A 115,077-nucleotide genomic window follows, 5' to 3' on the forward strand; every position below is an offset into this window, starting at 1 on the left:
AGATGTGTATAAGAGACAGCAGTAGGAGCGGGCTTGTCCGCGATGCAGTCACCTCGGTTTTACTGAATCTCCTCCGGTTTCACGATCACCCAATTCTTGTCCGCCGTGACGGCCAGGCCTTCTTTGGCTTGGGCAGCCGCGTTTGTGGTCATCATGCCGTTGAGCTGAGTCATGTACTTGTCTTTGCGGTTGACCCACAAATGGACACCGCCCTTACTGACGTCGACGCTGTGAAACAGCATGTAGCCGTCACTGGTTGGGGTGTCGCCACCCACCAGCACCGGTTTTTTCCACTGGTCGATGTACGTCAGGATTGCCGCTTGTTTACCTGCCATCCAGGTTGCAGGCGTCCACAGGTACGGCGTCAGCTCCAGACCCAGGTTGCTCTTCTCATCGTATTTGCCCGCTGTGATCTGCTTGCGCGCAGTCGTCAGTTCGCCTGTCGTGCGATTTTTCAGTAGCGTGGTCACGCCAATCACGTTCTGCGGTTTGACGTTGTAGCCGTACTTGGGATCAGCCGCGACCATGCGCACCAACTCCTCTGAAGCAGCGGTCATCACGTAGACCTCGATGCCGTTCTCCATCAGCTTGTTGTACAGCTCGGCCTGCCCGGTGAAAACCTTGGGTGGCTGGACGTCGATATTTTTGACCGTATCGCCATCGTAATACGTGCTCGGCACCGGTTTGCCCGACGCCATCAGCTCATCGACGTAACCTTTGAGTTCCGCGAGCGTGAACCCGGAGAACACCTGAGCCACCCATGGGTAGCACACCATGTCGTCGATTTCACACAGACGGTAGTAGTAGCTGAACAGGCTTTCCTTGTGGTCGGCCGTGTCCTTGAACGGGATCAATTTAAGAGAGGGATCGAGGCTTTCGCGGGTGATCAGGCCCTTGTTTTCCATGAACGGCAGCAGCGACTCTTCCAGATCGTAGCGGTAGCTGGTGTTGTCCATGTCGAACACGGCGAAGTTACCCTTGTTGGCGTTGGCTTCGATCATGGCATTGAGCTGCTTGGCCGCAGGTGCGGGCCAATGGGTCAATTCGGTGGCAAACGTCTGGCTGGCGAGCGCTACGCTCAGTCCCAACGTCAGCACGGCGGCAAACAGTTTTGGCGCGAGATTCATAACGGGGTCCCTCCTCAAGGTTGAGGAGAGACCGTAGCAAAATCTCGTGACATCTCTAGCGCATCAACGACTGCCCGTGTCGTGAAGACGTCATGCTGATAACGATTCGCGACACGCGCGTCAAAAACGACAAGGCCCACAAGGGATCTGTGCCTGGGTTTACATTTTTTCCCACACTTCAAAGCTGTAAGCCGGCTTGTCGTCCTGCGCCGGGTTAGGGGTGTTGGACACCAGCCTCCACTGCGCGGTATCGAACTCGGGGAACCAGGCATCGCCTTCAGGGCTGAGCGCCACGCGGGTCAGATACAGGCGGTCTGCCTGCGCCAGGCCTTGCGCATACAACTGCGCCCCGCCAATCAGCATCACTTCATCGACGCCCTGCTCCCGCGCCCATTGCTCGGCACGAACCACAGCGGCGTCGAGTGAGGTAAACACTTCCGCGCCTTCGAGCTGCAGATCGGCCTGGCGACTGACCACCAGGTTCAACCGCCCCGGCAAGGGCCTGCCCAGCGAATCCCAGGTCTTGCGGCCCATGATGATCGGCTTGCCGAGGGTCGTCGCCTTGAAGTATTTGAAGTCCCCCGGCAAATGCCAGGGCATGGAATTGTCGACACCGATCACACGGTTTTCACCGAGGGCGGCAATCAGGCTGAGGGGGAGATGAGTTTTCATGGGCGCGAGGATAGCAGAAGCGAGTGTTTGCCCCGAGCCCGGCCACAGAGGTTATGCTCACGGCTGACTTTATCGACGAGACGCCGCGTGACTGCTCTGACCCCTCTGGATAGCCTCTGGCTGACTGAAGCCGTGCGCCTGCGCGAAGAACACGCGGGCCCTCTGGAAGACCTGGAGGCCAATCGCCGCGCGCGCACCACCGCAGGCGACTTGCCGACACGCATTCAGAACCGCGCCCTATGGCTGGCCGAGCGCGATGGTTTGCTAAACGCTCTGCATCACTGGAAACAAGGCGCGCGACTGGCATTGATTGTCCTGGCCATTATGGTGGTGATCACCGGGGCCGGCCTGGCATTTGCGGCACTGGGCAACGGGCAAGCGCCGGTCAATGTGTTCTGGGCCTTGGGCAGTCTGCTGGGGCTCAACCTGATCCTGCTGCTCAGTTGGGCGCTAAGCATGCTGTTCGCCGGGGAAAGCACGGCCAGCCTTGGTCGGCTGTGGTTATGGCTGAGTGAAAAGCTCGCCCGCGATGCCCAGGCGGCGCAACTGGCGCCCGCGCTGGTCTTATTGTTGCAACGTCAACGGCTGAACCGTTGGGCGTTGGGCATGGTGGTCAACGGCGCGTGGCTGCTGGCGCTGCTCAGCGCGCTGGTGATTCTGCTGATGCTGATGGCGACCCGGCGCTATGGGTTTGTCTGGGAAACCACTATTTTGCGGGGGGATACGTTCGTCACCGTCACCCAGGCCCTCGGCGCGCTGCCCGCGTTGCTGGGGTTTAGCGTACCGACTGAAACCATGATCCGCGCCAGCGGCGACACGGCATTGAGCATCGAAAGCGCGCGCCAGGCGTGGGCGGGCTGGTTGGTCGGCGTATTGCTGGTCTATGGGATCGTCCCACGCCTGCTGTTGGCCCTGGTCTGCCTGTGGCATTGGCGACGTGGCCGTGCCGCCCTCAGCCTCGATCTGAACATGCCCGGTTACAGCCAGCTTCGCGAACGCCTGATGCCCAGCAGTGAGCGCCTGGGTATCAGCGATGCCGCGCCCGAGCAACTGCACAGCACGCAATCAGGCACGGTAGCGCTCGACAGCGACGGCGCGTTGCTGGTCGCCATCGAGCTCGACGATCAGCGCCCATGGCCGCCGAGTCTGCCGAAGAGCGTCATAGACGCGGGGATTCTCGACAGCCGCGAATCCCGACAAAAGCTGCTCGATCAACTGACCCGCTTTCCACCTGCGCGCCTGACCATCGCGTGCGACCCGCGCCGCTCGCCGGACCGTGGCAGCCTGGCGCTGATTGCAGAACTGGCCCGTTGTGCCGGGGCAACGCGGATCTGGCTGCTGCAAGCACCGCCCGGCCAGGCACTGGACGCAGAGCGTTTGGGCGACTGGCATTCAGCCCTGCAAAAGCTCGACATCACTTACGCCGACAGCGCGCCGCTGAAGTGGCTGGAGACCGGCCATGACTAAAGCGCTCAAGCTGGCGGTGGTTGGCCACACCAATGTCGGCAAAACCTCGTTGCTGCGCACCCTGACCCGCGATGTCGGTTTCGGTGACGTCTCACACCGCCCCAGCACCACGCGGCACGTGGAAGGCGCTCGGTTGTCGGTAGACGGCGAGGCCCTGCTGGAGCTTTACGACACGCCCGGCCTGGAAGATGCCATCGCCCTGCTCGACTATCTAGAGCGCCTGGACCGTCCCGGCGAGCGTCTGGATGGACCGGCACGCTTGGCGCGTTTTCTCGACGGCAGCGAAGCTCGCCAGCGCTTCGAGCAGGAAGCCAAGGTGCTGCGCCAGTTGCTGGCCTCGGATGCCGGCTTGTATGTGATCGACGCACGCGAACCGGTGCTGGCCAAATACCGTGATGAATTGGCGGTGCTGGCCAGTTGCGGCAAACCGCTGCTGCCGGTGCTGAATTTTGTCAGCAGTGCCGAACACCGCGAAGCGGACTGGCGCGAAGCCCTGGCGCGTCTGGGCCTGCATGCGCTGGTGCGATTCGACAGCGTTGCGCCACCGGAAGATGGCGAGCGTCGACTGTACGAAAGCCTCGCCCTGCTGCTGGAAAATTCCCGTGAGCAACTGCAACGGCTGATTATCGACCAGCAAGCGCAACGTCTGGCGCGCCAGCAAAGCGCGGCTCGCCTGATCGCTGAACTGCTGCTGGATTGTGCCGCTTGCCGTCGCAGCGTGGCCACCGGATCAGGTCAGGAACAAATCGCCATCGACGCGCTGCGCAAGGCCACTCGCCTGCGCGAACAACGCTGCGTCGAAGCCCTGCTCAAGCTGTACGCCTTCCGCCCGCAAGATGCTGCCGCCACTGACCTGCCGCTGCTGGACGGGCGTTGGGGCGACGATTTATTCAACCCGGAAACCCTCAAGCTGCTGGGCGTACGCCTGGGCGGAGGGATCGCCGCGGGCGCCGCAGCCGGAGCTGGTGTGGATTTGCTGGTGGGCGGGATTACTTTGGGCGCCGCAGCATTGGTCGGGGCGATTGCCGGTGGCGCGCTGCAAACAGCCCGCAGCTACGGCTCACGCCTGCTTGGCAAGCTCAAGGGCCAGCGCGAGCTGACGGTCGACGACGCAGTGTTGCGCCTCCTCGCCCTGCGCCAACGGCAATTACTCCAGGCCCTTGACGTACGCGGTCATGCCGCCATGGATAGGATCACCCTGAGCGCCCCGCAGGACAAAGCCTGGCGTGAAGGGAAACTCCCCGACAGCCTGCAAAAAGCCCGCGCCCACCCGCAATGGTCATCCCTCAACCCGCATCCGCGCCTGACCCAGGCCGAGCGGCAGGAGCAGATTGAAGCGCTGGCCAAGTTGCTGACAGACGCCTGATACCATCCACTTGAACGGTGCCGACAGTCGTATAGGTAATTTTTACTTACGCGAATTCCGCCAGCCCCGGTATCATCCCGCGCCCGATACACCCGGAACCTGAGCACATGAAGCCCAACCTGATCGCCGCCGCAGAAATCGACCGAATCGATACCTGGGCCAAATACTCCAGCACCATGTGCGGTGGCTGCGTATCCAGCTGTTGCACCTTGCCGGTGGAAGTGAAGATCAAGGATTTGATCCGCATCGGCATCGTCGACGAATTCGAGCGCGGCGAACCGGCGAAGAACATTGCCAAGCGCCTGCAAAAGGAAGGGATCGTCGAGCGCTATAACCAGAAGTCGGAAATATTCACCCTGCAGCGCATGAGCAACAACGATTGCCTGTACCTGGATCGCAAAAGCCGACTGTGCACGATCTACGAAAAACGTCCCGACACCTGCCGCAACCATCCAAAGATCGGTCCGCGACCAGGGTATTGTGCCTACGTGCCAAAAACTCCTGAGCGTAAGGTCGCCGACAACACACTGTACATTTTTTGACCTGATCGTCTTTCCCGGTCAGATGGCCTGCGTCTGATACGTCTACCCGGCCATCGCCCCTTGTGCCCACGCTCGCACCTGCGCGTAAGGGTAATTCTCGAGCGCGGCAAAACCCTTGATGCCGCGTGCTTTGAGTTTGGTGAACAGCGGCACGCTGATCCCACAGAGAAACCGGGTCAGGCATTCGGCACTGGGGGCGCTGCCACTGTAGTCCTGGTGCCTGTGCACGAACTCGTCGCATAGCCCATGAAAACTGTCTCCAACCAAGGCCGGCAATACCGGCGGCTCAGGCAAGCGAGCGATATGGCCGTGGCACACTGAACAGTGTCCGCACTGTTCAGGCGCCTGATAATCACCAAAATAAAGAGCCAGGCGATAACTCAGGCACTGCTCGGTCGCAAACAGGTCGAGCATGGCGTGGATACGGGCGATTTCCGTGACTTCGTGCTGCTTGAAATAGTCGTGCAGCTCAAGGGCTAGCGCTTGAGGGTCGAAGTCGCAGATGAGCAGGCTATACACCTCGGTCATCTGCTTGCTTTCCAGCTCGATCCAGCCTTTCTCCTGGAAATAATCCAGTGCGGTAACCACCCTGCTCCGTTCGGCCTGGTGCTGCTGATACAATGCCTCGAAACTTACCGTCGCCCACGTCCGCGCCCGACTCGAGGTCTCGATAATCGCCTCGACGAACTGCTTCCGCTCGCCTTCGAAGCGCTGCAATAACACCTCGGGTTCGATCAGAAACTTGAAACGGTATTCAGCAAAATAAGAAAAACGCGGCGCGATAATCTCGCGCAATTCCAGTTGCACCAACAAGGTTTTCAGCGGCAGTTGACGGATATTGCTTTGATCGGCCAAGGGCCCCAGGAGCAATTCCCATTGCCCGTCCACGCTTGCCGTCAGCAGCTCATCGAGGACGTTACGAATGCCCGCGTACTCCGGCGTATCGCCGTAAACAAAGTTCTCCAGCACGTTAAGGCTGTCGCGGTTGGCCAACACCAGACAGTCAGACGGCTGACCGTCACGCCCCGCCCGGCCAATCTCCTGGCTGTAATTCTCGATCGATTTCGGCAGATCGAAATGCACGACATTGCGGATATCGCTCTTGTCGATGCCCATCCCGAAAGCGATGGTTGCCACGATGCAGTTCAACCGCCCCGCCATGAATTGCTGCTGGATCGACTCACGTTGATCATGGGGCAAACCGGCGTGATACGCGCTGGCCGCAATGCCGTTCTGGCTCAGGTGCGCGGCGATCTGTTCGGCAGTCTTCTGCAGGGTCACGTAAACGATGGTCGGCTGACCGCCCCGCTCGCCTAACCACTCCACCAGCCGCCGACGTTTGTCGCGGCCACTCACCGGCTCCACCAGCAGATTGAGATTGGGACGGTAGAAACCGGTGGTCACCACATCGTCCGGCGCGATGGCGAACTTGGCCTGCATGTCGGCGATCACCTGGGGCGTGGCTGTCGCGGTCAGCAACAATGCCTGCGGAATCTTGAACTGACGCTGGTAGTCCGGCAGCTTGAGGTAGTCCGGGCGAAAGTTATGGCCCCACTCGGAAATGCAGTGCGCTTCGTCCACCACCAACAACGAAATCGGCACCTGCGCGATGAAATGACGAAAACGCTCGTTTTTCAGGCGCTCCACGGAAATCATCAGAATTTTCAATTCACCTGAGCGGGCACGCGCCATCACCTGCGCCACCTCATCGCGACTTTGCGCCGAATCGATACTCGCCGCCGCAATGCCATGGCGCTGTAAAAACGCCAGCTGATCCTGGATCAACGCCAGCAAGGGCGACACCACCAGTGTCAGGTGCGGTAACAACAACGCCGGCAACTGATAGCACAACGACTTGCCCGAGCCCGTCGGAAAAATAGCCGCCGCCGAACGCCCCGCCAGCACCGCCACAATCGCCGCTTCCTGCCCAGGACGAAACTGTGGATAGCCGAAAACCTGTTCAAGACTTTTATACATAAGCTGCCACTCCATTGACCGCCGGGAAGGTGTTAGACCTTAACGCGAAGCGGTTGATTGCACACGCATGAGGGCGCACCTGGATCGTCTCGGGAAATTTCATCCTATTCTCTTGGCAAGCAGTGCTGGCAAACTGATATCAGTCGGTTTAACCTTCCCGCAAGAACATTGCAGGGGTCAGGCTGTCGTCGAAAAGCAGAGCACACCGTGCTAGACGGCTCGCCCAACAAGCGAAAATGGATATTATGAAACAACCGGATGATGACGGCCTCACGCGTATTCAACGCTTAAGCCCTGAGCACTTCGATGTCGTACTCGGTGCCCACCCCGGCAAGCGTAAAGCCGCAGACCCACCAGCACCCAAATCCTTTACCCGACTGGCGATGTATCTCATCATTCTGGTGATCGGCACCTACCTGCTCGCCACCCAACTTCACACCAGCAAAACGAGCGTTAACGCAGCACCGGCCAAGGTCGTTCACGAGTAGCCGTCGCCGCGAACATCTGCGCCACACCCACGGAACGACGAACGGATGCCATGAAACTCCATAATCAGGACGATTTCACCCCTCACGACGACTTCAGTGCCAACTATAACGACGCCCCGCCCGGGCTTCGTCGTAAAAAGAACATCACCGCCTCGACCCTGTACCGAAACGTCTTCGCCCTGCTCGCCTTATTCACAGTCGTTATCTACCTTCTGACCCACCGCTCTGACTTCGGCCTACCACTCACCGCCAGGTCAGTCGACGTTCAGGTCCCCATTGCGCAGCCGCCAACGGCACCTGACGACATCGCGTCAGTCACCCCCACCTTTCAAACCATCAACGTCCCAGCCCGCGCCCCGCAAGCCCTCACCGACTGCATCAAGCCCGGGAACGTCATCGACGCAAGCGTTGTCACCTGTCGCTACGGCGAATTCCCACAACCTAGCCAGAAACAGCATGCGCAAGGCATGGTCTCTGCCGAGTACCTGGCGCAATACGAGACCGACAAAATCAACCGTCGAAACCGTCCCGGCCGCAACATCGATCAAGGCATCAACCAGGCATGGGTCCACCAATGGGACGGACGCGGCAGCTATCTCGCTCAATGGACAACCTACGGCAACCGCATCGACGGCAGCAGCGTCTGCGGCAACCATCGACGCGGCTCAATCGAATATCGGGAATGTCGCAAGGGCGCAAAGGTGTACTTCAAAGAGGAATGCAGAGCGTGGAGCAAGCGCTGGGAGAGTGGTCGAGCGGACTTGAGCAAGGCGATGGAGGAACGGTATTGCAGTGCGGCTAACGGGTTTAGCCCTATGGGGTGAACCCTGCTATAGGCGAAATCCTGAAAACTCAGTCAAAAAAAACCGCCCCTAAAGGCGGTTTTTTATTCATCCAGCAACCATCACATCAAAGCTGAGGACCGGCATTTTTGATCGCGTCTGAAACATCAAACTTCTTGAAGTTCTCAACGAACAAACCTGCAAGTGCTTTAGCCGATTCGTCGTAGGCCGCTTTGTCTGCCCAGGTGTTGCGTGGGTTGAGCAATGCGGTGTCTACGCCTGGGACCAACTTCGGTACGTCGAGGTTGATGATGCCCAGGTGTTCGGTTTCTACGCCGATCAGTGCGCCACTCTGGATGGCTGCGATGACGCCACGGGTGGTCGGGATGTTGAAGCGTTTGCCAACGCCGTAGCCGCCGCCGGTCCAGCCGGTGTTGACCAGATAGACCTTCGAGCCGAAGCCGCGGATGCGCTTGATCAACAGTTCAGCGTATTCGCCAGCTGGGCGCGGGAAGAACGGTGCGCCGAAGCAGGTAGAGAAGGTCGACTTGATGCCGCTGCCCGAACCCATTTCAGTGGAACCAACCAGTGCGGTGTAACCCGACAGGAAGTGGTAGGCCGCTTGTTCTTCGCTGAGGATCGACACTGGCGGCAGAACGCCGGTCAGGTCGCAGGTCAGGAAGATCACTGCGTTTGGCTCGCCACCGAGGTTCAGCGGTGCGCGTTTTTCGATCAGTTCACGCGGGTAAGCGGCGCGGCTGTTCTGGGTCAGGCTGTCGTCGGCGTAGTCGGCTTTCTTGGTGACTGGGTCGAGTACGACGTTTTCCAGCACGGCGCCGTGCTGGATGGCTTTCCAGATAACCGGCTCGTTCTTCTCGGAGAGGTCGATGCACTTGGCATAGCAACCGCCTTCAATGTTGAACACAACGCCAACGCCCCAGCCGTGCTCGTCGTCGCCGATCAGGTAACGGCTTTCGTCAGCGGACAGGGTGGTTTTACCGGTGCCGGACAGGCCGAAGAACAACGTTACGTCACCCTCTTCGCCCATGTTGGCAGCACAATGCATCGGCAGAACGTCGACTGCTGGCAGCAGGAAGTTTTGTACCGAGAACAGGGCTTTTTTCATTTCGCCGGCATAACGCATGCCCGCGAGCAGGACTTTCTTGGCCGCGAAGTTGATCATCACGGTGCCGTCGGAGTTGGTGCCATCACGCTCAGGCTCACAGACGAAGGCCGGGGCATTGATGACCTGCCATTCGGTGTGGCCGGACGGGTTGTACTGTTCAGGGTTGATGAACAGGCTCCGGCCGAACAGGTTGTGCCATGCTGTCTCGGTGGTCATTTTGACCGCGAGGTAGTGCGCGGGGTCAGAACCTACATGAACGTGGGACACAAAACGCTCGCGCTCGCCCAGATAGGCTTCAACGCGGTTCCACAGGGCATCGAACTTGTCGGCCGGGAACTTGCGATTGATCGGGCCCCAGGCGATGGCAGCCTGAGTGGTTGGCTCTTCAACGATGTAACGATCAATCGGCGAACGGCCGGTACGGTGACCGGTTTGCACGACCAGCGCGCCAGTATCGGCAAGTACGCCTTCACCGCGATTCAGGGCTTCTTTAACCAGATCATCGATGCACAGATCGGTGTAAACGGCGTTATTAGCTTGCGTCATGAGGTTCCCCGTCGGCCACTGGCCGAGTGCTCCAAACGTTTTGTAGTAGAAATTCCCACACTACTACAGCGGAAAAAGTGGGCCGGATTATGCCAGAAACACCGAAAATAAGGTAGGACCCTCCTGTCAGAACAGCTGCGAAGCGTCCCGTACGGCGTTTCAAGGCGTATTAGCCTATGTTTAATGGCGCGTATCAGATGGCGAATCCACGCCCCCGCCAGAGAACAACTGCGCAACATCAGTGGCATCGAACAAATAGCGTTGATTGCAGAACTGACAGTCGATTTCGATGCTGCCGTTATGCTCGATCACCAGTTGTTGCGCGTCTTCCAGGCCCAGACTGACCAGGGCATTGCCCGAGCGCTCTCGCGAGCAGCTGCAGCGGAACTGTATCGGCTGAATATCGAACATGCGTACCGCGTCTTCGTTGAAGAGGCGATGCAGCACGGTTTCATTGTCCAGGCTGAGTAACTCTTCGCCGGTCAGGGTGCTGGCCAGCGTCGTGACATGCTGCCAACTGGCGGCGCGGTCTTCCGGGTCGGTCAGGCGGTCGGCGGGCAGTTGCTGCAACAGCAAGCCACGGGCGCGCGTGCCGTCGGCGTTGAGCCAGAAACGCGTTTGCAATTGTTCCGACAGGGCAAAGTACGACGTCAGGCTTTCCGACAGGTCAGCGCCGTCCAAAGCAACGACACCTTGATAGCGCTTACCCTGACGAGGATCGACGGTCAGGGTCAGGGTGCCGTCGGGCATCAAGTCTCGCAGTCCCGCGTCAGGGGCTATCTGCTCAGCGTCGTAACGCGCAATGCCGCGTATTTCACGGTCGCTGGAGCATTCCACCATTAGCAACGACACCGGCCCGCTAGAGTTCGCCTGAAGTACCAGCAACCCGTCGAATTTAAGGGTGCCTACCAGCAAAGCCGCAGCCGCGAGCAGCTCACCGAGCAACTGGGCGACCGGCTCGGGGTAGTCATGTTTGGCCAGCACCCCAGCGTAACTACGCTCCAGCGCGACCAGCTCGCCGCGCACATCGCTTTCTTCAAAAATGAAACGCTGGGTGTAATCGTTGTCCGGAAAATCAGGCATAAGAAAAGGTATCTAAAGTGATGACAAAATAAGGAAAAGCGCTGACTAAACGCTATTTAGCACCTGATAACCGGGTGCTGTAAGCCATGCCGACGGAAGGCATTTTATGAACAATCCCGAATTCTTCCAAGACAGATCGAATGCCGTCGGGATGACGGCGTTTTAAAGGTGACGCCGGGTTCAATCGTCACTGCCCGTGTCGCGAAACTGATGAAGCTGCCGACGCTGCTTCTTGGTCGGTCGCCCTTCAGTGCTGATGCCTAAACCGCCCGCTTTGCGCATGGCCGCAGCGTTTTCACGCTTGGCGATGCTTTCGGCTGTCTCGGCATAAAGCGCCTGCGCTTCTGGCGCACCACGGCGTGTGGTCGATAATGCCTGAACCACCACCGTGCGCTCATCAAAACCTGCACGAATCTGAAACTCGTCGCCGATGCGCGGCTCCTTGCCGGGCTTGCAGCGCTCTCCCCGCCAATGGACCTTGCCGCTTTCTATAGCCGCCTTGGCCAAGGCGCGAGTTTTGAAGAATCTCGCCGCCCAAAGCCATTTGTCCAGGCGAACTTTGTCGTCCTCTTCTGGTTTTTGTGCCATCAGAATTCCTCAATCGTGCAATAGTCGGAACTGTACTACGTCACGTCGAGCAGGCGGCAAACCAATCCCTGGATTAATATGCCGCCTATGTTGAAGGTCCCTTTCGCACCGGAGTGCTACGTGACTGATTTCCCAAGCTCGTTGACCTCTCCTAAAGTGGGTTGCCAAGGATGCCAAAGCAGCCCCGCCCTGGATTTTACCTTTGCGTTTGCCTATCAACCGATTGTCGATCTACGCGACCGCTCGGTGTTCGCCCATGAAGCACTGGTGCGTGGCACCAACGGCGAAGGGGCGTTGTCGATCCTCAGCCAGGTCAACGAGCAGAATCGCTACCGTTTCGACCAACGTTGCCGCACACAGGCGATTCAGGGGGCCGCACAGCTCGGCATGAAAGAAAATCTGTCGATCAACTTTATGCCCAGTGCTGTCTATCGTCCCGAGCTGTGTATCCGCAGCACACTGGAAGCAGCCAAGGAACATGATTTCCCGCTAAACCGGCTGATTTTCGAGACCCTGGAAAGCGATCATTTAGATAACAATCGCCATTTGACCAATATTCTGCGTGAATACCGCGAATTCGGCTTCAAGACAGCCATCGACGATTTTGGCGCGGGGTATTCCGGGCTTAATTTGCTGGCCGACTTTCAGCCAGATCTGATCAAACTCGACATGGCGCTGATCCGCGATATCGATCACGATCGCGTTCGGCAGATTATCGTTCGTGGGGTTGTCACAATCTGTGAAGAGTTAGGCGTTACAGTCATCGCCGAAGGCATCGAAACGCCTGGGGAGCGAGACTTTCTGGCTGACTGCGGGATTTTCCTGATGCAAGGCTTCTGGTTCGCCAAACCTGCATTTAAAGCCTTGGCCCAGATAGATCCTGGTGCTTGGCGGACTGTTTGAGGCGTACGGAATCGTTTTGAAAACATTTGATCATTTAACGGTCGTTGGCCTTCGCGAGTGGGTGGCGCTGCCTGATTTAGGGGTGGCTGGCCTGCGCGCGAAAATCGATACCGGGGCGAGCACGTCAAGCCTGCACGCGACCGAGATCGAGCCGTTCGAACGCGATGGGGAAAAGTGGGTGCGCTTCAACGCGCACCTCGGCACGGTGGTGCAACTGCGCCATCGCCGTTGCGAAGCGCAACTGGTCGCGATGAAAACCATAAAAAGCTCCAATGGCCAGGCACAGGTCCGCTACGTCATCCGCACCACCCTGGCGTTGGGTGATCGGGTCTGGCCGGTGGAGTTCACACTGGCCTGCCGTAAAGCCATGCGCTATCGGCTGCTGCTCGGCTCAAACGCTTTGATCGACGGCCAGTTGGTAGTCAATCCAGGCATTACATACGTTCAGGACAAGCCGGCATTCCCGGCCTCTACTACCTCTACCAAAGGTGCTGCATGAAGATCGCTGTGCTGTCGCGTAACCCGCGTCTGTATTCCACCCGTCGCCTGGTCGAAGCGGGCATCGAGCGTGGCCATGAGATGGTGGTGATCGACACCTTGCGCGCTTATATGAACATCGCCAGTCATAAGCCGCAGATCCACTACCGCGGCAAGCCGCTGGAAGGTTTTGATGCGGTGATCCCGCGGATTGGTGCTTCGGTGACGTTCTATGGCTGCGCCGTGCTGCGTCAGTTTGAAATGATGGACGTCTTCCCGCTCAACGAGTCGGTCGCTATCGCGCGCTCCAGGGACAAGCTTCGCTCGCTGCAATTGCTTTCCCGCCGTGGCGTCGGCCTGCCGGTCACCGGTTTCGCGCACTCCCCGGACGACATCCCCGACCTGATCCAGATGGTCAACGGCGCCCCCTTGGTGATCAAGGTGCTGGAAGGGACTCAAGGCATTGGTGTGGTGCTGTGCGAAACGGCCACTGCCGCCGAATCGGTGATCGAGGCTTTCATGGGCCTGAAGCAGGACATCATGGTTCAGGAGTACATCAAGGAAGCCGGCGGTGCGGATATTCGCTGCTTCGTGGTCGGCGACAAGGTCATCGCCTCAATGAAGCGTCAGGCAAAACCGGGGGAGTTTCGCTCGAACCTGCACCGTGGCGGCAGCGCCAGCCTGATCAAAATCACACCCGAAGAGCGCATGACGGCCATCCGCGCCGCCAAGGTCATGGGGCTGAGCGTGGCGGGCGTGGATATCCTGCGCTCCAATCACGGACCGTTGGTGATGGAAGTGAACTCGTCACCGGGCCTTGAGGGTATCGAAACCACCACCAACAAGGACGTTGCCGGGATGATCATTGAATACCTGGAGAAAAACAGCGGCCCGAACATGACACGGACCAAAGGCAAGGGCTGACAGAACGGATAAAACACAAGACCTGTCCGGAGTGTCAGGTCTTGTTGAGCAGGAAGAGTAACAAAGAGTCTTCGCGAATGAATTCGCTCCCGCAATGGATGGATCGGGAGCGAAGTCAGCGCATAACGTTTAAACCGCATCCCTCGGCAACATCAGCCCCAACGGCAAGCGCACTCGCGCTTCCAGGCCGCCTCCAGAACGATTTCGCAGCTCGACATTGCCACCATGCATGGCCGCAATACGCTTGACGATGGCCAGACCCAGGCCGGTGCCTTTGCCGCTACGCGCACGGTCGCCACGGATGAAGGGGTTGAAGATACCCTCCAGCTCCGACGGATCGATCCCGGCTCCCCGGTCGAGCACACTCAGCACCACATAGGGTGCATTGGCGTCACCTGACACATAAGCAGCGACTTCAATGCCGTTACCGGCATGGTGCATGGCGTTGCCGATCAGGTTGTTCAGCAAGCGCTTCATCGAAACCCGACGCAACGGGAAAGGTGGAATCGGCTCCAGACACAACCGAATCTGCTCGGTCGGATGGTTGAACGGCGCCACCACTTCACGCACCAGATCGCTCAGGTCGACGTCTTCGACTTCCTCATCACGCCCGTCGCGAATAAACGCCAGAAATTGATCAAGGATTGCATCCATGTCTTCGATATCGCGGACCATGCCGTCGGTCAGTTCATTCTCTTGCGTCATCAACTCAAGGGACAAGCGCAAGCGGGTCAAGGGGGTTCGCAAGTCGTGAGAGACCCCCGCCAACATCAATTCCCGCTCCTGCCCGGCCTGCTCGACGTCCTCGGCCATCTGGTTGAAGGCGCGATATACCTCGGCCATTTCGCTGGGTGTATCGCTGATCGGCAATCGCACACTGCGCCCTTGCCCCAACTGACGGGCAGCAAAGACCAGACGTTTGAGCGGTTGATTCAGCTGTCGAACGAAGATCCACGCAGAGGCTGTGGACAACAAGCCAATGGCGAGGAACCAGCCCAGCACACTCCAGATTTTCTGGCCGCGCAGTGGGTGCGGGTACAACGGTACTTTCAGCCAACCGTCACCTAGGCTTGGGGCCCGCACCCACAAGGCTGGCGGCGCATGCACCCGCAGACGCACTTCGGTGTCCGCACCCAACTCGGCTTGCATCTGACGCTGATAAATCTCGCTGTACGGCCAATGTTGCTCGCCTTCGGGCACGCCGCCGCCGACCACCCGAATCAACCCGGCGGCCTCGGCAATCGCCGAGCGATCATGCTCATCCGCCGCCCAATAGGCGCGTAAGGTCAACGCAACACCGTGACTGTATTGCCTGTCGACCAGCACGTCCTCGTTCATCAATAGATAAACCAGGGTCAGTGCCTTGGAGAACAGCACGACAATCAACACCAGCCACAGAGTGCGAGAGAAGAAGCTTTGCGGGAACCAGAGCGGGGTTTTCATTGCAGTCGCTACACACTTTGCAGGCGCGAGCCAGGCTCGCAAAAATGGCGAAGCGCGATTGGTATCCGTCGCGTAAACGCCTCGACCCAAAACGTCGATAGCCCTGAACAGGGCTATCGAGTGTGTCAGTCAGGACTCAGCGGTCCTGGTTGGCGCCTACACAGCGCCAATCACTTGGTTCCGGCACCATCGGGAACAAACACATAACCCACGCCCCAGACAGTCTGGATGTAGCGCGGTTTGGAAGGGTCCGGCTCGATCAAGCGACGCAGTCGCGAAATCTGTACATCGATGGAACGCTCCAACGCATCCCACTCGCGTCCACGGGCCAGGTTCATCAACTTGTCGCGGGTCAACGGCTCGCGGGCATGCATCACCAACGCTTTGAGCACCGCGAATTCGCCAGTGGTCAGCATGTGCACTTCATCGCCACGCTTGAGCTCACGGGTTGCCAGCGACAGTTCATAGTCACCGAATGTCACGGACTCATCTTCACTGCCTGGCGCACCGGGAACAGGCACCGCCTGACGACGCAATACGGCTTTGACCCGTGCCACCAGTTCATCGGGGTTGAACGGCTTGGACAGGTAATCGTCAGCACCCAACTCCAGACCACGAATTCGGCTCAGCTCATCGCCTTTGGCGGTCAGCATGATGATAGGCACCTGATTGTTCGCAGCACGCAAGCGGCGGCAAGCGGACAGCCCGTCTTCACCCGGCAGCATCAAATCGAGGACAACGAGGTGGAAAACCTCGCGTGCGAGCAGGCGATCCATTTGCTCGACGTTGGCCACGGCGCGCGCGCGATAGCCTTTGCTGGTGAAAAAACGCTCTAACAGGCTGCTTAATCCTGGGTCGTCGTCAACGATGAGGATTTTTTCGCCTTCAGCAGGTTGTGCAGTACTGCTCATTAGATGCTCCTTTGATCTCGGTGCGCATTATGGCGTAGCTGCCGGTTTACGTACTGTGTGCATTGTTAGCAGATTTTTCCTGAGTCGCCAGCAACGGTTGTTGGTAGCCCTCGTGAAAGGGCGCAATCCCCCTATTCAGAGATCGCTGGGTATAATGCGCCGCCTTGAAGTCAGGTAGCGCCTGACAATGGCCAATCGCGTTTTATTTGCTCACAATTTGCCAGGTGGTTTTATGGACAGCATCAACAGCCGCATCGCCGAGGAACTCGGTGTCCGCCCACAGCAGGTCGCAGCGGCCGTCGCTCTGCTGGATGAAGGCTCAACCGTGCCGTTCATCTCCCGTTACCGTAAAGAAGTGACCGGCAGCCTTGATGACACCCAGTTACGCCACCTGGAAGAGCGCCTGCGCTACCTGCGCGAACTCGACGAGCGGCGTATCAGCATCCTTGCGAGCATCGAAGAGCAAGGCAAGCTGACCCCGGAGCTGGCGCGCGACATCAAACTCGCCGACACCAAAACACGCCTCGAAGATTTGTACCTACCCTACAAACAAAAGCGCCGCACCAAGGGCCAGATTGCCCTGGAAGCTGGCCTGGGCGAGTTGGCCGACGGTCTGTTCAACGACCCGACCCTGAACCCGGAAAGCGAGGCAGCACGGTTTGTCGACGCGGAAAAAGGCGTGGCCGATGTGAAAGCCGCCCTCGAAGGCGCCAAATACATCCTGATGGAGCGCTTCGCCGAAGACGCCAACCTCCTGGAGAAACTGCGCAGCTTCCTCAAACACGAGGCTGTTCTCAGCGCCCGCGTGGTAGCTGGCAAGGAAGAAGCCGGCGCCAAGTTCCGCGATTACTTCGAACACGACGAACCCCTGAAAAGCATGCCATCGCACCGCGCCCTGGCCATTTTTCGCGGTCGTAACGAAGGTTTTCTCAGCTCATCCCTGAAAGTTGGCGAAGAGCTGCCTGGCGCCATGCACCCGTGTGAAATGATGATCAGCGAGCGTTTCGGCCTGCAAAACCAGAATCGCCCCGCCGATAAATGGCTGGCCGAAGTGGTCCGCTGGACCTGGAAGGTCAAGCTCTACACCCATTTGGAAACCGACTTGTTTGGCGAACTGCGCGACGGCGCGGAAACCGAAGCGATCAATGTGTTCGCGCACAATCTGCATGATCTGCTGCTGGCGGCACCGGCTGGCCCTCGCGCCACCTTGGGCCTGGACCCTGGTCTGCGCACCGGGTGCAAAGTGGCGGTGGTCGACGCGACCGGCAAGCTGCTCGATTACGCGACGGTTTATCCGCACGTACCCAAGAATCAGTGGGACCAGACCATCGCCGTGTTGGCCGCACTGTGCGCCAAGCATTCGGTGGACCTGATCGCTATCGGCAACGGCACTGCCAGCCGCGAGACCGATAAACTGGCCGCCGAACTGATCAAAAAATACCCAGGTCTGAAAATGACCAAAGTGATGGTGTCCGAAGCCGGTGCCTCTGTGTACTCGGCTTCCGAGCTGGCTGCCAAGGAATTCCCGGAGCTGGACGTGACGATCCGTGGCGCGGTGTCGATTGCCCGCCGCCTGCAAGACCCGTTGGCCGAACTGGTGAAAATCGATCCGAAATCTATCGGTGTCGGTCAGTACCAGCACGACGTTTCGCAGCTGAAACTGGCGCGAGGCCTGGATGCGGTGGTCGAGGACTGCGTGAACGCTGTTGGCGTCGATGTGAATACCGCATCGGTTGCCTTGCTCGCCCGCATCTCTGGCCTGAACACCACGCTGGCGCAAAATATCGTCGCTCACCGCGATGAAAACGGCGCCTTCAAGACCCGTGCTTCGTTGAAGAAAGTCAGTCGCCTCGGCGAAAAGACTTACGAACAGGCTGCCGGCTTCCTGCGTGTAATGAACGGCGACAACCCACTGGATTCCTCGGCAGTTCACCCGGAAGCCTATCCGCTCGTAAAACGCATCGCCGCTGAAACAGACCGTGATATCCGTTCGTTGATTGGCGACGCTAGCTTCCTCAAGCGCCTTGATCCGAAAAAATACACCGATGAAACTTTCGGCCTGCCGACCGTCACCGACATTCTGCAAGAGCTGGAAAAACCGGGCCGCGACCCTCGCCCCGAGTTCAAGACAGCCGAGTTCCAAGACGGCGTCGAAGAGCTCAAGGACCTGGAGTTGGGGATGATCCTCGAAGGCGTGGTCACCAACGTGACCAACTTCGGCGCTTTCGTCGATATCGGCGTGCATCAGGACGGTCTGGTCCATATCTCCGCGCTGTCCGAGAAGTTCATCAAGGACCCGCGTGAAGCGGTCAAGGCCGGTGACGTGGTCAAGGTCAAGGTCATGGAAGTCGATATCCCGCGCAAACGAGTCGGCCTGTCGATGCGCATGAGCGACACCCCAGGCGAGAAAATCGACGGTGCCCGTGGCGCGCGTCCTGGGTCTGCTCCTCGCTCGCAACAACAAACCACGCCCCGCAAGGAAGCCCCGGTAGCCGCAGCACCGACCAATAACGCAATGGCTTCGTTGTTCGCCAACGCCAAACAGTTGAAGAAACGTTGATGGTCATCCCCGAAGGGCTGACCCAGAGCGCTTATTTCAAGATGCTCGGCTGCCAGCTGCAGCGCCTGGACGACGGCGTTGCCGAAGTCAGCCTGGCGCTGGAACCTCACCTGCGCAATCGCGGCAACGTGATGCATGGCGGTGCGATCTTCAGCCTGGTCGATATCGCCATGGGGCTGGCCTGTTCCAGCTCCCACGGTTTCGATCAGCAGAGCGTGACGGTCGAGTGCAAGATCAACTACGTCCGGGCTGTGTCCGAAGGCGAGGTGCTGTGCATCGCTAAGGTGTTGCATGCCGGGCGGCGCACGCTGGTTGTCGAGGCAGAAGTGCTGCAGGGCGACAAACTGGTCGCAAAAGCACAAGGGACGTTCGCAGTCATCTAGCTGTCGCACGTCGATTTGGGTTAATTTCGACACTGCGAAAACAGTGTCGGAATTTTCTGTTCGGGTTGCGGCCAGACCAAGCAACGGGCATCGGCGTTTCAAACCAAAACCAGGCGACAACGCCAGTTCCTCTCTTCACCCTTGTAGACCGTCATTTCCACCCCCATATTGGGGCGACCGACGCGTGAAGGAATCCAACTTGAGCGAACTTCTCAACCGCCGCCTGGCTCTGCTTAGCGAGCGCACTAACCTCTCCCTGATGGAGCAGTGCCTGCACGGGATTGAGCGTGAATGCCTGCGCGTGACGGGCGAAGCACGCCTGGCGCAGACGCCGCACCCGGAGCAACTGGGCGCAGCGCTGACCCACGAGCAAATCACGACCGATTACTCCGAGTCGCTGCTTGAGTTCATCACGCCCGCGCTGCCGGACCCGGCCGAAACCCTGTCCAGCCTGGACAAGATCCATCGATTCGCCTATAGCAAGCTCGGCAACGAGTACCTGTGGAGCCCTTCGATGCCGTGTCCGCTGCCAGCCGAAGAAGATATCCCGATTGCCTACTACGGCACCTCGAATATCGGTCAGCTCAAGTACGTCTATCGCAAAGGCCTGGCCTTGCGGTACGGCAAGACCATGCAGTGCATCGCAGGCATTCACTACAACTTCTCCTTGCCGGAAAAAGTCTGGCCGCTGCTCAAGCAGGCCGAAGGCTTTGTCGGCACGGACCGCGACTATCAGTCGGCGTCCTATATCGCCCTGATTCGCAACTTCCGCCGTTACAGCTGGCTACTGATGTACCTGTTCGGCGCCTCGCCGGCACTGGATGCAAGCTTCTTGCGCGGTCGCTCGCATCAGTTGGAGCAATGGGACGCCGACACGCTGTACCTGCCCTACGCCACCAGCCTGCGCATGAGCGATCTGGGCTACCAGAGCAACGCCCAGGCCGGCTTGACCCCGTGCTACAACGACTTGACCAGCTACACCGACAGCCTGCGTAAAGCGGTGGCGACGCCGTATCCGCCGTATGTCGAGATCGGCACCCACAAGGATGGCGAGTGGATTCAGCTCAACACCAACATCCTGCAGATCGAAAACGAGTACTACTCCAACATTCGCCCTAAACGCGTGACCTACTCCGGCGAACGTCCGATTCAGGCGCTGGTGGCCCGTGGCGTGCAATACGTTGAGGTCCGCTGCCTGGACATCAACCCTTTCCTGCCTATGGGTATCGATTTGCAGCAAGCGCGCTTCATCGACGCGTTCGTGCTGTATTGCGCCCTGCAGGACAGCCCGCAACTGGCGAACAACGAATGTACCAACGCAGCCTCGAACTTCCTGACGGTGGTCAAGGAAGGTCGTCGTCCGGGTCTGGAATTGCGGCGTAACGACACCACGATCGACTTGAAAGCCTGGGCCACCGAGTTGCTGGAAAAAATCGCACCGTTGTCGCAGCTACTTGATCAGAGCCACGGCGGCGAAGAACACGTTAAAGCCCTGGCCGCGCAATTGGCCAAGGTCAACGATTCTTCACGGACACCTTCGGCACAAGTGCTGGCAAGCATGACTGAACACAAGGAAGGCTTCACCGCGTTCTCCTTCCGTCAGAGCCAGGTACACGCTGAGTACTTCCGCAGCGAACCGTTGAGCGCTGAAGAACAGTTGCACTTCGAAACCCTGGCCCGCAACTCAATTACCCAACAGGTCGAGCTGGAGCAAACCGAAGAGATTGTCGATTTCGATACGTTTGTCGGTTCGTATCAAGCAAGCATTTTGGCGATCAGTAACTGACGCCATCGCGGCAGGACGTGCAGTTACAAGCACGTTCCGCCGCGATGGACACAGCCCCTACAACGCCTTCTCGAAGATTTTCGAATTGCGCTGATAGTTGTAAAGCGATGCTCGTGCGCTGGGCAGGCGGTCGACGCTGCTCGGCTCAAACCCGCGCTCACGGAACCAATGCGCGGTGCGGGTGGTGAGGACGAACAGGGTCTTCAAGCCCTTCGCCCGGGCCCGGGCTTCAATCCTCTCCAACAGTTCATCGCCACGCCGGCCATGGCGGTATTCCGGACTGACGGCCAGGCAGGCCAACTCGCCAGCATCTGAATCGGCGATCTGGTACAGCGCGGCACAGGCAATGATCAGCCCTTCGCGCTCGACCACGCTGAATTGCTCGATCTCGCGCTCCAATACTTCGCGCGAACGGCGCACCAGAATCCCCTGCTCTTCCAGCGGAGTGATCAAATCCAGCAAACCGCCGACGTCTTCAATCGCCGCCTCACGCACCAGTTCAAACTGCTCTTGCGCGACCAGCGTGCCGCAACCGTCGCGGGTGAACAGCTCGGTCAACAAAGCACCGTCTTCGGCGTAACTGATGATATGGCTGCGACCGACACCGCCACGGCACGCTTGCGCCGCTGCATCGAGCAGTTCGGCCTGATAGTTGCTCCCCAGCCTTAGCATGTGCGCCGGAACTTGTTGTGGACGCAGCTCGCGCACCAACTTGCCCTGGTCATCCAGCAGGCCGCTCTCGGCACCGAACAGCAGCAATTTATCCGCGCCCAGGTCAATGGCGGCGCGGGTGGCGACGTCTTCGCAGGCGATGTTGAACGTCTCCCCCGTCGGCGAATACCCCAGCGGCGACAGCAACACGATGGAGCGCTCGTCGAGCAGGCGGTTGATGCCTTTGCGGTCGACCCGGCGCACTTCGCCTGTGTGGTGATAATCCACGCCTTCGACCACACCAATCGGCCGCGCAGTCACCAGATTGCCACCCGCCACGCGCAAGCGCGAACCCTGCATCGGTGAAGCGGCCATGTCCATGGACAGGCGTGCTTCGATAGCGACACGCAGGGAGCCTACCGCGTCGATGACGCATTCGAGGGTCGCCGCATCGGTGACCCGCAAATTACGATGGAATTGCGGTGTCAGGCCGCGCGCCGCCAGACGGCTTTCAATCTGCGGGCGAGAGCCGTACACCAGCACCAGTCGCACGCCGAGGCTGTGCAACAGCACCAGGTCATGGACGATATTGCCGAAATTCGGATGATCTATACCGTCGCCGGGCAGCATGACAACAAAGGTGCAATCGCGGTGGGCATTGATGTAAGGCGAAGCATGGCGAAGCCAGTTAACGTAGTCGGGCATGACTTGAAGAGCCTGTAAAAGATTGGACGAACGCGTAAGAACACACACAGCACTGTGGTGGTTATCGTCGGAACAGGCTTGGCAACACGCGCATTCTCCTTCTATTTAGAGCCCAACGGCTTCGAAATCACTTGAGCTGACCCGACTCATGCGGGGGTCAGGCAATAATGTTCAACCAACTGACGTAATAGACGCACCGTAGGCTGCAAGCGTGACATTTCAAGGTATTCGCCTGGCTGATGAGCACAGGCAATGTCACCAGGGCCCAAAACCAGGGTTTCGCAGCCCAGGCGCTGAAGATAAGGCGCTTCGGTGCCAAACGCTACTGCCTCGGCGCGATGCCCGGTCAGACGTTCGGCGACGCGCACCAATTCGGCATCGGCGGCCTGTTCGAACGGCGGCACTTCGGGAAACAGCGGCGCATAGTCTATTTGCACCTTATGCAGTTCTGCCAGCGGTTGCAGCTTCTGCCGAATCGCGGCACGCAACACCTGCGGGTCCATGCCCGGCAGGGGCCGCATGTCGAACTCCAGCGAGCATTGACCGCAAATCCGGTTCGGGTTGTCACCGCCATGAATGCACCCGAAGTTCAGGGTCGGCTGTGGCACGCTGAACTGCGGGTTGTTGTATTCGCCTTGCCATTGCTGACGCAGGCCCTTCAATTCGCTGATCGCCGCGTGCATCGCCTCCAGCGCGCTGTGACCCAGACTCGGGTCGGACGAATGGCCGCTGCGGCCGAGAATATTGATGCGCTCCATCATTACGCCCTTGTGCAGGCGAATCGGCTTGAGCCCGGTCGGCTCACCGATCACCGCTGCACGACCCAAAGGACGACCCGCTGCGGCCAACGCTCGAGCGCCGGCCATGGAGCTTTCTTCATCGCAGGTGGCGAGAATCAACAACGGTTGCTTGAACGGTTGATCGAGCAACGGCTGCACTGCTTCGATGACCAAGGCAAAGAAGCCTTTCATGTCGCAACTGCCCAGCCCTACCCAACGCCCATCGACCTCGGTCAGTTTGAGCGGATCGGTTTGCCACAGCGCGCCATCGAACGGCACGGTGTCGCTGTGCCCAGCCAATACCAGACCGCCCGGGCCGCTGCCGAAACTCGCCAACAGGTTGAACTTGCCGGGCGACACCTGCTGAATGTCACAGGCAAACCCCAGATCACCCAGCCAGGTCGCCAGCAGATCGATCACGGCACGGTTGGATTGATCCAGCGCGGGCTGGGTGCAACTCACCGACGGCGCTGCAATCAACGCGGAAAACTGGTCTTTCATGGACGGCAAGGGCATGAGTAATCTCCTCGTTTGAGCACCATCATAGGGCTATCGGCCCCCATGAATAAACATGTCCTGTACACTGTTCGGCCTCAGCAGCCACGTATTTGCAGGCTGCGCTCCCGTTATTAGCGATTAGCGCTTGGATTCCCCGGCCATGCAGAAAGAAACCGAAATCAAACTCCGCGTCAGCCGCGAAACCCTCGCCGCCCTGCGCGACCACCCACTGCTGAAAAAGCGCAACAAAAGTGGCTGGGAACGCCTTGAGCTGTTCAATCAGTATTTCGACACGCCTGAACGCGACCTGGCAAATGCCAAAGTGGCCCTGCGCCTGCGCCGTGATGGCGACGCGATCATTCAGACGTTGAAGACTCGCGGGCAAAGCGTTGCTGGCCTGTCCGAGCGCAATGAATACAATTGGGATCTGCCCAAAGCCAAGCTCGACCTTAAAAAGCTCGATGGCGAATGCTGGCCGGAAGAGCTGGCCGAGCTGGATAAAAAGACCATCAAACCGGCGTTCACCACCGACTTCGTCCGCGAACGTGCGGAAATCGCCTGGGGTCGTGGCAAGGCTAAAGTCGTGATTGAAGCTGCTCTGGACCTAGGCCGGGTAGTTGCTGGCAAGCAGGAAGAAGAAATCTGCGAACTGGAGCTGGAACTGCGCGAAGGTGATCCTTCCGCGCTGCTGGAGCTGGCCGCTGAACTGGCTGCCACGCTGCCGTTGATGCCCTGCGACATCAGCAAAGCCGAGCGTGGCTATCGCCTGTTCGACGCCAATAGCTACTCACTGAGCCTACCGGCACCTGAACTGACCGCAGAAATGCCGCTGGACGACGCCTTCGCCGCGCTGGCCTGGCATTTGTTGGCCAGCAGCCAGCGTCTGGCTGAGCAGTACCGTTTCAACGGCCACTGGCGTTTGTTGCAGGATTGGGTGGCGTTGCTGTCCGAACTGCGCGCGTTGGTTGGCAGCCTGGGTCAGGCCGCGCCACGCACCTCGACCCACGAGTTGCGCGCATCGCTGGACGCCTTGCTCGAAGACTGGCGCCCGCTGGTCCAGGCTGGTCAAGACGACCCCGACGTCCGCACCGAAGCGCCCGCCCAGTTCATCGAAGAGCTTACCGACACCCGTTGGGGCCTGTTCTCCTTGAACACCTCGCGCTGGCTGCTGGCTCGCAGTTGGACCGCTGACCGCAACACCCGCGGCAACCGCCAGGGCGCGGCGCAACTGGCTAACTGGGTACCGCGCCTGCTGGCTGAAGAAGCGACTTCGCTGCAATTGGGTCGCTATCAGCAACAACCGGAAGACCTGGCGGAACAACTGCCGCGCATAGAACGCATTCAGGCCTGGCTGCATTTGGCCCGTGGCGTACTGGATTTGCCAGAGCTGGACCGCTTGTACGGCGAGCTGAACAAACTTGAGCAATTGGCGCTTGAGCCGATCAGCGACGAAATCCTCGACGCGCGCGTGCAACAGACCGTTGTGGTGTTCCAAAGCCGCGCATGGAAGACCTTGCTGCGGTTGTAATACCGACTTCACAAATGAATTTGCCCCACAAGGATTGCATGTTTTCCGGGGGAGCGAATTCAAATGCGAATGGCCTGACGCGGTCCACCTGGCACCCCGTCAGCCCAATATCGGCAAACTCGTGGTGGATTTGATCTCTGACAACGCCACCGTCGAGTTGACCTCCTGAATCCCCGGCACCAGCGATAACTTCTCAAAGAAGAACCGCTCATAAGCCTCGATATCCGCAGTCACAATGCGCAGCAAAAAGTCCACCGACCCCATCAGCACATAACACTCCAGCACCTCCGGAAAACCGCGAATGGCTTCGGTAAACTCCGTGAAGTTGGAGCGGCCATGGGCATTGAGTTTTACCTCGGCGAAAATTTGCGTATTGAGGCCGATTTTCTTGCGGTCCAGCAATGTGACCTGACGTCGGATTACCCCCTCATCCTTGAGACGCTGAATGCGCCGCCAACACGGCGATTGCGACAAGCCGACCTGTTCGGCAATTTGCGCGCTGGAGAGCGAAGCGTCTTCCTGCAGCAACGCCAGAATTTTCCGATCATAGAGGTCCAGCTCGCCTTGCATAAAAATCTCCTATTCACAGATAAACCTGCATTAACAAGTCGCAATAAGGCTAATACAATCGATCATCGATAAGAAATTTCTTTTTCCGTATGCAAAAATCTCCCTCAGTAGAAACAGGAGAGGCCCGCATGCCAACGTTTGAATTTTCAAGTTCCGCGCCACTGCGCCCTGACGTCTGGTCCTCCAGCAATGCCCATACCCGTGCGTACTATCAAATCCTTGCCGAGGCAGAGCCCGACCTTTTATGCCGGGTGCTGAATCTGTTTGCGATGCAGTATTTGATTCCGCAACAGGTCAGCGTTTTGCAGCAAGATCAGATGCTGATGATTGACGTCCAGCTGGACGGATTAAGCTGGCACCGGGCGCAAGTCATTGGCGAAAAAATGCGTAACTTGATCAATATTTGTTCAGTCACCCTGGAACCCAATCCAATTCAGAACGTCTTACCGCAACAGGTAGTTCTGGCCGTCGGATAATGATTCGGTAAATTTTCGCAACCCTTCACCTCGCTCCGGGTAACACATGCGACGCGCCGGGGACTATTCTTGTCTTGCCATTAGCCGGTCAGAGCAGAACTGTCCCAAGGAGCCCGCATGTCCGTCCTCGCCTCAGTTACCCAAGACCGTTGGCTGGATCTCAACGATCTGCTACACGACTTGGTTGCTCAAGGGTTTACCGATCAAGAAAGTGCTGAATACGCGCTCACTCTGCGCCGTTCAGCTCTGAACATTCAATTGCACCCGCTGGAGTTCATCGCCGCCCAACATCTCGATGATTTAAAGCGGCCTGGCAAGAAGCTCGACCTGGAAAGCCTCACCCTCTGGCTCGCGCAGCAGGTCGGTCAGCCTTACCTGCGCATCGATCCGCTGAAGATCGACGTTGCGGCCATCACGCCGCTGATGTCGTACGCTTTTGCCCAACGACACAAGATCCTCGCGGTGGCCGTGGACCGCGAATCGGTGACCATCGCCAGTGCCCAGCCCTTCGTCAGCGCCTGGGAAGCAGACCTGACGCATGTACTGAAATTGCCGATCAAACGCGTAGTCGCCAATCCGGCAGACATCCAGCGTTTGGCCGTGGAGTTTTTCCGGCTGGCGAAGTCGGTCAGCGGTGCCAATGCCTCTGATCTGAAAATGAGCAATCTGGGCAATTTTGAACAGTTGCTCAAGCTCGGCGCCAGTGACCAGGAACCCGACGCCAACGACGCGCACATCGTCAACATCGTCGATTGGCTGTTCCAATATGCGTTCCAGCAGCGTGCCAGCGATATCCATATCGAGCCCCGCCGTGAACAGGGCACCGTGCGTTTTCGCATCGACGGCGTGCTGCACAACGTCTATCAATTTCCAGCCCAAGTCACCATGGCCATCGTCAGCCGCCTGAAAAGCCTGGGGCGAATGAACGTTGCCGAGAAACGCAAACCGCAGGATGGCCGGGTCAAGACCACCACGCCTGAGGGCGGCGAAGTCGAGCTGCGCCTGTCGACCTTGCCCACCGCATTCGGCGAAAAGATGGTGATGCGGATTTTCGACCCGGAAGTGCTGCTGAAAAACTTCGACCAACTGGGCTTTTCCGGCGATGACCTGCGCCGCTGGCAGGACATGACTCAGCAACCCAACGGCATCATTCTGGTCACGGGCCCAACCGGTTCGGGCAAGACCACGACGCTTTATACAACCCTGAAAAAGCTGGCGACCTCGGAGGTCAATCTCTGCACCATTGAAGACCCCATCGAGATGGTCGAGCCGGCGTTCAACCAGATGCAGGTCCAGCACAACATCGACCTGACGTTTGCCAGCGGCGTGCGCGCACTGATGCGTCAGGACCCGGACATCATCATGATCGGCGAAATTCGTGATCTGGAGACCGCAGAAATGGCGATCCAGGCCGCGCTGACCGGCCACCTCGTGCTGTCCACCCTGCACACCAACGACGCGCCGAGCGCCATTAGCCGCCTACTGGAACTGGGCGTGCCCCATTACCTGCTCAAGGCCACCCTCCTCGGCGTCATGGCCCAACGACTGGTGCGCACTCTCTGCCCGCACTGCAAAGCCCCCATCGAGCTGGAAGAAAGCGACTGGCAAACCCTGACCCGCCCGTGGCAAGCACCTGTCCCGAGCGGTGCTCAACGCGCTGTCGGCTGCGTAGAATGCCGTGACACCGGGTATCGCGGCCGCGCCGGAGTGTACGAAATCATGTTGATGTCCGACAGCGTCAAAGCCCTGATCAGCGCCGACCTCGACCTCACCGCCATACGCCGCCAAGCCTTCAAGGAAGGCATGCGCAGCTTGCGCTTGTCCGGCGCGCAGAAAATATCCGCCGGGCTGACCACGCTCGAAGAGGTGTTGCGGGTAACGCCGCAGAGTGAGCAGCGGTGATGGTTATCCTTGTCTGACACACTGTCATCGCGAATGAATTGGCTCCACACTGGACAGCACATGTCCTGTGGAAGCCAATGTATTCGGCACATTTTGTACAAATCTATTCTGAATTATATCGCCATCACCCTCGTATTTCTGCCTAAATGAGCCGTTCATCACCAGACAATCCATAACCAAAACAGGGAACCGTTATGCAAATCGGTAGTGTGCTTTTACTTTTCGTCGGGCTGGCGATTGCCATTGTGTTCATGGGTTTCAAGGTGGTGCCGCAAGGTTATCAATGGACGGTGGAACGCTTTGGCCGTTATACCAATACCCTGAAACCGGGCCTCAACATCATCGTGCCGGTGATGGACCGTATCGGGCGCAAGATCAATGTGATGGAAAGCGTGCTGGATATCCCGCCGCAGGAAGTCATCACCGCTGACAACGCCACGGTGCAGATTGATGCGGTGTGCTTCTTTCAGGTGGTCAACACCGCGCAGGCCGCGTACGAGGTGAATAACCTCGAGCACGCGATCCGTAACCTGCTGCAAACCAATATCCGTACGGTGCTCGGCTCCATGGAACTGGATGCCATGCTTAGTCAGCGCGACGGCATCAATGAAAAGCTGCTGCGCACTGTCGATGAAGCGACCGCGCCATGGGGAATAAAGATCACCCGGATCGAGATCAAGGACATCAGCCCGCCCGCCGATCTGATGGCTGCAATGTCCGGGCAGATGAAAGCGGAGCGGATCAAGCGCGCGCAGATTCTGGAAGCAGAAGGCCTTCGGGCATCGGCGATTCTCACCGCTGAAGGCAAGAAGCAGGCACAGATCCTCGAAGCCGAAGGCGGTCGTCAGGCGGCGTTCCTTGAATCCGAGGCGCGGGAGCGTCAAGCCGAAGCAGAGGCACGGGCCACCCAAGTGGTGTCCGAAGCGATTGCCAACGGCAACGTGCAGGCGATCAACTATTTTGTCGCACAGAAATACATCGATGCGCTGGGTAAACTCGCGTCAGCCAACAACAGCAAAGTGATCTTGATGCCACTCGAAGCCAGTCAAGTGATTGGTGCCGTGGGCGGTATCGGCGAGATCGTCAAAGCTACCTTCGACACTAAAAAGGGCTGAGGCGCGACCCATGATCTGGGACTACCTGCAACACCTGTCGTTCTGGGACTGGCTGGGGCTGGGCACGGTGTTGCTGATTCTTGAAGTGTTCGGCGCTGGCGGCTATTTGCTGTGGATCGGTGTCGCGGCGGCAGGCGTTGGGGTTCTCAGCTTTTTGATCCCCGCGCTGCCATGGACCCTGCAATTTCTGTTGTTCGGTCTGCTTTCGGTCCTGACGGCGTTGTATTGGTGGCGGCGTCAACGCAACGTGGTTCGTCCTTCGGATCAACCGGGTCTGAACATGCGCGGGCAAGAACTGATCGGGCACACGTTTGTGGTCCAGAGTGCGATTGTCGGCGGACGCGGAAAGATCAAAGTGAATGATGGCGTGTGGATGGTAATCGGCCCCGACCTGCCGGTGGGCAGTCAGGTGCGGGTAGTCAGCCAGGAAGGCGCTATTTTGAGAGTTGAAGCTATATCCTGAGTCAGGTACGGAACTCCGACGAGGCTTCGACAATCCAATCTTTTAGAACAACCACGTCGGAGTCACCTATCATGCGCCTTAAGCTTGCAGTATTTACATTGGCTTTGCTTTCACTCCCCGTCGGGTCAGCAATGGCAGACGGATTCTTGCGAGACGTGCTTTCATCAGGCGCCACAACAGCTTCCACGTACCTGACCTTCAGACATGACCGTAAGCTGATCGTTGCCGCTCAGGATGATGCGGGTAGCTTCGTCGCCAGCGAAGGTGGTATCCGCGGTCCGTTCCTGGAAGCTGCCATGGAACAGGTACGTACCGATAACCCAGGGCTCAAAGCCACGGACATGGAATTGGCGAACGCGATTCTGACAAAGAATCTGGTTGCCGCCGAATGATTCATGACTGACCGCTAGCGCACATTGAAATGCCGCTCATCGAGCGGCATTTTTTATGGCCACTACTTAGCGATATTCATCCACCGGCACGCAGGCGCAGAACAGATTCCGGTCACCGTAAACATTGTCTACCCGGTTCACCGCGGGCCAATACTTGTGCAGCCGTGTATGCCGAGTGGGCGTGACTGCCTGGGCGATGCTGTACGGGCGTTCCCAGATGCCGGTGATGTCAGCCAGGGTATGCGGTGCGCCCTTCAACGGATTGTTTTCGCCAGGCCAACTGCCGTTTTGCACCTCGGTGATTTCCGCGCGAATACTGAGCATCGCCTCGATAAAGCGATCCAGCTCTGCCTTGGACTCACTTTCAGTGGGCTCGATCATCAAGGTGCCGGGGACAGGGAATGACATGGTCGGCGCGTGAAAACCATAATCCATCAGGCGCTTGGCGACGTCCTCTTCGCTGATCCCCGTTTGCGCCTTGATCGGACGCAAATCAATGATGCACTCGTGCGCGACGCGGTCATTGCGGCCGCTGTAGAGCAGCGGGAACGCGCCACCCAATTGCTGCGCCAGATAATTCGCGCTGAGGATCGCCACTTCACTGGCATCCGCCAATTGCGGGCCCATCATCGCGATGTACATCCAACTGATCGGCAAAATGCTTGCACTGCCCCAAGGCGCAGCGCTGACAGCCGTATTCTGCGGGTTCGGCCCTTCCAGTGGGACCACCGGGTGGTTGGCCACAAACGGCGCCAAATGGGCGCGCACGCCAATCGGCCCCATGCCTGGACCGCCACCGCCATGCGGGATACAGAACGTTTTGTGCAGGTTCATGTGCGACACATCGGCACCGATGTCTGCTGGCCGGGCCAGCCCGACCTGGGCGTTGAGGTTGGCGCCATCCATGTACACCTGGCCGCCATGGCTGTGAATAATCTCGCAGATATCGCGAATGCCTTCTTCATACACGTCATGGGTAGAGGGATAGGTGACCATCAGGCACGACAACGTGTCCCCCGCTTCTTGCGCCTTGGCTTTCAAGTCAGCAAGGTCAACGTTACCCGCCTTGTCGCACTCAACGATCACCACGTGCATGCCGGCCATCTGAGCCGATGCCGGGTTGGTGCCATGCGCCGACGAAGGGATAAGGCAAATCTCACGCTTATCCTCATGACGGCTCAGGTGGTATTTGTGGATCGCCAGCAGCCCGGCATATTCGCCTTGCGCGCCGGAGTTGGGTTGCATGCAAACAGCGTCGAAACCGGTGATCGCGCACAGCCAGGCTTCGAGTTCGTCAATCATGGCGGTGTAACCGAGCGCCTGTTCACGTGGAACGAAAGGATGCAGATTGGCGAACTCGGGCCAGGTAATAGGGATCATTTCGCTGGTGGCGTTGAGTTTCATGGTGCACGAACCGAGGGGAATCATTGACTGGTCCAGCGCCAGGTCCTTGTTCTCCAGCTGCTTGAGGTAACGCAGCATCTCGGTTTCGCTGTGATGCATGCTGAACACCGGATGGGTCAGGTACGCCGAGGTGCGCAGCAACGCGCCGGGAATACCTGATTCCAGAGTTTCCGCGTCCAGTTCGGCGATGTTAAGCCCATGATCGGCCCCCAGAAATATATCGAACAGGCGCTCTACGGTCGCCTCGCTGCAACGTTCATCCAGGCTCAGCCCCAGCTTGCCGTCCCCAAGAATGCGCAGGTTAATCTGTACATCCCTGGCGCTGTCGAGGATTGCGCTCTGGCTACCGCCGACATCCAGGGTCAAGGTGTCGAAGAACCGTCTGTTGACCCGCTGCAGCCCTTTGCGCGCTAAACCCGCTGCCAGAATGGTGGTCAGCCGGTGAACCCGCTGGGCGATGCGCTTGAGCCCTTCAGGCCCGTGATACACCGCATAGAAGCTGGCGATATTGGCCAGCAAGACTTGCGCGGTGCAGATGTTGGAGTTGGCCTTCTCGCGGCGGATATGCTGTTCACGGGTTTGCAGGGCCATGCGCAAAGCCACGTTGCCACGCGCGTCTTTGGACACACCGATGATCCGCCCCGGCATTGCACGTTTGAACTCATCGCGACAGGCAAAATAGGCCGCGTGCGGGCCGCCATAGCCCATCGGTACGCCAAAACGTTGCGACGAACCAAATACCACGTCGGCGCCCATTTCTCCCGGCGGGGTCAGCAGCAACAGGCTAAGCAGGTCAGCCGACACGCAGGCCAGCGCTTGCTGGACATGCAGTTGCTCGATCAACGGGCGCAGGTCGCGAATTTCTCCGTGGGTATCCGGGTATTGCAGCAGCGCACCAAAGACCTTGTGCCTGGAGAGATTGTCCACCGAATCGATGATCAGTTCGAAGCCGAAACCTTGCGCCCGCGTCTGAACCACGGAAATAGTTTGCGGGTGGCAGTTTTCGTCGACGAAAAACAAGTTGCTTCTGGACTTGGCGACGCGCTTGGCCAGGGCCATGGCCTCGGCGGCAGCGGTGGCTTCGTCGAGCAAGGAGGCGTTGGCCAGTTCCAGACCCGTCAGGTCGATGGTCAGTTGCTGAAAATTCAACAGCGCTTCAAGGCGGCCTTGAGCGATCTCGGGCTGATAAGGCGTATAGGCGGTGTACCAGCCAGGATTTTCCAGGACGTTGCGCACAATCACGGTCGGCGTGAGGGTGCCGTGGTAGCCCATGCCGATCAGGCTGGTCCACACCTGATTCTGCTCGGCGTAGCCTTTGAGCTTGGCCAGCGCGGCGTCCTCGTCGAGCGCGGCAGGCAACTCCAGCGCCCGATTGAAGCGGATGGCCGGCGGCACCGTCTGCTCGATCAGTTCCGTTCGGCTGGTCACGCCAAGTGTTTCGAGCATAGCCTGCTGCTCCCTGGCATCCGGGCCAAGGTGGCGCCGCAGGAAGACATTCGGGTCTTGCAACTGGCTCAAGGACGGCAACTGGGACATGACGGCGCTCTCTTATAAGACAAAGCCTCGACAGGTCGAGGCCTATTGAGTCTAGGAAGAGATTGCCATTTGTGTAGAGAAACTATCTATACACTGTTCACGCGGCCCTTCTTTGCGCTAAATCGTTACTCGCCAATCGCGCTTTTATAAGCCGCTGCGTCCAGCAGTTTTTCCATCTCGGCGGTGTTGCCTGGCTTGACCTTGAAGATCCACGCCCCGTATGGGTCGCTGTTCAACAGCTCCGGGGAGCCACCCAGGCCTTCGTTGGTCGCAATCACTTCACCCGACACTGGCGAGTAAATATCCGACGCTGCTTTAACCGACTCGACCACGCCCGCTGTATCGCCAGCGGCAAACACTGTGCCGATTTCCGGCAGTTCGACGTACACGACATCACCCAAGGCTTCCTGAGCGTGGTCGGAGATACCAACGGTTACCGTGCCGTCAGTTTCAAGGCGAGCCCATTCGTGGCTTTCGGCAAAACGCAGATCAGCGGGGATATTGCTCATATAGTCATCCTCTACATCAGGTCAGCGGAAAAACCGCCAGAGAAAGTTAGATCAAGGCTTTGCCATGACGTACGAAATTAGGTTGTACCACGCGAACCGGATACCACTTGCCGCGGATTTCCACCTCGGCCCGGTCAGCGGTCGCCATTGGCACACGCGCCAAGGCAATCGATTTGCTTAGCGTAGGCGAGAAACTACCACTGGTGATCTCTCCTTCGCCAACTTCTGCGATTCGGACGACCTGATGGGCGCGCAATACCCCGCGTTCCTCCAGCACCAGCCCGACCAGCTTGAGCTTCACGCCCGCAGCCCGCTCTTTTTCAACCGCGGTGCGCCCGATGAAATCACGCTCGGCAGGCTCCCAGGCGATGGTCCAGGCCATGTTGGCCGCCAACGGCGATACCTGCTCGTCTATATCCTGGCCATAAAGGTTCATCCCGGCCTCAAGGCGCAACGTATCGCGTGCGCCCAGGCCGATAGGCGAAATACCCGCGCCGACCAGATCGTTGAAAAACCCTGGGGCTTGAGCCGCGGGCAGAATGATTTCCAGGCCGTCTTCACCGGTGTAACCGGTACGGGCGATGAACCAGTCGCCTTCGCTGCGCCCTTCGAAGGGCTGCAGATGCTGGATCAATGCACCGCGTGCGCTGGTCACCAGTTCGGCGATTTTGTGTCGCGCGTGGGGGCCTTGAATCGCTAACATCGCGAGGTCGCTACGCTCGACCAGTTGGACCTCGAAGGCCGCCAGATGCGCGTGCATCCAGGCAAGGTCCTTGGCGCCAGTCGCCGCATTTACCACCAGACGATAACCGCTGTCGGTGAGATAGACGAGCATGTCGTCGATCACACCACCCTCGGTGTTGAGCATTGCACTGTACAGCGCTCGGCCAGGCTCAAGCAGGCGACCGACGTCATTCGCCAGTAAATACTGGAGCCAGGCCTTGGCCTGACTGCCAGCGATGTCGATGACGGTCATATGAGAAACATCGAAAACCCCACAGTCGCGGCGCACTTGATGGTGCTCCTCGACTTGTGAGCCGTAATGCAACGGCATATCCCAACCACCAAAATCGACCATCTTGGCGCCAAGTGCGACGTGCAGGTCAAAGAGGGGCGTACGCTGTCCCATGGGTTTCTCCTTCCGGGCGTGGCGAAGGTGCGGAGAGGCGCGACACCGGGCAAAGCCTCTAAAACAGAGGCTTCCAGCAGGTTTCAACGACCCGACGAGTCTGACAGACCGCACCGATTGCGGCGCATTGTATCCGCATGGTGATGGGCCCGCACCTAGCCGATCTGACGGGCCGAACGCCGGATCAAACCGATGACCGGTAGCAACCCCACCAGAATCAGGGTCAGCGCGGGTAACGCGGCTCTCGCCCACTCGCCTTCACTGGTCATCTCGAAGATTCGTACCGCCAGGGTATCCCACCCAAATGGACGCATCAGCAAGGTTGCCGGCATCTCTTTCAGCACATCGACGAAGACCAGCAGCGCAGCGCTCAAGGCGCCGGGCACCAGTAATGGCAGGTAAACCTTGAAGAACAACCGTGGGCCGCTGACCCCCAGACTGCGCGCGGCTTCTGGAAGCGAAGGCCGGATGCGCGCCAGGCTATTTTCCAGCGGCCCATAGGCCACCGCAATGAACCGCACCAGATAGGCCAGCAGTAATGCCGCCAGACTCCCCAGCAGCAACGGCTTGCCAGCCCCGCCGAGCAAAGTCGACAGCGGGATGACCAGCTCGCGATCCAGATAGCTGAACGCCAGCATGATCGACACGGCCAACACCGAACCCGGCAGCGCATAACCCAGATTCGCCAGGCTCACGCCAGAGCGGATCGCCCGGGTCGGCGCCAAACGGCGGGCGAAGGCCAGGATCAGCGCCACACTGACAGTGATCAGTGCTGCCATGCTGCCCAAATACAGGGTGTGCAGGATTAGCCCAGTGTAGCGCTCATCCAGATCGAAGCGGCCGCGCTGCCAGACCCACACGATCAATTGCAGCAGCGGAATCACAAACGCGCAGACAAACACCAAGCCGCACCAGGCACTGGCGGCCAGCGCTTTCAAACCGCGCAGGTGGTACAGCGCCTTGACCCTGGGGCGCTCGTTACTCGGGCGGCTTGCACCACGGGCACGGCGCTCGCCATACAGCACGACCATCACTGCCAGCAGCAACAGGCTCGCCAACTGCGCCGCGCTGGAGAGACTGAAGAAGCCGTACCAGGTTTTGTAGATGGCGGTGGTGAAGGTGTCAAAGTTGAACACGGCCACGGCACCGAAGTCCGCCAGCGTCTCCATCAGCGCCAACGCCACACCTGCGCCTATCGCGGGCCTCGCCATGGGCAACGCCACTCGCCAGAACGCCTGCCAGGGCGATTGGCCGAGCACTCGCGCCGCTTCCATCAAGCCCTTGCCCTGCGCAAGGAACGCCGTGCGCGCCAGCAGATACACATACGGGTAGAACACCAACACCAGGACGATGATCACCCCGCCGGTGGATCGCACGCGCGGCAGGCGCAGGCCGCTGCCAAACACGTCGCGCAGCAGGGTTTGCACCGGCCCGGCGAAATCCAGCAGGCCGACGAAGACGAACGCCAGCACATAGGCCGGAATCGCAAACGGCAACATCAATGCCCAATCCAGCCAGCGACGGCCGGGAAACTCGCACAAGCTGGTCAGCCACGCGAGGCTGACACCGAGCACGGTCACCCCGATACCGACGCCCACGATGAGCTGCAAAGTGTTGCCCAACAGGCGCGGCATCTGGGTTTCCCACAAATGCCCCCAGATTTGCTGATCGATGGTTTGCCAGGACAGCAGCAACACACTCACCGGCAACAGCACCAACGCCGCGATGGCAAAGACCAGCGGGTACCAACGGCGTTGTGCGGAATGGGCCACGGAGGGTTCTCAAAAGAGGGGAAATACGAAAAGTGCCATCGCGGGCAAGCGCGCCTACAGCAGATTGCGACCTGTAGGCGCGCGTTCGCCCGCGATCCAGGCGACAGGGTATGCCTGGCTAACTCAATTCCAGCCAGCGCGATCCATCATGCGGATAGCTTCAGCCTGACGCTTGCCTGCCACTTCGACGGGGATAGTATCCGCCTTGAAGGCGCCCCAGCTGGCGACTTCTGCCGATGGCGCAACGGCTGGGTTAGCAGGGAACTCCTGATTGATGTCCGCAAAGATTTTCTGCGCTTGCGGCTTGGTCATCCACTCGACCAATGCCTTGGCCGCTTCAGGATGCGGTGCGTGCTGGGTCAAGCCGACGCCCGAAAGATTGACGTGAACGCCACGATCCGACTGATTGGGCCAGAACAACTTCACCGCCAGTTTCGGGTTCTGCTTGTGCAGACGACCGTAGTAGTAAGTGTTGACGATGCCGACATCACACTGCCCGGCGTTGATCGCTTCCAGCACAGCGATGTCATCGGAGAACACGTCGGTCGACAGGTTATTGACCCAACCCTTGAGGATATTTTCGGACTGCTCGGCACCGTGGGTTTCGATCAGGGTCGCCGTCAGCGATTGGTTGTAGACCTTCTTCGCCGTACGCAGGCACAGGCGCCCTTCCCAATTTTTGTCCGCCAGCGCTTCGTAGGTGGACAAGTCAGTCGGTTTTACCCGGTCGGTGGAGTAGGCGATGGTCCGCGCGCGCAGGCTCAGACCGGTCCAGCTGTGGGTGGACGAGCGGTATTGTTTAGGAATGTTGGCGTCGATCACGGGTGAGGTAAACGGCTGGAGAATGCCCATTTGCTCGGCTTGCCACAGGTTACCGGCGTCGACCGTGAGCAGCAGGTCCGCCGTGGCGTTCTTGCCCTCGGCCTTGATCCGTTGCATCAGCGGCGCTTCCTTGTCCGTGATGAACTTTATCTTGACCCCGGTTTCAGCGGTGTAAGCGTCGAATACCGGTTTGATCAGCTCATCGATACGCGATGAGTACACCACTACCTCATCGGCGGCCTGGGCGGCGCTGCCGAGCACTGTCAGTGCCAAGGCAGTCAGAATACGCTTGCTTACCTGCATGGGAGTGGTCTCGTGTCAGAAAATTGAGTCGAAATGGTAGTGAATCCCATTTGCCTTCTCAACCAAACTGACAGCGGAGCCGTTACCGGATGTTACGCCGCCCCCTACAACCGGGCCAGTTCAGGCAGGTCACCGGACAATCCCAACGCCTGACGCACGAACATCGCTTTGGCTTCCGGCAGGCTATCGACCCACTTCAGGCCGGTGTTGCGCAACCAGCGCAAGGGCAGTGGATCGGCCTGGAACAGGCGTTCCAAGCCTTCCATTGCCGCCATCAATGCCAGGTTGTGTGGCATGCGGCGGCGCTCAAAACGGCTGAGTACGCGAACATCGGCTAAGCGTTCGCCTCGGCTGGCGGCATGCAGCAACACTTCGGCCAACACTGCGGCATCCAGAAAGCCCAGATTGACGCCCTGCCCGGCCAGCGGGTGAATGGTGTGCGCCGCATCGCCAATCAATGCCAGGCCTTCGGCCACGTAGCGCTTGGCGTGCCGTTGACGCAATGGCACGCACACCCGCGGGTCAGCACTGAGCACGGTGCCGAGACGGCCTTCGAAGGCTTTTTCCAGGTCGCGGCAGAACTCATCATCGCCCAGCGCCATCAAGCGCTGCGCTTCGGTCGGGGTCACCGACCAGACAATCGAGCACCAATGCTCGCCTTCACGTTCCAACGGCAGGAACGCCAGCGGCCCCTCATCGGTAAAGCGCTGCCAAGCGGTGTGCTGATGCGAATCAGCGGTGCGCACGCTGGTGACAATGGCGTGGTGCAGGTAGTCCCACTCCCGGGTCGCGCACCCCGTGAGGCGGCGTACCGCCGAGTTAGCGCCATCAGCGGCGATCACCAGCGGCGCACGCAACACACGACCGTCGGCCAGCGTCAGCAGCCAATCGTCCCCGGAACGGCGCATCTGTTCGAGACGCGCGTTGGCCAGCAGCCCGATGTCACTGTCATGCAAGCGCTCAAGCAGAGCATCTTGAACCACGCGGTTCTCGACGATATGCCCCAGCACGTCGGCGTGCACGCTGGCCGCCGAGAAATGAACCTGCCCGGTGCCGCTGCCGTCCCACACCTGCATCTCGCGATACGGGCTGGCGCGGCGTGCGGCGATGCCGTCCCACACGTTCAAACGATCAAGAATGCGCTGGCTCGCTGCGGACAAGGCACTGACCCGCGGCTCGAACGCTGACTGCGGATCGAAGGGCTTGACGCTCAGCGGACCGCCATCGAGCACCAGAATTTCCAGGCCACTGTCCTGTAACGCCAGCGCAAGTGCGCTACCGACCATTCCAGCCCCGACAATCAGCAGATCTGCGCGCGTTTCCATGCTTTAAATCGTTCTCGCTTGTGGCCTAAGCCGTGTTTTAAGAATCCGCGCGTCACACATCGGATCGAGTTCCCAACCCCATGGCCTGACGGGCAAACCAGCGTTTGGCCGGCGGTAACAGATCCAGTCCCAGCAGGCCCAGATTGCGTCCGGCACCGACCAAGGGCTGGGAGCTGCCGAACAGTCGCGTGACCTGATCGGAGAAGCCCACGGTCAATTGCTGATCCAGTCGCTGACGCTCGCGATAGGCCTGCAACGTGGCGAAATCGCCAGGCATGCTTTGGCTCGCCAGCAGCGCCTCCGCCAGCGCATCGGCATCGCGCAACGACAGGTTGAAACCCTGACCGGCAATCGGGTGCAGGCTGTGGGCGGCGTTGCCCAGTACCGCCAGATGCGGCCGCACTTGCTCTTCGGCCTCGACCAGCGTCAGCGGATAAATATGCCGCGCCCCGACCTGACGCAAAGCGCCCAGGCGATAACCGAACACGCCCTGCAGCTCGCTGAGAAAACTACGATCATCCAGATTGGCCAAGCGCTGCGCATCCATCCCCGCACGGGTCCAGACCAGCGCACAGCGGTTTTCCTGCAACGGCAGCAGCGCCATCGGGCCTTCTTCGGTGAAACGTTCGAAAGCCTGGCCGCAATGGGCTTCGCTCGGGGTGATGTTGGCGATCAGCGCGCTCTGGTTATAAGGCCGCTGCCGGACGCCAATGCCTAATTGCTCGCGCAGGCTCGAGCGGCCGCCGTCGGCAAGAATCGCCAGGTCGCACTCCAGCTCGGTTTCATCATCCAGGGTCAGCCGATAACCATCCGTCAACGGCTGCATGCGCTTGACCTCGGCCGGGCAACGCCAACTGATCACGTCTTTGTCCAGGCCTTGCCACAGGCATTGGCCCAGCCAGGCGTTCTCCACGACGTAGCCCAGCGCCGGAACGCCCTCTTCGATCGCCGACAAACGTGCTGCGCCGAAACGCCCACGGTCGGACACCTGGATCTGCAGGATCGGTTCGGCACGGCGGCTGATCTGCTGCCACACGCCCAGGCGCTCGTAGATTCGCCGGGCGCCAAACGACAGCGCTGACGAACGTGCGTCGTAGCTCGGCTGATACGCATCACCCGGTGCAAAGGGTTCGATCAGAACGATCTTCCAGCCGCGTGCCTTGGCGCCCGCCTGAAGGGCCAGCGCCAGACTGGCACCCACCAGGCCGCCGCCCACAATGGCAAGATTGACCCGGCTCATGCTGCCTCGACACGTGCAGCGGCCATCAAGGCCTCAATCTCGGCGACGGTTTTTGGCACGCCACCAGAAAGAATTTCACAACCGTGTTTAGTCACCACAACGTCATCCTCGATCCGTACACCAATCCCACGCCATTTCTTCGCGACGGTCTGATTATCCGGGGCGATATAAATCCCCGGCTCCACGGTCAGCGTCATGCCAACTTCCAGCACACGCCATTCGCCGCCGACTTTATATTCGCCGACATCGTGCACGTCCATGCCCAGCCAATGACCGGCGCGGTGCATGTAAAACGCTTTATAGGCCTCGTTGACGATCAAATCGCCAACGTCGCCCACCAGCAGCCCGAGCTCGACCAACCCGGCCGTAATGACCTGCACCGTGGCTTCATGCGCTTGGTTCCAGTGCTTGTCTGGGCCGATGGCGGCAAATGCGGCGTCCTGCGCTTTGAGCACCAACTCGTAGATCGCTTTCTGCTCAGGCGAAAATTTACCGCTGACCGGGAACGTCCGCGTGATGTCGCTGGCGTAGCAGTCGATCTCACAGGCCGCGTCGATCAGCACCAGATCCCCATCCTTGAGCAATGCGTCGTTTCCCTGATAGTGCAGGATGCAGGCATTGCGGCCCGAGGCCACGATGGAACCATAGGCCGGCATCTTCGCCCCGCCCTTGCGGAACTCGTAATCCAGCTCGGCTTCCAGACTGAATTCATGCAAGCCGGCACGGCTGGCCTGCATCGCGCGCACATGGGCTCGCGCTGAGATCTCGGCGGCGCAGCGCATGACTTTGACTTCTGCCGCTGATTTATACAGACGCATGTCGTGCAGCAAATGATCCAGCGCAACAAATTCGTTCGGCGGCTGCGCACCCAGATGCGCTTTGGAGCGAATCACATTGATCCAGTCCATCAAATGACGATCGAATTCAGGGTTGCTGCCCATAGCCGAATACACCCGGTCACGCCCTTCGATCAGGCCCGGCAGGATGTCGTCGATATCATTGATCGGGAACGCGTCGTCGGCCCCAAAGTCACGCATTGCGCCTTCCTGCCCGGCACGCAGACCGTCCCACAGCTCGCGCGTAGGGTTGCGTTCACGGCAGAACAGCACGTACTCGCCGTACTCACGGCCAGGGATCAGCACAATCACGGCTTCCGGTTCGGGGAAGCCGCTGAGGTACTGGAAGTCGCTGTCCTGACGGTAGACATGCTCGACGTCGCGATTGCGGATAGCCACCGCAGAGGCTGGCAAAATGGCGATACTGTTGGGCACCATCTGCGCCATCAGGGCTTTACGTCGACGGGCGTATTCCGACTTCGGGATATGGATCATAAGGCAGGTGAGGTCCCCTTTTGGGCGCCGCCGGCGATGCGCCTGGATCACAGGCTCAACGCCGGGAGCGCCAATGATGAGTAATCAATGCAAAGAAGGTTTCGGCTCAGGCACGGCGGGCTTGTTGCATTCGGTGAACAGTAACAGGGGGGCGACGCGCAAGTACTCCATCACTTCCATGTAGTCGGTCTCGCCGTCTTCGGAGTCTTCCAGCGCGTCCTGCACTTGAGCGACAGCGGCCAAATCCTGCAACACTTCCATGGCTTCGGTGCTGATCTCATTGTCGCGAGCAGTCAGCCCGAAACCCGCGAGGAAGCCCTGGCACCATTCGCCCAGCGCGATGGCGCGTTCGCCAAGCGGCGCGTCATCGCTGGGGAGCAAGAGCACAACCGTCATGTCGTCGCTGGTGAGTTCACCCTTGACCATTTCCTGTAATCCGATCAACGCCTGACGTACGTTATCTTCAGGCGCGGCGCCCAGTACTTCGGTCGCATCGACCATCCAGCCGTCGACATCGAAGCCGGCACCGGCACAACTGCGGCCCAGAAGAAAGCCGTGCAACTCGGCCGGAGAGACGGAATGACCGCTGCTGTTGAGCAGGGTGGCAAAAGCTTTGTACGGGGAATTCTGAATAGGCATGGGTAACTAGGCGCCAAGCGGCGCAATGTCTAGAATGGAGGTCTTGTATCCTAGGGCGTGCGGTCATTTATTTCCAGCGATTGCACCCGCAGACTCGCCAAGACTGTCGAGGCCGCTGTTTTTAGCGTGTCAAAACGCCAGCTGCTGCGCCATTCATCAGAAAGTATTCAGTGGGACACAATGGAAGACACCGATTTGCAAGCGCTGATGGCTCGACTGGAGTTGCTGATTAAGCGTGTCGAGCAACTTAAAAGCCAAAATGGACTCTTAGTAGCTCAGGAAAAAACCTGGCGCGAGGAACGCGCTCACCTCATTGAGAAAAACGAAATCGCCCGTCACAAGGTTGAATCGATGATTTCGCGCCTCAAAGCCCTGGAGCAAGACTCATGAGTTCAAATAACAGCGTTACCGTTCAGATCCTCGACAAAGAATACTCGATCATCTGCCCTCAGGAAGAGCGCACCAATCTGGTCAGCGCGGCGCGTTATCTGGACGGCAAAATGCGCGAAATCCGCAGCAGCGGCAAAGTCATCGGGGCCGACCGCATCGCCGTGATGGCGGCACTGAACATCACTCATGACTTGCTGCACAAGCAGGCAGTGCCTGACGTTCAAGCCAGTGGCTCGACCCGCGAGCAAGTACGCGATCTGCTGGAAAGGGTTGATCTAGTGCTGGCCACCGATCCGGAACCCAGCCAAAAGTGATTCTTGCGTAACGTTTCGGGTATACTTGCGACCGCTCCCTGGAGTGCTTGCCAGTCGGTCATGTCCCTGAGCCGATACGCACAACCACGGGGGTTGCACGTTGGGGACGGTGTGCATGTCCGCTTGACGGAAAGCCTTAAGTCCTCCTGCAATCTCCACCTTGAACTTTCGGGTTCAAGGGCTACACCGACAGCGGTTCGTCGGGGAGTCTTTTATTTCTGTCCATTGCCCGTCTCGCTGACTGGCAATGGTCATCACGCGTACGCCGCCGTGCCGTACTCGCTTCTGGATCAGCGCAGATGACCAATCCCGCGCCTCTTTCACGCCAGCAACTTCGCACTCAGTTGCGCAAGGCCCGTCGCGCCTTGAACCCAAGCCAGCAACGCCAGGCCGCTCTCGGCTTATACCGGCAGTTGGCGCAACATCCTCTGTTTCGCCGCGCCAGACACATCGCCCTGTATCTCCCCAATGACGGTGAAATCGATCCGCGCCTGATATTGCGTGCGGCTCAACGACGCGGCAAGAAAACCTATCTGCCCGTGCTCAGCGCCTGGCCGCGAACCAAGATGGTTTTCCAGCAAGTGCGCCACGGCGAAAAATTCAGGCCCAATCGCTTCCGCATCCCGGAACCCCACATCAATGCGGCAAAGCAGCGCACGATCTGGGCCCTGGATTTGATTTTCTTGCCACTGGTTGGCTTTGATGACGTAGGCGGTCGGCTGGGCATGGGCGGCGGTTTTTACGACCGCAGCCTGGCCTATCAGGCGCGCAGAAAGGCTTGGCAGAAACCCGTGTTGCTTGGGCTCGCACATGAATGCCAGAAGGTGGAGCGATTGGCGCAAGCCAGTTGGGATGTGCCACTACAAGGCACCGTGACGGATAAGCGCTGGTATTGAATGGCTGATCCGCCCCACGCCAGGCATGGGAGCAATCAGTGTCGCTGCAATGGTTTTTTCTGCTGTTGTACGATTTCAACCGGAGCATCAGCGTTGTTTGCCCACAGGCTTTGCGCGTAACCCGTAGTCACCACACCCAAACCGAACAAGAAAGCCAATACCCACAATACATCCGGTTTGCGTTTCATCGACTGCCCCCCCTTAGGCAAATCAATACGATGTCCGCTACGGTTTTTATAGGCCGTGCAGCAGCGCGATGCTTAAAATCCCGGGCATTCTCCGACAACGCGAACTGACACGCAAATGCTGGCGTCAACCGACCGTCGGTTAGTCATGAAATCGTTCAACAACTTGACCATTACCCGATTCAGGAGCGCAACCCATGGCCCACTGGCTGATGAAGTCCGAGCCGGAAGAACTGTCGATCAACGACCTCCAGCGTCTTGGCGAAACCCGCTGGGACGGGGTGAGGAATTACCAGGCACGGAACTTCCTGCGGGCCATGGCGCCAGGTGACACGTTCTTTTTCTATCATTCCAGCTGTGCGGAGCCGGGTATCGTCGGCATCGGACGCATTGTCGACGCTGCCTACCCTGACCCCACTGCGCTGGACCAGGGCGGCGCTTATTTCGACGCCAAATCCAGCGCCGCCAACAATCGCTGGAGCGCGGTGAATGTTGGCTTCGTCGAAGCGTTTCCGAAAGTCATTAAAATAGGTTATTTAAAGCAGCAGAGCGCGCTGGAACAGATGCCGCTGGTGCAAAAAGGTACCCGGCTCTCGGTCATGCCGGTGACGCCTGATGAGTGGGAAGCGATCCTGGCGTTACGCTGATCAAGCAGAACCCGGCAGTCACGACCACGCCACATGCAGCACACTCCCAAACGGCGTACGCTTCGCCGACTGTTTGACTGACATCAAGGGAGTAAACCCGGGGTCTGTCAGAATTGGATGTACTAAGAGCAGGATGCACCCATGCCAACGAATCGCCGTCGTTCCAGTCTTTTTGCTATCGCCCTGATCGTGTTATTGGTCGCTGCCGGTGGCTTTGGTTACTGGAAATCTACCCGTGATCGCCTGCCCGAAGGGCTATACATGGGCAATGGTCGGTTGGAGGCCACCGAAGTACAGATCGCCAGCAAGATTCCGGGGCGTCTGGCCGAAGTCCGTGTGGATGAAGGCGACAAGGTGATCAAGGGCCAACTCTTGGCGCGCATGGACACCCGCACCCTGGAAGCACAACGGGCCCAGGCCGAAGCCGAAGTACTGCGTGCGCGGGAAAACTACGCTGCCGCCCAGGCCAATGTGCAATTTCGCCAAAGCGAACAACTGCTGGCCAACCAGGAACTCAAGCGCGCCCAAACCATGTTTGAGCGCGGGTACGCCAGCCGCCAGCAGATTGACCAGTTGCAAGCAAAGCTCGACACCTCCAACGCAGCAGTCGTCTCTGCCCGTGCGCAAGTCGGCGCGGTGGGCGCAGCCATCGGTGCCGCTCAGGCACAGGTTGCACAGCTGACCAGCGAGATTGACGACAGCAGTTTGCGCGCCCCTCTGGACGGCATTATCCAGCTGCGCCTGGCCGAGCCGGGTGAAGTATTGGCCGCAGGCGGACGGGTGTTGCTGCTAATCGACCCCAATGATCGATACATGAATCTGTACCTGCCGACCTCGGTCACCGGCAAGCTGACCGTCGGCGACGATGCACGCATCCTGCTCGACGCACTGCCCCTCCAACCCTTGCCAGCCCGTATCAGTTTTGTCGCGGACAAGTCGCAATTTACCCCCAAAGAAGTTGAAACCAGGGATGAGCGACAAAAACTGGTGTTTCGGGTCAAGTTGCGCCTGACCGACGTCAGCGCCATCCCTCAAGCCAAGTCGGGCATGCCAGGTGCAGGTTACGTACGCACCGCCACAGTGGACTGGCCGGCTAACCTGCAATGAGCGATATGGCGCTGCAAGCCAAGGGTGTCAGCCACCGTTATGGCAAACGGCAAGCCCTGAGCGACATCAGCTTTAGCCTGCCCAGCGGCACCCGATGCGGGCTGATCGGCCCCGATGGGGCGGGCAAGTCCAGCCTGTTGGCGCTGATTGCCGGAGTGAAAAAGCTTCAGCAAGGCGATTTGCAGGTGCTCGGCGGCTCAATCGAGAAACGCAGCCATCGCAGCAGCCTCTATCCGCGTATTGCGTTCATGCCTCAAGGCTTGGGCAATAACCTGTACCCCGAGCTGTCCATCCGGGAAAACATTCATTTCTTTGCCACGCTGTTTGGCCTGTCCCGGGCCGAGAGCGATCAACGCATGCTCAACCTGCTGGCCGCGACGGACCTGACGAGTTTCGCTGACCGCCCGGCAGGCAAGCTGTCCGGCGGCATGAAACAGAAGCTGGGACTGTGTTGCGCGCTGATCCATGAACCCGACCTGCTGATCCTCGACGAACCCACCACCGGCGTTGACCCGTTGTCACGTCGGCATTTCTGGGAGCTGGTCGAGCAGGTACGCAGCCAACGGCCGCAACTGACCCTGCTGGTGGCCACCGCCTACATGGAAGAGGCCGAGCAGTTCGAGCAGTGTCTGATGCTGGATCGTGGCAAGTTGATCGCCCAGGGTTTGAGCAGCGAGCTGGCGGGCGCCACGCCAAGCGGCAAACTCGACGAGGCGTTCACTCACTTCCAGAGCGACAAGCGCCGCAACAGCGAGCCACTGGTGATAACACCGCGCGTGGGCGACAACAGCGAAATCGCCATTGAGGCCCACGAGCTGACATTGCGTTTCGGCGACTTTACCGCAGTGGACAAGGTCAGCTTTGCCATCGGCCGAGGCGAGATTTTCGGCTTCCTCGGTTCCAACGGTTGCGGTAAAACCACGACCATGAAGGTCCTCACCGGCTTGATCCCGGCCAGCGAAGGCAGCGCCACGCTGCTGGGCAAGGCCGTGGACGCCAAGGATCTGGAGACACGCAAGCAGGTCGGTTTCATGTCGCAGAGCTTCTCGCTGTATGGCGAACTCAGCGTGCAGCAGAATCTGGAGCTGCATGCGCGACTGTTCGATTTACCCAAAGACCAAAGCCGCGAACGGATCGCCGAGCTGATCCAGCGCTTCGACCTTGGCGACGTTGCCACGCAGCAGTCCGGCGACTTGCCTCTGGGCTTGCGTCAGCGTCTGTCATTGGCCGTTGCAGTGCTGCACCGCCCTCAGGTGTTGATCCTCGATGAGCCTACCTCGGGCGTCGACCCGGCCGCTCGGGATGACTTCTGGCGCTTGCTGATCGAACTGTCCCGCGAGCAAGGGGTGACGATCTTTCTTTCCACTCACTTCATGAATGAAGCCCAGCGCTGCGACCGTATCTCGTTGATGCACGCCGGTAAGGTGCTGGCCTGCGATACGCCCGCCGCGCTACAGAAGCAGTTCGGTGGCGAAACGCTGGAAGCTGCATTTGTCACCTGCCTGGAGCAAGCTCAGGGCAATACCGAAAAAGCTCCGTCCAACAGTGAAACCATCCAGGGTGTTGAACCCACGGCACCCAAGGCGACGAAACGAGGTTTCACCTTCGCACGTCTGATCGCCGTGGCCAGCCGTGAAGGCAAAGAGTTGCTGCGCGACAAGGTTCGCCTTGGGTTTGCGCTACTGGGCGCGATGTTCATGATGGTGATCTTCGGCTACGGCATTTCCCTGGATGTCGAGAACCTGGCCTTCGCGGTGTACGACCAGGACCAGACACCGCAAAGTCGCGCCTACCTGGAAGCATTCCGCAGCTCCCGGTATTTCGACGAACGTACGCCCATCACCGATTCGGTCCAGCTGCACAAACGCCTGCAACGCTCGGAGATAAAACTGGCACTGGAAATCCCGCCCGGCTTTGGCCGTGACCTGTATGCAGGGCGGCAACCCGCCGTCGCCGCATGGCTCGATGGCGGCATGCCGTTTCGCGCCGAAACCAGCCGCAACTATGTGGAGCAGGTGCATCAGGACAACATGGTGCAAATGGCGGCGCTGAGCAGTCGACCTCAAGGCCCCGGTGCCGCCGCGAAGCTGGAAACGCGCTTTCGCTACAACCAGGATGTGGTCAGCGTGAACGCTATCGGGCCCGGTGTCATGGCGCTGATCCTGGCGTTTATCCCGGCAATGCTCACGGCGTTGGGCATCGTCCGCGAAAAGGAACTGGGCTCGATCACCAACTTCTACGCCACACCTCTGACCCGCCTGGAGTTCCTGCTGGGCAAACAGGTGCCCTATCTGGTGGTCAGCCTGATCAACCTGGCCCTGCTGGTGGCGATGAACCTGTGGCTGTTTGGCGTACCGTTCAAGGGCAGTGGCCTGACCCTGGCATTCGGCGGATTGCTGTACGTGCTGGCGACCACCAGCCTCGGCCTGCTCATCTCGGCCTTCACCCGCACGCAAATTGCCGCGATCCTCGGCACCATGATTCTGACTAGCCTGCCGACCATTCAGTTTTCCGGGCTGATCGTGCCGCGCTCATCCCTGGACGGCGCCGCAGCGGTCTCGGGCATGTTGTTCCCCGCAGGGTACTTCCTCGACATCGCCGTAGGCACCTTCACCAAAGCGCTGGACCTGCGTGAACTCTGGCCGCAGTGCCTGGCGCTGTTCGGGTTCTTTATTGCCTTCACCGGGCTGAGCCTGGCCATGTTGAAAAAGCAGGAGGCCTGATGAACAAACTTGCACACATCTGGCGCCTGGGCTTCAAGGAACTCACCAGCCTCGGGCACGATAGCGTATTGCTGCTGTTCCTGCTGTACGCCTTCACCGTGGCGATTTACATGCCGGCCGCCGGCTCCGTGATCGGCGTCCACAATGCCAGCGTGGCAATAGTCGATGAAGACCACAGCCATGTGTCCCGACAACTCAGCGAGGCGCTGCTGCCCCCAGAATTCCAGGTTCCGATGCCGTTGGCCTACAACCGGCTGGATCAGACCATGGACGGCGGTCAGTACACCTTCGTCATCAACGTACCGGCCAACTTTCAGGCCGATCTCCTGGCCGGTCGTCAGCCCACCGTGCAGGTCAACGTCGATGCCACCGCCATGAGCCAGGCGTTCATGGGTGCCGGTTACATTGCACGGATCTTCCAACGGGTGCTGCTCGAGTACAGCGGTCAGGACGCCGCCGCCCGCAACGTACCCGCGACTATGACCACGCGGGCGCTGTTCAACTCGAACCTGGAGGGCGGCTGGTTTCTAGCGGTGATTCAGATCGTCAACAACATCACCATTCTGGCGATCGTCCTGACCGGCACCGCGCTGCTGCGCGAACGCGAGCACGGCACCCTCGACCACTTGCTGGTCTTGCCGTTGACCGCGCTGGAAATCATGCTGGCGAAAATCGGCAGCAACGCGCTGGTTGTGGTGGTGTGTACCTGGCTTTCACTGGAAGTGATCGTCAAGGCCGCGCTGGGCGTGCCGCTGGCCGGGTCCATGAGCCTGTTCCTGATGGTCACGGCGTTTTATCTGTTCGCCAGTACCGCACTGGGGATATTCCTCGCTACCCTCGCCCGCTCGACACCGCAGTTCGGGTTGCTGGCGATTCCGGTGATCATCCCCATGCTCCTGCTTTCAGGCGGCAGCACCCCGCTGGACAGCATGCCGCAGTGGCTGCAATGGGTCATGCAGGCCTCGCCTTCCACCCATTTCGTCAGCCTCAGCGCCGCGATTCTGTTCCGCGACGCCGGGCTTGCAGTGGTCTGGCCCGACCTGTTGGCGCTGATCGCCATCGGCTTGCTGTTCTTCGTGGTTGCGCTGATGCGCTTCCGCAAAAGCCTGGCCTCATAGAGGCCAGAGACAGGCCCGATTACTGAACGATCAGGTTGTTGAAGAGCAAGTCTTCGACAATCGGCTTACCTTCTTCATCATTCATGATCTGCTGGGTCTGCTTGAGCGCTTCCTGACGCAGCTTCTCCTTGGCCTCGACGTTGTTCATGGTCTCAGCGGTTTGCTGGGAGAACAACGCGACCAGCTGATTACGAATCAGCGGCTCGTTGCGCTTCACCGCCTTCTCGGCATCCCCGCCAGTAACCCGCAGCGCGATATCGGCCTTATAGACCCGCAGCTTCGGCCCGCCATCCAGGGCGTAGTTGCCGACAAACGCAGGCGTCAGCGTGACATAAGCCACTTTCGTCGCATCGCCCTCTTTACCTTCCTTGCTTTCTTGAGCCGATGCCGCCAGGGGCAGTGACAACGCCAACAACATGATCATCCACGCTTTCACAGTTCACTCCTTATCCGATTTGCTGTGTAGCTTACTTCAGCTTGAGCCAGCTTATGCCTGCTTATCAGGCCGGGGCATGCTGATTGACCCATAAACCCACCTATCTACACTTATCGGCTATAACTCCAAAAGGAATAGCCCGATGAAAGCCGTGCTGTGCAAAGCCTTCGGTCCCGCCGAAACGCTGGTACTGGAAGAAGTCCCCAACCCTGAAGCGAAGAAAAACGAAATCGTCATGGACGTGCATGCTGCCGGGGTAAATTTTCCGGACACGCTGATCATCGAGGGCAAATACCAGTTCAAGCCGCCCTTCCCCTTCTCACCGGGCGGCGAATCGGCAGGCGTGATTTCAGCGGTCGGTGAAAAAGTCAGCCATCTTAAAGTCGGCGACCGGGTCATGGCCCTGACCGGCTGGGGCAGCTTCGCCGAACACGTCGCAGTGCCCGCCTACAACGTGCTGCCGATGCCTGAAACGATGGACTTCACCACCGCAGCCGCGTTCAGCATGACCTACGGCACCTCGATGCACGCGCTGAAACAACGCGCCAACCTCCAACCCGGCGAAACCCTGCTGGTGCTCGGCGCCTCAGGCGGCGTCGGCCTGGCCGCCGTCGAAATCGGCAAAGCCATGGGCGCCAGAGTCATCGCCGCCGCCAGCAGCGCCGACAAACTCGCCGTCGCCAAAGCCGCTGGCGCCGATGAACTGATCAACTACAGCGAAACCAACCTCAAAGACGAAATCAAACGCCTCACCAACGGCCTGGGTGCCGACGTCATCTATGACCCGGTCGGCGGCGACCTGTTCGACCAGGCCATCCGCGCCATCGCCTGGAACGGTCGGTTGCTGGTAGTCGGGTTTGCCAGTGGCCGGATTCCAGAATTACCGGTTAATTTGGCATTGTTAAAGGGGGCTTCGGTGGTTGGGGTGTTCTGGGGGTCATTTGCGCAAAGACAGCCTCAGGACAATGCCGCCAACTTCCAGCAGTTGTTTAACTGGTATGCGGAAGGAAAGTTGAAACCACTGGTGTCTCAGGTCTATCCGCTAGAAAAAACGGCGGATGCGATTAATGCGCTGGGACAGCGGAAAGCCGTTGGAAAGGTGGTGGTGCGGGTTCGTTAATGCCCAATCCATAACAGCCGACTTGTCTGTGCGGCGTCAAACACAAGACGCGGACTGACACCGTTTCAGCCGCGCCTCTAGGTTCAAATCCGGCATGGCGTGGCTGCGCAGGGCGCTGACGGTTTGTTCGACGTAGTCGCGGGTCGTGCCGGAGCGGCCGCAGGCCGTGGCCAGCACTTGGCTCAGGACCGCGTCGGGCAGGTTGCCGGCGTAGCTGGGCAGGTGACGCTCAAGCACGAAACCCAATGCGCGGACCCGAGTGCCATCTTCGAGGCGGCAGCTGAGCCAATGGGGTCGGTAGGAGGGATAAGGCATCTCGCGCTGCCAGAGCGCCAATAAAGACTCTTGCAGACAGTCTTCGGGCAGGCGGTAGGCAAACCCGCTACATGAGCCGCCGCGATCCAGGCCAAACACCAGGCCGGGAAGTTCGGGCGTGCCACGATGTTCGTGGGACCACAGGTACAAACCACGATGATAACCGTGCACCCTACCGCGCTGCCGCTCCACGGCGGAGCATTCGGGGCGCCAGATCAAGGAGCCGTAGGCGAACAACCAGACAGGGCCACCCTGATGCAGCTTCATGGTGTTCTGCATTGAGTTCATCAGTTGTTCGAGGGTCAATTGCGGCCCCAGATCAATCACTGGTGGGTAACCGAGTTCCAGACCGGCATGAGCAGCCGTCATCAAACTATTGAATTCATTCCCCATTTCCTTCCCCCCTGGCCCTGCTACTGCCAGTTGTACCCGACCTTTGCGCCGCAGAACATCCCCGCTGGCATCGGGCGGGGAAACGCATCGACAACAACTTCGCCATCAGACGCTTAAATATCAGACTTTGTCGGAGGCTTGCCCGTCACGTTGCAGCGCCCACACGTCTGAAAATATTATGCAATAAATAATCCACCGCCCAGGCCCGCCAGCCTGAACCCACTCAAATGAGCAGATAAAAAGACCTGTCAGCTACTCCCATTGAGGAAAAAACAGGAACTTCCTATTCAAATCATGGACAATTTACCCTTTCAACCTATACGACCCGCGTATAAAGCCGCTTCATGGCAATACCGGCTGAGAGAGTTAGCAATAATGAGTACATCAGGAAAAAGCACGGTCTTGGCCGCGCTTTTGTTCATTTCGGCGACCTGCACGCAGGCTGCTGAAGAGTCGCAAGATAAAAAAGACGGCTTCTGGCTTGTTCAGGCCAGCGTCTACACCCGTCACTTTTCCTCCGACTCCGATCACAATGACCATCAACATCTGATTGGTCTGGAGCGCAACGAGGCCTCAGGTCTGGTCTATGGCGCGGCAAGCTTTCGCAACTCGTTCGACCAACAGTCGGCCTACGCCTATATCGGCAAGCGCTATGAGAGCGCCAATTATCCGGTCTATGTGAAGATCTCGGGCGGGCTGCTTTATGGATATCGTGGCGAATACCGCGACAAGATCCCTCTGAATCGCTTTGGCATCGCGCCAGCGATCATCCCGTCGGTGGGTGTTCACTTCGGCCCCGTCACCACCGAACTGGTTCTGCTGGGGACCTCGGCGACCATGATCAACGTCGGCGTACGCTTCTAAAGCCTACGCACAGACTTGCTACGCCCTTGGGGCGTAAGCAAAGACATCGGCACGCATCTGATGCGCATCCATGCCCGCTGATACCAAGGCGTCGAGGGTGGCGTAGATCATCGCCGGGGAGCCACTGCCGTAAACATACACCGACGACAAATCGCTGATGTCTTCGCACACGGCTTCATGGAGCATGCCGCAACGACCTTCCCAGCCGCACAAATCACTGACCACTTTATGCAGGTGCAGGTTAGGCAATTGCTTCCACTCGTCCCAATGGGACAGCTCATAGAAGTCTTCAGGCCGCCGCACGCCCCAGTACAGGTGCACCGGGTGTTTGAAACCCTTGGCACGGCAATGCTCGATCAGGCTGTGCATCTGCGCCATACCCGTACCCGCGGCAATCAGCACCAGTGGCCCCTCGGGCAATTCAGCGAGATGGGTATCGCCGTAGGGCATTTCGATGTGCACGATGCGATTACGCTGTAATTGTTCGATCAGGCTCTGTGCGCTGGCTTCGCGCACCAGCACATGCAACTCCAGATCGCGCCCGCAATGGGGGGCCGAGGCCATGGAAAAGGCTGATTTCTCGCCATTTTCGCGCTCGATCATCAAGTACTGCCCGGCGTGATAGCGCGGCGGCTTGCCAGCGGGAGCTCTCAAGCCGACCCGCCACACATCGCCACCGACTTCGACGCACTCACTCACCTGGCAGGCCAGTTTGCGCACCGGCAGTTCTCCGCGCGCCAGCACCCCGTCCCACATCACGATGCAGTCTTCCAGGGGCTCGGCCAGACAGGTGTAGATCTCGCCATGATTCAGCGTCACCCCTGCCTGCAATACGCGGCCTTCCACCAACAACGCGGCACAAATATGGCAGTTACCATTCCGGCAGCTTTGTGGGCATTCATAGCCAAGACGTGTCGCGGCGTCGAGTATCCCTTCGCCGGGCAACATCTCCAGTACCGCACCAGACGGCTGCAAGGTTACGCGCATCAATCTATTCCTAACTCGTTCCAGATATCGTCGATCCGGCGTGTCACCGCCTCATCCTTGACGATAACCCGACCCCACTCGCGCGTGGTCTCTCCCGGCCATTTGTGAGTTGCGTCCAGGCCCATCTTCGACCCCAATCCGGACACCGGCGACGCGAAGTCCAGATAGTCGATGGGTGTGTTATCGATCATCACAGTGTCACGCTTGGGGTCCATCCGCGTGGTGATAGCCCAGACCACGTCGTTCCAGTCACGGGCATTGATGTCGTCATCCGTGACGATAACGAATTTGGTGTACATGAACTGTCGCAGGAACGACCAAACCCCCAGCATTACGCGCTTGGCGTGGCCGGGATACTGTTTCTTCATGGTCACGATGGCCATGCGGTACGAGCAACCTTCAGGCGGCAAGTAAAAGTCCGTGATCTCCGGGAACTGCTTTTGCAGAATCGGCACGAAGACTTCGTTCAACGCCACACCGAGAATCGCCGGTTCATCAGGTGGCCGCCCGGTGTAGGTGCTGTGATAGATCGGTTTTATCCGGTGGGTAATGCGCTGGACGGTGAACACCGGGAAGCTGTCGACTTCGTTGTAGTAACCGGTATGGTCGCCGTAAGGGCCTTCGGCAGCCATTTCGCCGGGATGGATCACGCCTTCCAGGACGATTTCCGCACTGGCAGGCACTTGCAGGTCGTTGCCACGGCACTTGATCAGCTCGGTGCGATTACCCCGCAGCAAACCGGCAAAGGCGTATTCAGACAGGCTGTCAGGCACCGGCGTGACGGCACCGAGAATAGTCGCGGGGTCTGCACCCAGCGCCACCGCCACCGGGAACGGCTGGCCAGGGTGTTTATCGCACCACTCCTTGAAGTCCAGTGCACCACCACGGTGGCTGAGCCAGCGCATGATGACTTTGTTACGGCCAATGACTTGCTGACGATAGATACCGAGATTTTGCCGGTCCTTGTTCGGACCCTTGGTGACTGTCAGTCCCCACGTAATCAGCGGACCGACATCGCCCGGCCAGCAGGTTTGTACCGGCAGCATCCCGAGATCGACATCATCGCCTTCGATGACCACTTCCTGGCACGGTGCGTCTTTGACGACTTTAGGCGCCATGGCAATGATTTTTCGGAAGATCGGCAGCTTCGACCAGGCGTCTTTCAGGCCTTTAGGCGGCTCGGGTTCCTTGAGGAACGCCAACAGCTTGCCGATTTCACGCAGCTCGCTGACGGCTTCGGCGCCCATGCCCATCGCCACGCGCTGAGGCGTGCCGAACAGGTTGCCAAGCACCGGAATGTCGTAACCGATGGGCTTTTCGAAGAGCAGAGCCGGACCTTTGTTGCGCAGGGTCCGGTCGCAAATTTCAGTCATCTCAAGCACCGGCGAGACAGGCACCTGAATGCGTTTCAACTCTCCGCGCTGCTCAAGCTGCTGCACGAAATCCCGCAGATCCTTGAATTTCATTAACCAGGCCATTCATCAAATAGACGCACATCCTACCTGCTCTGAAGGTCGGCGGCAGCTCATCAACGCGCAATAGCTGCGCTTAACGGGGATTTTCAGCTAAAAAAAATGGTGCCCCGAGGGACACCATTCTTTTCACACGGTCCGACCTGTTATTTACGCTTCATCGACAGGAAGAACTCGTCGTTGGTCTTGGTCTGCTTCAGCTTATCGATCAGGAACTCGATAGCAGCGACTTCGTCCATCGGGTGCAGCAATTTGCGCAGAATCCACATCCGTTGCAGCTCGTCATCAGCGGTCAGCAACTCTTCGCGGCGGGTACCGGAACGGTTGATGTTGATCGCCGGGAACACACGCTTTTCAGCGATTTTGCGATCCAGAGGCAGTTCCATGTTGCCCGTGCCTTTGAATTCTTCGTAAATCACTTCATCCATCTTCGAGCCGGTTTCAACCAGCGCGGTGGCGATGATGGTCAGCGAGCCGCCTTCTTCGATGTTCCGTGCAGCACCGAAAAAACGTTTCGGTTTCTCCAGGGCGTGAGCATCGACACCACCGGTGAGCACTTTGCCGGAGCTTGGAATCACGGTGTTGTAGGCGCGAGCCAGACGGGTGATGGAGTCCAGCAGGATGACCACATCCTTTTTGTGCTCGACCAGACGCTTGGCCTTCTCGATCACCATTTCGGCGACCTGGACGTGCCGGGTTGGCGGCTCGTCGAATGTCGAGGCAACCACTTCGCCGCGCACAGTGCGCTGCATTTCGGTCACTTCTTCCGGACGCTCATCGATCAGCAGTACGATCAGATGCACTTCCGGATTGTTACGTGTGATGTTCGCCGCGATGTTCTGCAGCATGATGGTCTTGCCAGCCTTTGGCGGCGCAACGATCAAACCGCGCTGACCTTTACCGATCGGGGCGCAAAGATCGATCACCCGGCCAGTCAGGTCTTCAGTGGAACCGTTACCGATTTCCATCTTCATGCGAACTGTCGGGAACAACGGCGTCAGGTTTTCGAAAAGAATCTTGTTCTTCGCGTTTTCCGGACGGTCGTAGTTGATCGTGTCGACCTTGAGCAGCGCGAAATAACGCTCGCCCTCTTTAGGTGGACGGATTTTGCCGACGATGGTGTCGCCAGTGCGCAGGTTGAAACGGCGGATCTGGCTGGGAGAGACGTAGATATCGTCTGGACCGGCAAGATAGGAAGCGTCTGCAGAGCGGAGAAATCCGAAGCCGTCCTGGAGAATCTCCAACACACCATCACCGGAAATTTCCTCGCCGCTTTTGGCGTGCTTTTTCAGCAGGGAGAAAATCACATCCTGCTTGCGCGAACGGGCCATATTTTCTATGCCCATCTGTTCGGCCATTTCGAGCAGATCGGTAATCGGCTTTTGCTTGAGTTCAGTCAGGTTCATATAGGAATGACGTAATCATGTATGGGAGGGGAAATTAAGCTTTTGGCTTAATGAGGCCGCGCCGCAGAGAAAGCGACAGGATCGCGTACTAATTCGAAAGGAGAGCGTCGGCGACGGCTAGCAGGGGACAACGGAGAAACCATTGCGGGGCCGAATGTAACACCTGACTTTCAGGGCGTCTAGTCCCGCACAATGAAAAAGCCCCGCAATCTGCGGGGCTTTTGGTGTTTCAGATATTTGCGTCGAGAAACGCCATCAACTGCGACTTCGACAGCGCGCCCACCTTGGTGGCCTCTACGTTGCCGTTCTTGAACAGCATCAGTGTCGGGATACCGCGCACGCCATGCTTGGCTGGCGTTTCCTGATTTTCGTCGATGTTCAGCTTGGCGATGGTCAACTTACCCTTGTAAGTCTCGGCGATCTCGTCCAAAACAGGGGCAATCATCTTGCAAGGGCCACACCACTCCGCCCAGTAATCAACAAGTACAGGACCGGCAGCCTGGAGGACATCGGCGTCGAAGCTGGCATCGCTGACGTGTTTGATAAGGTCGCTACTCATGGAAAGTCTCCGAGGTCGTAGGCTAAAAACGTCGCTCATCATAGCGGGACTGGCCGCATTCAGGAAGTCAGGGGTGATTGAGTCTCGCTATGACGATGCATGAGCCTGGTTATGGCGATGAGCATCTCACCTCAATCGGGCTCCAATCCTTGGCCTTCCGCACGCAACTGAGCGGAGAGAAGCGAATTTATTCGCGAATGGCCTGACTCGGGTGGCTTGACGCGACGCTTCGCGTTGGCGCCAGAGGTGGATCGTGGCACGATGGCCGGGTTATCGACCGAGACCATTGATCATGCTGCAGTCCCCACCCAAGAATCTTTCTTTGATAGCCGCCATCGACCTGGGCTCAAACAGCTTTCATATGGTCGTGGCCAAAGCCAATCTTGGCGAAATCCGGATACTGGAGCGGCTGGGCGAGAAGGTTCAGCTGGCGGCCGGGATCACTGAAGAGCGCCTGCTCACTGAAGAATCCATGCAGCGCGGGCTCGATTGCCTCAAGCGCTTTGCCCAACTGATCAACGGCATGGAGCCTGGCTCGGTGCGGATCGTGGGCACCAATGCCCTGCGTGAAGCACGCAACCGCATCGAGTTCATCCGCCGCGCCGAAGAGATTCTTGGTCATCCCGTGGAAGTGATCTCCGGCCGCGAAGAAGCCCGCCTGATTTACCTTGGCGTGTCCCATACGCTGGCCGATACGCCTGGCAAACGCCTGGTGGCCGACATTGGTGGCGGCAGTACCGAATTCATCATCGGCCAGCGCTTCGAACCGCTGCTGCGCGAAAGCCTGCAGATGGGCTGCGTCAGCTACACCCAACGCTATTTCCGTGACGGCAAGATCACCCCGGCCCGTTATGCACAGGCCTATACGGCGGCGCGTCTGGAAATCATGAGCATCGAACACGCGCTGCATCGCCTGAGCTGGGATGAAGCCATCGGTTCGTCTGGGACCATCCGCGCCATTGGCCTGGCACTCAAAGCCGGCGGACATGGCACGGGTGAAGTCAACGCCGAAGGGCTGTCCTGGCTCAAACGCAAGATGTTCAAACTCGGCGATGTCGAGAAAATCGACTTTGAAGGCATCAAGCCTGACCGCCGGGCGATTTTCCCGGCAGGTCTGGCGATTCTCGAGGCGATTTTCGATGCGCTGGAACTCAGCCGCATGGATCACTGCGAAGGCGCCCTACGTGAAGGTGTGCTCTACGACCTGATGGGCCGCTACCATCATGAAGACGTCCGTGAACGCACCCTCAGCTCGCTGATGGAGCGTTACCACGTTGACCTTGAACAGGCCGCCCGTGTCGAGCACAAAGCCCTGCACGCCCTTGAGCAGGTCGCTGCGGCCTGGGACCTGGAAGACGATCTGTACAGCGAGCTGTTGAGCTGGGCCGCCAAGGTGCATGAAGTGGGGCTGGACATCGCCCACTATCACTACCACAAGCACGGCGCGTACCTGATCGAACACTCTGACCTGGCCGGTTTCTCCCGCGAAGATCAGCTCATGCTGGCCCTGCTGGTGCGTGGCCACCGCCGCAATATTCCCAAGGACAAGTTCGCCGAGTTCGGCGATGAAGGCATCAAGCTGATTCGCCTGTGCGTGTTGCTGCGCTTTGCGATCCTGTTCCATCACATTCGTGGCACCCAAGAGATGCCGCAAGTGACCTTGCACGCGAACGGTCAGAACCTGGACGCGCTGTTCCCGGACAACTGGCTGGAAAACAACCAACTGACTCAGGCCGACTTCGCGCAAGAAGCGGAGTGGTTGACCCGAGTCGGTATCGTCTTCAGCGTACGCTGAGGACCGGGTTGCTCAGGCGCTCAAGCAGAGTGGCCTGGGCGCTGCGTGGGTTCTGGTTGCCGGTTGGCGTGCTGCGGACGTAACGACCGTCCGAGTGCAGGATCCAGGCATGGGTGTTGTCGGTCAGGTAACTTTCCAGCTCCCTCTTGACCCGCAGGATCAACTTTTTGCCTTCCACCGGGAAGCAAGTCTCGACCCGCTTGTCGAGGTTGCGCTCCATCCAGTCAGCGCTGGACAGGTACATCTGCTCTTCACCGCCATTGAGGAAGTAGAAGACCCGCGTGTGCTCCAGGAAGCGACCGATGATCGAGCGCACATAGATGTTGTGCGAAACGCCGGCAATTCCAGGACGCAGGCAGCACATGCCCCGCACCACCAAATCGATACGCACGCCAGACTGACTGGCCTTGTACAACGCGCGAATGATCTTCGGATCAGTCAATGAGTTGAACTTGGCGATGATGTGCGCCGGCTTGCCATCGAGCGCGAACTGCGTCTCGCGGGCAATCATGTCGAGCATGCCTTTTTTCAGGGTGAACGGCGCATGCAGCAGCTTCTTCATGCGCAACGTTTTACCCATGCCGATCAACTGACTGAACAACTTGCCGACGTCCTCGCACAAGGCGTCATCGGAGGTCAGCAGGCTGTAGTCGGTATACAGGCGAGCATTGCCGGCGTGGTAGTTACCCGTCCCCAAGTGCGCATAACGGACGATTTCACCGGCTTCACGGCGCAGGATCAGCATCATCTTGGCGTGCGTTTTGAAGCCGACCACACCATAAATCACCACCGCACCGGCCGCTTGCAGACGGCTGGCCAGTTGCAGGTTGGATTCTTCATCGAAACGCGCACGCAACTCGATCACGACCGTAACTTCTTTGCCGTTACGCGCAGCATCGACCAGCGCATCGACGATTTCCGAGTTGGCGCCGCTGCGGTACAGGGTCTGCCGGACCGCCAACACATGCGGGTCTTTCGCTGCCTGACGCAGCAGGTCCACCACGGGGGTGAAGGACTCGAACGGGTGCAGCAGCAGAATGTCCTGCTTGCTGATCACGTTGAAAATGTTCTCGCTGTTCTGCAACAGCTTGGGGATCGCTGGAGTGAACGGCGTGTACTGAAGCTCAGGATGGCTGTCCAGGCTGGTGATACTGAACAGACGCGTGAGGTTGACCGGACCGTTGACGCGATACAGTTCGGTGTCGCTCAGGTTGAACTGTTTGAGCAAGTAGTCGGACAGGTGTTTCGGGCATGTATCAGCGACTTCCAGGCGCACTGCATCGCCATAACGACGCGAAAAAAGTTCGCCACGCAGAGCACGGGCCAAGTCTTCGACGTCCTCGGTATCGACCGCCAGGTCGGCGTTTCGGGTCAAACGGAACTGGTAGCAGCCCTTGACCTTCATGCCCTGGAACAGGTCATCGGCGTGAGCGTGGATCATCGATGACAGGAATACATAATTGTCCCCTGTCCCACCGATCTCTTCCGGAACCTTGATGATTCGCGGCAACAGACGCGGTGCCGGGATGATCGCCAGCCCTGAGTCGCGACCGAAGGCGTCAACGCCTTCCAGCTCGACGATAAAGTTCAGGCTCTTGTTCACCAGCAACGGAAACGGGTGCGTTGGGTCGAGCCCGATCGGGGTGATGATCGGCGCAATTTCGTCACGGAAATAGCGACGAACCCAAGCCTTGAGCTTCGCCGTCCAGTAACGACGACGAATGAAGCGAACCTGATGTTTTTCCAGCTCGGGCAGCAAAATGTCGTTGAGGATCGCGTATTGGCGATCAACATGACCATGCACCAGCTCGCTGATCCGTGCCAGCGCCTGATGGGGCTGCAAACCGTCTGCGCCCGCCTGTTCTCGAGCGAAAGTGATCTGCTTCTTCAGGCCGGCAACACGAATTTCGAAGAACTCATCAAGGTTACTGGAGAAGATCAACAGAAACTTCAGCCGCTCCAGTAATGGATAAGACTCGTCCAGCGCCTGTTCCAGTACCCGAATATTGAACTGCAATTGCGACAGCTCGCGATGGATGTACAGGCTGCTGTCGTCCAGGTTCGGGATGACGATGGCCTGTGCCACCGGTACGGGTAGCACTTCAGGGACGGGCAGCACTTCGATGCTTGGCTCAACCACCGGCTGAGCCTCCTGGACGGCGATCTGAACAGCTGCTTCGGTGAGTCCTTCGGTATTCATGGGTGTTCCTGATAGGGACTATTGCCCTTTTAACAGTTGAGCAGCACGAACGGCGAAATAAGTAAGAATGCCGTCAGCACCTGCACGTTTAAAAGCGGTAAGGGACTCAAGAATCACACCCTCACTCAACCAGCCATTCTGGATCGCGGCCATGTGCATCGCGTACTCACCGCTGACCTGATAGACGAAGGTCGGTACCTTGAATTCGTCTTTGACCCGGTACAGGATGTCCAGGTACGGCATACCCGGCTTGACCATCACCATATCAGCCCCTTCAGACAAGTCGGCCGCGACTTCGTGCAGCGCCTCGTTGCTGTTGGCCGGGTCCATTTGATAGGACGCCTTGTTGGCTTTACCCAGGTTCAGCGCCGACCCTACCGCATCGCGGAACGGCCCGTAGTAGGCGCTGGCATATTTCGCCGAGTACGCCATGATCCGCACATTCACGTGATCGGCAAGCTCAAGGGCTTCGCGGATCGCCTGAATGCGACCGTCCATCATGTCAGAAGGCGCAACTACTTGCGCGCCGGCAGCCGCATGGGACAGCGCTTGTTTAACCAGCGCATCGACGGTGATGTCGTTCTGCACATAGCCATCTGCGTCGAGAATGCCATCTTGACCGTGCGTGGTAAACGGATCGAGGGCAACGTCGGTAATCACACCCAACTCAGGGAAACGATCACGCAGCGCGCGAGTGGCTCGCTGAGCAATCCCCTCAGGGTTCCAGGCTTCAGCACCATCAAGGGATTTTTTCTCGGGTGCGGTCACCGGAAACAACGCCAACGCCGGAATGCCCAGCGCCACCCACTGCTCAGCTTCCTGCAACAACAAGTCGATGCTCAGACGCTCAACGCCCGGCATCGACGAAATCGTTTCACGACGGTTTTCACCATCGAGAACAAAAACCGGAAGGATCAGGTCGTCGACGGTCAATACGTTTTCACGGACCAGGCGACGGGAGAAATCATCACGACGATTACGGCGCAAACGGGTAAGAGGAAACAAGCGGTTGGCGGGGGTAAAGCTCACGGCAAGACTCCATAGCCCGCGCAGGCGGGCAAGCGTGACAGTTATAAGCCACCATTATGACCAATGTATGACATCTATGCGCAACGTGCGACGGTAGGACGCAACCATTGTCTCCGTAGGAATTCTTCACGTCGAGACACATATCCACACTTTCCTGAATGTCTTCTAAGCGTTAGGCTGCGCGTTCATTTCGCCAGCACCCAGACAATGCTCCAACAATTTTTGCAGGACTTTGGCTACTTTGCCCTTTTCCTTGGAACCTTTTTTGAAGGTGAGACGATCCTTGTCCTCGCCGGCTTTCTTGCGTTCCGAGGTTACATGGATATCAACATGGTCGTGGTCGTGGCCTTCCTTGGAAGCTACGCCGGTGATCAGCTTTGGTATTTCCTGGGGCGTAAGCACGGCCGCAAGTTGCTGGCACGCAAACCGCGCTGGCAGTTATTGGGTGACAAGGCCCTGGAGCAAATTCGCAAACACCCGGATATCTGGGTGCTGAGTTTTCGCTTCGTCTATGGGCTGCGTACCGTGATGCCGGTGGCGATTGGCCTGTCCGGTTATCCGCCTGGGCGCTACCTGCTGCTCAATGGCCTGGGTGCCGGTGTCTGGGCCGCGGCACTGGGTGCGGCCGCTTATCACTTTGGCGCACTACTCGAAGGTCTGCTGGGTAACGTCAAAAAATATGAGCTTTGGGTGCTGGGCGCCCTGCTATTGCTTGGCGGCGTTCTGTGGCTACGTAGACGAATCAAAGCCGCACGCATTGCCAAAGAGCTGGAAATGACGTCCGCCAAAGTCGTCACCGTTGACGTCAAGAGTCAGCCAAACGAATGAAATGTCCGCGAGCGCAATACAGCCCCATTGCGCTCAGCAGCACGTAAGTCAGCAAGGTCACCCAGCCCAGCGGACTCACGGCCCAAAGCCCCAGCGCCTGCGCAAGCCCCATTAACGGCACGTTCAGCACCAGACGGGCGCACTCCAGCTTGATCGCCCCAGGCCGGTTCTCCAGCGCCACGCCGAGCACAAACAAACCAAGCGTGACCCAGACCCAGCCGAGCACCAGTGCCGGCGGGGCCAAGCTGTCGCCCACCCCCATCAGGTAGCTGCCCAACGCAGCATGGATAGCGAACTGCGCGGCGATGTAGACCTGCTGCGAACGGCTTAACGGCACCTCGAATTTGCGAAACTGGCTCAGGTCTGCCTTGCCCAGCGGGTACTTGGTCGCGACATCCGCCGGGCGCCAGCCGGTGCGCATAAACCAGATCCGCAGCGCATCCCACAGGCTCTCGGTACGCCGTGCGTCGGCGGCAAGTTGGGCGTAAAACTGCACGTTTGCCCATAATGGATTCCAGCTCGCCAGTGGCGTGGTGACACCGAAAATCGTTGGATCACTGTCCAGCTCTTCCTGGAAAGAACCCAATAATCTGTCCCAGACAATGAACACTCCGCCGTAGTTGCGATCCATGTAAACAGGGTTCTGCGCATGGTGAACACGATGATTGGACGGGGTCACGAACACCCATTCGAACCAGCCCAGCTTGGGAATGTGGCGGGTGTGCACCCAGAACTGATACAACAAATTGAGCGCCGCGACGCTGACGAACACCAGCAAGGGCACGCCCAGCACTGCCATCGGCAGGTAGAAAATCCAACTGAGCAGAAAGCCGGTACTGGTCTGACGCAGAGCCGTGGAGAGGTTGTACTCCTCACTCTGGTGATGGACTGAATGCGCCGCCCACAATACGTTGCGCTCGTGCCCCATGCGGTGCAGCCAGTAGTAACAGAAGTCATAGAGCACGAACGCAAACACCCACACCCATGGGCTGTCGGGCGAAAGCTGCTGCAGCGACAGATGCTCAAGGGCAAACGCGTAGGTCAGCACGCCGACGCCCTTGGTCAGCAAGCCGCTGGTAGTCGACAGCACGCCCGTGCTCAGGCTGTTGATCGAATCGGACAAGCGATACGTATTAACCTTGCGCCAACGATCAGCCAACAGCTCCACGGCAATCAGCACAAAGAAGAACGGCACGGCATACAGAATCAAATTCATGGGGTTGCCACTCAGGAGGCCTCTTGCCAAAGATTAGGCCCGGATTGGCCAAAACCCTATGGCAGCGAATGACAAATTAGTGGACATTTAACGACATTCTTGTCACAGCCTTTAAAGAAACGGCCAGCGTGCGAATCAGCCGATTCAGCGCCATGAACAGGAGCAAAAACGCGATGCAAAAGAGAGTGGCAGTGATTCTTTCCGGCTGCGGCGTCCAGGACGGAGCGGAGATCCATGAGAGCGTCCTCACCCTGCTGCGCCTGGACCAACGCGGCGTCGAGGTTCAATGTTTTGCCCCTGATATTGCGCAACACGATGTGATCAACCATCTGACCGGCGAAAAAATGTCCGAGTCGCGCAACGTCCTGATCGAGTCTGCACGTATTGCCCGTGGCGCGATCAAGGATATTCGCGAGGCCAATGCAGAGGATTTTGATGCGCTGATCATGCCGGGTGGATTTGGCGTGGCGAAAAACCTGTCCAATTTCGCCTTCGAAGGCGTCCATTGCAGCCTGCAGCCTGAGCTTCTGACGCTGGCCGAAGCCTTTGCCGAATCAGGGAAACCCATAGGGTTGATCTGCATTTCCCCCGCGTTGGCCGCGAAAATCTATGGGCCGGGCGTAACCTGCACCATCGGCAACGACCCGGACACCGCCAAGGCCATCTGCAAAATGGGCGGCATCCACAAAGAGTGCGCAGTCGACGAGATTGTCGAGGACACCGCACGCAAACTGGTCAGCACCCCGGCCTACATGACCGCCCAGTCGATCAGCGAATCGGCGGCCGGGATCAACAAACTGGTGGATCGGGTGATTGAGTTGACGCAGGAAAACGACGATTAACGGTGAACATCGCCCAATCCTGACTTAAGGGTATTCCCGCGCCAGCCGCGTCAGAATCCTGTCCAGCGCATTGGCGAACGCTTGTTTTTCACGGTCGCCATGGGGCGCTGGGCCACCGCTCATCTGGCCCTGATCACGCAGGTCAGTGAACAGGTTTCGCACCGCCAGACGATCCCCCATGTTCTGCGGGTCGAACTCGCGGCCCCGAGGGTCGAGTGCCGCAACGCTTTTTTTGATCAGCCGATCCGCCAACGGCACATCGCTGCAAATCACCAGTTCGCCCGGCACGGCATGCTCGACCAGGTAATCATCCGCCGCGTCTGGCCCGCTGGGCACCACGATCAATTTGACGCACGCGTACGTCGGTTTGACCTGGCTTTGCCCAGCCACCAGCAATACCTCGAAATGACGCTTCAAAGCGAACTTGATGACTTGGTCTTTAGCTGCCCGGGGGCAAGCGTCGGCATCGATCCAGACGCGCATACAGTTTTCCTAGACCGCCAGAATGCGGCGTTTCTCAGCCAAACGGCTACGGCCATACAACACGGCAATCGCTAACAAGGCAACTGCCTGTGCTGACAGCGAGTACGCGTCGGCATGAATACCCAGCCAATCGAACTCGAAGAACGGCACCGGACGCGTGCCGAAGACTCCAGCCTCTTGCAACGCCTTGACACCATGCCCGGCAAACACCACCGACAACCCGCACAGCAGCCCTGCGTTGATGCTGAAAAACAGCGCCAGTGGCAGCTTGGCCGAACCGCGCAAAATCACCCAAGCCAGACCGACCAACAACACCAGCGCCGTCGCGCCGCCAGCCAGCACGGCGTTATGACCCGCTGGACCGGCCTGCAGCCACAGGGTTTCGTAGAACAGGATGACCTCGAACAACTCGCGATAGACCGAGAAGAAGGCAAGGATTGCGAAGCCAAAACGGCCACCACCGCCCACCAGGCTGCTCTTGATGTAATCCTGCCAGGCGGCGGCATGACGGCGGTCATGCATCCATACCCCGAGCCACAACACCATGACGCTGGCAAACAATGCCGTGGCACCTTCAAGCAATTCACGCTGAGCGCCGCTGACATCAATCACATACGCGGCCACCGCCCACGTCGCGAGACCCGCGAGCAGGGCCAGCCCCCAACCCATGTTGACGCTGCGTACCGCCGACTCCTGGCCAGTGTTGCGCAGGAACGCCAGAATCGCCGCCAGCACCAGAATCGCTTCCAGACCTTCGCGCAGCAGAATCAGCAGACCCGAGATATAGCTCAGCGACAGACTCAGGCCATCGCTGCCGAGCAGATCCGCCGATTGTTTGAGCAGGGCTTTAGCCGCTTCCAGCTTCTGCGCTGCCTGCGCTACCGGCAGGCCATCCTGCAACGACTGACGGTAAGCCATCAGGGATTTTTCAGTGGCCTTGCGAACGTTGGGGTCGACGTTGTCCAGCGAGCTTTCAACCAGCTCAAACCCTTCCAGATAGGCCGCGACCGACAGGTCATACGCTTGCTCGTGATCGCCTGCACGGTACGCCGCCAGGCTCCTGTCCAGCGTCATGCGGGTGTATTCGAGCAGTTGCCCCGGCCCACGTTGTGCTTGCGGTGGCTGGGCGCGCTGGGCACGGAAGGTCGCGGCAACCTCAACACCTTGAGCCGCACTCACTTCTGCCGGCGTTTGCCGGGCCAGATCGGCCAAACTGAATACCGGGCCTTTGGCCGCAGCGGGATCAGCCGTGAAACTGGCGATATAGGTCGCCACGTCCCAACGCTGACGGTCGTCCAGTTGGTCGGCGAACGCGGGCATGTCCGTGCCTTGCACGCCCAGGCCCAGCGTGTTGTAAACGTCATACAGACTTAAGTGGTCGAGTCGGGCCTTGTTACGCAGATTGGCGGGCGGCGGCGTCAAACCAATCCCGGCCGGACCATCACCCGCCCCGGCGTCACCATGGCACACCGAACAATGCTGGGCGTATAACGGCGCACCGCGGGCAGGATCGGGGGTGATTGCCGGGGCTTGGCTGACTTCGTACGTCACCGCCAGCTTCGCCGCCAGTAGTCGAGCCTGGCGCGCTACAGCCGCGCCCTCTTGATGCTCGCTCACGGCCTCGCGCAAGCTGCCAACGCCCTGCTCCAGCTCCGTGCGCTCCGCACGGGCAGGCAACGTGACAATCAAACCCTGCAAGACGGTCAGAAATTCCAACTGTTCGCGGTATTCAGATTCATCGATGACCTTTCCATCAGCAACGGTCGCGGGATAGTCCGCACCTATATAACCCAGCATGTGTAACGCCTGAGCGGCGCCATCAACAGGGTTAGCCAGCAACTCGAAGCTGCACAGGACAAACACGGGCAGCATCAGCCAAGCCCAAAAACGGGAGGGGAAAGACATCAAGGAATCCCAAATAAGAATGCGTTGTATTACATTGTATCAATATTTCTCGTTCGCATGCAGCTGCGTTTGGGATGGACGGTGCGACACCGCGCCGCACAGCCTCCTGAGCATGTCTGTGGGTGCGATGGTCTGTTCGCGAACGAGACTGCGCGCGCCCAACGCGCAATCTCTGCAGGAGCGAATTCATTCTCGATGACGGCAAGTCGGGCATCGACGATTTGAATCAAGCGGTACCGCGATGGATCGTGGCCAGAAATGCCGCTGCACCGACGAACAATCCAGCAAAGGTCCGGTTCATCCGGCGCTGCTGCTTAGGCGTGCGCAGCAGGCGCAGCACTCGCGAAGCCAGCCCGGTATAACCGGCCATCACCGTCAGGTCGACCGCAACCATAGTGGCGCAGATGATCAGGTATTGGGCGAGGAGCGGCTGATGCGGGTCGATGAATTGCGGCAGGATCGCCAGCATGAACACCAGGGCCTTGGGGTTGCTGATATTCACCAGAAAGCCGCGCATGACCAAGCTCAAGGGCCGACCAATCGGGCGTACGGCGGCGTCATCGGCCATGTCGCTGGGCAGCGCGCGCCATTGTTTGATGGCCAGATAGACCAGATAGAGTACGCCAAACCATTTGATCAGGCTGAAGGCCAGTGCGGACGCTGCAAGGACTGCACCCACACCCGCCGCAACAATCGCAATCTGCAACACCAGCGCCAATTGCAGGCCCAGCACGTTCCAGTAACCGCGCCAGAAACCGTATTGCAACCCGCACGACATGGACGCGATAGCGCCGGCCCCTGGAGACAGGCTGATAACCCAGCAGGCGGCAAAAAATGCCAGCCACGTTTCAAGCAACATCACACACCTCAGGCAAGACCGGAATGCCTTCTAAGCTAATGTTTGCGCCGAAAAATGACTATTTATATTTAAGGCCTGCGTGCCAATGCACAACAGGCCCGCGCATTGATCAGGACAAGGCTTCCAGCTCGGCCTGCATGCCTTCAAGCATCTCAAGGGCTTCCATCCAGGCTTCTTCAAGCTCGGCTTCACGCACCTTCAGCTTGGCTTGATCGGCCAACAGGTCCCGCAGCTTGTCTTTGTTCGCCGCCTCGTAGTTCGCACTGTCGGCCAATGCGGCTTCGACCTTGGTCAGCTTTTCATGCAACGTGCCGAGGTCGCGCTCAAGCTTGTCAGCCTCACGCTTGTGCGGTGCCAACTGTTGACGCAAAGCCGCAGCCTGTTGGCGTTGGGCTTTTTTGTCGGTTTTATCGGCATTGACCGGCGTGTTGCTGACCGGTGCATTGCGCAGACGGTAGTCCACCAGCCAGCGCGCGTAATCTTCCAGGTCGCCATCGAAGGTCTGCACCAGCCCATCTGCCACCAACAAGAAATCGTCGGTGGTGCTTTTGAGCAAATGCCGATCGTGGGAAACCACCAATACCGCGCCACTGAATTCCTGGAGGGCCATGGTCAAAGCCAGGCGCATTTCCAGATCCAAGTGGTTGGTCGGTTCGTCGAGCAGCAACAGGTTTGGCTTGCCCCAAGCGATCAAGGCCAATGCCAGACGCGCTTTTTCGCCGCCGGAGAAATTCAGTACCGGCTCGTCCAGCCGCGGACCGCGGAAGTCGAAACCACCGAGAAAGTCGCGCAAGGTTTGCTCGCGCTCGGTCGGCGCAATACGTTGCAGGTGTAACAGCGGGCTGGCTTTGGAGTCGAGGGAGTCCAACTGATGTTGAGCGAAGTAGCCAACAATCAGGTTCTCGCCACGCACCAATCGCCCGCTCAATGGCTCAAGCTCGCCCGCGAGGTTTTTGATCAGCGTCGATTTACCCGCCCCGTTAGGACCGAGCAAACCGATTCGCGCACCCGGCGTAAGCTGCAATTTGACCTTTTCCAGCACGGCCCTTTCGCCGTAGCCCAAACGCGCATCCGAAAGATCGAGCAGCGGGCTGGAAATTTTATCGGACTCACGGAAGGTAAAGTCGAACGGCGAATCGACGTGCGCCGCCGACAACTCTTCCATGCGCTCAAGGGCTTTGATCCGGCTTTGAGCCTGACGGGCCTTGGTCGCCTGAGCCTTGAAGCGTGCAATGAATTTCTCCATGTGCGCGCGCTGCACTTGTTGCTTGTCGTAGGCTTGCTGCTGCTGGGCCAGACGCTCGGCACGGGCCCGCTCGAAGGCGCTGTAGCCCCCGCGGTAAAGAATGATTTTTTTCTGCTCGACGTGAGCGATGTGATCCACCACCGCATCAAGGAAATCCCTGTCGTGGGAGATCAGCAACAGGGTGCCGGTATAGCCCTTAAGCCAGTCTTCGAGCCAAAGAATGGCGTCGAGGTCCAAGTGGTTGGTCGGCTCATCGAGCAGCAACAGGTCCGACGGGCACATCAGCGCCTGCGCCAGGTTCAGACGCATCCGCCAGCCACCGGAGAAATCTCCGACCTGACGTTCTGTCTGTTCATTGGTAAAGCCCAGCCCGGCAAGCAACTTTCGCGCTCGTGCATCGGCAGTGTAGCCGTCGGCACTGTCCAGCTCGGCATGCAAGCGCGCTTGGGCGGCGCCATCATGCGCGGCTTCGGCGGCTGCCAGATCGCTCTGTACCTGGCGCAGGCGCAAGTCGCCGTCCAGAACATAGTCCACGGCCAGGCGATCGAGCGTGTCGACCTCCTGGCGCATGTGAGCAATGCGCCAATCGGCAGGCACAAGGCAATCGCCGCCGTCCGGGGTCAGTTCACCCCGCAGCAAAGCGAACAGGCTCGATTTGCCGGCGCCATTGGCGCCGATCAGGCCGGCTTTATGGCCGGGGTGCAGGGTCAGCTCAGCGTCTTCTAGCAGACGTTGCGGGCCACGCTGTAAAGTCAGGTTTTGAAGTCGAATCATAATGGCGGCGGAGTCTACCAGCTTCGTCCGAAACAAGTAGATGACTATGCCTTCTGATCTGTGGAGTTTCACCCTCATTCTTTATACCCGCCCGGGTGTGGAACAGGCATGCCTGCGCCTGCAAGCCAGCGGGGCCAACGTCTGCACCCTGCTGTGTGGTGCCTGGCTGGGGCAACGTGGAGTGGCTTGCACCGCCGACCGTTTGCGGGAAATCAGACAATTGGCCACGCCCTGGCACGATGAAGTGGTGCAACCACTCAGGGCATTACGCATCCGTTGGCGAGCAGCGGTGGTCAATGACGTCGAGTGGGGGAAGTTGCGCGAGCAGGTAAAGGGGCTGGAACTGGAGGCCGAGCGCGAATTGCTTTCGCGGCTTGAAGCACTGACGCAGGACTGGTCAGCAGGGACAACGAAGGATCTGATGGCGTGGCTGGAAGGTCTTGCTGGCGACGCTGCCCCCCAGAACCTCGACGCGCTGCACGTGCTGCGCGTCGAGGCGAACCAGCCTTAGGAAGCGCTGACAGGTGTGACGTTGCCAGTAGCTGGCGCTGCTGCAGGGGCAACGGCAGTCGGCGTGGTCGACGCTGACGGCGTTGCAGGTTTTGCAACAGGCTTGGCGGCTGGTTTCACTGCAGCAGGCTTGGCAACCACTTTGGCGGGAGCCCTGGCAGCTGGCGCTTTAGCCAGAGCAGGTTTGGCTGCCGGCTTGGCGGCGACCGCTTTAACAGGTGCCTTGACCGCAGGTTTGACGACCGGCTTGGCAGCAGGTTTAGCAGCGGTTGCAGCAACCGTTTTTTTCGCGGCAGGTTTGGCGGCAGCTTTTACGGCTGGCTTGGCGGCTACGACGGGCGCTTTAACAGCGGGTTTGGCAGGCGCCTTGACCGGAGCTTTTGCTGCCGCTTTTACAGGAGCCTTCGCGGCGGCTGTTTTAGCCGGAGCTTTGGCGGCTGCAGGTGCAGAGGCTTTTACGGCTACCGGTTTTGCATCACGCAGGCTCAAGGTTTTACCCACGGCCTCTTTGACACGACCAATGCCCTGAGCCAGCTTCAGGCTCTCTTGAGCATCGCGCTTGAGCTGCAGAATGTAAGTGCGGGTTTCGGACTGACGAGATTTCAGCGCATCGAGCAGCTCTTCAAGTTCAGACACACCCTGCTTGGCTTTGGCTTGCGCCTTGGCTTTACCGGCGGTAGCGGCATCCTGCAGTTTGATACGGGATTTGTGCAGTTTTTCTTGAGCTTTACCGCGTTGCTTTTCCAATTTGGCGAGCAATTTTTCAGCATCAGCCATCGCTTGGGAACAAGCAGTTTCAAGATGTTCGAGCAGGCTGCTCGAGAGCTGTTGGAGCAAATGCAATGGGGTGTTTACTGGCTTCTTTTGGGCCGACATGACTGACCTCCTGGCTGGCTTGATTGCGGCTCATACTAGACCTCTGCCTGCACCGCCGCTAGGCCATGTTGACAGTAACAATGGCCGTGCGGTTCACGACGGGATGAAAGTTGGTAGAGGAGCGTGTGACAACCTCATGAAATTCCTTTCATACCGAGCAACACCTTAGCGATTGCACTGGCATAATTGCCCTCTTCCCAGGCTGGAGAGCACCATGTCGCGTTACGTATTAATGTCTCTGTTTCTCTTGCTACCACTCGCTCACGCTGCTGAAACTGCCACCCCTGCCAATGACCATGACCTGGCCTACAGTCTGGGCGCGAGCCTTGGCGAGCGCCTGCGCCAGGAGGTTCCGAACCTGCAGCTTCCGGCACTGATCGAAGGACTGCAGCGGGCCTATGAAGGCAAGCCGCTCGCGCTTAAAGATGAACGCATTGAACAGATACTCAGAGACCATGATGCCTCCATGGCGCAGGCAGAAGACAGTCCGCCACCAGAGCCGCAAAGCGAAATTGCGATGAGTTCCGAGCAACGCTTCCTGGACAGCGAAAAAGCCAAGCCGGGCGTTCGTGTCTTGGAGGACGGGATTCTGCTGACAGAGCTGACACCTGGCAACGGTCCAAAACCGACGACTTCGGACCGAGTGCAAGTGCGCTATGTAGGTCGGTTGCCGGATGGGACCATCTTCGATCAAAACAGCCAACCGCAATGGTTCCGCCTTGATAGCGTGATTGCTGGCTGGACCAGCGCATTGCAAGGCATGCCGGTAGGTGCGAAATGGCGGCTGGTCATTCCTTCCGCGCAAGCCTATGGCGCAGAGGGCGCCGGGGATCTGATTGATCCTTACACGCCGCTGGTGTTCGATATTGAGCTATTGGGTGTCGCTCCGTAAGAGCGGGGTATCAGAAACCGGGGCGCAGGGCGCGCGCCCGGTAATGTCGAGACTTCAGGCTTGGGCCACGTCTTTTATTTCATGGGATGTATGCAGCACTTCGATCAGGCAGTCTTCGAGTTCGAAGCGTTCATGCAGTAGACCGCCCAGCTTCTTGAGCTCAACGGCAACGACTTCGCCATCGGTACAATCGCCTTTGTCGCAGCGATCATTGAACGCCAACGCCACTTCAGTGATGACATCCAGGCGCGGATAAATCTTTTCGGCCAACTCAAGGCCACGCTCATCGCCGAAGGCCTTGGCCTCATTGGTCAGCTGTTCGTAGACCTCGAAATGCCCCGCTGAAACGTAATCGACCAGAATTTCGCAGAATTTCTGCAATGATACGCGGTCATCCGCCAACGCCTCGGGCGTCCCGCCGAGAGCACCGTAGGCTCGAACCAGCTCGTGACGCTCCTGCAACCAGCGATCGATCAGCAGATTGACCCCGCCCCAACGCTCCTGAGCATTCTGACAACTTTCCAACATGATGATCTCTCTTCCCTTCAGGGTCATGCTGCTCTGTACCCGCCTCCAGACGTTCTAATAAATCTCGATGACAGAGACGGGTCTGATAAAGCCAGGTAGGCAGCATATTTCCAATGACGCGTGCGGCCAAGATTATGCCCGCACGCCAACCCCATCAAGGTACGCAGGAGATAAAGTTCATACAAGCGTTTAATATTTACCCGTATTTCAGGCTTCCTGTGCATCGTTCGCGCCGACGCCGACGCGCTGAAACAACGGGTAAGCCGCAAAAAAAATCATGCCGGCGAACGCCAAAAGGCTCCATTCGGCAACGCTCATACCCAGCAGCGACCAATGGATTTCAGTACAGCCGGCGGCGCATTCAAATGCCTGCGCAAGGAACAGGGGCATCGCCTCCTGCGAAGCGTTCTGCGCTTGCAGGCAGGCCGCCACGTCGCCCCGAAGCGGGCTTTGCAGTAAGACCTGGCTCCCCGCCGCCACCGCCCCCGAAAGGGCGCAGAGCAAGGCGATAAACGAGTACATCCGCCAACCGGCCTTATCAGGCGAATGTACAACCGCGACCAGGCAGACGACACCGAAAGTGATCAAAAAGGCGCGCTGCAGGATACACAGCGAGCAGGGCCGAAGCCCTACGCCATACTCCAGATATAACGCTACGCAAGTGACAAACACACTGGCAATAAATGCCAAGAGGAACAGAGAACGCGAGCGGGCCAGGTGCATGGCTAATCCGTAACAGAGTGCGAGGGCCATTACGGTAGAGGAAAGCGCATAACCCTTTCAAGGCGAGGGCATAGCGATACTTCTGCAATGATGTAGGCATGTGCCGACGCAGTTGAACGGAATAAATACCGCTCTCTGCAAGATCATTCCTGCGCCCTACTGGGCGGCAGGACGCCTCCTACAAAATGGGGCGGACACACCCAACCTAGGCCCGACCCACTGCCGGAAGCGGACGTGCCAGCAAACGCTCGTCAAGCATGCCCAAACCTTCTTGAAACAGCTGATTACTGCGCTCGGTCTCCCCCAGTTGCGCCAACAAGCGAGCCAGTTCGGCGCAAGCCTCTGGGTTACGCTGCTGGCCGAGACTGCTTTCCAGATAGTCCCGCGCCTTGCCCCACAGACTGCTTTGCAGGCACAGACGACCCAGCGTCAATAACAGGCTTGGATCATTAGGGTGACTTTTGAGCCAACCTTCAGCTGTTTGCAGTTGTCGCGCGGGATCGCGGCCCCGCAACAATCCGTAAAGACGGGCCAGATGACTGTTGTAGTCGCGTTTGAGTGCTGTACGCAGCACCTCTTCCGCCTCGGCATCGGCGCTCAGCTGACGTAATTGCTCGGCATAGGCCAAGACCAGCGGCGGCTCCTGACGTTGTGCCGACGTGAGCTGTTGCCAGGCTTTGTTGAGCGACTGCAGACCCGCTTCGCCTTCCTCCCCGCGTTGCGCTGCAAGGGAGAGATTCTCACCCCAGGCACGGCGCTCAAGCTCCGCCAGCTCAGACGGCGGCAGCACTTTGTCCTTGCGCAGCTCGGGCATCAGTCGAATCAGTGCCGACCAATCCCCTCGCTGCTGATACAAACGCTGTAACTGGCGCAACACCTGGGCGTTATGCGGATGGCGGTCATGCATCGCTTGCAAGGTCACCAGTGCACCCTCGATGTCACTACGATCCTGCTGCAACTGCGCATGACTCAACGCAATCGCCAGCTCGGCTTGCGGCTGGCGCTCCAGCGCTCTCTCAAGCAGGTTGTCACAGTCCTCGTAACGGCCCAGTTCATTTGCCGCGCGTGCAGCGCCCAGATAATACAACAGCGGCTGACGCTCAGCTTCGGCGGCACGCTGGAGGTGGCGCTGGGCACTGGCCCAACGGCCCTCGGCGAGGTCCATCTGACCTTGCTCGATCGCCAGTTGCACACGACGGCTGCGGTTATACCGCGACCACGGATTGACCACCCCACCCGATGCTGTCAGCAGATTGAACAAAGCCCGCAGCAGGAAAACCACCAGCCAGATCACCACCAGCAGCGCCAGCGTTGCCCACAGGCTCGATTCGTAACGGAAGTTTTGGTACGCGATCAACACGTAGCCTGAGTGCTCGGAGATAGCGACGCCAATCAACGCCGCGACAACAATCACCCCGAACAGGATCAGGTAGGCACGCTTCATGGACGGGCCTCCTGCTTGGCAGGTGCGGCAGGCTGCTCGACAGACGCATGACGACGCTCAAGGTAAGCCTGCACGGCGCTCAGGCTTTGCGCTAGATCGGGTGTCATCACCGATACCGGCTGAGTAATCAGGGCTTGAATGCGCTCGTCCAGGAACTTGCTTTGCGGGTTGTCCTGATTGAAATTACCGAGCAGCACACTGCGCGCTTCAGTCAGGGCCTGGGTATACACCTGCGGCTCGCCATTGAGGGCTGCCCACTGAGCTTGCTCCAGCGCCAGGGTCAAAGCCAGTCGAACCTGTGTCAGGCTCTGTCCGGCCAACAGTGGACGAATGTTCTTGTCCGCATTGAAGTCAATACGAATGTAGTGCGAGATTTTATCCCACCACTGCACCCAACGACTGGAGGTGTCACTGTCGGAGGTCAATCCCAGCAACGACCCGCCCTTGTCTTCATATTCGGGCGCCAACGCATTGAGCTGTGCGGCCTGATCACGCAAGGCCGCCAATTGCAGAAACAGGCCGGTGCGATCAGGTTGCTCCACGCTGCGCAACGCAGCCAGGCTTTTAGCCAACTGCTCGCGTGCGGCAAAGGAACCCGGGTCATCCTGTTCGCGAAGGATTTCATCCGCACCCTGCACCAGCGCCTGAGCACTGTTGATGTCTTGCAGCGCCGACAAGCGCAAACTCGCCAGACGTACCAGATGCTCGGCCTCGGCCAGTCGCCAGTCTTTTCGGCTGGCACCCAGCACGGTTTCCAGGCGCTGGCTCAGGCGCTGCTGATCGCCCTGAAGCTGGGCGACCAGCCGCCGACGATTTTCCAGTTCATCCGCTGCAGGCAACTGTGCAAGACGCATCGCCAACTGGAGCTCGTTCTCTTTGAGCGTCTGAGTCTGCGCGCCAATATCCTGCAATTGCCCCGACTGTTGCTGATGGCCCGCCAGCAGAATGCGCACCTGCCAGACACCCCACCCACCAGCAGCAACACCCGCAGCCCCCAGCAGTAACGCTAAAATCACCAAGCTATTGCCACGGCGCTTTGAAGGCTCGGTCGACATTGGCGCAGGCGCTTCAAGCCGCGGTTCAAGATTCTCTTTAGGCAAGACTGTTTCGCTCACGTATCCATCCTTTGCATTAGGGCGCAGTCACATCAATGACGACTCTATTCTGAAAGAGTTCGCCTTTGCTACGTCTAGAGGGCGGGCCCGGGGTGTTCCCGTAACGCCGCCAGCAAAGCCGCGGCATTAGCGCCACGACAATCAACAACTGTCCGGGCCCCGGCGGCATGCGCCAACTCGGCAACCCGGGGGCTCGGTACGAACAGCGGTAACCGGGCCACATCAGGCCAGGCATCGCCCGCCAATTCACGCAGGTGTTCAAACCCCTGCCCACTGCTGACCACCAGGCCGTTCAAGCGTTCCGCTGCGATGCGTCGTGGCAACTCCGAAACTGCATAATGCGGCAGATTACGTCGGTACAACGGCAGATAGTCGACACTAGCACCTAGATCGCGTAACCGCTCGGCCAGCAACTCCCGGCCACCTTCCCCACGCAGAATCAATACGCGCGCTCCCGGCAGCGCCAGCGCTTGCTGCAACTGCGGCAGCGCAAGCAACGCTTCGCTGTCGTCGGCGCGCGCGGGATAAGTGACGTCCAGGCCATAGTCTTCAAGAATCTGCGCGGTCGCCGCGCCAACGCTGAACCATTGCTGTATCGGCGGTTGCGGCCAGAGCTCGTCGATCAACGCCAAACCCAGACGTGCGGCCGGCTTGCTGACCACGATCACCACGCGGTAAAGGTCCAGATCGAAAATGATCGAGCGCTGCGCCGGCGTAATCGCCAGCGGCTCGATGTCCAGCAACGGCAGGCTACTGCTATAAATGCCGGCCTCGGCCAGCACTGTCGCCAGCGCTGCCGATTCCTGCGCAGGACGGGTCAACAGCAGGCGCCAACCGGTCACTCTTCGCCTGCCTCGCCATACACCGCTTGCAGAATGGCTTGCGCGCCCTGGGCCAGCAACGCTTCAGCGACCTGCACACCCAGTGCCTGAGCCTCGGATTGCGGGCCTCGGGCTTCAGCGTTGAGCAGCAGACCTCCCGCAGGGTCGCCCACCAAACCACGCAACCAGACCTGCTCGCCTTCAAGTACGGCGTAACAGGCAATAGGAACCTGGCAACCGCCATTCAGGTGTTTGTTCAAGGCGCGCTCGGCGGTAACCCGCACAGCCGTGTCGGCATGATGCAGCGGTGCGAGCAAGGCATGAATTTCAGTGTCCGCGCTACGGCATTCGATGCCAACCGCACCCTGGCCACCAGCGGGCAAGCTGTCGTTGACGCTGATTGCCGAGGTGATGCGGTTTTCGAAACCAAGACGAATCAAACCGGCGGCGGCAAGGATGATCGCGTCGTACTCGCCGGCATCCAGTTTCGCCAGTCGGGTATTGACGTTACCCCGCAAGAAACGGATTTCCAGATCAGGTCGACGCGACAGTAATTGGGCCTGGCGACGCAGGCTCGACGTGCCGACGATGCTGCCCGCAGGCAACTGATCCAGGCTGGAGAACGTGTTGGACACAAAAGCGTCGCGTGGGTCTTCACGCTCGCAGATGCAGAACAAGCCAAGGCTTGGGGGGAAGTCCATGGGCACGTCTTTCATCGAGTGCACCGCGATGTCGGCTTCATGCTCAAGCAGGGCCGTTTCCAGCTCTTTGACGAACAAACCCTTGCCGCCAATTTTGGACAACGGCGAGTCGAGCAGTTTGTCGCCACGACTGACCATGGGCACCAGCGTCACGACCAGCCCTGGATGAAACTGCTCCAGACGGGATTTAACGTATTCGGCCTGCCACAGGGCCAACGCACTTTTGCGGGTAGCAATGCGGATTTCGCGAGAGGACATGGGTAAATCCGTACTTGATAGATTTGACGGATAATAACAGCTCAGCCATTACCTCAGTAGGAGCGCGCTTGCCCGAGATGGCATCTGCAGGATCAACATTTAGGCACTCAACAAACCGCTACGGCCGGCAAGCGCACTCCTGCAAGGGCTTGCCCGCGCCGTTTTACAACTGTTGCATCATCTTGCGCACTCCGGCCACATGCCGACGGCTGACGATCAACGCATCACCATTGAGGCCCTTGAGAAACAGCTGGAAATGGCCCAAAGGCGTACGTTGCAAGCGCTCGATGCGATCACGGGCGACCAGTGCATTACGGTGGATACGCACGAAACGATCACCGAACTCATCCTCCAACGCCTTGAGTGGCTCGTCCAGCAGCACCTCGCCGCCTTCATGGCGCAGGGTCACGTACTTATGATCCGCGATGAAATAAATCACTTGGTTGAGCGGAATCAGTTCAATGCCTTTGCGGGTTCGCGCACTGATATGGCTCCGCGGGCCAGTGCCGCTTTCGGCTGCTGGCCGGGTCAATGCCGCCAGCTGCACCCGATTGGGTCGTTCGGCTTTTTTCAAAGCTTCGAGCAAATACTCGGCACGCACCGGTTTGACCAGATAACCCACGGCGCTAACCTTAAAGGCATCCAGGGCAAACTCGTCATGGGCGGTGCAAAACACCACCGCGGGCGGCGTCTCGCGCTCGCACAATCGAGCGGCGACTTGCAGACCATCCAGGCCGGGCATACGGATATCGAGTAACACGACATCAGGCTTGAGACTGTCGATCAACGCCAAGGCTTCTTCACCATTGGTGGCGCTGGGTTCGAGGACCCGATAGCCCTCGAGTTCGCTGACCAGGCGGCTTAGTCGCTCGCGGGCCAGGGGTTCGTCATCAACGATCAGGACATTCATATTGCTTTGGCTTCCTGCGTAAGTCTCGCACAAGGATAGCGTAGACAGGTGAAGTGACGACCGTCACGGCGCTCCACGCTCAGACTGGCGCGGGGACCAAAAAGTGCCGCAATGCGTGCACCAATGTTTACCAGCGCCTGATGAGTACCGTTAGAAGTCTGCCTTTTGGCGACTTCGTCATAGGGATTGCTGACACACAATATGAACTCTCCCTTTTTATAGGTTGCTTCAACCCTTACTACGCCGCCTTCGACCCGAGGAGCAATCCCGTAGATCAAGGCGTTTTCAAGCAGTGGTTGTAAGGTTAGCTGTGGAATCGGCAAGTCGTCTGGAATTGCACTCACTGCCCACTCCAACTGTAGACGTTCGCCAAGACGATATTGCTCAATTGATAAATAACGTTTCGCCAACTCCAGCTCATCATGCCATGTCACCAAACTCCCCGGCTTGGCAAGACTGGCACGAAACAGGTCGGAAAGATCCAGCACCGCTTGCTCGGCCTTGACCGGATCGCTGGCCACCAGACTAGCAATACTGTTGAGCGTATTGAACAGAAAGTGCGGGCGAATGCGCGCCTGAAGCGATTCGATCCTGGCCCCCAATTCGGCCTGTTGCTGTTTGCGCCACTGACTCTGCAGATAAAAGTAACGCAGCATCAACGCAGACATAATCAAGGCAATCAACGAATACCGTAGATAACGCTCGACCATTGCGCCAACTGAAGCCGATCCATCCAGCTCACAATAGTCGGTCACCGCCGTGCACAGCAGGGTCAAGCCAACCACCAGCACGCAACACAAAAGACCTGCGACACCCGCACGCAGGCGCGCCAGCCAAGGCCGAAGCCCGCACATCAAGGCTGCCGAGAGCAGCACGATCCATTGTACAAACAGCGAAATCAACGCCAGTCGCACCCAATCGAACATCGGGTACATGGGCTCGACCAACACCAGCACCATCACTAATAGTTCGGCCAGCACGACAAGCACCAATAATGCCTGAGGCAGGCACAGTTCGGGCAAGAAGAACTCTTTGCCGGGCGCTGGCGCTGCACCCGGGTTCAAACGGTTATTTCGCATTGGACCAGTCTCTGCGTCACGGGACCCAGCGGCAAGCCGGTCAAGGATAAAATAACAGCAACCCTGTTATTATCGCTGCGCCCATTTCAAAATCGGCCACGCCATATTTTTTTAAACAGCAGCCTGCAGACTAACGAGCGAACCCATGAGCACCGACAAGACCAATCAGTCCTGGGGCGGCCGCTTCAGTGAACCCGTCGACGCGTTCGTCGCCCGCTTCACCGCCTCCGTCACCTTCGATCAACGCCTCTATCGCCACGACATCCTGGGCTCCATCGCCCACGCGACCATGTTGGCCCACGTCGGCGTGTTGACCGACGCCGAGCGCGACACCATCATCGACGGCCTGAAAACCATTCAGTCCGAGATCGAAGCCGGCAATTTTGACTGGCGTATCGACCTGGAAGATGTGCACATGAACATCGAAGCGCGTCTGACCGACCGCATCGGTATCACCGGCAAAAAACTGCACACCGGACGTAGCCGTAACGACCAGGTCGCGACCGATATCCGCCTGTGGTTGCGCGACGAAATCGATGTGATCCTGGCCGAAATCACCCGCCTGCAAGAAGGTCTTCTGGGGCAAGCCGAGCGTGAAGCCGAGACCATCATGCCCGGCTTCACCCACCTGCAAACCGCACAGCCGGTGACCTTCGGCCACCATATGCTGGCCTGGTTCGAAATGCTCAGCCGTGACTACGAGCGTCTGGTCGACTGCCGCAAGCGCCTCAATCGCTTGCCATTGGGCAGCGCGGCGCTGGCCGGCACCACCTACCCGATTGATCGCGAACTGACCTGCACGCTGCTGGGCTTCGATGCTGTCGGCGGCAACTCGCTGGACAGCGTCTCCGATCGTGACTTCGCCATCGAGTTCTGCGCTGCGGCCAGCGTGGCGATGATGCACCTGTCGCGCTTCTCGGAAGAGTTGGTGCTGTGGACCAGCGCGCAGTTCCAATTCATTGATCTGCCTGATCGCTTCTGCACCGGCAGCTCGATCATGCCGCAAAAGAAAAACCCCGATGTGCCTGAACTGGTGCGCGGCAAAAGCGGCCGGGTCTTTGGTGCATTGATGGGCCTGCTGACTTTGATGAAGGGCCAGCCACTGGCCTACAACAAGGACAACCAGGAAGACAAGGAACCCTTGTTCGACGCCGCCGACACCCTGCGCGACTCACTGCGTGCGTTTGCCGACATGATCCCGGCGATCAAACCCAAGCACGCGATCATGCGTGAAGCGGCTTTGCGTGGCTTCTCCACCGCTACCGACCTTGCGGACTACCTGGTCCGTCGCGGCCTGCCGTTCCGTGATTGCCACGAAATCGTTGGGCATGCGGTGAAATACGGCGTGGAAAGCGGCAAGGACCTGGCCGAGATGAGCCTGGAAGAACTGCGCCGGTTCAGCGACCAGATCGATCAGGACGTGTTCGCGGTGCTGACCCTCGAAGGCTCGGTCAACGCCCGCAACCACATCGGCGGCACGGCTCCCGCCCAGGTCAAAGCGGCCGTGGTGCGTGGCAAGGCGCTGCTGGCAACCCGCTAAAATAAAAGCCTGCAGGAGCGCGGAGTTGCAAGCGCGCTCCTACACAGCCTTCTTTTTTCAGGAACATTTATGACCGATCAAATTGACAACAACGACGATGACGAAGAATTCGCTGAATCGACCCTGACTCAGGCCATCGAAAACCAGATCGAAAGCGACAATCCACCCGCTGCCAAAGCCACGTTCAACAAACTCACCCTGGTGGGTTACGAGCGTGCAGAAATCCTCCAGCTTATGGCCCACGTGCTGGCGGTTGAAATTGATGCGTTGCTTGAAGAGGACCGTCCTTTCAATACTGAGTGGTACGAACAGGCACTTCGCGCCCTGCCAGAGCTGCCGCCCGAAGCCAAATGACGACCGGCCAGAGATACATAGGCAAAAAAGCTACAGCCTGACTACACTGCAAAGGCCCCGCTGCCGCATAACCTCCGGGGCTGTCACGCCAAGCCGGCTTTATGGGTCCTCAAGAGCTCAATAAGCGCAGAACAGCTCGTTCCTGTGCCTTGACTCGAGACACTCCACAGACCTGCTGCCGCGTATTACTGGAAATGTCTGGAGTGCCTATGTCGTATACCCCTGATTTGGTTGCCGAACTGGAAATCCTCGCACTGTTCAATCTGGGCAATACCCTTGAGGGCCTGAAAGTCCATCACGTAGCCGCTCCCGCCGCGATTGCAGCAGTACAGCGACTCTTCGAAAAAGGGCTGATCACCCAACCCGATGGCGGTTATCTGACCAGTCTAGGGCTCGAAGCTGCCGAGCATACCCAATCGCTGTTGACCATCCTGAATGTAACCGAAACGGCCTGAAACGCTGCCTGGCTCGCGGGAGGTTTGGTTCTCCCTCATAACCAATTCGCGAGCCCTTCCTCATGCTCTTCATTTTCCCCGAAGTGCACTCGTTCAAATTTTGACGTCAAAATAAATAATCAGCTTAAAAGTACCTGATCACAGGCTGTAAACTGCTCATCGCCCTGAGCCCTCCTTTCGAGCCTCGCCCGCCGGTTATTTGCGATGACGCGTACGTATGAAATTCGTCCCGACCTGGATGAGGGGATCGACCGCAAGGTCCTCAACCAGTTGCGCGCCCGCTTTCTGACCCTCAACGATGGGCGGCTCGGCCGTGCAATGGAAGGTCTGTCAACCCGGCAACAGGCCGTGTTGACGCTGCTGCCGCTGTTCTTTCACGTCAATCACCCGCTGCTACCCGGTTACGTTTCCGGCAGCACGCCTGCCGGGGTGACGAGCTATGAACCTGATACCCTGGCACTGGCCGAAGCCCAACGACTGACCCGATCGTTCTCCTACAAGCCGCGCCACGGCAATCCGCCGCAGCCGATCCACGGCCTGTTCCTGATGGGCAGCCTTGGCACGTTGGCCCAGGCCGAGCAAAGCGACATGGATGTCTGGGTCTGTCACGACTCCGAGCTGGGCGAGGACGCGCTCACCGAACTGCGCAAAAAATGCCAGGCACTGGAAGCGTGGGCAGCGACCCAGGGCGCTGAAGCACACTTCTTTCTGATCGATCCAAAACGCTTCACCCTCGGTGAGCGCGACGCCCAACTCAGCTCGGAAGATTGCGGCACCACCCAGCACTATCTGCTGTTGGACGAGTTCTATCGCACCGCGATCTGGCTGGCAGGCCGCACACCCTTATGGTGGCTGGTGCCGGTCTACGACGAACAGCGGTACAGCGAGTACGTCCACACGCTGCTGTCCAAGCGCTTCATCCGGGCCGAAGAGATGCTCGACCTCGGTCATATGGCGCACATTCCACCTGGGGAGTTCATTGGCGCAGGCCTGTGGCAGCTGTTTAAAGGCATTGAGTCGCCTTACAAGTCGGTGCTCAAACTGTTGCTGATCGAGGTCTATGCCAGCGAACATCCGCACGGGCAGTGTCTGAGTTTGCGCTTCAAACAGGCGGTCTTCGCCAACAAGCTCGACCTCGACGAGCTGGACCCGTACATGGTTGTGTACCGACGCATAGAAGAGTACCTCAACGCCCGGAACGAACCGGAGCGTCTGGAACTGGTGCGGCGCAGCCTGTATTTGAAGGTCAACAAAAAGCTCACCGGCTCCGCACGCCAGCGTACCTCCCGTTGGCAGCACGTGCTGCTGGAGCGACTGGCCAAGGAATGGGGCTGGGACGAACGCCACCTGGCGCTGCTCGACAGTCGCAGCCAGTGGAAAGTCCGACAGGTCACCACTGAACGCCGCGCGCTGGTCAACGAGCTCAATTACAGCTACCGGTTTCTCACTCAGTTTGCCCGCACGCAACAGGCGGTCAGCGTGATCAACAAGCGCGACCTGAACGTGCTCGGCCGTCGTTTGTACGCCGCCTTCGAGCGCAAGGCCGGCAAGGTCGAGTTCATCAATCCGGGCATCGCCCCGGACCTGGCCGAAGACACACTGACACTGGTGCATTCGCCCAATCGCCGCGAGCCGGGAAAAACCCAATGGGGCCTGTTTAACGGCAGCCTTGGCGCCCAGGAATGGGAGCATTTTTCACCGATCAAACGCAGTCGGGAATTGCTTGAACTGCTGGTCTGGTGCCATCGCAACAACGTGATCGACACCACCACGCGCCTGGCGCTGCACCCCGGCAGCAGTGATTTGACCGAATTTGAGTTATTCAACCTGATCGGCAGCCTGCAGCAGGCCATAGAAATGCCCCTCGCCAGTGTCAGCGAAGAATCGCTGTTGCGCCCCAGCGTGCCCAGCGAAGTGCTGTTACTGATCAACGTCGGCATCGATCCGCTCAAACATCACCGGGACCTGAATATCCTGATGACCACCGAACGCACCGACTCGCTGAGCTATGCTGGCGTTCGGGAAAATCTGGTGCTGACCCTCGACCAGATCACCCTCAACAGCTGGAATGAAATACTGGTCAGCCGTTACGACGGGCCCCATGCGCTACTCGACTGCCTGAGCGAATTCCTCAGCAACCTGCCCGAAGGCCCGGAGCAACCGCATGTGCGCGTGCGCTGCTTCTGCCATAACCGCGCGACAGCCATTGCCCAGCGGGTCGAAGAGTTGGTCCACACCGCCCAATTGCTGCTCACCCGACGCCTCAATCACCGTTACCTGATCCAGGTTCAGCAGCACTACCACGTATTGGAAATGGTGCCCGGACACGTCAATCACGTGGCATTGCCCAGCTTGCCAGCGCTGCTTGATTACTTGAGCGAGGAGTTACCGAGCTACAGCCCGTTGCACCTGGACACGAACGCACTGGATGAGCATGACCTGACGCTGATCCTGCCCCATGGCCAGCCGGAATGCATTCAGGTGTTTTACCGAATCAACGAACCCCACGCAGACCTCTATGTGCTCGATGAGCACAACGCGTTATGGCATCAGCGTTTGCCGTACCACGATGAATCAAGCCTGCTGGTGCCGCTGCAACGCTTCTTCCAGTCGCTGGTGTATCGACGTGGCGCCCTGCTGCCGCTGGACAACCCGCTGAAGCAATCCTCGCTGGAAACCCTGTACTACCAGGTGCTGCCCACCGGCGCAGGCCGCGCCCGGCGAGTAGAGCCTCGCGTGACGCCCGCCATCCCACTCGAAAAGCCGTTCTATGACGTGCAGGCAATCATTGACGAAGCGGCGCCAGGACAGGTGAATGTCACCTTGTACTGCAACCACCGAGAGTTTTCCGAACTGGAATATGGTGAGCAGTTATTCGCCGTGGTCGCCCAACAGATTCTCGAACAACGCAGCGAAACCGAGCGCTATCGCTGCTACATCACCGACCTTGATCTGTCCGGTTTACTGGGCGATGTATGCGGGCAAAGCATTCTGTTTCTACGCTACAAAGCGGATCTGGAAAGAGCGCTGAATAGCGCAATGGATGCAGCCTGAGCTGCGACCGCAGGGCAGGCACTCTACGTGTAGACGCGCGCTTGCCCGCGATCAGGGGCCTTACTGGTTGTACTCACCCGCCGCTTCCGGCTGATATTCCACTTCCAGCAACGTCAGCTTCAGCGTCTTGCCGCCGGGCGCGGGCCAGTCGATGTGTTGACCAACCTGCAAGCCCAGCAGTGCACAGCCGACCGGCGCCAGCACCGACACCGTGCCTTCGGCGCCTGCATCTTGCGGGTAGACCAGTGTCAGGTGGTAATCCTTGCCACTGCTTTCTTCGCGGCAATGCACACGTGAGTTCATGGTCACGACACCGGCAGGCACTTCTTCGTGACCGACCACTTGTTCGGCGCGATCCAACTCGGCTTGAAGCGCTTCAATGCCCGGCGTGCCCTCATCCAGGCTGTCGAGGAGACGCTCAAGACGTTGCACGTCGAGTCGGGTGAGGATGATTGAAGGTGCGGTGCTCATGATCCTGACAGGCTCCTTTTATTCTGCCTGATAAAAGCAAAACCCCGCCGATTCGGGCGGGGTTTTGACGGGCCTCAAGCAAATGAGGCATGCCCGGACACTATCATAGCCTAATAAATACACAAGCCGGCGAGGTTTAGCGGACAGCCACTCACGTTCGAGTGAGGCCTAGCCTGCGCTGCTCGGCCTCCGCGCAAATCTGCCGGCGCCGGTGATCATCAGCCGAGCGCCATTCGCGAATAGCTTCGACTGGACGCCAGCAACCCAGGCAAACCTTTTGCTCATCGAGCCGGCACACGCTGATGCAGGGCGACGGCACTGCCGGGCTGACATTGCTGAACAAGGGTTTCGCCGGCTTGACTGGCGCTGAAGCGGTACTGTCGGCCACTGTCAGATCTCGTCGAACTCAAGTTCGACGCCGGCCTGGTCCAGAGTGATGCGTGCGAGCATTTCGCTGAGCAACTCATCACTGGAGTCGCACACCCAACGCTTCTCCTCTTCGTCGTAGTCGAAATGGAAACCACCGGAACGCGCGGCCAGCCATAGCTGACGCAACGGTTCCTGGCGGCTGAAAATCAGCTGGGTCCCATTTTCAAACTTTACGGTCAGCACGCCGGCCGAGTTTTCCAGGTCCAGATCCAGATCGCTCTCATCGAAAATATCCTCCAGCGCTTGCTGGGTGGCATCGACCAAATCGTGAAAGCGGGCTTCAGTCAAACTCATTACGGGAACCTCAAAAAAGTGTCTACCGGTGACGCAGCGCCGCAAGATACGGTCGCACTCGGACAAATGCAAAGCATACCCGCCCAACAGCAGGCGGCAATGTCGATAATGCATCATCGCGCCGGGACAAATCATCAGGGCCTTGCCCGGAGCCCCGCCGGACGGGTAGGCGGCCGCATAGGCAAGGCGCTGGGTGGCCGGTATACTCGTGCGCAATTAATGCTTTTACAAAGGATTTCGCCATGAAGCGCCTGATCTCTTCCCTTGCTGCGCTCCTCGCGGTCGCTTGCCTCGTCTCTGCCTGTGGTCAGAAAGGGCCGCTGTACCTGCCCGACGACAGCAAATCCCCTGAAGACCAAGCAAAATCATCGCAATCGCAATCGCATAAGCACTCTACTTACTAGGGAACACCCATGGACGCCTTCAACTACCGCGACGGTGAACTGTTCGCGGAGGCTGTAGCGTTGTCTGCCATTGCCGAGCGTTTCGGCACGCCGACCTACGTCTACTCCCGCGCGCACATCGAAGCGCAATACCGTGCCTATGCCGATGCACTGGACGGTATGCCGCACCTTGTGTGCTTTGCGGTAAAAGCCAACTCCAACCTGGCTGTACTCAATGTCCTGGCGCGTTTAGGCGCTGGTTTCGACATCGTGTCCCGGGGTGAGCTGGAACGCGTGCTGGCCGCTGGCGGCGAACCCGGAAAAATCGTGTTCTCCGGCGTCGGCAAGACCCGCGAAGACATGCGTCGCGCCCTGGAAGTCGGCGTGCACTGCTTCAACGTCGAATCCACCGACGAGCTGGAGCGCCTGCAAGTGGTGGCCGCAGAGCTGGGCGTACGCGCGCCGATCTCCCTGCGCGTCAACCCGGATGTCGATGCGGGCACCCACCCGTACATCTCCACCGGGCTCAAAGAAAATAAGTTCGGCATCGCCATCGCCGACGCCGAAGACGTGTACATCCGAGCCGCGCAACTGCCGAACCTGGATATAGTCGGCGTCGATTGCCATATCGGCTCGCAACTGACCAGCCTGCCGCCGTTCCTTGATGCACTGGATCGCTTGCTGGCGCTGGTCGATCGCCTTGGCGATTGCGGCATTCACTTGCGCCATCTGGATCTTGGCGGCGGTTTGGGCGTGCGTTATCGCGACGAAGAACCCCCGCTGGCCAGCGACTACATCAAGGCTGTGCGTGAGCGTCTTGACGGTCGCGACCTGGCACTGGTGTTCGAGCCCGGTCGCTTCATCGTAGCCAATGCCGGCGTGCTCCTGACCCAGGTTGAATACCTCAAGCACACCGAACACAAAGATTTCGCCATCGTCGATGCGGCGATGAACGACCTGATTCGTCCAGCGTTGTATCAGGCCTGGATGGACGTGAGCGCCGTTCGCCCACGCGACGGCCAGCCACGCACTTACGACATCGTCGGACCGATCTGCGAAACCGGTGACTTCCTGGCCAAGGAGCGCCAACTGGTGCTGGCCGAGGGTGATTTGCTGGCGGTGCATTCGGCTGGGGCTTATGGTTTCGTCATGAGTTCCAACTACAACACCCGCGGCCGCGCCGCCGAAGTATTGGTCGATGGCGCCGAAGCGTTCGAAGTGCGCCGCCGCGAGACTGTGGCAGAGCTGTTTGCTGGCGAAAGCCTGCTGCCGGAGTAACCCCATGCTGCTGCGTTTTACCAAGATGCATGGTTTGGGCAACGACTTCATGGTTCTGGACCTGGTCAGCCAGCACGCGCACATTTTGCCCAAGCACGCCAAACAGTGGGGTGATCGCCACACCGGGATCGGCTTCGACCAACTGCTGCTGGTCGAAGCGCCGAGCAACCCGGAGGTCGATTTCCGTTACCGGATTTTCAATTCCGACGGCTCCGAGGTCGAGCAGTGCGGCAACGGCGCGCGCTGCTTTGCCCGCTTCGTGCTGGACAAACGCCTGACCACCAAGCGCCAGATTCGCGTGGAAACCAAAAGCGGCATCATCGAACTGGACATCCGCAGCGACGGCCAGATCAGCGTCAACATGGGCCCTCCACGCCTGATTCCAGAAGAGATTCCGTTTCAGGCCGACGAACAGGCGCTGAGCTATCCCGTCGAAGTCGATGGCCAAATCATTGAGCTTGCCGCAGTATCGATGGGCAATCCACACGCAGTTTTGCGTGTCGAAGACATCAATAATGCGCCCGTGCATGAGCTTGGGCCGAAGCTGGAGCATCACCCGCGCTTCCCGGCCCGGGTCAATGTCGGCTTCTTGCATGTGGTTGATCGCCAACGCGCGCAACTGCGCGTCTGGGAGCGTGGTGCAGGGGAAACCCAGGCCTGCGGTACCGGCGCTTGCGCGGCGGCGGTGGCTGCCATCAGTCAGGGCTGGATGGATTCGCCCCTGTTGATCGACCTGCCTGGCGGGCGCTTGTCCATTGAGTGGGAAGGCCCAGGCCATCCCGTGATGATGACGGGTCCTGCAGTGCGGGTTTACGAAGGACAGGTTCGTCTATGAGTGAGCAAATCCGATGACCGATCAGCCTCAGATTTCAGCCGAAAAGCCCAGCGAAGCACCTGCCGACAACGCAGCGCCAGCCCTTGAGGCGGAGGCTATCGCCGCTTACTTGCGTCATCACCCGGAGTTCTTTGTTGAACACGAAGAGCTCCTGCCAGCCTTGCGCATCCCGCACCAGCGCGGCGATACCGTATCGCTGGTCGAGCGCCAGCTCAAACTGTTGCGCGACCGCAATATCGAGATGCGCCACCGCCTTTCGCAACTGATGGACGTGGCGCGCGACAATGATCGACTGTTCGACAAGACCCGTCGCCTGATCCTCGCGTTGATGGACGCCAGTAGCCTGGAAGAAGTGGTCATCGCCGTGGAAGACAGCCTCCGCGAAGAGTTTCAGGTGCCCTTCGTCAGCCTCATTCTGTTCAGCGACAACCCCATGCCCGTAGGCCGCTGGGTCAGCAGTGCCGACGCGCAGAAAGCCATCGGTGGCCTGATCTCGGGCGACAAGACTGTCTGCGGCGCACTGCGCGAGCACGAGCTGACCTTTTTGTTCGGCCGCGAACAAGGCGAACAAATCGGCTCAACCGCCGTCGTTGCCCTGATTCATCAAGGCCTGCATGGCGTTCTGGCCATCGGCAGCCGCGATCCGCAGTACTACAAAAGCTCCGTCGGCACGCTGTTTCTCAGCTATATCGCAGAAGTATTGGGCCGGGTGTTGCCGCGCTTCACCCAGTCACTACGCTCGGTTCGCTGACCATGGAAAGTCAACTTGACGCTTACTGCACGCACCTGCGCAGTGAGCGCCAAGTGTCCTCCCATACCTTGGAAGCCTACCGCCGTGACCTGGGCAAAGTCCTCGCGTTTTGCGAAAAACAGCAGCTAAGCAGTTGGTCGGCGCTGGATATTCAGCACCTGCGCAGCCTGATCGCCCGTCTGCATCAGCAAGGCCAGTCTTCGCGCAGCCTGGCGCGCCTGTTGTCAGCGGTTCGCGGCCTATACCGTTACTTGAACCGCGAAGGCCTGTGCGATCACGATCCAGCCAACGGTTTGTCGCCACCCAAGGGCGAGCGCCGCCTGCCGAAGACCCTTGATGCCGATCGCGCCCTGCAATTGCTCGACGGCGCGGTCGAGGACGACTTTCTGGCTCGTCGCGATCAAGCGATCCTGGAACTGTTCTACTCGTCGGGCCTGCGCCTGTCGGAACTGACCGGGCTCAATCTCGAACAACTCGATTTGAGTGACGGATTGATTCAAGTACTCGGCAAAGGCAGCAAGACCCGCGTTTTGCCAGTGGGCAAGAAGGCTCGTGAAGCCCTGGAAATATGGTTGCCGTTGCGCGCACTGGCCAATCCGGAGGACGATGCGGTATTCATCGGCCAGCAAGGGCGTCGCCTGGGTCCCCGGGCAATTCAGCTACGCGTGAAAGCGGCGGGCGAACGCGAACTGGGGCAAAATCTGCATCCACACATGCTTCGCCATTCGTTTGCCAGCCACTTGCTCGAGTCTTCACAGGATCTACGCGCGGTGCAGGAACTGCTCGGCCACGCCGACATCACCACCACGCAGATCTATACGCATCTGGACTTCCAGCATCTGGCCACGGTTTACGACAGCGCCCATCCCAGGGCCAAACGCAGCAAGGGCACCGATCATGATTAAACTGATTACCTTCGACCTCGATGACACCCTGTGGGACACCGCGCCGGTGATTGTCAGCGCCGAAGCCGTGCTGCGTGACTGGCTGGCCGAACATGCGCCGAATCTCGGCCCGGTGCCGGTGGAGCATCTGTGGGCCATACGCGCACGACTGGTCGAGGCCGACCCCACGCTCAAGCACCGAATCAGCGCGCTGCGTCGACGCGTGCTGTTTCATGCGCTGGAGGATGCTGGCTACGCACATGCCCACGCGCAGGAATTGGCCGACAAAAGCTTCGAAGTCTTCCTGCACGCACGGCATCAAATCGAGATATTCCCCGAGGCTCAGCCGACGCTGGAAATTCTCGCCAAAACCTACACCCTGGGGGTTGTGACTAACGGAAATGCCGACATCCGCCGCCTGGGGTTGGCTGATTATTTCGCGTTCGCCCTGTGTGCCGAAGAGCTGGGTATCGGCAAACCCGACCCGGCCCCGTTCCTTGAAGCGCTGAAGCGCGGCAAGGTCGATGCCAGCGCAGCCGTGCACATCGGCGACCACCCCGGCGACGATATCGCAGGGGCGCAGCAGGTTGGGTTTCGCGCCATCTGGTTCAATCCCACAGGCAAAGCTTGGGAAGCCGACAGGCAGCCTGACGCCGAGATTCAAAGCCTGATGCAATTGCCGGAATTGTTGGCGAGTTGGGGCTGAGAGCAATTTTCAGACAAGAAAAAGCCCGCGGCGACAGCGGGCTTTTTTTTGTTCGATAAACGACCGTTTAGATAGGTCGGCTACCGTACTTGTTGTCAGGCTTCTTCGGCGGATCGGCAACGACGTTGGGCTCCACCTCGACAACCTTGCCGCCTTTGGAGAGGAACTCTTCCATCGCACGGGCCAGAGCGTCGCGCTCTTTGTTCTTGGCTTCTACGCTCGGCAGTTCATCCACCGAGACAGCGGCCTTGGCTTTACCCTTGGTGGGAGTGACCGAGGCTTCGATGCTGTCATCAGCGTCGGCGCCATCGTCTTCGGCAGCAGCAGCGAGCTCCTCACCGTCCTCTTCACCTTCCAGATCGTCTACCATTTCATCGTTGTCATCGTCGCTCATGTTCTACCTCATGACTTGCGAAAGCAGATTAGTTATAGCCCAGCTACGCCCACTGTCGAAGGCTGCCGGAAAAAAATCAACGACCGCTGAAAATCAGTGGTCATGCCTCATCACCGTACAAGGTGGCGAGGACTCTGCGAGCACCGCTAACGTCACGATGCTCACCCAGATAAACACCTTGCCAGGTGCCCAGCGCCAATCGCCCCGCCGTGACCGGCAAACTCAACTGGCAGCCAAGCAAACTGGCCTTGAAGTGCGCCGGCAGGTCATCGGGGCCTTCGTCGTCATGTTCATATACGTCCATACCCTGGGGCACCAGACGATTGAAAAAACGCTCGAAATCACGACGCACAGCCGGGTCGGCATTCTCGTTGATGGTCAACGAGGCCGAGGTATGCTGTAGCCACAGATGCAATAGACCGATCCGACAAGTGCGCAGCTCAGGCAGGCCTGCCAGTATCTCGTCGGTTACCAGATGAAACCCGCGAGGCTTTGCTCGCAGAGTAATCAGCGTCTGTTGCCACATACAGTTCTCCACGCTTCGGCGCGCATTCTAACGCGCTGGAAGAAAAAACAAAGCGCGTAATAGACCACCTTTTGTGTAAGCCGCCGCCCAAAAGCAAATAACCCTCTCTATCCTGTGTGTATCGACAAACTTCAGACAAAAAAATGCCCGGTCGCCCGGGCAATTTTTGTGTGTCGACTTACAGGTTGTAGCCACGTTCGTTGTGCAGCGCAAGGTCGAGGCCGACAGCTTCTTCCTCGTCAGTCACACGCAGACCCATGACCATGTCCAGGACCTTGAGAATGACGTAGGTCACAATCGCGGTGTAGATGATCGTGAAGCCTACGCCTTTGCACTGGATCCAGACCTGTGCCGCAATGTCGGTGGTTGCCGCATTGAAGCCACCCATCGAAGGTGCAGCGAATACACCGGTCAGGATCGCGCCGAGGATACCGCCGATACCGTGCACACCGAAAGCGTCCAGGGAGTCGTCATAGCCCAGCTTGCGTTTCAGGGTTGTAGCGCAGAAAAAGCAGACCACGCCAGCAGCCAGGCCGATCACCAGGGAGCCCATTGGCCCAACAGTACCGGCGGCAGGGGTAATGGCAACCAGACCGGCAACTACACCCGAAGCGATGCCCAGAGCACTTGGCTTACCGTGGGTCAGCCATTCAGCGAACATCCAGCCCAGTGCGGCAGCAGCGGTCGCAATCTGGGTCACGAGCATTGCCATACCGGCAGTGCCGTTGGCCGCAGCAGCGGAGCCGGCGTTGAAGCCGAACCAACCTACCCAAAGCATTGCCGCGCCGATCAGGGTGTAACCCAGATTGTGCGGAGCCATTGGGGTGGTCGGAAAGCCTTTACGTTTGCCCAGTACCAGACAGGCAACCAGGCCCGCTACACCGGCGTTGATGTGAACCACGGTGCCGCCAGCGAAGTCGAGAACGCCCCAATCACCCAACAGTGCGCCCGGACCACTCCAGACCATGTGCGCGATTGGCGCATAGACCAGCGTGAACCAGATACCCATGAAGACCAGCATGGCGGAGAATTTCATCCGTTCAGCGAATGCTCCGACGATCAACGCCGGGGTGATGATGGCGAAGGTCATCTGGTAGATGACGAACACCGCTTCAGGGAACAGCGCTGCCGGGCCAGTGATGCTCGATGGCGTCACGCCAGCGAGGAATGCCTTGCCCAGGCTGCCGAAGATGGAATTGAAGTTGACGACGCCCACCTCCATCCCCGTCGTATCGAATGCAATGCTGTAGCCGTAGATGACCCACAGAATACTGATCAGACCGGTAATCGCGAAGCACTGCATCATTACAGAAAGAATGTTTTTCGACCGAACCATACCGCCGTAGAACAGCGCCAGGCCGGGAATGGTCATGAACAGCACCAACGCCGTCGAGGTCATCATCCAGGAAGTGTCGCCGGAATTGAGGACAGGCGCAGCCACTGGGTCTGCCGCCATGGCCAGACCAGGGATTACAAGGGACAACAGGGCTCCTAGCCCTGCGAATTGACGCAGAGTCATATTGTTTTACTCCTGGGGCGTTGGGGTTGGCGGCTTAGATTGCGTCGGTATCGGTTTCGCCGGTACGGATGCGAATGGCCTGTTCCAGATTGACCACGAAGATCTTGCCGTCACCGATTTTGCCGGTGTTGGCAGCCTTGGTTATTGCCTCGATCACTCGATCAAGATCCTTGTCATCGATCGCAACATCGATTTTCACCTTGGGCAGGAAGTCGACTACGTATTCCGCCCCGCGATACAGCTCGGTGTGACCCTTTTGCCGACCGAAGCCTTTGACTTCAGTGACGGTGATGCCCTGCACGCCGATCTCCGACAGTGACTCGCGCACGTCATCCAATTTAAACGGCTTGATGATGGCAGTGACTAGCTTCATGAAACTTTCTCCCGAATTGGTGGACTTGCCCCAGGAAAACAAACCCGACTCAAGTCTAAGCGCAGTGCCTGGCTTTGTAACGTGTCGGTCGCCTTAACAGCCCCGATCAACCCCAGAAAACCGCTTCTGACGAAACACTTCCCCGCTTCGCCTGCCGCACTGCAATCGTCACAGCGACTGCATCAGTGCATGGGTCATATGCCACTAAGCAGAAAGCTTGCCATCTCGTGAATTCTCATTGAATACAGGGCCTTGGCCAACAATCACTTTCCCAGCCACCGATTGCGGTGATCAGGACGCACAACAACAGTGCGCATGCGCCCGTCCCCATGCGCGAAAAGCGTGCAGAAGGGGCGATCTGAATTGACTATAGATGCTGCGTGATATACTGCCGCCCATCTGTTTCCGGAACTCTGACCATGCTCGCGCCCAAAGCCTTCCTCGACGCCCTGAGTGGCCACGCCTCTCGCTTGTTCAACGGCGAAACGCCTGTCCCGCGCAACGAATTCGAAACCCAGTTCAAAGCCCTGCTGCAAAGCGGCTTCAGCAAGCTTGATTTAGTGAGCCGCGAAGAGTTCGACAGCCAGATGACCGTCCTCGCCCGCACCCGTGCCCGCCTTGAAGCGCTGGAAGCCAAAGTGACCGAGATGGAAGCGAAACTGACGCCACCGGCAGAGTAACAACCGCGCGACTTCTGGACGCTCACCGTCCAATCCCGGTGGGAGCGAATTCATTCGCGAAAAAAACTACGCGTCCCGATTGCTCCCATACAGGGCTATCCATTCACACCCTGTATCGATTCCTCGCCCCAGCTTCCCCCCGAATTCCCGCAGGATGCGGTTCTTCAGACATCAAGGAATGATCATGTCTCTCGCCATCGTGCTCAGTCGCGCTCAGGTGGGTGTGGAAGCGCCAGCCGTCACTGTCGAGTGCCATCTGGCCAACGGGCTTCCCGCGCTGACGCTGGTGGGCTTGCCTGAAGGCGCAGTCAGGGAAAGCAAGGATCGGGTCCGCAGTGCCATCCTCAATTCCGGCCTCGAATACCCTGCCCGCAGAATTACCCTCAACCTCGCGCCAGCCGACCTGCCCAAAGACGGTGGGCGTTTCGATCTGGCGATTGCCCTGGGTTTGCTCGCCGCCAGTGGGCAACTGCCTGCTCACGCGTTACAGGATGTCGAATGCCTGGGTGAATTGGCGCTCTCGGGCGCTATAAGGCCGATACAGGGCGTCTTGCCTGCCGCACTGGCTGCTCGTGCCGAGGGCCATACGTTGATCGTGCCCGCGGCCAATGCCGAAGAGGCGTGTCTGGCGTCCGGGTTGCGGGTGATTGCAGTCAATCATCTGCTGGAGCTGGTGGCACACTTCAATGGCCGGGCCCCGATTGTCCCCTACGAATCCAGCGGCCTGCTGCACCTGAGCAAACCCTATCCAGACTTGAGCGAGGTGCAAGGCCAGACCGCCGCCAAACGCGCATTGCTGGTGGCGGCGGCGGGCGCGCACAATCTGCTTTTCAGTGGGCCTCCCGGCACCGGTAAGACTCTCCTCGCCAGCCGTCTGCCAGGCCTGTTGCCGCCACTGGATGAACATGAAGCTCTGGAGGTCGCCGCAATTCAGTCGGTCGCCAGCCAGAGTCCTCTGACCAGTTGGCCACAGCGGCCCTTTCGGCAGCCCCACCATTCCGCCTCAGGTGCCGCGCTGGTGGGTGGCGGCAGTCGTCCGCAACCCGGCGAAATCACCCTTGCCCACCATGGCGTGCTGTTTCTCGATGAGCTGCCCGAGTTTGATCGCAAAGTGCTGGAGGTGCTGCGTGAGCCACTGGAGTCCGGGCACATCGTCATTGCCAGAGCCCGCGACCGGGTACGCTTCCCGGCGCGCTTTCAGTTGGTGGCCGCGATGAACCCCTGCCCTTGCGGCTATCTGGGCGAGCCCAGCGGTCGCTGTCGTTGTTCCACCGAGCAGATTCAGCGCTACCGCAACAAGCTTTCCGGCCCGCTGCTGGATCGCATCGACCTGCACCTGACCGTAGCCCGCGAAGCCACGGCACTCAACCCCACCCCGCAAACCGGCGACGACACCGCCAGCGCCGCCGCCCTCGTGGCCCAGGCCCGCGAGCGGCAACAACGGCGCCAAGGCTGCGCCAACGCCTTTCTCGACCTACCGGGCCTGCGCAAACACTGCTCGCTGTCCAGCGCCGACGAAAACTGGCTGGAAACCGCCTGCGAGCGTTTGACCCTGTCACTCAGGGCCGCACACCGCTTGTTGAAAGTGGCAAGAACGCTGGCTGATCTGGAACAGGTCGATGCGATTGGGCGCAGCCATCTGGCCGAGGCGTTGCAGTATCGGCCGTCGAGTAATTGATGGGGTCACACGCAGAATAAGAGCCGCGAAAAGGCCGGCACAGCCCTCCGGGGCTCGTGAGGCCAACCCTTTTCACGACCAGTGCACAGTCGATTACGCGGCCAAGCTTTTTAGCGAGAAACACTTCACAAAAGCTTGATCGGCAGCAGCGTATCTAAAAGAGGTTTTCGGTGAACGCAAACCTTGTATCACCGAAACCGATTGACCTCTTTGCGCAAATCCGCTGCCAGTTCGTCCAGTTCTTTCGCGGTGATAGCCAGGTGGGAGACGACTTCGCGCTGCTCGCTGTTGGCCATGGCGATGCTCTGCAGGTTGCTGCTAAGCAAGGTAGCGGTGCTGCTTTGTTCTTGGGTGGCGGTGGTGATGGCAGCGAATTGTTCGCCTGCGGAGCGGCTTTTTTCGTCGATCTGGGTCAGGGCGGCTGCGACTTTTGCGTTGAGTGAAAGGCCTTCCTGCATGAGCGCGTTGCCCTGTTCCATGGTGCTGATCGCGTTTCCGGTTTCTTGCTGAATGCTCACGATCATGCCTGAAATCTGGTCGGTCGCCTGACGGGTGCGCAAAGCCAGATTACGCACCTCATCCGCTACCACCGCGAAACCACGGCCTTGTTCGCCGGCACGGGCAGCTTCAATCGCGGCGTTGAGAGCCAGCAGGTTGGTCTGCTCGGCAATCGAGGTAATGACGCCGACGATCCCGCCGATTTCCTGAGAGCGCTGGCCCAAGGTGTCAATCACCGTGGCCGTGCCTTTGAGCGAGGACGCGATCTGCTCAAGAGATGCCGAAGCTTCATCCATTGAGGTGCGGCCAATGCGGGTCTGCTGAGCGTTCTCCTGCGCCAGGCGCTCGGTGCTGCCCATGTTGTCGGCGATGTTCAATGAGGTGGCGCTGAACTCTTCCACGGCGCCAGCCATGCTGGTGATCTCCCCGGACTGCTGCTCCATGCCTTCGTAGGCCCCCCCTGACAAGCCGGACAGCGTCTGAGCGCGGCCACTGACTTCCTGTGCCGCGCTGCGGATGTGCGCGACCATGTTCGACAAGGCTTCACCCATCTGATTGAAGCTGCGCGCCAATTGACCGATTTCATCGTGACTGGAAACATTCAGACGCGCGCTCAGGTCGCCCGCGCCCAGGGCTTCAGCCTGACGAACCAGATCCGACAGTGGTTGCAACTTGCGGCGTAACAGCCAGATCGCCGCGCCGACCGCGATCAGCATGGCCAGCAAGCTGCCGATTGCCAATTGTGTGCCGACGCTCCAGGTCACGGCGCTGATTTCGGTTTTTGGCATGCTCGCAAACACTGCCCACGGGCCGCCCGCAAAGGCCACGGCGACGGTATAGAAATCTTGCGTGCCGTCATTCCAGAAATGACCTGTGCCTGGGCGCTTGACGAAGTCGGCCAACGTTTGCGTTGCCTGATCCAGCGCCTTGACCCCGGCAGGCGCCACCAGCCAGTGATTCTGCTCATCCAGCAGGGCCAGAGAACCCGTCGTGCCGATGCGGAAATTCTTCAGGTTCTCGAATTGGGTATTTTGCGCGCCGGTGTAGTCAAAGCCGACGAACAAGGCGGCAATGATTTTGCCACTGCTGTCACGCACCGGGCTGTACTGAGTCATGTAGTAATGCTCGAACAACAGCGCCCGGCCGACGTACTCCTGACCTGCCATCAGTCGGTCATAGGCCGGGCTCTTGCGATCCAGCAAGGTGCCGATGGCCCGCGAGCCATCTTGCTTGCTCAGCGACGTACTCACACGAATAAAATCATCGCCGCTACGCACGAAAATCGTCGCCACGCCGGCCGTCATTTGCTTGAAGTTGTCGACCTCGGTGAAGTCGTTATTCAGGACGTGGTCCCCCAACAACAGGCTTGGTGCCTGCACGCCCGCAACCGTCACGGGGTTGTCTGCCTGCAGGCTCAGGCCACCGCTAAACCGTTTCTCGAACAACCCACTCAAGCGCTGGGTGCTTTCACGCAGAGTGCTGTGAAACGTATTCAGTTGATCGGCCAGCAAACGTGCTTCGCTGGCCATGTGTTCTTCACGAATCGCGAGATTCGCGGCGTCCAGCGAGCGCAACGCGAATACGGTACTGCTGCTGATGACCACGGCCAGAATTACCGCCAGGGCGAGACCCAACTGCGAGGCGATACGAGCACGGGGTTCAGACATGGAAGCTCCTGGCCGAACAGCGGCATCGTTTTGATTTCGATGCCTTGCTCAGCAAAATTCAAAAATGGGGGTCCGTTGAACCTTTTTTAAAAGTCCGACTTATACGGATTCGGCCGACGTGAACAATACTTGAGCTCTGCACTCGGGGATACTGACGAATAACCGCTCAAAAGCCTGTGCCAGAGCTGTTTTCACGTCAGTATCTCAACCTTTGGCAAATCCATTGCGCACACCTCGCCTTGAAGAAACTCGCTGAGCCTGCGCAGACGTTCGCCGCCTGGCCGGGTCTTTGGCCACACCAGATAATAGTTTTCGCCGCTGGCCACGGCGGTGCGCCAAGGCAAGCTTAAACGCCCTTGCGCGACGTCCTCGGCGACCATCAACAAGTCCCCCATGGACACGCCATAGCCTCGCGCAGCCGCGATCATGCCAAGCTCCAGAGTGTCGAACACCTGGCCGCCCTTGAGCGAGATCTGCTCCGACAGGCCCATCCGCTGTAGCCAGTTGCGCCAATCGCGACGGTCGGGGGTCGGGTGCAACAGTTCGGCACTGGCCAACCGCGCGACATCCCAGGGCGGGTCCTGAAGCAACGTCGATGCACCCACAGGGATCAGCAGCTCAGGGAACAGGTAGGTGGCTTCCCAATCCGGCGGAAAATGCCCACGGCTGAGCAACACCGCGCAGTCAAACGGCTCCTGAGTGAAATCCACACTGTCGACATCCATCCAGGCGCTGGTCAATTGCACTTCATTACCAACCTGAAGATGGCGAAACCGGCTTAGGCGCGCCAGCAACCAGCGCATGGTCAGGGTCGAGGGTGCCTTCATGCGCAAAATGCCTTCCTCTGCACGCAAGATGCTGCACGCACGCTCCAACGCCGAAAAACCTTCACGCACTCCCGGCAGTAGCAGGCGCGCCGCCTCGGTCAATTGCAGGTTGCGGCCATTGCGCTGAAATAGACGACAGGCAAAGTGATCTTCAAGCGTGCGGATGTGGCGGCTGACGGCACTTTGGGTGATCGACAGCTCCTCGGCAGCGCGGGTGAACGAGCTGTGTCGGGCAGCGGCTTCAAATGCGCGTAGCGCATAAAGGGGAGGAAGACTACGGGACATACACAACATTCCTACGCAATAGTTGCGCTACTTTACCCCCAACGACTACGCTCAATTCAGATGAGTTTTACTCATGTCAATCATCGGATTTATCCCTTTGTGTCCGCCGTGAGAAATGCCGAGAATCAGTTGCTCACAAAGCCCTGTAAGCCGAGCGCCACGCCTATGCAATCCGTCGCCATCCAAGCACCCTGGATCAAAGAGCTAAGGACTATCCTGCGCTTGGCCGGACCGCTGATCGCCTCGCAAATGGCGCATATGCTCATGGTGTTCACTGACACCGTGATGATGGGTCGCCTGGGACCCGATGCCTTGGCCGGTGGCGGGCTGGGCGCGGCCAGCTACAACCTGATTTCGTTCTTCTGCGTAGGCGTTATCGCTGCCGTCGGCACCCTGGTTTCGATCCGTCACGGTGCAGGTGACAACGTAGGCGCCACGCGGCTGACTCAGGCGGGACTCTGGCTGGCGTGGGGCATGGCACTAATCGCGGCCTTGGTGCTGTGGAACCTTGAGCCCGTTTTGCTCAAGCTTGGCCAGAATGAGGCGAACGTGCACATGGCCGGGCAATTCCTGATCACCCTGCCCTTGGCCCTGCCCGGCTTTCTGTCCTTTATGGCCTTGCGGGGCTTCACCAGCGCGTTGGGGCGGGCCGGCCCTGTGATGGTGATCAGTCTGGGCGGCGTGGCGGTGAACTTCGGGCTTAACTATGCACTCATTCATGGCCTGTTTGGCCTGCCGCATCTGGGCCTGATGGGCATCGGTCTGGTCACGGCGGTGGTTGCCAATGGCATGGCGCTGCTCCTGGCCCTGCATATCCGCCAACACCCAGCCTATGCGCCCTATCCCATTCGCCAGGGCCTGATGCGCCCCTCGCTGACTTATTTGCAAGAGCTGTGGCGCCTCGGCTTGCCGATTGGCGGTACCTACGCGGTCGAGGTTGGCCTGTTCACCTTCGCAGCGTTCTGCATGGGCGCGATGGGCAGTACGCAGATGGCCGCACACCAGATCGCCCTACAGTCGGTGTCGATGGCGTTCATGGTGCCCGTGGGGATTTCCTACGCGATGACCATGCGCATCGGCCAACACTACGGCGCGGGCAATCTGCTCCAGGCGCGACTGGCCGGACGCGTCGGCATTGCCTTCGGGGCGTTGATCATGCTCGGTTTCGCGCTGCTGTTCTGGCTGGCACCGTATCAAGTCGTCAGCCTGTTTCTCGACCTCGACAATCCGGCCTACCGCGACGTGATCGATCTAGCCGTGAAACTGTTGGCGATCGCCGCGTGGTTCGAACTGTTCGACGGCACGCAGACGCTGGCCATGGGCGCCATCAGGGGGTTCAAGGACGCCAGGACCACGTTTGTCATCGGCCTCGCCTGTTATTGGCTGGTCGGCGCGCCTGCGGCCTGGGCTTTCGGTTTTTATGCACAAGGCGGAGCGATGGGGGTCTGGTGGGGGTTGGCTCTGGGGCTGGCCTGTGCAGCGCTGGCACTGACAGTGGCATTCGAAAGGAAGACGTCACGCTTGCTGCGTCAGGCGCCAGTGCTTGCGTCGGTCATGAGTTGAGGGCCGAATCAGGTATGTCTACTGAACGTGCGCCTGCCCCACGTTATGGCGCTGTCCATACGTCAGGTACTCAATCAACTCCGTGAATGGCAACGGCTTGCTGATCAGGTAACCCTGAATTTGATCGCAACCAAAACCACGCAACAGCGCCAGTTGTTCCGGGGTTTCCACACCTTCGGCGACCACTTCCAGGCTGAGGTTGTGCGCCAGGTTGATCATGGCATGCACCAGCTTGCGATTTTCTTCGCGCAACTCCATGCCGCCGACAAAGCTTTTGTCGACCTTGAGCAAGGCAATCGGCAGGCTGTTGAGGTGCACGAACGACGAGAAGCCGGTGCCAAAATCGTCCAGCGAAAAACGCACACCTAGCCGACCCAACGCATCCATCGTCTGTTTGACCAGATCGCTGCGGCGCATGACGGCGGTTTCGGTCAGTTCGAATTCCAGCCAACGGGCATCGACGCCCCGCTCGGCGATCAAGCGGCTCAGGGTCGACAGCAACTGACTGTCCTGAAACTGGCGGAACGACAGGTTGACCGCCATGTGCAGTGCCGGCAGCCCGAGTTCACGCAGCCCCTGCATGTCGCGCAGGGCGCGGGAAATGACCCAGTAACCCAAAGGCACGATCAAACCGCTTTGCTCGGCCAAGGGTACAAACTCGCTGGGTGGCAGCAACCCACGCTCGGCGTGGCGCCAGCGCACCAGGGCTTCGAGGCCAACGATACGCCCGTCGCTCAATGATAGGCGTGGCTGGTAATGCAGTTCCAGCTCATCGCGACGCAAGGCCCGGCGCAGTTCGCTTTCCAGATCGGCCAGGCTACGGGCATTGCGGTTGATGCGTTCGTTAAAAACATGAAAGGTGCAGCCCTGAGTGCCCTTGGCCTGCTGCATCGCGATATGAGCGTGCCACATCAACGGATCGGCACCGGCACCGGCCCGGGCATAGGAAATCCCCAGGCTGCAGCCTATCAGCAAGCTTTCACCATCGACCCAATAGGGCTCGGCCAAGGCTTCGGTAATGCGTTCGGCCATCCATTCGGCACGCTGCGGCGCACGGCGGATGTCGATCAACAACGCGAACTCGTCACTGCCCAGCCGCGCCAGTTGATCGCCTGCTTCCAACTGGCTCTTGAGCCGCGAGACCACTTGCAAGATCAATCGGTCGCCAGCCTGATGGCCCAGCGCGTCGTTGGCGTGACGGAAGTTGTCGAGATCCAGGTGCCCGAGCGCCAGTCCACGGCCTTCGTTTTCAGCCAAGCGTGTCGCCAATAAGGTCTGGAAGCCCTGGCGGTTGGCGATGCCGGTTAGCGGGTCTTGCTCGGCCAGACGTTGCAGAGTGTTTTCCAGCACGCCGCGCTCGCGCACATGGCGCAGGCAACGGCGTAGCGCATCAATGCTCAACGTGGCGAGCACCAGCCAATCGCTGACGCCAATCGGCGGTTCGAGCGGTTCGTGCTCAAGCAGCATCACCACCGGCAACTTACAGCGCCCGGGCGCTGGCTGGAGCTCAGGCGTCGTCAGCAGAACGGCATTTCGCGCGTCGTCGAACAGGCTGCCGACATCGCCCCAACTCGGCGCACAGACCAGCGCGGCCGCGTCTCCCAGAGGAGCCAGACACTCACGCAATAACGCCAGCCATTCCGGCTTTTGGGCCAGGAGCAACAAACGCAAGGGTTCGACAGGCGTAGACAAACTAGCTCCCTACTCGCAAAAAAAATCGTTGGTGGTTCCGCTCTACTTCAGACATATGGCGTAATCCACTGCGCATCCTGCGGGAAAGTAACAAAACCGGCAAATTTAGATCGCGTGCTACGTCACAGTGTCGGACGATGACCGCACAAATGCGTGAGCCTGTTAAAATGCCCACCCATTTCGCAAGCGACCCTTTTTCTGTCATGTCCCGACTCAATCCTCGGCAACAAGAAGCCGTGAACTACGTCGGCGGCCCTCTTTTGGTGCTCGCCGGTGCTGGCTCCGGCAAGACCAGCGTGATCACCCGCAAGATCGCGCACCTGATCCAGAACTGCGGCTTTCGCGCGCAACATATCGTCGCCATGACCTTTACCAACAAGGCCGCGCGGGAAATGAAAGAGCGCGTAGGCACCCTGCTCAAGGGTGGCGAGGGGCGTGGCTTGACGGTGTCGACCTTCCACAACCTGGGCCTGAACATCATCCGCAAGGAACATGCACGGCTGGGCTATAAACCAGGGTTCTCGATTTTCGACGAGACCGACGTGAAAGCCCTGATGACCGACATCATGCAAAAAGAATATTCGGGCGATGACGGCGTCGACGAAATCAAAAACATGATCGGCTCGTGGAAAAACGACCTGATCCTGCCGCCCGAGGCCCTGGAAAACGCGCGCAACCCCAAGGAACAGACCGCCGCCATTGTCTATACCCACTACCAGCGCACGCTCAAAGCCTACAACGCGGTGGATTTCGACGATTTGATCCTGATGCCCGTGAAGCTGTTCCAGGAACATGCCGACATCCTGGAGAAGTGGCAAAACAAGGTTCGCTACCTGTTGGTGGATGAATATCAGGACACCAACGCCAGTCAATACCTGCTGGTAAAGTTGCTGATCGGTATGCGCAATCAGTTCACCGTGGTGGGCGACGATGACCAGTCGATCTATGCCTGGCGTGGTGCACGCCCGGAAAACCTGATGCTGCTCAAGGATGACTATCCGTCGCTCAAAGTGGTGATGCTCGAGCAGAACTATCGCTCCACCAGCCGTATCCTGCGCTGCGCCAACGTGCTGATCTCGAACAACCCCCACGCCTTCGAAAAGCAGCTGTGGAGTGATATGGGTCACGGCGATGAAGTCCGTGTCATCCGCTGCCGCAACGAAGACGCCGAAGCCGAACGCGTCGCGGTGGAACTCCTCACCCTGCACTTGCGCACCGACCGGCCCTACAGTGACTTCGCGATTCTCTATCGCGGTAACTATCAGGCCAAGCTGATCGAGCTGAAGCTGCAACACCACCAGATCCCCTACCGCCTGTCGGGTGGCAATAGCTTCTTCGGCCGTCAGGAAGTGAAAGACCTGATGGCCTACTTCCGCCTGCTGGTGAACCCGGACGACGACAACGCCTTCTTGCGCGTGATCAACGTGCCGCGTCGTGAAATAGGCTCGACCACCCTGGAAAAGCTCGGCAATTACTCCACCGAGCGCAAGATATCGATGTACGCCGCCACCGATGAAATCGGCCTGGGCGAGCATCTGGACAGCCGTTACACCGACCGCCTGCAACGCTTCAAACGCTGGATGGATGGCGTGCGCCAGCAATGCTCGCAAAACGACCCCATCGCCGCGCTACGCAGCATGGTCATGGACATCGACTACGAAAACTGGCTGCGACAGAACAGCTCCAGTGAAAAAGCCGCCGACTACCGGATGGCGAACGTCTGGTTCTTGATCGAAGCGCTGAAGAACACACTGGAGAAAGACGACGACGGCAAAATGACCATCGAAGAAGCCATCGGCAAGCTGGTCTTGCGCGACATGCTCGAGCGTCAGCAGGAAGAAGAAGACGGCGCCGAAGGCGTGCAAATGATGACCCTGCATGCCTCCAAAGGCCTGGAATTCCCCTATGTGTTCATCATGGGAATGGAGGAAGAAATCCTCCCGCACCGCTCCAGTATCGAAGCCGACACGATCGAGGAAGAGCGCCGCCTGGCGTATGTCGGGATTACCCGCGCGCGGGAAACACTGGCCTTCACCTTTGCCGCCAAGCGCAAGCAATATGGCGAGATCATCGATTGCGCACCCAGCCGCTTTCTCGATGAACTGCCGCCGGACGACCTCGCCTGGGAAGGCAACGACGACACACCGGTAGAAGTGAAAGCCGTTCGCGGTAACACGGCACTGGCCGATATTCGGGCCATGCTCAAACGCTGAATTGATTATTTATTGCGCACATGTGCGCTGCCCGAGGAATCACCGTGGAAGCACTGCACAAGAAAATTCGCGAAGAGGGCATCGTCCTTTCCGACCAGGTGTTAAAGGTCGACGCGTTTCTTAATCACCAGATCGACCCGGCCTTGATGCAGCTGATTGGCAACGAATTCGCCACGCTGTTCGCAGACTCGGGCATCACCAAGATCGTCACCATCGAGGCCTCGGGCATTGCCCCCGCGATCATGACCGGCCTGAAACTGGGCGTGCCGGTGATCTTTGCGCGCAAACACCAATCGCTGACCCTGACCGAAAACCTGCTGTCGGCGACCGTGTATTCGTTCACCAAGCAAGTCGAAAGCACCGTCGCCATTTCGCCTCGGCACCTGACCAGCAGCGACCGCGTCCTGATCATTGATGATTTTTTGGCCAACGGCAGGGCCTCGCAGGCGCTGATTTCGATCATTAAACAAGCCGGTGCCAGTGTTGCAGGGCTGGGCATTGTGATCGAGAAATCATTCCAGGGCGGGCGTGCCGAACTCGACGCTCAGGGCTATCGCGTCGAATCCCTCGCCCGGGTGAAATCGCTGGAGGGTGGGGTGGTGACTTTTCTCGATTGATTGATGGCGAAGGCGGTGCTTCAGGCGCTGGGAGCAGTCGCCTGCAACCCGGCCAGCACCAACCGCTGATACAGCTCTTCAAGCAGCCCCTGCGGCTGCAAAAGCCGCATGCGTTCAAGCTGCGCCGGGAAGGCTGTCGGCTCCGGTGCGTCGAGGGTGGCTTTGCCCAATTGCAGAATCTCGGTGAGCTTGAGTTTGCTTTTCAGCCAGTTCAAGGCTCGCAGCAGGTCCCGCTCTTCCACGCTGAAATCACAACCCAGCGGATACTCCGGGAACAACTGCACATAACGCGCTTGCAACGCCTGCAAACGTTCGGGGGTGTTTTCGCTAAAGCGCGGATCGAGGCGGAAGTCGCGGGGCAATTTGCCGATCTTTTGCGCCTGCTCGATCAAGCCTTCCTGGAAGCGTGAGTCACTGATATTCAGCAGCGCCTCGATCACCTTGGCGTCGGTTTTGCCACGCAGATCGGCAATCCCGTATTCAGTGACAATAATGTCCCGCAGGTGCCTCGGAATCGTGACGTGACCGTACTCCCAAACGATATTGGAACTGACCTCCCCGCCCGATTCACGCCAGCTGCGCAGCATCAACAGTGAACGAGCACCTTCCAGTGCATGCGCCTGAGCAACAAAATTGTATTGGCCGCCCACCCCACTCAACACTCGGCCGTCTTCCAGTTGATCGGCCACAGCGGCGCCCATCAGCGTCACTTTAAACGCGCTGTTGATGAATCGTGCGTCGCGCCGTTGCAAGCGCTTGAGCTCTTCATTGCCGTACAGCTCGTTGATGTAGCTGATGGCGGTCATGTTGAAGCGCTCACGCTGAGCCAGTGAAAACTCGCGCAAGCGTTGATAAAAGCTGCGAGGCCCCAGGAAAAAACCCGCGTGGACCACGACGCCTTCGGCATGGGCCGACTCGTCGAGCGTGCCATCGTTGGCCTGCCGTTGCAGGGCCGCGTCGGAGTAAACCTTACGCCGCACGATGCCGGCGTCCACCAGCACCAATAAACCGTTCACGAACATTTCGCTGCAACCGTACAGCCCCTGAGCAAACGGCTGCACCCCGCCTTCGCGCTCGATCAACGCCTGCCAAGACGTGGTCGCGTCCAGATCCGCGAGCAGCGCGCGGTAAGTGGCGTTATCCGCTTGCCGCGCCAAAAGCGCCGCTGTCAGCGCATCGCCCATCGAGCCAATGCCGATTTGCAAGGTGCCGCCGTCGCGCACTAGGGTACTGGCGTGCAGGCCAATGAAATGGTCCTGAAACCCGACCGGCATGTTCGGGGTAGAGAACAGGGTGCTGTGTTCTTCCTCGTCGAGCATCAGATCAAAGACGTCAGTACTGAGCTCCGAGTCGCCGAGCATGTATGGCAAGTCTGCATGGATCTGGCCGAGCAACAGGATTGTTTCACCGGCCGCACGGCGTTTGGCGATCATCGGCAGCAAATCAAGAGTGATGTCCGAGTTGCAACTCAGGCTCACGCGACCCGGACGTTGCGGATCATGAGCGATCAACTGCGCCACCAGATTAAGGCCATTGGCGTTGATGTCACGCGCAGCATGACTGTAATTACTGCTGACATAATCCTGCTGCGCCGCGTGGCTGTTGAGCAGGCTGCCGGGCTGCATAAAGAACTGCTCGACACGAATATTCGGCGGCAGGCTGTCGCGCCGCAGGTCCTCAAGGAAATCCAGTTCGGGGTAATCACCGAACACCCGTGCGACGAAGGGCTCAAGAAAACGCGCCTGCAAACCCTCACCCAGCGGCGGGCGCCCGAGACAGAGGGCGGTGTAGATCGTCAGCTGTCGTTGCGGCAGGCCTTTGACCCGCGCATACAACGCGTTAACGAAGCGGTTGGGCTTGCCCAGCCCCAGCTGCAGGCCCATGTGAATGTGCGCAGGCAACTGCGCCAGTACTTGATCGACTGCTTGTTCAATGGAACACGACTGCGTCATCTCACCCTCCTGGCACATCCTTGATTTCAGGTTGGACCGAGCTTGCCGGGTGTTTGCTGCAAAGGACAGGACTTCGAATCATTCGCCCACAAAAAAGCCGACACGAAGTCGGCTGTTTTTGTCACAGGCTGAATTACTTCAGACCGGACATTTTCTGAATCGCGCTTTTCAGCTCTGCATCAGAGCAATCTGCGCAAGTGCCTTTTGGCGGCATCGAGTTGATCCCGGTGATGGCTTTAGCAAGAATGCCTTCAAGACCGCCCTGCGTTTTGGCACGGTTGCCCCAGTCAGCCGCGTCACCGATTTTCGGCGAACCCAGCAAACCGGTGCCGTGACATGCATTGCAATGGCCTGCGATGATCTCATCAGCGGATTTGGCACCACCCGCGCCGCCAGCCGAAGCTGCGACGTCCATACCGGCGCACTCTTTACCCTGCACACATACTTGACCCACTGGATCAAGCCGCTTGGCCAGATCGTCACTTGTCGTGGCCTGAGCACCGACAGCCCAAAAGACCAATACGGCAGCTTGAACTGCCAGCATTTTATTAATTAGGTTCACGCGTACACCCTCATGGTGGCTAGTCACGCCCGCGGCCACGGTTTTGCGGGCGGGCGGAAGTATACCGGTTAGCCCGCCACTCTGAAACAACCCTATAGTCGCAGGGGTATTTACCAGCTGTCAGGCCCTGCAAATAGGCACCTTGTGCTCTCATTTCTGAGACGCGGCGCCTGTAAATGAAGCATTCAATCAAAAATTCGCGGGTGTTGCCGCGCTGATCAGCCGCGCAGGCACATCGAACGGATTACGAAAACGGTGTGGCTTGGTACTCTCAAAGTAGTAACTGTCGCCGGCTTCGAGGATGAACGTCTCAACGCCAACCACCAGTTCCAGCCGACCTTCGAGCAGGGTTCCGGTTTCTTCGCCTTCATGAACGAGCATTGCATCCCCGGTATCGGAACCCGGAGGATAGATCTCATTGAGAAATGTGATCGCCCGGCCTGGATGGGCCTTACCGACCAGCTTCATGGTGACGGCGCCGTCCGAAATGTCGATCAACTCACTGGCTTTATAAACCACTTGAGTCAGATTTTCTTGCTCCAACTCTTCCGAAAAGAACTCAACCATGGACATCGGAATACCGCCGAGCACCTTTCTCAGGGAACTGATCGAGGGGCTGACGCTGTTTTTCTCGATCATGGAAATGGTGCTGTTGGTCACGCCCGCTCGCTTGGCGAGTTCACGCTGGGAGAGACCTTTAAGCTTTCGAATGGATTGCAGTCGTTCACCGACGTCCAATGCGGGAGTCCTCCTATTGATCAGTTATGGTCGTTATGAACGGTATGATGGCAACAGCGTTCAGTATTTACAACACTTCGACCCGTAACGTGTTCGCAAAAGGACTAGCGGCTTATTCATGGAGGCTGCAATTCTGCCGACAGCTGCCGACAGCCGTCTGTCAGACTCCGGAATAGAGCCTTGGCACGCGGCGCAGGTTACAAAATATCTGGTAAGGGATTGTACCGGCGTGCGCGGCAACATCGCTGGCCAGCACGTTTTTGCCCCATAACTCGACCTGGCTACCCAGCCCGGCGCGTGGCAAATCGGTCAAGTCCACGCACAGCATGTCCATCGACACCCGACCCAGCAACCGGCTCGGCTGGCCGTCAATCGAGACCGGAGTGCCGGTGGGTGCCTGACGGGGATAACCATCGGCGTACCCCATGGCCACCACTCCGACACGCATCGAGCGATCCGTGATGAAACCACCGCCATACCCAATCGGTTCGCCCGCCGGCAACTCGCGCACGCAAATTACTTTCGACTCCAGTGTCATCACCGGCTGCAAGCGCTCAGCCACGCTCTGTGGCTGATCAAAAGGCGTGGCGCCGTATAGCATGATGCCGGGGCGGACCCAGTCACTAGGGACCTTCGGCCAGCCCATGACCGCAGGAGAGTTGCGCAAACTGACCTCTGCGGACAATCCCTGACGGGCCGCGTTGAAGACCGCCACCTGCTCGTCACTCCGCGAGCAATCCAATTCATCAGCGCGGGCAAAATGGCTCATCAAGACGATTTTTGCCACTTTTCCGCTGCTCAACAGGCGCTTGTAAGCCGCGTGGTAATCGGCGGGGTGCAAGCCGACACGGTGCATGCCCGAGTCCAGCTTGAGCCAGACGTTCAGCGGCTTGCTGATGCTCGCTTGCTCGATGGCGTCGAGTTGCCAAAGCGAATGCACCACGAACCAGAGGTCATGCTCGACGATCAGTGCCAGCTCGCTCGCCTCGAAAAAACCTTCAAGCAGCAAAATCGGCCCGCCAATCCCCGCCTCACGGAGTTCCAGCGCTTCTTCGATGCAGGCCACGGCGAACCCGTCGGCCTCGGCTTCCAGAGCTTGCGCGCACCGCACCGCCCCATGACCGTAGGCATCGGCCTTGACGACCGCAAGCGCTTTGGCGCCAGCGGTTTCACGGGCCAATTGGTAGTTGTGACGCAGGGCTTGGAGATCGATCAAGGCGCGGGCAGGACGCATGGCGGCAGGCTTCTAGGCGTTATGAGAATAAAAAAGCCCGACACCCATTAACAGGCATCAGGCGAAGGTTCTTGCAGATTAAGGCAATGCCGCAACGACCGACAGCTCAACCAGGATTTCCGGTTCGCACAGCTTCGACTCGACCGTTGCCCGGGCTGGAGCAACGCCTTTTGGCAGCCATTTATCCCAGACGCTGTTCATGCCGGCGAAATCCGCGTCGATGTCTTTCAGGTAGATGGTCACCGACAGAATCCGGGTCTTGTCGGTACCGGCCAAGTCCAGCAGACGCTCGATGTTGGCCAGCGTCTCCCGGGTTTGCTGCTCGATCCCGGCAGCCATGTCATCACCCACTTGCCCGGACAGGTACACGGTGCTGTTGTGGACAACGAGCTGACTCATACGATCATTGGTGAGCTGGCGCAGGATTGCCATGTTTTACGATCTCCTGGGTTTTACCGTAGCGAGAAATATCAAGGCCTTCGGCACTGATCTGTGGTGTTTTAAAGGCCATCAAGTCGGCCAGCAAACGGCCTGAACCGCACGCCATGGTCCAGCCAAGTGTGCCGTGACCGGTATTCAGGAACAGGTTGCGGAATGGCGTGGCGCCGACAATCGGGGTGCCGTCCGGTGTGGTTGGGCGCAGGCCGGTCCAGAAAGTGGCCTCCGTCAAATCACCGCCCTGAGGATAAAGGTCGCCGACGATCATCTCCAGTGTTTCGCGCCGACGTGGATTGAGCGATAAGTCGAACCCGGCGATCTCGGCCATACCGCCCACACGAATGCGGTTGTCGAAACGGGTAATGGCGACCTTGTAGGTCTCGTCGAGAATAGTCGACGTCGGGGCCATGGCCGGATTGGTGATTGGCACAGTCAGGGAGTAACCCTTGAGTGGGTAAATCGGTGCGCGAATGCCCAACGGCTTGAGCAACTGCGGTGAATAGCTACCCAGCGCCAGCACGTAGCGATCAGCGGTTTCCAGCTTGCCGTCGATCCACACGCCATTGATGCGATCACCTGCGTAGTCGAGGCGCTCGATGGACTGACCGAAACGGAACTCGACGCCCAACTTGACCGCCATTTCCGCCAGGCGGGTGGTGAACAACTGGCAATCGCCCGTCTGGTCGTTCGGCAGACGCAACGCACCGGCCAAAATATTAGTCACGTTGGCCAACGCCGGCTCGACCCGGGCGATGCCCGCGCGATCAAGCAGTTCGTAAGGCACGCCAGACTGCTGCAGAACAGCGATGTCCTTGGCGGCATTATCCAATTGTTCCTGAGTACGGAACAATTGAGTGGTGCCCAAGCTGCGGCCTTCGTACGCGATACCGGTTTCGGCACGCAACTCATCGAGGCAATCGCGGCTGTACTCGGACAAACGCACCATGCGCTCTTTGTTCACCGCATACCGGCTGGCCGTGCAGTTACGCAGCATTTGCGCCATCCACAGGTACTGATCAATGTCTGCGGTGGCTTTGATCGCCAACGGGGCATGACGCTGCAACAACCATTTGATCGCCTTGAGCGGCACGCCAGGCGCGGCCCATGGCGATGCATAGCCTGGCGAAACCTGGCCGGCGTTGGCGAAACTGGTTTCCATCGCGGCCGCAGGTTGACGGTCGACCACGGTCACCTCGAATCCAGCTCGGGCCAGATAATAGGCGCTGGCCGTACCGATCACGCCACTGCCAAGGACCAGAACTCGCATGTTAAATCCCTCAATCGCGGATATCCGCTGACGTTTGTTGTACAGAGCCAAGATATGCGCAGTATAAAAAGCAATGACCAGTGCTTTTCACTATATAAACACCTATATTTGGCGAGAATTCTCGGCAAAAATGGCTTTAGTAGAGGGGGTTTACCCATGCGCACCCAGCACCAGTCAAAACGTGAGTTGGACAAGATTGACCGCAACATCCTGCGCATCCTTCAGGCGGACGGGCGGATCTCATTTACCGAGCTGGGAGAAAGGGTGGGATTGTCGACTACGCCCTGTACTGAGAGGGTCCGCAGGCTTGAGCGCGAAGGGATCATCATGGGCTACAACGCCCGACTCAATCCGCAAAGCCTCAAGGCCAGCCTGCTGGTGTTCGTCGAGATCAGCCTGGACTACAAGTCCGGCGACACCTTCGAAGAGTTCCGCCGCGCCGTGCTCAAACTGCCGCACGTGCTGGAGTGCCACCTAGTGTCCGGTGACTTCGATTACCTGGTGAAAGCGCGGATTTCAGAGATGGCTTCGTACCGCAAACTACTCGGCGATATCCTGCTCAAACTGCCGCATGTGCGCGAATCCAAGAGCTACATCGTCATGGAAGAAGTGAAAGAGAGTTTGAATTTGCCGATTCCGGAGTGACCTCTACACCAACACCTGTCGCGTAGTCGCGATGTATTCGTGGATCTGCTTTTCCGCCTTGGGATGGATCATCTCGACCGGCCGACGGCCATTGGGGCATGGCAGGGTCGGAGTGGTGCCGAACAACCGGCAGATCAGCGGACGCTCTTCATACACCGTGCAGCCATTTGGCCCCAGGTGCACACAGTTCAGCTCATCCATCGCCGCCTCTTGCTCTGCGGCGGTTTTGCGCGGCAAGCGCGCCATCTCTTCAGATGAGGTGGTGACCGGACCGCAGCAGTCGTGGCAGCCGGGCACGCACTCGAAAGACGGGATCTGCTGCCGAAGAAAGCGGATTTTCTGGCTGTTGCAGCTCATCGAGGCGTTTACCGAAAGAAAGACTAGGGCGTAATTTTGCCTCACTTGAGCCCCGGGTGACAGCGCCGCCCGACCGAACCTTGCTGGGCGGCGCAGCTCACGTCTATGCTGCATGACATTTTCAAAACACAAAAACCAGGATAAACCTCATGAACGCTCGCGTTCAGCAACCGCTCGCCAACGACCAGCATGCCGCTTCCTATTACGCCGCCAGCAGCCATCCGCAACCGGATCATCCGCCGCTGGCAGGCGAGTTGAGCGTCGATGTGTGCGTAGTCGGCGGTGGCTTTTCCGGGCTGAACACGGCCATCGAACTGGCAGAACGTGGCTTGAGCGTGGCGTTGCTGGAAGCGCGGAAAATCGGCTGGGGTGCCAGCGGGCGCAATGGCGGGCAACTTATTCGCGGCGTCGGCCATGGCCTCGATCAGTTCAACAACGTGATTGGCAGCGACGGCGTGCGCCAGATGAAACTCATGGGCCTGGAGGCGGTGGAAATCGTGCGCCAGCGCGTCGCCCGCTACCAGATCGACTGCGACCTGACATGGGGCTACTGCGACCTCGCCAACAAGCCGCGCGATCTCGACGGCTTAGCCGAAGATGCAGACGAATTGCGCAGCTTGGGCTATCGCCATGAACTGCGCCTGCTGCACGCGAACGAGATGCACAGTGTGGTCGGCTCGGACCGCTACGTCGGCGGCATGATCGACATGGGCTCGGGCCATCTGCACCCGCTGAACCTGGCATTGGGCGAAGCCGCCGCCGCTCGCTCGCTGGGCGTACAGATTTTCGAGCACTCAGCGGTGACGCGAATCGAGTACGGCCCGCGCGCGCGCGTGCACACCACTCAAGGTTCGGTGCGCGCCAATACGCTGGTGCTGGGCTGCAATGCCTACCTGAATGATCTGAACCCGGAACTCAGCGGCAAAGTGCTGCCCGCTGGCAGCTACATCATCGCCACCGAGTCGCTCAGCGAGGCGCAGGCCCATGAGTTGCTGCCACAGAACATGGCCGTCTGCGACCAACGGGTGACGGTGGATTATTACCGGCTTTCCGCAGACCGACGCCTGTTGTTCGGCGGTGCGTGTCATTACTCGGGGCGCGACCCGCAGGACATCGCGGCCTACATGCAGCCGAAAATGCTGGAGGTCTTTCCTCAACTGGCCGGGACCAGGATCGACTATCAATGGGGCGGCATGATCGGCATCGGTGCCAACCGCCTGCCGCAGATCGGCAGGCTCAAGGACCAGCCCAACGTGTTTTACGCCCAAGCCTATTCCGGGCACGGGGTGAATGCCACGCACCTGGCCGGCAAGCTGTTGGCAGAAGCCATCAGCGGGCAACACAGCAGCGGCTTCGAGTTGTTTGCCAAGGTGCCGCACATGACCTTCCCTGGCGGCAAACACCTGCGCTCCCCGCTGCTGGCGCTGGGCATGCTCTGGCATCGGCTGAAAGCGCTGCGCTGACCGCCAGGCTTGGTTCAACCTCTCCAGAACGGCTTCAGGCCCTCGGCTCGGGCCTGCTCCAGGCTGATGCCAACGTCGCGCAACTGATTGGCATCCAGATCAAGCAGCGCTTTGCGGGTCACCCAGCGATGGCGGAACACGCCCCACCGGCTTAGCCCCGGTGGGCAGCCCATCTGCACGCAAGGCGCTCGCCCCTCATGCAGCTCCTGGCTATGCAGCATCAGCCGTACATCGCTCAACCCGTTCATT

General features: G+C 59.0%; 109 protein-coding genes and 1 other RNA gene. 49 read left to right on the forward strand and 61 right to left on the reverse strand.

The features are described from left to right. Positions 1–59: 59 nt before the first annotated feature. Both QN399_RS10205 and QN399_RS10210 read right to left on the reverse strand, forming a co-directional pair. On the reverse strand, positions 60–1,127 hold the full coding sequence (locus QN399_RS10205) for a haloacid dehalogenase-like hydrolase (RefSeq protein WP_322176905.1): 1,068 nt from the start codon (positions 1,125–1,127) through the stop codon (positions 60–62). Positions 1,128–1,286: 159 nt separating this feature from the next. Next, positions 1,287–1,799 (reverse strand): dihydrofolate reductase, encoded by a 513-nt coding sequence (locus tag QN399_RS10210; protein WP_322176906.1) that lies wholly within the window; start codon positions 1,797–1,799, stop codon positions 1,287–1,289. An 87-nt stretch (positions 1,800–1,886) separates the two neighbouring features. Here QN399_RS10210 and QN399_RS10215 point away from each other — a divergent pair, with 87 nt between their 5' ends. The 3 genes from QN399_RS10215 (at position 1,887) to QN399_RS10225 (ending at position 5,174) form a co-directional block, all read left to right on the forward strand. Then, positions 1,887–3,266, forward strand: a complete 1,380-nt coding sequence (locus QN399_RS10215; RefSeq protein ID WP_322176907.1) for a DUF2868 domain-containing protein — start codon at positions 1,887–1,889, stop codon at positions 3,264–3,266. After that, entirely contained in the window at positions 3,259–4,632 is a 1,374-nt protein-coding gene (locus QN399_RS10220; protein WP_330200901.1) for a DUF3482 domain-containing protein, read from the forward strand. Before QN399_RS10215 ends, QN399_RS10220 begins: the two co-directional genes overlap by 8 nt. Positions 4,633–4,739: 107 nt before the next feature. Then, positions 4,740–5,174, forward strand: coding sequence for a YkgJ family cysteine cluster protein (locus QN399_RS10225; protein ID WP_219062893.1), 435 nt, complete (start codon positions 4,740–4,742; stop codon positions 5,172–5,174). Between the two features lie 42 nt (positions 5,175–5,216). Here the strand turns inward: QN399_RS10225 and QN399_RS10230 are convergent, their stop codons facing one another. After that, complete coding sequence (locus QN399_RS10230) at positions 5,217–7,151, reverse strand: ATP-dependent DNA helicase RecQ (RefSeq protein ID WP_330200902.1); 1,935 nt, start codon at positions 7,149–7,151, stop codon at positions 5,217–5,219. Between the two features lie 236 nt (positions 7,152–7,387). On the opposite strand from QN399_RS10230, the gene QN399_RS10235 reads away from it, so the two are divergent. Both QN399_RS10235 and QN399_RS10240 read left to right on the forward strand, forming a co-directional pair. Then, on the forward strand, positions 7,388–7,639 hold the full coding sequence (locus QN399_RS10235; RefSeq protein WP_322176910.1) for a hypothetical protein: 252 nt from the start codon (positions 7,388–7,390) through the stop codon (positions 7,637–7,639). 50 nt (positions 7,640–7,689) lie between these two features. Then, complete coding sequence (locus QN399_RS10240; RefSeq protein ID WP_330200903.1) at positions 7,690–8,463, forward strand: hypothetical protein; 774 nt, start codon at positions 7,690–7,692, stop codon at positions 8,461–8,463. 85 nt (positions 8,464–8,548) lie between these two features. Here QN399_RS10240 and QN399_RS10245 read toward each other — a convergent pair whose 3' ends face one another. The 3 genes from QN399_RS10245 to QN399_RS10255 all read right to left on the reverse strand — a co-directional run bounded on the left by QN399_RS10245 (position 8,549) and on the right by QN399_RS10255 (position 11,764). Continuing rightward, positions 8,549–10,093 (reverse strand): phosphoenolpyruvate carboxykinase, encoded by a 1,545-nt coding sequence (locus tag QN399_RS10245; protein WP_322218482.1) that lies wholly within the window; start codon positions 10,091–10,093, stop codon positions 8,549–8,551. 180 nt (positions 10,094–10,273) lie between these two features. Beyond that, positions 10,274–11,176 carry an Hsp33 family molecular chaperone HslO gene (gene hslO, locus QN399_RS10250; RefSeq protein ID WP_322176913.1) on the reverse strand — a complete coding sequence of 301 codons (903 nt, stop codon included), beginning with the start codon at positions 11,174–11,176 and terminating at the stop codon, positions 10,274–10,276. Between the two features lie 180 nt (positions 11,177–11,356). After that, entirely contained in the window at positions 11,357–11,764 is a 408-nt protein-coding gene (locus tag QN399_RS10255) for a S4 domain-containing protein (RefSeq protein ID WP_322176914.1), read from the reverse strand. 120 nt (positions 11,765–11,884) lie between these two features. Between QN399_RS10255 and QN399_RS10260 the strand changes: the two genes are divergently transcribed. The 3 genes from QN399_RS10260 to rimK are packed head-to-tail and all read left to right on the forward strand — an operon-like array spanning position 11,885 to position 14,068. Further along, complete coding sequence (locus QN399_RS10260; protein ID WP_322176915.1) at positions 11,885–12,667, forward strand: EAL domain-containing protein; 783 nt, start codon at positions 11,885–11,887, stop codon at positions 12,665–12,667. 16 nt (positions 12,668–12,683) lie between these two features. Then, positions 12,684–13,166 (forward strand): ATP-dependent zinc protease, encoded by a 483-nt coding sequence (locus QN399_RS10265; protein ID WP_219062902.1) that lies wholly within the window; start codon positions 12,684–12,686, stop codon positions 13,164–13,166. Next, positions 13,163–14,068 carry a 30S ribosomal protein S6--L-glutamate ligase gene (gene rimK, locus QN399_RS10270; protein WP_219062904.1) on the forward strand — a complete coding sequence of 302 codons (906 nt, stop codon included), beginning with the start codon at positions 13,163–13,165 and terminating at the stop codon, positions 14,066–14,068. Before QN399_RS10265 ends, rimK begins: the two co-directional genes overlap by 4 nt. A 129-nt stretch (positions 14,069–14,197) precedes the next feature. Here rimK and QN399_RS10275 read toward each other — a convergent pair whose 3' ends face one another. Together QN399_RS10275 and ompR are read right to left on the reverse strand one after the other, a co-directional pair. Continuing rightward, positions 14,198–15,511 carry an ATP-binding protein gene (locus tag QN399_RS10275; RefSeq protein WP_322176916.1) on the reverse strand — a complete coding sequence of 438 codons (1,314 nt, stop codon included), beginning with the start codon at positions 15,509–15,511 and terminating at the stop codon, positions 14,198–14,200. A 170-nt stretch (positions 15,512–15,681) separates the two neighbouring features. Continuing rightward, complete coding sequence (gene ompR / locus QN399_RS10280) at positions 15,682–16,422, reverse strand: two-component system response regulator OmpR (protein WP_219062907.1); 741 nt, start codon at positions 16,420–16,422, stop codon at positions 15,682–15,684. A 232-nt stretch (positions 16,423–16,654) separates the two neighbouring features. Here ompR and QN399_RS10285 point away from each other — a divergent pair, with 232 nt between their 5' ends. The 3 genes from QN399_RS10285 to gshA all read left to right on the forward strand — a co-directional run bounded on the left by QN399_RS10285 (position 16,655) and on the right by gshA (position 21,151). After that, entirely contained in the window at positions 16,655–18,982 is a 2,328-nt protein-coding gene (locus tag QN399_RS10285) for a Tex family protein (protein ID WP_330200904.1), read from the forward strand. Continuing rightward, positions 18,982–19,365 (forward strand): PaaI family thioesterase, encoded by a 384-nt coding sequence (locus tag QN399_RS10290; protein ID WP_322176918.1) that lies wholly within the window; start codon positions 18,982–18,984, stop codon positions 19,363–19,365. The genes QN399_RS10285 and QN399_RS10290 overlap by 1 nt, the downstream gene beginning before the upstream one ends. Positions 19,366–19,564: 199 nt before the next feature. Then, a complete protein-coding gene (gshA, locus tag QN399_RS10295; protein ID WP_322176919.1) occupies positions 19,565–21,151 on the forward strand; it encodes a glutamate--cysteine ligase in 1,587 nt (528 codons plus the stop codon). A gap of 57 nt (positions 21,152–21,208) precedes the next feature. Here the strand turns inward: gshA and argA are convergent, their stop codons facing one another. Together argA and argE are read right to left on the reverse strand one after the other, a co-directional pair. After that, complete coding sequence (gene argA, locus QN399_RS10300) at positions 21,209–22,507, reverse strand: amino-acid N-acetyltransferase (protein ID WP_322176920.1); 1,299 nt, start codon at positions 22,505–22,507, stop codon at positions 21,209–21,211. 146 nt (positions 22,508–22,653) lie between these two features. Continuing rightward, positions 22,654–23,802 (reverse strand): acetylornithine deacetylase, encoded by a 1,149-nt coding sequence (gene argE, locus QN399_RS10305; RefSeq protein WP_330200905.1) that lies wholly within the window; start codon positions 23,800–23,802, stop codon positions 22,654–22,656. Positions 23,803–23,944: 142 nt separating this feature from the next. On the opposite strand from argE, the gene QN399_RS10310 reads away from it, so the two are divergent. Further along, positions 23,945–25,312 carry a CYTH domain-containing protein gene (locus QN399_RS10310; RefSeq protein ID WP_322176922.1) on the forward strand — a complete coding sequence of 456 codons (1,368 nt, stop codon included), beginning with the start codon at positions 23,945–23,947 and terminating at the stop codon, positions 25,310–25,312. Positions 25,313–25,411: 99 nt separating this feature from the next. Here QN399_RS10310 and QN399_RS10315 read toward each other — a convergent pair whose 3' ends face one another. Further along, on the reverse strand, positions 25,412–25,882 hold the full coding sequence (locus QN399_RS10315; RefSeq protein WP_322176923.1) for an Lrp/AsnC family transcriptional regulator: 471 nt from the start codon (positions 25,880–25,882) through the stop codon (positions 25,412–25,414). Positions 25,883–26,010: 128 nt separating this feature from the next. Here QN399_RS10315 and QN399_RS10320 point away from each other — a divergent pair, with 128 nt between their 5' ends. From QN399_RS10320 to QN399_RS10340, 5 genes are all read left to right on the forward strand, one after another. Continuing rightward, on the forward strand, positions 26,011–26,358 hold the full coding sequence (locus QN399_RS10320) for a hypothetical protein (protein ID WP_322176924.1): 348 nt from the start codon (positions 26,011–26,013) through the stop codon (positions 26,356–26,358). A 117-nt stretch (positions 26,359–26,475) separates the two neighbouring features. Further along, positions 26,476–28,260 carry an ATPase, T2SS/T4P/T4SS family gene (locus tag QN399_RS10325; RefSeq protein WP_322176925.1) on the forward strand — a complete coding sequence of 595 codons (1,785 nt, stop codon included), beginning with the start codon at positions 26,476–26,478 and terminating at the stop codon, positions 28,258–28,260. 194 nt (positions 28,261–28,454) lie between these two features. Beyond that, positions 28,455–29,375, forward strand: a complete 921-nt coding sequence (locus QN399_RS10330) for an SPFH domain-containing protein (protein ID WP_219062944.1) — start codon at positions 28,455–28,457, stop codon at positions 29,373–29,375. 13 nt (positions 29,376–29,388) lie between these two features. Continuing rightward, entirely contained in the window at positions 29,389–29,838 is a 450-nt protein-coding gene (locus QN399_RS10335) for an NfeD family protein (protein ID WP_330200940.1), read from the forward strand. Between the two features lie 71 nt (positions 29,839–29,909). Next, a complete protein-coding gene (locus tag QN399_RS10340; RefSeq protein WP_322176926.1) occupies positions 29,910–30,230 on the forward strand; it encodes a DUF2388 domain-containing protein in 321 nt (106 codons plus the stop codon). A gap of 66 nt (positions 30,231–30,296) precedes the next feature. Here QN399_RS10340 and gcvP read toward each other — a convergent pair whose 3' ends face one another. The 9 genes from gcvP to QN399_RS10385 form a co-directional block, all read right to left on the reverse strand. Further along, positions 30,297–33,170, reverse strand: coding sequence for an aminomethyl-transferring glycine dehydrogenase (gene gcvP / locus QN399_RS10345; RefSeq protein ID WP_330200906.1), 2,874 nt, complete (start codon positions 33,168–33,170; stop codon positions 30,297–30,299). A 125-nt stretch (positions 33,171–33,295) separates the two neighbouring features. Next, positions 33,296–33,679, reverse strand: a complete 384-nt coding sequence (gene gcvH / locus QN399_RS10350; RefSeq protein ID WP_322176928.1) for a glycine cleavage system protein GcvH — start codon at positions 33,677–33,679, stop codon at positions 33,296–33,298. Positions 33,680–33,725: 46 nt separating this feature from the next. Further along, positions 33,726–34,808: a glycine cleavage system aminomethyltransferase GcvT gene (gcvT, locus tag QN399_RS10355; RefSeq protein ID WP_330200907.1), complete on the reverse strand. Its 1,083-nt coding sequence runs from the start codon at positions 34,806–34,808 to the stop codon at positions 33,726–33,728. A gap of 155 nt (positions 34,809–34,963) precedes the next feature. After that, on the reverse strand, positions 34,964–36,580 hold the full coding sequence (locus tag QN399_RS10360) for an iron ABC transporter permease (RefSeq protein ID WP_330200908.1): 1,617 nt from the start codon (positions 36,578–36,580) through the stop codon (positions 34,964–34,966). Between the two features lie 123 nt (positions 36,581–36,703). After that, positions 36,704–37,705, reverse strand: a complete 1,002-nt coding sequence (locus QN399_RS10365) for an extracellular solute-binding protein (RefSeq protein WP_330200909.1) — start codon at positions 37,703–37,705, stop codon at positions 36,704–36,706. A 104-nt stretch (positions 37,706–37,809) separates the two neighbouring features. After that, on the reverse strand, positions 37,810–39,030 hold the full coding sequence (locus tag QN399_RS10370; protein ID WP_330200910.1) for a 2-octaprenyl-3-methyl-6-methoxy-1,4-benzoquinol hydroxylase: 1,221 nt from the start codon (positions 39,028–39,030) through the stop codon (positions 37,810–37,812). A 52-nt stretch (positions 39,031–39,082) separates the two neighbouring features. After that, positions 39,083–40,270: a 2-octaprenyl-6-methoxyphenyl hydroxylase gene (gene ubiH / locus QN399_RS10375; protein ID WP_323566298.1), complete on the reverse strand. Its 1,188-nt coding sequence runs from the start codon at positions 40,268–40,270 to the stop codon at positions 39,083–39,085. After that, positions 40,267–41,601, reverse strand: coding sequence for a Xaa-Pro aminopeptidase (pepP, locus tag QN399_RS10380; RefSeq protein WP_322176934.1), 1,335 nt, complete (start codon positions 41,599–41,601; stop codon positions 40,267–40,269). Before pepP ends, ubiH begins: the two co-directional genes overlap by 4 nt. Positions 41,602–41,685: 84 nt before the next feature. After that, positions 41,686–42,240 (reverse strand): YecA family protein, encoded by a 555-nt coding sequence (locus tag QN399_RS10385; protein ID WP_322176935.1) that lies wholly within the window; start codon positions 42,238–42,240, stop codon positions 41,686–41,688. A gap of 180 nt (positions 42,241–42,420) precedes the next feature. On the opposite strand from QN399_RS10385, the gene QN399_RS10390 reads away from it, so the two are divergent. From QN399_RS10390 to QN399_RS10405, 4 genes are all read left to right on the forward strand, one after another. Next, positions 42,421–42,630: a TIGR02449 family protein gene (locus QN399_RS10390; RefSeq protein ID WP_322182934.1), complete on the forward strand. Its 210-nt coding sequence runs from the start codon at positions 42,421–42,423 to the stop codon at positions 42,628–42,630. Continuing rightward, positions 42,627–42,944 carry a cell division protein ZapA gene (locus tag QN399_RS10395; RefSeq protein WP_219062964.1) on the forward strand — a complete coding sequence of 106 codons (318 nt, stop codon included), beginning with the start codon at positions 42,627–42,629 and terminating at the stop codon, positions 42,942–42,944. The genes QN399_RS10390 and QN399_RS10395 overlap by 4 nt, the downstream gene beginning before the upstream one ends. Positions 42,945–42,976: 32 nt before the next feature. Further along, positions 42,977–43,155, forward strand: a non-coding RNA gene (ssrS, locus tag QN399_RS10400) — 6S RNA. Between the two features lie 88 nt (positions 43,156–43,243). Next, positions 43,244–43,840: a 5-formyltetrahydrofolate cyclo-ligase gene (locus QN399_RS10405; protein WP_322176936.1), complete on the forward strand. Its 597-nt coding sequence runs from the start codon at positions 43,244–43,246 to the stop codon at positions 43,838–43,840. A 35-nt stretch (positions 43,841–43,875) separates the two neighbouring features. On the opposite strand, the gene QN399_RS10410 is transcribed toward QN399_RS10405, so the two are convergent. Further along, complete coding sequence (locus QN399_RS10410) at positions 43,876–44,028, reverse strand: hypothetical protein (RefSeq protein ID WP_322176937.1); 153 nt, start codon at positions 44,026–44,028, stop codon at positions 43,876–43,878. A 194-nt stretch (positions 44,029–44,222) separates the two neighbouring features. Between QN399_RS10410 and QN399_RS10415 the strand changes: the two genes are divergently transcribed. From QN399_RS10415 to QN399_RS10430, 4 genes are all read left to right on the forward strand, one after another. Beyond that, positions 44,223–44,672 (forward strand): EVE domain-containing protein, encoded by a 450-nt coding sequence (locus tag QN399_RS10415; RefSeq protein WP_330200911.1) that lies wholly within the window; start codon positions 44,223–44,225, stop codon positions 44,670–44,672. Positions 44,673–44,813: 141 nt separating this feature from the next. After that, entirely contained in the window at positions 44,814–45,779 is a 966-nt protein-coding gene (locus QN399_RS10420; protein ID WP_322176939.1) for a biotin/lipoyl-binding protein, read from the forward strand. Then, positions 45,776–48,502: a ribosome-associated ATPase/putative transporter RbbA gene (gene rbbA / locus QN399_RS10425; RefSeq protein ID WP_330200912.1), complete on the forward strand. Its 2,727-nt coding sequence runs from the start codon at positions 45,776–45,778 to the stop codon at positions 48,500–48,502. Before QN399_RS10420 ends, rbbA begins: the two co-directional genes overlap by 4 nt. Beyond that, entirely contained in the window at positions 48,502–49,620 is a 1,119-nt protein-coding gene (locus tag QN399_RS10430; protein ID WP_322176941.1) for an ABC transporter permease, read from the forward strand. The genes rbbA and QN399_RS10430 overlap by 1 nt, the downstream gene beginning before the upstream one ends. 19 nt (positions 49,621–49,639) lie before the next feature. Here the strand turns inward: QN399_RS10430 and QN399_RS10435 are convergent, their stop codons facing one another. Beyond that, a complete protein-coding gene (locus QN399_RS10435; protein ID WP_322176942.1) occupies positions 49,640–50,056 on the reverse strand; it encodes a flagellar basal body-associated protein FliL in 417 nt (138 codons plus the stop codon). 142 nt (positions 50,057–50,198) lie between these two features. Here QN399_RS10435 and QN399_RS10440 point away from each other — a divergent pair, with 142 nt between their 5' ends. Further along, positions 50,199–51,176 (forward strand): NADPH:quinone oxidoreductase family protein, encoded by a 978-nt coding sequence (locus tag QN399_RS10440; protein WP_322176943.1) that lies wholly within the window; start codon positions 50,199–50,201, stop codon positions 51,174–51,176. A 36-nt stretch (positions 51,177–51,212) separates the two neighbouring features. Here QN399_RS10440 and QN399_RS10445 read toward each other — a convergent pair whose 3' ends face one another. Beyond that, positions 51,213–51,860, reverse strand: coding sequence for a gamma-glutamylcyclotransferase (locus QN399_RS10445; RefSeq protein ID WP_322278476.1), 648 nt, complete (start codon positions 51,858–51,860; stop codon positions 51,213–51,215). Between the two features lie 399 nt (positions 51,861–52,259). Between QN399_RS10445 and QN399_RS10450 the strand changes: the two genes are divergently transcribed. Further along, positions 52,260–52,748 (forward strand): sn-glycerol-3-phosphate transporter, encoded by a 489-nt coding sequence (locus QN399_RS10450; RefSeq protein WP_322176944.1) that lies wholly within the window; start codon positions 52,260–52,262, stop codon positions 52,746–52,748. An 18-nt stretch (positions 52,749–52,766) separates the two neighbouring features. On the opposite strand, the gene QN399_RS10455 is transcribed toward QN399_RS10450, so the two are convergent. The 4 genes from QN399_RS10455 to trxA all read right to left on the reverse strand — a co-directional run bounded on the left by QN399_RS10455 (position 52,767) and on the right by trxA (position 57,172). After that, positions 52,767–53,735 (reverse strand): CDP-6-deoxy-delta-3,4-glucoseen reductase, encoded by a 969-nt coding sequence (locus QN399_RS10455; RefSeq protein WP_322176945.1) that lies wholly within the window; start codon positions 53,733–53,735, stop codon positions 52,767–52,769. Then, a complete protein-coding gene (gene ubiD / locus QN399_RS10460) occupies positions 53,735–55,201 on the reverse strand; it encodes a 4-hydroxy-3-polyprenylbenzoate decarboxylase (RefSeq protein WP_322176946.1) in 1,467 nt (488 codons plus the stop codon). Before ubiD ends, QN399_RS10455 begins: the two co-directional genes overlap by 1 nt. A gap of 152 nt (positions 55,202–55,353) precedes the next feature. Continuing rightward, positions 55,354–56,613 (reverse strand): transcription termination factor Rho, encoded by a 1,260-nt coding sequence (gene rho / locus QN399_RS10465; protein WP_219062987.1) that lies wholly within the window; start codon positions 56,611–56,613, stop codon positions 55,354–55,356. Positions 56,614–56,842: 229 nt separating this feature from the next. Next, positions 56,843–57,172, reverse strand: a complete 330-nt coding sequence (trxA, locus tag QN399_RS10470; protein WP_219062988.1) for a thioredoxin TrxA — start codon at positions 57,170–57,172, stop codon at positions 56,843–56,845. 292 nt (positions 57,173–57,464) lie between these two features. Here trxA and ppx point away from each other — a divergent pair, with 292 nt between their 5' ends. Further along, positions 57,465–58,967 carry an exopolyphosphatase gene (gene ppx / locus QN399_RS10475; protein WP_322176947.1) on the forward strand — a complete coding sequence of 501 codons (1,503 nt, stop codon included), beginning with the start codon at positions 57,465–57,467 and terminating at the stop codon, positions 58,965–58,967. Here the strand turns inward: ppx and ppk1 are convergent. Next, positions 58,954–61,167, reverse strand: coding sequence for a polyphosphate kinase 1 (gene ppk1, locus QN399_RS10480; RefSeq protein ID WP_322176948.1), 2,214 nt, complete (start codon positions 61,165–61,167; stop codon positions 58,954–58,956). The genes ppx and ppk1 overlap by 14 nt on opposite strands. Positions 61,168–61,185: 18 nt before the next feature. Beyond that, a complete protein-coding gene (gene hemB / locus QN399_RS10485; RefSeq protein ID WP_322176949.1) occupies positions 61,186–62,196 on the reverse strand; it encodes a porphobilinogen synthase in 1,011 nt (336 codons plus the stop codon). A 207-nt stretch (positions 62,197–62,403) separates the two neighbouring features. Between hemB and QN399_RS10490 the strand changes: the two genes are divergently transcribed. After that, a complete protein-coding gene (locus QN399_RS10490; protein ID WP_322176950.1) occupies positions 62,404–63,024 on the forward strand; it encodes a DedA family protein in 621 nt (206 codons plus the stop codon). On the opposite strand, the gene QN399_RS10495 is transcribed toward QN399_RS10490, so the two are convergent. Further along, positions 63,002–64,240 (reverse strand): sterol desaturase family protein, encoded by a 1,239-nt coding sequence (locus QN399_RS10495; protein ID WP_322176951.1) that lies wholly within the window; start codon positions 64,238–64,240, stop codon positions 63,002–63,004. The genes QN399_RS10490 and QN399_RS10495 overlap by 23 nt on opposite strands. A gap of 173 nt (positions 64,241–64,413) precedes the next feature. Between QN399_RS10495 and elbB the strand changes: the two genes are divergently transcribed. Continuing rightward, the gene (elbB, locus tag QN399_RS10500) at positions 64,414–65,082 is read left to right on the forward strand and encodes an isoprenoid biosynthesis glyoxalase ElbB (RefSeq protein WP_322176952.1); all 669 of its coding nucleotides are present in this window, start codon (positions 64,414–64,416) and stop codon (positions 65,080–65,082) included. 24 nt (positions 65,083–65,106) lie between these two features. On the opposite strand, the gene QN399_RS10505 is transcribed toward elbB, so the two are convergent. The 4 genes from QN399_RS10505 to QN399_RS10520 form a co-directional block, all read right to left on the reverse strand. Next, positions 65,107–65,565, reverse strand: a complete 459-nt coding sequence (locus QN399_RS10505; RefSeq protein WP_322176953.1) for a YaiI/YqxD family protein — start codon at positions 65,563–65,565, stop codon at positions 65,107–65,109. A 9-nt stretch (positions 65,566–65,574) separates the two neighbouring features. Further along, positions 65,575–67,470 carry a cytochrome c/FTR1 family iron permease gene (locus QN399_RS10510; RefSeq protein WP_330200913.1) on the reverse strand — a complete coding sequence of 632 codons (1,896 nt, stop codon included), beginning with the start codon at positions 67,468–67,470 and terminating at the stop codon, positions 65,575–65,577. A 226-nt stretch (positions 67,471–67,696) separates the two neighbouring features. Further along, positions 67,697–68,329, reverse strand: coding sequence for a LysE family transporter (locus tag QN399_RS10515; protein WP_322218520.1), 633 nt, complete (start codon positions 68,327–68,329; stop codon positions 67,697–67,699). Between the two features lie 109 nt (positions 68,330–68,438). Further along, positions 68,439–70,349 (reverse strand): ATP-binding cassette domain-containing protein, encoded by a 1,911-nt coding sequence (locus QN399_RS10520; protein WP_330200914.1) that lies wholly within the window; start codon positions 70,347–70,349, stop codon positions 68,439–68,441. A gap of 46 nt (positions 70,350–70,395) precedes the next feature. Here QN399_RS10520 and QN399_RS10525 point away from each other — a divergent pair, with 46 nt between their 5' ends. After that, positions 70,396–70,860, forward strand: a complete 465-nt coding sequence (locus tag QN399_RS10525; protein ID WP_330200915.1) for a TIGR02444 family protein — start codon at positions 70,396–70,398, stop codon at positions 70,858–70,860. Here QN399_RS10525 and QN399_RS10530 read toward each other — a convergent pair. Next, on the reverse strand, positions 70,857–71,735 hold the full coding sequence (locus tag QN399_RS10530) for an AlgP family protein (RefSeq protein WP_330200916.1): 879 nt from the start codon (positions 71,733–71,735) through the stop codon (positions 70,857–70,859). The genes QN399_RS10525 and QN399_RS10530 overlap by 4 nt on opposite strands. Before the next feature lie 214 nt (positions 71,736–71,949). On the opposite strand from QN399_RS10530, the gene QN399_RS10535 reads away from it, so the two are divergent. Next, positions 71,950–72,627, forward strand: coding sequence for an FKBP-type peptidyl-prolyl cis-trans isomerase (locus tag QN399_RS10535; protein WP_322176959.1), 678 nt, complete (start codon positions 71,950–71,952; stop codon positions 72,625–72,627). Between the two features lie 54 nt (positions 72,628–72,681). Here the strand turns inward: QN399_RS10535 and rsd are convergent, their stop codons facing one another. From rsd to QN399_RS10575, 8 genes are all read right to left on the reverse strand, one after another. After that, entirely contained in the window at positions 72,682–73,155 is a 474-nt protein-coding gene (rsd, locus tag QN399_RS10540; RefSeq protein WP_322176960.1) for a sigma D regulator, read from the reverse strand. Positions 73,156–73,362: 207 nt separating this feature from the next. Further along, complete coding sequence (locus QN399_RS10545; protein ID WP_322176961.1) at positions 73,363–73,878, reverse strand: disulfide bond formation protein B; 516 nt, start codon at positions 73,876–73,878, stop codon at positions 73,363–73,365. Between the two features lie 205 nt (positions 73,879–74,083). After that, positions 74,084–75,322, reverse strand: a complete 1,239-nt coding sequence (locus tag QN399_RS10550; RefSeq protein ID WP_322176962.1) for a heme biosynthesis protein HemY — start codon at positions 75,320–75,322, stop codon at positions 74,084–74,086. Next, positions 75,319–76,377, reverse strand: a complete 1,059-nt coding sequence (locus QN399_RS10555; protein ID WP_322182938.1) for a uroporphyrinogen-III C-methyltransferase — start codon at positions 76,375–76,377, stop codon at positions 75,319–75,321. Before QN399_RS10555 ends, QN399_RS10550 begins: the two co-directional genes overlap by 4 nt. 134 nt (positions 76,378–76,511) lie before the next feature. Further along, positions 76,512–77,279 (reverse strand): uroporphyrinogen-III synthase, encoded by a 768-nt coding sequence (locus tag QN399_RS10560; protein WP_322176963.1) that lies wholly within the window; start codon positions 77,277–77,279, stop codon positions 76,512–76,514. Then, a complete protein-coding gene (gene hemC, locus QN399_RS10565; RefSeq protein ID WP_330200917.1) occupies positions 77,276–78,217 on the reverse strand; it encodes a hydroxymethylbilane synthase in 942 nt (313 codons plus the stop codon). Before hemC ends, QN399_RS10560 begins: the two co-directional genes overlap by 4 nt. 163 nt (positions 78,218–78,380) lie before the next feature. Next, positions 78,381–79,127, reverse strand: a complete 747-nt coding sequence (locus tag QN399_RS10570) for a LytTR family DNA-binding domain-containing protein (RefSeq protein ID WP_322176965.1) — start codon at positions 79,125–79,127, stop codon at positions 78,381–78,383. Next, a complete protein-coding gene (locus tag QN399_RS10575; RefSeq protein WP_330200918.1) occupies positions 79,124–80,206 on the reverse strand; it encodes a sensor histidine kinase in 1,083 nt (360 codons plus the stop codon). Before QN399_RS10575 ends, QN399_RS10570 begins: the two co-directional genes overlap by 4 nt. A gap of 145 nt (positions 80,207–80,351) precedes the next feature. Between QN399_RS10575 and argH the strand changes: the two genes are divergently transcribed. The 4 genes from argH (at position 80,352) to QN399_RS10595 (ending at position 85,609) form a co-directional block, all read left to right on the forward strand. Beyond that, entirely contained in the window at positions 80,352–81,746 is a 1,395-nt protein-coding gene (gene argH / locus QN399_RS10580) for an argininosuccinate lyase (protein ID WP_322176967.1), read from the forward strand. A gap of 69 nt (positions 81,747–81,815) precedes the next feature. Next, positions 81,816–82,100: a hypothetical protein gene (locus QN399_RS10585; RefSeq protein WP_322176968.1), complete on the forward strand. Its 285-nt coding sequence runs from the start codon at positions 81,816–81,818 to the stop codon at positions 82,098–82,100. A 209-nt stretch (positions 82,101–82,309) separates the two neighbouring features. Beyond that, positions 82,310–82,555 (forward strand): TIGR02647 family protein, encoded by a 246-nt coding sequence (locus tag QN399_RS10590; protein WP_322176969.1) that lies wholly within the window; start codon positions 82,310–82,312, stop codon positions 82,553–82,555. Between the two features lie 204 nt (positions 82,556–82,759). After that, entirely contained in the window at positions 82,760–85,609 is a 2,850-nt protein-coding gene (locus QN399_RS10595; RefSeq protein WP_330200919.1) for a class I adenylate cyclase, read from the forward strand. A 60-nt stretch (positions 85,610–85,669) separates the two neighbouring features. Here the strand turns inward: QN399_RS10595 and rnk are convergent, their stop codons facing one another. The 3 genes from rnk to cyaY form a co-directional block, all read right to left on the reverse strand. Continuing rightward, a complete protein-coding gene (gene rnk, locus QN399_RS10600) occupies positions 85,670–86,080 on the reverse strand; it encodes a nucleoside diphosphate kinase regulator (protein WP_322176971.1) in 411 nt (136 codons plus the stop codon). A 151-nt stretch (positions 86,081–86,231) separates the two neighbouring features. Beyond that, positions 86,232–86,468: a DUF1289 domain-containing protein gene (locus QN399_RS10605; protein WP_322176972.1), complete on the reverse strand. Its 237-nt coding sequence runs from the start codon at positions 86,466–86,468 to the stop codon at positions 86,232–86,234. A gap of 2 nt (positions 86,469–86,470) precedes the next feature. Continuing rightward, positions 86,471–86,803 (reverse strand): iron donor protein CyaY, encoded by a 333-nt coding sequence (gene cyaY / locus QN399_RS10610; protein ID WP_322176973.1) that lies wholly within the window; start codon positions 86,801–86,803, stop codon positions 86,471–86,473. Between the two features lie 242 nt (positions 86,804–87,045). On the opposite strand from cyaY, the gene QN399_RS10615 reads away from it, so the two are divergent. Genes QN399_RS10615 through QN399_RS10640 form a run of 6 tightly spaced genes read left to right on the forward strand, consistent with a single transcriptional unit; the run spans position 87,046 to position 91,640 of the window. Continuing rightward, the gene (locus QN399_RS10615) at positions 87,046–87,207 is read left to right on the forward strand and encodes a lipoprotein (protein ID WP_219063018.1); all 162 of its coding nucleotides are present in this window, start codon (positions 87,046–87,048) and stop codon (positions 87,205–87,207) included. A gap of 9 nt (positions 87,208–87,216) precedes the next feature. Next, positions 87,217–88,464, forward strand: a complete 1,248-nt coding sequence (gene lysA, locus QN399_RS10620; RefSeq protein WP_322176974.1) for a diaminopimelate decarboxylase — start codon at positions 87,217–87,219, stop codon at positions 88,462–88,464. Between the two features lie 4 nt (positions 88,465–88,468). After that, positions 88,469–89,299, forward strand: coding sequence for a diaminopimelate epimerase (gene dapF / locus QN399_RS10625; protein WP_219063020.1), 831 nt, complete (start codon positions 88,469–88,471; stop codon positions 89,297–89,299). 13 nt (positions 89,300–89,312) lie between these two features. Beyond that, positions 89,313–90,050 carry a DUF484 family protein gene (locus QN399_RS10630; RefSeq protein WP_322176976.1) on the forward strand — a complete coding sequence of 246 codons (738 nt, stop codon included), beginning with the start codon at positions 89,313–89,315 and terminating at the stop codon, positions 90,048–90,050. Positions 90,051–90,052: 2 nt separating this feature from the next. Continuing rightward, on the forward strand, positions 90,053–90,955 hold the full coding sequence (xerC, locus tag QN399_RS10635) for a tyrosine recombinase XerC (RefSeq protein ID WP_322176977.1): 903 nt from the start codon (positions 90,053–90,055) through the stop codon (positions 90,953–90,955). Next, positions 90,948–91,640, forward strand: coding sequence for an HAD family hydrolase (locus QN399_RS10640; RefSeq protein ID WP_322176978.1), 693 nt, complete (start codon positions 90,948–90,950; stop codon positions 91,638–91,640). Before xerC ends, QN399_RS10640 begins: the two co-directional genes overlap by 8 nt. 67 nt (positions 91,641–91,707) lie before the next feature. Here QN399_RS10640 and QN399_RS10645 read toward each other — a convergent pair whose 3' ends face one another. The 4 genes from QN399_RS10645 to glnK form a co-directional block, all read right to left on the reverse strand. After that, positions 91,708–92,034, reverse strand: coding sequence for a hypothetical protein (locus tag QN399_RS10645; protein WP_219063024.1), 327 nt, complete (start codon positions 92,032–92,034; stop codon positions 91,708–91,710). A gap of 100 nt (positions 92,035–92,134) precedes the next feature. Next, the gene (locus tag QN399_RS10650) at positions 92,135–92,560 is read right to left on the reverse strand and encodes a secondary thiamine-phosphate synthase enzyme YjbQ (protein WP_322176979.1); all 426 of its coding nucleotides are present in this window, start codon (positions 92,558–92,560) and stop codon (positions 92,135–92,137) included. Between the two features lie 178 nt (positions 92,561–92,738). Continuing rightward, complete coding sequence (locus QN399_RS10655) at positions 92,739–94,079, reverse strand: ammonium transporter (RefSeq protein ID WP_322176980.1); 1,341 nt, start codon at positions 94,077–94,079, stop codon at positions 92,739–92,741. Positions 94,080–94,113: 34 nt separating this feature from the next. Further along, positions 94,114–94,452, reverse strand: coding sequence for a P-II family nitrogen regulator (gene glnK / locus QN399_RS10660; protein WP_002555808.1), 339 nt, complete (start codon positions 94,450–94,452; stop codon positions 94,114–94,116). 419 nt (positions 94,453–94,871) lie between these two features. On the opposite strand from glnK, the gene QN399_RS10665 reads away from it, so the two are divergent. Together QN399_RS10665 and QN399_RS10670 are read left to right on the forward strand one after the other, a co-directional pair. Next, entirely contained in the window at positions 94,872–95,132 is a 261-nt protein-coding gene (locus QN399_RS10665; RefSeq protein ID WP_322176981.1) for an accessory factor UbiK family protein, read from the forward strand. Positions 95,133–95,316: 184 nt separating this feature from the next. Then, positions 95,317–96,810 (forward strand): YifB family Mg chelatase-like AAA ATPase, encoded by a 1,494-nt coding sequence (locus tag QN399_RS10670; protein WP_322176982.1) that lies wholly within the window; start codon positions 95,317–95,319, stop codon positions 96,808–96,810. A 188-nt stretch (positions 96,811–96,998) separates the two neighbouring features. On the opposite strand, the gene QN399_RS10675 is transcribed toward QN399_RS10670, so the two are convergent. Next, entirely contained in the window at positions 96,999–98,975 is a 1,977-nt protein-coding gene (locus QN399_RS10675; RefSeq protein ID WP_322176983.1) for a methyl-accepting chemotaxis protein, read from the reverse strand. A 191-nt stretch (positions 98,976–99,166) separates the two neighbouring features. Continuing rightward, positions 99,167–100,087 carry a LysR substrate-binding domain-containing protein gene (locus tag QN399_RS10680; RefSeq protein WP_322176984.1) on the reverse strand — a complete coding sequence of 307 codons (921 nt, stop codon included), beginning with the start codon at positions 100,085–100,087 and terminating at the stop codon, positions 99,167–99,169. A 180-nt stretch (positions 100,088–100,267) separates the two neighbouring features. Between QN399_RS10680 and QN399_RS10685 the strand changes: the two genes are divergently transcribed. Further along, complete coding sequence (locus tag QN399_RS10685) at positions 100,268–101,650, forward strand: NorM family multidrug efflux MATE transporter (RefSeq protein ID WP_322278478.1); 1,383 nt, start codon at positions 100,268–100,270, stop codon at positions 101,648–101,650. Between the two features lie 18 nt (positions 101,651–101,668). Here QN399_RS10685 and QN399_RS10690 read toward each other — a convergent pair whose 3' ends face one another. Continuing rightward, the gene (locus tag QN399_RS10690; protein ID WP_330200920.1) at positions 101,669–103,342 is read right to left on the reverse strand and encodes a bifunctional diguanylate cyclase/phosphodiesterase; all 1,674 of its coding nucleotides are present in this window, start codon (positions 103,340–103,342) and stop codon (positions 101,669–101,671) included. A gap of 203 nt (positions 103,343–103,545) precedes the next feature. Here QN399_RS10690 and rep point away from each other — a divergent pair, with 203 nt between their 5' ends. Continuing rightward, on the forward strand, positions 103,546–105,555 hold the full coding sequence (rep, locus tag QN399_RS10695) for a DNA helicase Rep (RefSeq protein WP_322176986.1): 2,010 nt from the start codon (positions 103,546–103,548) through the stop codon (positions 105,553–105,555). Positions 105,556–105,599: 44 nt separating this feature from the next. Then, positions 105,600–106,172, forward strand: a complete 573-nt coding sequence (locus tag QN399_RS10700; protein WP_219063034.1) for a xanthine phosphoribosyltransferase — start codon at positions 105,600–105,602, stop codon at positions 106,170–106,172. Between the two features lie 20 nt (positions 106,173–106,192). Here the strand turns inward: QN399_RS10700 and QN399_RS10705 are convergent, their stop codons facing one another. The 6 genes from QN399_RS10705 to dadA form a co-directional block, all read right to left on the reverse strand. Beyond that, positions 106,193–108,124 carry an acetyl-CoA hydrolase/transferase C-terminal domain-containing protein gene (locus tag QN399_RS10705; RefSeq protein WP_330200921.1) on the reverse strand — a complete coding sequence of 644 codons (1,932 nt, stop codon included), beginning with the start codon at positions 108,122–108,124 and terminating at the stop codon, positions 106,193–106,195. A gap of 133 nt (positions 108,125–108,257) precedes the next feature. Next, entirely contained in the window at positions 108,258–108,686 is a 429-nt protein-coding gene (locus QN399_RS10710) for a c-type cytochrome (RefSeq protein WP_322176988.1), read from the reverse strand. Between the two features lie 189 nt (positions 108,687–108,875). Continuing rightward, complete coding sequence (locus QN399_RS10715) at positions 108,876–109,424, reverse strand: cupin domain-containing protein (protein ID WP_219063036.1); 549 nt, start codon at positions 109,422–109,424, stop codon at positions 108,876–108,878. A 160-nt stretch (positions 109,425–109,584) separates the two neighbouring features. Then, entirely contained in the window at positions 109,585–110,658 is a 1,074-nt protein-coding gene (alr, locus tag QN399_RS10720; protein WP_322176989.1) for an alanine racemase, read from the reverse strand. 78 nt (positions 110,659–110,736) lie between these two features. Beyond that, a complete protein-coding gene (locus QN399_RS10725) occupies positions 110,737–111,090 on the reverse strand; it encodes a RidA family protein (protein ID WP_219063038.1) in 354 nt (117 codons plus the stop codon). Further along, positions 111,062–112,363: a D-amino acid dehydrogenase gene (gene dadA / locus QN399_RS10730; protein WP_219063039.1), complete on the reverse strand. Its 1,302-nt coding sequence runs from the start codon at positions 112,361–112,363 to the stop codon at positions 111,062–111,064. Before dadA ends, QN399_RS10725 begins: the two co-directional genes overlap by 29 nt. Before the next feature lie 156 nt (positions 112,364–112,519). On the opposite strand from dadA, the gene dadR reads away from it, so the two are divergent. Beyond that, positions 112,520–113,008 carry a transcriptional regulator DadR gene (gene dadR, locus QN399_RS10735; RefSeq protein ID WP_219063040.1) on the forward strand — a complete coding sequence of 163 codons (489 nt, stop codon included), beginning with the start codon at positions 112,520–112,522 and terminating at the stop codon, positions 113,006–113,008. 3 nt (positions 113,009–113,011) lie between these two features. Here the strand turns inward: dadR and QN399_RS10740 are convergent, their stop codons facing one another. Then, complete coding sequence (locus QN399_RS10740; protein ID WP_219063041.1) at positions 113,012–113,365, reverse strand: YkgJ family cysteine cluster protein; 354 nt, start codon at positions 113,363–113,365, stop codon at positions 113,012–113,014. A gap of 149 nt (positions 113,366–113,514) precedes the next feature. On the opposite strand from QN399_RS10740, the gene QN399_RS10745 reads away from it, so the two are divergent. Next, positions 113,515–114,828, forward strand: coding sequence for an FAD-binding oxidoreductase (locus QN399_RS10745; RefSeq protein ID WP_322176990.1), 1,314 nt, complete (start codon positions 113,515–113,517; stop codon positions 114,826–114,828). 14 nt (positions 114,829–114,842) lie between these two features. On the opposite strand, the gene QN399_RS10750 is transcribed toward QN399_RS10745, so the two are convergent. Continuing rightward, complete coding sequence (locus QN399_RS10750; RefSeq protein ID WP_330200922.1) at positions 114,843–115,076, reverse strand: DUF1127 domain-containing protein; 234 nt, start codon at positions 115,074–115,076, stop codon at positions 114,843–114,845. Position 115,077 lies beyond the last annotated feature (1 nt).

This window comes from Pseudomonas sp. 10C3, assembly GCF_036346185.1.
GTDB lineage: Bacteria > Pseudomonadota > Gammaproteobacteria > Pseudomonadales > Pseudomonadaceae > Aquipseudomonas.

Bases quoted from the DNA above. Each gene is read 5' to 3' on its own strand.
- QN399_RS10530 (WP_330200916.1), bottom strand. From the start codon at position 71,735: ATGTCGGCCCAAAAGAAGCCAGTAAACACCCCATTGCATTTGCTCCAA.
- gcvP (WP_330200906.1), bottom strand. From the start codon at position 33,170: ATGTCCCAGTTGCCGTCCTTGAGCCAGTTGCAAGACCCGAATGTCTTC.
- QN399_RS10225 (WP_219062893.1), top strand. From the start codon at position 4,740: ATGAAGCCCAACCTGATCGCCGCCGCAGAAATCGACCGAATCGATACC.
- hemC (WP_330200917.1), bottom strand. From the start codon at position 78,217: ATGTCCTCTCGCGAAATCCGCATTGCTACCCGCAAAAGTGCGTTGGCC.
- QN399_RS10525 (WP_330200915.1), top strand. From the start codon at position 70,396: ATGCCTTCTGATCTGTGGAGTTTCACCCTCATTCTTTATACCCGCCCG.
- QN399_RS10420 (WP_322176939.1), top strand. From the start codon at position 44,814: ATGCCAACGAATCGCCGTCGTTCCAGTCTTTTTGCTATCGCCCTGATC.
- argE (WP_330200905.1), bottom strand. From the start codon at position 23,802: ATGCCCTTGCCGTCCATGAAAGACCAGTTTTCCGCGTTGATTGCAGCG.
- QN399_RS10290 (WP_322176918.1), top strand. From the start codon at position 18,982: ATGGTCATCCCCGAAGGGCTGACCCAGAGCGCTTATTTCAAGATGCTC.
- QN399_RS10275 (WP_322176916.1), bottom strand. From the start codon at position 15,511: ATGAAAACCCCGCTCTGGTTCCCGCAAAGCTTCTTCTCTCGCACTCTG.
- QN399_RS10235 (WP_322176910.1), top strand. From the start codon at position 7,388: ATGGATATTATGAAACAACCGGATGATGACGGCCTCACGCGTATTCAA.
- QN399_RS10595 (WP_330200919.1), top strand. From the start codon at position 82,760: ATGACGCGTACGTATGAAATTCGTCCCGACCTGGATGAGGGGATCGAC.
- QN399_RS10255 (WP_322176914.1), bottom strand. From the start codon at position 11,764: ATGGCACAAAAACCAGAAGAGGACGACAAAGTTCGCCTGGACAAATGG.
- QN399_RS10645 (WP_219063024.1), bottom strand. From the start codon at position 92,034: ATGAGCGACGATGACAACGATGAAATGGTAGACGATCTGGAAGGTGAA.
- QN399_RS10535 (WP_322176959.1), top strand. From the start codon at position 71,950: ATGTCGCGTTACGTATTAATGTCTCTGTTTCTCTTGCTACCACTCGCT.
- QN399_RS10245 (WP_322218482.1), bottom strand. From the start codon at position 10,093: ATGACGCAAGCTAATAACGCCGTTTACACCGATCTGTGCATCGATGAT.
- rbbA (WP_330200912.1), top strand. From the start codon at position 45,776: ATGAGCGATATGGCGCTGCAAGCCAAGGGTGTCAGCCACCGTTATGGC.
- QN399_RS10725 (WP_219063038.1), bottom strand. From the start codon at position 111,090: ATGGCAATCCTGCGCCAGCTCACCAATGATCGTATGAGTCAGCTCGTT.
- ppk1 (WP_322176948.1), bottom strand. From the start codon at position 61,167: ATGAATACCGAAGGACTCACCGAAGCAGCTGTTCAGATCGCCGTCCAG.
- cyaY (WP_322176973.1), bottom strand. From the start codon at position 86,803: ATGAGTTTGACTGAAGCCCGCTTTCACGATTTGGTCGATGCCACCCAG.
- ubiD (WP_322176946.1), bottom strand. From the start codon at position 55,201: ATGAAATTCAAGGATCTGCGGGATTTCGTGCAGCAGCTTGAGCAGCGC.
- QN399_RS10570 (WP_322176965.1), bottom strand. From the start codon at position 79,127: ATGAATGTCCTGATCGTTGATGACGAACCCCTGGCCCGCGAGCGACTA.
- lysA (WP_322176974.1), top strand. From the start codon at position 87,217: ATGGACGCCTTCAACTACCGCGACGGTGAACTGTTCGCGGAGGCTGTA.
- gcvT (WP_330200907.1), bottom strand. From the start codon at position 34,808: ATGGGACAGCGTACGCCCCTCTTTGACCTGCACGTCGCACTTGGCGCC.
- QN399_RS10585 (WP_322176968.1), top strand. From the start codon at position 81,816: ATGACCGATCAAATTGACAACAACGACGATGACGAAGAATTCGCTGAA.
- QN399_RS10750 (WP_330200922.1), bottom strand. From the start codon at position 115,076: ATGAACGGGTTGAGCGATGTACGGCTGATGCTGCATAGCCAGGAGCTG.
- QN399_RS10640 (WP_322176978.1), top strand. From the start codon at position 90,948: ATGATTAAACTGATTACCTTCGACCTCGATGACACCCTGTGGGACACC.
- QN399_RS10415 (WP_330200911.1), top strand. From the start codon at position 44,223: ATGGCCCACTGGCTGATGAAGTCCGAGCCGGAAGAACTGTCGATCAAC.
- QN399_RS10410 (WP_322176937.1), bottom strand. From the start codon at position 44,028: ATGAAACGCAAACCGGATGTATTGTGGGTATTGGCTTTCTTGTTCGGT.
- QN399_RS10230 (WP_330200902.1), bottom strand. From the start codon at position 7,151: ATGTATAAAAGTCTTGAACAGGTTTTCGGCTATCCACAGTTTCGTCCT.
- rimK (WP_219062904.1), top strand. From the start codon at position 13,163: ATGAAGATCGCTGTGCTGTCGCGTAACCCGCGTCTGTATTCCACCCGT.
- QN399_RS10590 (WP_322176969.1), top strand. From the start codon at position 82,310: ATGTCGTATACCCCTGATTTGGTTGCCGAACTGGAAATCCTCGCACTG.
- QN399_RS10205 (WP_322176905.1), bottom strand. From the start codon at position 1,127: ATGAATCTCGCGCCAAAACTGTTTGCCGCCGTGCTGACGTTGGGACTG.
- dadR (WP_219063040.1), top strand. From the start codon at position 112,520: ATGCGCACCCAGCACCAGTCAAAACGTGAGTTGGACAAGATTGACCGC.
- trxA (WP_219062988.1), bottom strand. From the start codon at position 57,172: ATGAGTAGCGACCTTATCAAACACGTCAGCGATGCCAGCTTCGACGCC.
- alr (WP_322176989.1), bottom strand. From the start codon at position 110,658: ATGCGTCCTGCCCGCGCCTTGATCGATCTCCAAGCCCTGCGTCACAAC.
- QN399_RS10330 (WP_219062944.1), top strand. From the start codon at position 28,455: ATGCAAATCGGTAGTGTGCTTTTACTTTTCGTCGGGCTGGCGATTGCC.
- pepP (WP_322176934.1), bottom strand. From the start codon at position 41,601: ATGATCCATATCCCGAAGTCGGAATACGCCCGTCGACGTAAAGCCCTG.
- QN399_RS10220 (WP_330200901.1), top strand. From the start codon at position 3,259: ATGACTAAAGCGCTCAAGCTGGCGGTGGTTGGCCACACCAATGTCGGC.
- argA (WP_322176920.1), bottom strand. From the start codon at position 22,507: ATGCCCGACTACGTTAACTGGCTTCGCCATGCTTCGCCTTACATCAAT.
- rnk (WP_322176971.1), bottom strand. From the start codon at position 86,080: ATGAGCACCGCACCTTCAATCATCCTCACCCGACTCGACGTGCAACGT.
- QN399_RS10665 (WP_322176981.1), top strand. From the start codon at position 94,872: ATGCTCGCGCCCAAAGCCTTCCTCGACGCCCTGAGTGGCCACGCCTCT.
- rsd (WP_322176960.1), bottom strand. From the start codon at position 73,155: ATGTTGGAAAGTTGTCAGAATGCTCAGGAGCGTTGGGGCGGGGTCAAT.
- QN399_RS10650 (WP_322176979.1), bottom strand. From the start codon at position 92,560: ATGTGGCAACAGACGCTGATTACTCTGCGAGCAAAGCCTCGCGGGTTT.
- QN399_RS10740 (WP_219063041.1), bottom strand. From the start codon at position 113,365: ATGAGCTGCAACAGCCAGAAAATCCGCTTTCTTCGGCAGCAGATCCCG.
- QN399_RS10575 (WP_330200918.1), bottom strand. From the start codon at position 80,206: ATGCGAAATAACCGTTTGAACCCGGGTGCAGCGCCAGCGCCCGGCAAA.
- hslO (WP_322176913.1), bottom strand. From the start codon at position 11,176: ATGCCTGATTTTCCGGACAACGATTACACCCAGCGTTTCATTTTTGAA.
- QN399_RS10490 (WP_322176950.1), top strand. From the start codon at position 62,404: ATGCTCCAACAATTTTTGCAGGACTTTGGCTACTTTGCCCTTTTCCTT.
- QN399_RS10505 (WP_322176953.1), bottom strand. From the start codon at position 65,565: ATGCGCGTCTGGATCGATGCCGACGCTTGCCCCCGGGCAGCTAAAGAC.
- xerC (WP_322176977.1), top strand. From the start codon at position 90,053: ATGGAAAGTCAACTTGACGCTTACTGCACGCACCTGCGCAGTGAGCGC.
- QN399_RS10370 (WP_330200910.1), bottom strand. From the start codon at position 39,030: ATGGAAACGCGCGCAGATCTGCTGATTGTCGGGGCTGGAATGGTCGGT.
- QN399_RS10510 (WP_330200913.1), bottom strand. From the start codon at position 67,470: ATGTCTTTCCCCTCCCGTTTTTGGGCTTGGCTGATGCTGCCCGTGTTT.
- QN399_RS10440 (WP_322176943.1), top strand. From the start codon at position 50,199: ATGAAAGCCGTGCTGTGCAAAGCCTTCGGTCCCGCCGAAACGCTGGTA.
- QN399_RS10315 (WP_322176923.1), bottom strand. From the start codon at position 25,882: ATGCAAGGCGAGCTGGACCTCTATGATCGGAAAATTCTGGCGTTGCTG.
- QN399_RS10310 (WP_322176922.1), top strand. From the start codon at position 23,945: ATGCAGAAAGAAACCGAAATCAAACTCCGCGTCAGCCGCGAAACCCTC.
- QN399_RS10630 (WP_322176976.1), top strand. From the start codon at position 89,313: ATGACCGATCAGCCTCAGATTTCAGCCGAAAAGCCCAGCGAAGCACCT.
- glnK (WP_002555808.1), bottom strand. From the start codon at position 94,452: ATGAAGCTAGTCACTGCCATCATCAAGCCGTTTAAATTGGATGACGTG.
- QN399_RS10680 (WP_322176984.1), bottom strand. From the start codon at position 100,087: ATGTCCCGTAGTCTTCCTCCCCTTTATGCGCTACGCGCATTTGAAGCC.
- QN399_RS10455 (WP_322176945.1), bottom strand. From the start codon at position 53,735: ATGCGCGTAACCTTGCAGCCGTCTGGTGCGGTACTGGAGATGTTGCCC.
- QN399_RS10445 (WP_322278476.1), bottom strand. From the start codon at position 51,860: ATGACGGCTGCTCATGCCGGTCTGGAACTCGGTTACCCACCAGTGATT.
- ompR (WP_219062907.1), bottom strand. From the start codon at position 16,422: ATGAGCAGTACTGCACAACCTGCTGAAGGCGAAAAAATCCTCATCGTT.
- rho (WP_219062987.1), bottom strand. From the start codon at position 56,613: ATGAACCTGACTGAACTCAAGCAAAAGCCGATTACCGATCTGCTCGAA.
- QN399_RS10670 (WP_322176982.1), top strand. From the start codon at position 95,317: ATGTCTCTCGCCATCGTGCTCAGTCGCGCTCAGGTGGGTGTGGAAGCG.
- QN399_RS10520 (WP_330200914.1), bottom strand. From the start codon at position 70,349: ATGATTCGACTTCAAAACCTGACTTTACAGCGTGGCCCGCAACGTCTG.
- QN399_RS10325 (WP_322176925.1), top strand. From the start codon at position 26,476: ATGTCCGTCCTCGCCTCAGTTACCCAAGACCGTTGGCTGGATCTCAAC.
- ubiH (WP_323566298.1), bottom strand. From the start codon at position 40,270: ATGAGCCGGGTCAATCTTGCCATTGTGGGCGGCGGCCTGGTGGGTGCC.
- QN399_RS10655 (WP_322176980.1), bottom strand. From the start codon at position 94,079: ATGACTCTGCGTCAATTCGCAGGGCTAGGAGCCCTGTTGTCCCTTGTA.
- QN399_RS10395 (WP_219062964.1), top strand. From the start codon at position 42,627: ATGAGTTCAAATAACAGCGTTACCGTTCAGATCCTCGACAAAGAATAC.
- QN399_RS10550 (WP_322176962.1), bottom strand. From the start codon at position 75,322: ATGAAGCGTGCCTACCTGATCCTGTTCGGGGTGATTGTTGTCGCGGCG.
- QN399_RS10320 (WP_322176924.1), top strand. From the start codon at position 26,011: ATGCCAACGTTTGAATTTTCAAGTTCCGCGCCACTGCGCCCTGACGTC.
- argH (WP_322176967.1), top strand. From the start codon at position 80,352: ATGAGCACCGACAAGACCAATCAGTCCTGGGGCGGCCGCTTCAGTGAA.
- QN399_RS10430 (WP_322176941.1), top strand. From the start codon at position 48,502: ATGAACAAACTTGCACACATCTGGCGCCTGGGCTTCAAGGAACTCACC.
- QN399_RS10385 (WP_322176935.1), bottom strand. From the start codon at position 42,240: ATGCCTATTCAGAATTCCCCGTACAAAGCTTTTGCCACCCTGCTCAAC.
- QN399_RS10340 (WP_322176926.1), top strand. From the start codon at position 29,910: ATGCGCCTTAAGCTTGCAGTATTTACATTGGCTTTGCTTTCACTCCCC.
- QN399_RS10705 (WP_330200921.1), bottom strand. From the start codon at position 108,124: ATGACGCAGTCGTGTTCCATTGAACAAGCAGTCGATCAAGTACTGGCG.
- gcvH (WP_322176928.1), bottom strand. From the start codon at position 33,679: ATGAGCAATATCCCCGCTGATCTGCGTTTTGCCGAAAGCCACGAATGG.
- QN399_RS10545 (WP_322176961.1), bottom strand. From the start codon at position 73,878: ATGCACCTGGCCCGCTCGCGTTCTCTGTTCCTCTTGGCATTTATTGCC.
- dapF (WP_219063020.1), top strand. From the start codon at position 88,469: ATGCTGCTGCGTTTTACCAAGATGCATGGTTTGGGCAACGACTTCATG.
- QN399_RS10745 (WP_322176990.1), top strand. From the start codon at position 113,515: ATGAACGCTCGCGTTCAGCAACCGCTCGCCAACGACCAGCATGCCGCT.
- QN399_RS10675 (WP_322176983.1), bottom strand. From the start codon at position 98,975: ATGTCTGAACCCCGTGCTCGTATCGCCTCGCAGTTGGGTCTCGCCCTG.
- rep (WP_322176986.1), top strand. From the start codon at position 103,546: ATGTCCCGACTCAATCCTCGGCAACAAGAAGCCGTGAACTACGTCGGC.
- QN399_RS10515 (WP_322218520.1), bottom strand. From the start codon at position 68,329: ATGTTGCTTGAAACGTGGCTGGCATTTTTTGCCGCCTGCTGGGTTATC.
- dadA (WP_219063039.1), bottom strand. From the start codon at position 112,363: ATGCGAGTTCTGGTCCTTGGCAGTGGCGTGATCGGTACGGCCAGCGCC.
- QN399_RS10450 (WP_322176944.1), top strand. From the start codon at position 52,260: ATGAGTACATCAGGAAAAAGCACGGTCTTGGCCGCGCTTTTGTTCATT.
- ppx (WP_322176947.1), top strand. From the start codon at position 57,465: ATGCTGCAGTCCCCACCCAAGAATCTTTCTTTGATAGCCGCCATCGAC.
- QN399_RS10210 (WP_322176906.1), bottom strand. From the start codon at position 1,799: ATGAAAACTCATCTCCCCCTCAGCCTGATTGCCGCCCTCGGTGAAAAC.
- QN399_RS10555 (WP_322182938.1), bottom strand. From the start codon at position 76,377: ATGTCGACCGAGCCTTCAAAGCGCCGTGGCAATAGCTTGGTGATTTTA.
- QN399_RS10365 (WP_330200909.1), bottom strand. From the start codon at position 37,705: ATGCAGGTAAGCAAGCGTATTCTGACTGCCTTGGCACTGACAGTGCTC.
- QN399_RS10495 (WP_322176951.1), bottom strand. From the start codon at position 64,240: ATGAATTTGATTCTGTATGCCGTGCCGTTCTTCTTTGTGCTGATTGCC.
- QN399_RS10615 (WP_219063018.1), top strand. From the start codon at position 87,046: ATGAAGCGCCTGATCTCTTCCCTTGCTGCGCTCCTCGCGGTCGCTTGC.
- QN399_RS10285 (WP_330200904.1), top strand. From the start codon at position 16,655: ATGGACAGCATCAACAGCCGCATCGCCGAGGAACTCGGTGTCCGCCCA.
- QN399_RS10390 (WP_322182934.1), top strand. From the start codon at position 42,421: ATGGAAGACACCGATTTGCAAGCGCTGATGGCTCGACTGGAGTTGCTG.
- QN399_RS10240 (WP_330200903.1), top strand. From the start codon at position 7,690: ATGAAACTCCATAATCAGGACGATTTCACCCCTCACGACGACTTCAGT.
- elbB (WP_322176952.1), top strand. From the start codon at position 64,414: ATGCAAAAGAGAGTGGCAGTGATTCTTTCCGGCTGCGGCGTCCAGGAC.
- QN399_RS10405 (WP_322176936.1), top strand. From the start codon at position 43,244: ATGACCAATCCCGCGCCTCTTTCACGCCAGCAACTTCGCACTCAGTTG.